We start from the raw sequence: 82,579 nt of genomic DNA on the forward strand, positions 1-82,579 counted from the left end.
CCTCTCCGTGCAGCAGTCCCTCCCCCATGTGGAGCGCGTCAGTCACCGTTTTCTAAACCTGACCGCCGCTCACGCTCCCCCGTCGTGCGTGCATAAAAATGGACCTAATCGCCCCAGACGTGAGTACAGTGAACAACCCCGTGTCAAGTTTGTGACAAAATATGGCACCGCAAAATAACCCCCCATAAGGGCGGTTATGAGGGGCTAAAGAAAAAACAGGTTTCTAGACGAAACGTATTGACACACGCATTGGATACATGTATACGCCTCGTTGGACGCACCTCGCGGACAATGCCGCGCACCGAGTTGCATCACGGCGGGAGTCCTAGAATCGAGGGATGACCACCGCCATACTCGCGTATCCCCCAATCGCAGTCGTACTCCCGAACGCAGACCGCATAATCGAGGTGCTCGCCTCCATCCCTGCACCCATATACACCCTCCTGGGAACCACCATCGGTCTCCTCGGAGGCATCTGGACCACGACCATCGCCCACAGAATGAGCCGTGCTAGGGATAACGACAACTGGATAAAAACGAAGGTCTACGAAAATGTTTTTATATTGGAGGAAGCAATAACGCGGCTTACCATGCAACCCCCCGGCTTGATCGAGTCGGCACCCCGTAAGGCTTTAAACCACCGGGAGTGGGCAAGGTTCTTTAATACTTGGGACGTTGCATTCGCCTACGAAGCCTTGATTAAGAGCCAAACGGCAATGCGATCGTTGAGCCTACTGGATTTTCTCAATGAATATCAAGATAAGAAATACCATGAACTGCTCGACGCGAGTGGGCACTTCTACAAGACACTAATAGACCCATTATCGCATTTCCCGGAGAGTTCGCAAATAAAAATAAACGATTTCCTTAAACTTTGGAATACCGCAAAAGAAAACCTGAATCAGAAAACAAATGACTTCACGCTTTCGCTCGGAGGCACATATTGGCTAGCCAGAACTCCAGCCGAGAAGCGCAAGTTCGAGGACATCACACGAAGGTGGTACGCAAACGAATACTAGGATTCGTTTGCAAGCACCAACAGATCATCGTAAACGACGTGCATCACACGCTGGCACTGGTGGGGAACCCTAGTCCCCATCTGTAGCGGCATCCCGCTCCTGTTGCCATTGTTCCTTAGTGCGAGGTCCAGCGGGATGCGTGTACTGGTACACTGAATCCCTGATTGCTTGTCTCGTCATGTAGTCAACCATCGCAATCCAAGAAACGTCGCGTTGAGTCTCAGTAACTGGCAACTTAGTGTTGTCCCTCATGGCACTAAACGTTCGGTTGATGTTTTCCCACCGCATACGCTGAACCTCATCAGCGTTAGCCACTTCGGGCACTTTGGTGGCAACCGTTGAACCGTACCGTTGCCCGACCCTGGCGGAAAGGATTTCCAGAATGGCGTTCACAGCCCACTGGTATCGTTTCCGTGGCTCACGACCGTACGTGTACATGACGTATTTCTTGGGAAGTATTACTCGATAACCATCCCTCCAGTCTGGCTCTTGTAGCCGGTCAGTTACGTAGGTAAGCCACGAGGGGTGCAAATAGTAGTTCTCGACGTATTCCAACCGGTTGCACAACCTCCGCACCTCTTTGTTGCGGAAGCCCTCGGGGAGGAGGACGTGCGAAAACTTGTTTCTAATCTCAGTCAAACGGCGGATTTCGCGTGCTTCATTCTCGGATATAAGACCGAAGGCGAAAGCGGCATCACACCGGGCGCTCACAATCTTGATGGGTAGTTTCGCGCCGGGGACGACGATGGATTTCAGGACTTTTTCGAGAGCGCTGTCGATAGCAACGCCACCTATAACAGCGCACGCGCGGTCAGTCCCTGCTTCCAGTTCCTCCCTCACCTGCTCCTGTTCACGAACATCCGCACGAATCAAGTCGTCAAAGTACTCGGCAACGCTGATCGCATCCGATGGGGACGCAGACGGCTCTTTGGCACTGGGGGTCATGGCAACAGTCTACGTCTACGCCGGATGCTCACTCAGCGCCCCTGTAGAGGGCACCATCACATGTACAGCAAACGGCACCGCATGAAGCGCGTCTCATGTTGGACGCGACACTGGTCATGCGGTGCCGTTTGTTATCCCCTAGTACTTAAGGCACTGGGTGCTGTACTCCTCGGCATCCACGAAGTCGATTTTGGTTGCGGAAGGCATTGAAATAGACAGGCGGTTCTCCGGGTCCGCGCCTTCCACGAGCACTGCCTTTTTATTACGTGCTTCCTCCTCGGACTCCGGCATACCCTGGATAACCTGCTTAAGCGGTCCCATCTCAACCGTGAGTGTGGAACCCGAGACACTGAATGTGCCGGATGTGTCCACGTATTTACCGTCAGCCGCCTTCCAGTTGTTGCCCTCCACTGTAATCTTAACGTTGTCGTTGATTGTGGTTGCCATTTTGTCCGTGTCCGTGAACATATCCACGGTTGCATTGCCGTAGTGATTGGTCCTGCTGCATGACCAGGTGCCCTGGACTGCATCCTGGAACCATGGTGTAAACGCCGCCTCCTGAGAGCCTCCCCCGTTCTTGTCCCCGCCACCTGAGTTGTCGTTACCCCCGCATCCGGTGAGGAGGAGTGCGGAAATGGCGACGGTTGAAGCGAGGAGTTTGGCGCTACGCAGGGGGGTGCCTTTCGGTTGTGAATGCCCATCAACCCCCGGAATGTAACACACGCCACAAGTCTCTCGCCGTCATGGACCAGTGTTAGTCCAAGTCAGCGCCCCGCCACATGGAGAAACATCCGCCCCTGGTTCATCCGTCACAAAGCGGTACGGTCAGGTCGATGCATCCCACGAGTACAGGTGAGTGCCGTACCGGGGGGTCAGGTCATCCAGTGGCAAGCGTGTTCATGCGGATGGTTGGACGGCGCTGGACATACCGTCTCCACGATCTTCGCCACACTGCCGTAACGCGAATGGTTTCCGCAACAAACAACCTGGCAACCGCGAAAGCACTCGCTGGGCACCGCACCATCCAGACCACATCCAAGTACGCACATCCTGATGTGCTCGATGTGAGTAGGGGAGTGGAGGCGATGCTGGCGATGGATGACCAGTGACCTAGACCGCTTTGCGTGCTCCGACGACCCCCTGCCGTGATCGCGACGACAGGGGGTTTTCGTGTCCATGGAGGCGCTCACATGCTGGTGATTGGTGGCGACAAGTGGCGACAAGTGGCGACAACAGGGGCTGAAAATGGCGACAAATGGGGCGAAGTACTTGCGGGGGCAAAGACTAGGGGCGACACCCTTCACGAGTGTCGCCCCTAGTCAACGCGGGATTTGGGTCTGTTTAGAAGAACCCCAGAGGAGACTCCGTGTAGCTCACGAGCATGTTCTTGGTCTGCTGGTAGTGGTCGAGCATCATGAGGTGGTTCTCCCTGCCAATGCCCGAGGACTTGTAGCCGCCGAACGCGGAGTGCGCGGGGTAGCTGTGGTACTGGTTCACCCACACGCGCCCGGACTGGATGGCCCTGCCGGCGCGGTAGGCGGTGTTGCCGCTACGAGCCCACACACCGGCGCCCAGGCCGTAGAGGGTGTCGTTGGCGATCGAGATAGCGTCGTCGTACGAGCCGAACTTCGCCACCGAGAGCACCGGACCGAAGATCTCCTCCTGGAAGATACGCATGTCGTTGGTGCCCTCGAACACGGTGGGCTGCACGTAGTAGCCGCCCGCGAGGTCGCCCTCGAGCTCAGCGCGCTCACCGCCGATGAGCACCTTCGCTCCCTCCTTCTTTCCGATGTCCAGGTAGGACAGGATCTTCTCGAGCTGGTCCGTGGAGGCCTGCGCGCCGATCATGGTGTCGGTGTCCAGGGGGTTGCCCGCCACGATCTTGGACACGCGGTCGATGCCGTCCGCGAGGAACTGGTCGTACATCGATTCCTGGATCAGCGCGCGCGACGGGCACGTGCAGATCTCACCCTGGTTCAGAGCGAAGAACGCGAAGCCTTCCAGGGCCTTGTCGTAGAAGCCGTCCTTCTGCTGGGCGACGTCCTCGAAGAAGATGTTGGGCGACTTGCCCCCGAGTTCCAGGGTGACCGGGATGATGTTCTCGGACGCGTACTGCATGATGATTCGGCCCGTGGTGGTCTCACCGGTGAACGCGATCTTGCGGATGCGCTTGTTGGACGCGAGCGGCTTGCCGCACTCCACGCCGAAGCCGTTGACGATGTTGACCACGCCGTCCGGGACGAGGTCCTGGATCAGTTCCATGAGCACGAGGATCGAGGCGGGAGTCTGCTCGGCGGGCTTGAGCACCACGCAGTTGCCGGCGGCCAGCGCCGGGGCGAGCTTCCACACGGCCATGAGGATGGGGAAGTTCCAGGGGATGATCTGGCCGACGACACCGAGGGGCTCATGGAAGTGGTACGCCACGGTGTCCTCGTCCAGCTGGGACAGCCGCCCTTCCCGCGCGCGGATCGCACCGGCGAAGTACCGGAAGTGGTCGATGGCCAGGGGGATGTCCGCGTTGAGGGTCTCGCGGACCGGCTTGCCGTTGTCCCAGGTCTCGGCGACGGCGATCACCTCGAGGTTCTCCTCCATGCGGTCCGCGATCTTGTTGAGCATCAGTGCGCGCTGAGTGGGCGTGGAGGCGTTCCAGGACGGTGCGGCGGCCCAGGCGGCGTCGAGCGCGGCCTCGATGTCCTCGGCGGTGCCCCGCCCGACCTCGGTGAAGGGCTGGCCCGTGACCGGGGTGACGTTCTCGAAGTACTGACCCTTGACCGGGGCCACCCACTGGCCGCCGATGAAGTGCTCGTACCGGGGCTTGAAGGTGACGACCGAGCCGTCCTTGCCGGGCTGTGTGTACACGCTCATGAAACCGACCGTCCTGTCTGCGGAAGTGATGTGCATCACATCCTAACGATCATCGGTGCCCGCGTACACGCCCCCCTTTGTGGGACGCGGAAGGGCGGCCCGGGAGAATCCGGACCGCCCTTACGCACCGTCGTCGTACCGACAGTCGCGGGTTGGGGAACCTACTCGGTGCGCTGGCCGTCGGACGTACCCGTGGGGGCGTGGGCCGAGGCTCCCGACGAGGAGGCGGTGGCGAGCTCGGGATCCGAGGACGCGGCGTCGTCGTTGCCGAAGTCGCCGTGGCGCGGGGCGTTGTAGAGGTCCATGTCCAGGATGCCCTCGCGCTTGGAGACGATGGCCGCCACGAGCGCCTGGCCGGTCACGTTGAGGGCAGTGCGGCCCATGTCGATGATCGGGTCCACGGCGAGCAGCAGGCCCACACCGTCCAGGGGCAGGCCCAGGGTGGACAGCGTCAGTGTCAGCATTACGGTCGCGCCTGTGGTCCCGGCCGTCGCGGCGGAGCCGAGCACGGAGACCAGGGCGATGAGCACGAAGTGCATGGGCGTGAGGTCAACCCCGTAGAACTGTGCCACGAAGATGGCCGCGACGGCGGGGTAGACGGCCGCGCAACCGTCCATCTTGGTGGTGGCGCCAAGCGGGATGGCGAAGGACGCGTAGTGCGTGGGCACGCCCAGGTTGCGCTCGCTGACGTGCTGGGTCACGGGCATGGTGCCCAGCGAGGAGCGGGAGACGAAGCCCATCTGCATGGCCGGCCACACGCCGGTGAAGAACTGCTTCACGGACAGGCCGTTGAGCTTCACGAGCACCGGGTAGACCACGAACGCCACGAGCAGCAGGCCCACGTAGATGGTCAGCACGAACTTCACGAGTGAGCCCATGGAGGTCCAGCCGTACTCGAACACGGCGGTGCCGATCAGGCCGAGGGTGCCGAGGGGGGCGAGGCGGATGATCCACCACACGACCTTCTGCATGATGGCGAGGCCGGACTGCATGAAGGTGAGGAACGGGGCGGCGGCCTTGCCGGTCTTCAGTGCGGCGATGCCGACCACCAGGGAGACCACCAGGATCTGCAGGATGTTGAAGTTCACGGAGGTCTTCACGGTCTCCGGGTCCAGGACCTTGGAGGTGGTCTCCAGGCCCAGGACGTTCACGGGGATCAGGCCCTTGAGGAACGCGAGCCAGGAGCCCTCGGTGCCGGAGTACGCACCGGGCTGCGCCTGGCCCGTGCCCACGCCGGGCTGGGCGAGGACGCCGAGCACCATGCCGATCACCACGGCGATCAGGGACGTGATGGCGAACCACATGAGGGTCTTCCACGCGAGGCGGGCCGCGTTGGAGACGTCACGCAGGTTGGCGATCGAGGAGATCACGGCGGTGACGACGAGCGGCACCACTGCCGCCTTGAGGATCGTCACGTAGCTGGAGCCGATGGTGTCCAGCGTGGTCATGAGCCAGTTGGGGCTCTCCTCGGCGTCCCCGCCCATGGCGGCGGCCACCGAGCCGAGCAGGACGCCCAGCACGAGCGCGATGAGGATCTGCCACCCGAAGGACGTCATCCATCGCGGTAGACGCCGGGTACTTTCTGCGGAATTCATACCCGGAACAATAGAACGGCGAATCATAAACTGCACGCGGTCCATGGCGAAATATGACGCGCCGGGCGAGGAATAAACCCGGGGTTCCCGGGGAAACCCCGGGAACCACGGCCGACTACAGCGCCAGCGCGTAGGTCAGTGTGTCCAAGCCCACGGAGCCGAGCCGCAGTGCGCGGCTGTGGAAGCGCTCGAGGTCGAAGCTCTCGCCCTCGCGCGCCATGGCCTGCTCGCGGGCGTCGAGCCACATCTGCTGCCCCACCTTGTAGGACGGCGCCTGGCCGGGCCAGCCCATGTAGCGCAGCCACTCGAAGCGCAGCGTGGACTCGGCCATGGCCACGTTGTGGCGCAGGAACTTCCAGCCGTCCTCGGGCGTCCACGTCTGCCCGGCGCGCGCGCCGCCGAGCATCTCCCCGAGGGCCTCGGGGATCTCGAAGCCGCAGTGGAAGCCGACGTCGAAGATCACACGCACCGTGCGCAGCCGCTGGGAGTCGAGCATGCCCATCCGGTCCCCGGGGTCGTCCAGGAAGCCGAGCTCCGCCATCAGCCGCTCCGCGTAGAGGGCCCAGCCCTCGCCGTGGCCGGAGACCCAGATGCCCATGCGGCGCCACGCGTTCAGTTCACCCGCGTTCGCCAGGGCGGTGGCGCACTGCAGGTGGTGGCCCGGAACGCCCTCGTGGTAGACGGTCGTGGTCTCCTCCCACGTGTTGTGCTGGGTCACGCCCTCCGGGACGGACCACCACATGCGCCCGGGGCGGGAAAAGTCGCCGCTCGGCGGGGTGTAGTAGATGATGCCGTCGTGGGTGGGCGCGATGCAGCACTCCAGGGTGCGCATCTGCTCCGTGATCTCGAAGTGCGATCCGGCCAGGGCGTCCAGGGCGGCGTCCGAGAGCCCCTGCATCCACTCGCGCAGCTCCTCGGGGGAGTGCAGCTGCCGGGCGGGGTCCTCGTTGAGGGCGGCCATGGCCTCCTGGATGCTGGCGCCCGGGCGGATCTGCTCGGCCAGGTCGCGCTGCTCGGCGTCGAGGGCGAGCAGCTGCTGGACGCCCCAGTCGTAGACCTCCCGCGGGTCCAGGCGCGCCCCCAGGAAGGAGGCGAGGTGCAGGGCGTAGTCCTCGGGCCCGGAGGCGCTGGACTCGCGGGCACCCTCGGAGAACTCTCCGCGCAGGGACTCGGCGATCTCACGGTAGGCGGCCCGGGCGGCGTCGGCGGAGCGGCGCAGGTCCTCGCGCACGGACCCCGGCGCGGCCGGATCCGCGGCGAGCGCGGCGAAGGAGCCGTCCTTGGAGGCGTACTGCTCCGCCTGCTGGGCGGCCTCCACGATCTGGGGTGCGGCGGGTCGGCGGTCCAGGGAGACCGCCTCGCGCAGCCCCTCGCGGTACTGGTCGAGCGCGGCGGGGATGTTGGCCATCCGTGCGGCGAGGTGCCGCCAGTCCTGCTCGGTCTCCCGCGGCATCGCGTCCAGGATCTGGCGGATGGACTGCACGGGGGACTCGATGTTGTTGACCTCGGAGACGTCCAGGTTCGCGCGGTGCCGGTCCATCTGGAGCTCGAGCTCGTTGCGCAGAGCGTGCAGGGTTACGCGGTCGACGTCGTCCTCGGGCTCCGCACGGTCGAGCTGAGCGAGCGTGGTGCGGGCGAGCTCCGCGCGGGCCTCGCGCCCGGCCGGCCCGAAGTCCGGGTACTCGCTCTCGTGCCCGGGGATCCCGTTGAACGTGGCGGTGCTGGGATCGAGGTCCATGCACCGCTGGAAGTAGGTCTCGGCGAGCTCGTCCACGGCGGTGGCCGTGCGCTGGACGGAGCCGAGGGGTGGCAGGGGCTGCTGGTTCGCGTGTGGTGTGCTCACGGGTGTAACCCTAGTCACACGTTCCGACACCACAAGCGCGACGCCGCCGTCAGCGCGAGGGCAGGACCAGCCCCAGTTCGCGCGTGGCCTCCAGCAGGGCCGGGATGTGCTCCTCGAGCTGCCGTGCGGTGCGGCGGAACAGAGGTGCGGCAAGGGTCACCGCACCCAGCAGCCGCCCGGAAGGCGCCAGGACGGGGGCCGCGATGGCCACCATGCCCGGGTCCTGCTCCTCGCTCTGGGACGTCCACCCGCGCTCCTGCGCCGCGGCGAGCTGGCGTTCGAGCTCCGCGCGGTCCGTGACGGTGTGCGGGGTGCGCGGGGTCAGGTCGATCTCCTGGGTGAGCCGTTCCCGCAGCTGCGGTTCGGAGAAGGCCAGCAGGATCTTGCCCGACGCCGTGCTGTGCAGGGGTGCGCGGTCGCCCGGGTCCGTGGTGGTGCGGAACTGCGGACCGTCCTCCTTGTGCACGGTCAGCGCCGCGTCCCCGTCCAGGACGTGGAGCACGGAGCTCTCCTGCGTCTGCTCGGTGAGCCGGTGCAGCACGGGTGCCGCGGAGCCCTCGAAGCCCTGGTGGGCGGCCACCGCGTGGGCGAGGCGGAAGACGCGCAGACCCAGGTGGTAGCGCTTGTCCGCGGCGTCGTAGCTGGCGTAGCCGGTGCCCACGAGCGTGGCGAGCAGCCGGTAGCACGTGCTGAAGGGGTGGCCGGTCTCCCGTGCCATCTCCGCGGCCGTGACTCCCGCGGGGTGCTCGCCGAGCAGGTTCAGCACCTCCAGGGCTTTGACGACCGTCCCGGCCTGGTTCGCGGGCCGGGGGGAGGGGTGGCGAGGGATGTTCATGGGGTTCCTCTTGACGCGCCGGTGTGACGTGGATCAAACCGTAGTTCCAATATACACAAGTCGTTGCCGCTATCTGGTTACTCCGGAACGGTGCGACTCGGCAGGCACGACGCCGCACGGCCCGTTCCCCGCCCCGACCCCTTCGGCCCCAGGAGACACGCAGGAGCAGCGCCACCGCGGGAGTCGCCCCTCCCGCCCCGCAGGACTCTTCCTCGCAGCATCCGGAGCAGCTCAAGCGTGCGAAGAAGGCCGCGCTCGCCGCGTTCCTGGGCGGTGCGCTGGAGTACTACGACTTCTTCATCTACGCGACCGCGGCCTCGCTCGTGTTCAGCCACATCTTCTTCCCCGCGGGGGACCCGACCATTGCCCTGATCCAGTCCTTCGCGATCTTCGGCGTGGGCTACGTGTTCCGACCCCTGGGAGCGTTCGTCTTCGGGCACCTGGGGGACAAGATCGGGCGCAAGAACACCCTGGTGATCACCCTGGTGCTGATGGGCAGCGCCACGTTCCTGATCGGCATGCTCCCGGACTACCACAGCCTGGGCTACTGGGCCCCGGCGCTGCTCGTGCTGCTGCGGGTCGTCCAGGGACTCTCCGCCGGTGGTGAAACGGCCGGTGCGTCGTCGTTGACCATGGAGGGGTCCCCGGTGGGACGCCGTGCGTTCTTCCCGAGCTTCGCGATGAGCGGGATCTCCGCGGGCATCGTGCTGGCCTCGCTCGCGTTCCTGCCGGTCGCGGCCATGTCCGAGGAGGCGCGCCTGAGCTGGGGCTGGCGGATCCCGTTCTGGCTCTCGCTCGTGGTGCTCGTCGTCGCGTTCCTGGTGCGGCGCTCGCTGGAGGAGCCCGAGGTCTTCGAGGAGAAGGCGGAGAGCGACGACCTCGTGAAGCTGCCCGTCCTGGAGATGTTCCGGACCCACTTCGCGCCGTTCGTGCAGGTCACGCTGATGTCCTTCCAGGCGGTGACCAACACGTTCATGCAGGCGTTCGGCCTGGCCTACGCCACGCAGGTCGTGGGCATCCCCACCACGACCATGCTGCGGGTGAGCATCCTGGGCAACGCGTGCGCGATCGCCACGCAGCCCTTGTTCGCCCGGTTCTCGGACAGGTTCGGGCGCAAGCCCGTGTTCATCACCGGCGTCACCGGCTCCGCGGTGCTGATCTTCGTGTACTTCAGCGTGCTCTCCACGGGCAACCTCCCCATGGTGTTCCTGGCGAGCACCCTGATCACGGCGGGCAGCTACGCAATGTCCAACGCCGTGTACCCGGGCTGGTTCCCGGAGCTGTTCAACGTGCGCGTCCGCTACTCGGGCATGGCCATCGGGCTGCAGGTGGGCATCCTGTGCGCAGGGTTCACGCCCACGCTCGGCACGGCGCTCGTGGGCGGCAGTCCCGCGAACTGGGGTCCCGCCGCGTGGATCGTCGCGGGTTCCTCGATCGTCGCGATCGTCGGCGCCCTGTGGGCCCGCGAGACCTACCGGACGCCCCTGGATCGGCTGGGCCGCGGCGTCCACCACCCGCAGGCGGGGGACGCGGTCACCCGTTAGCCGAGGGCTCAGTTCTCGAAGCGGTCCTGGAGCTCGTCGAGCAGCTCCAGGACCGCTTCGCTGCCCGAGACCGGACCACCGGCCAGCAGCCCGTCCGCACCCAGGACCACGACCCACGGGGTGCCGTGCTGGTCGAACATGCTCGACGTCGCCCCGTCCCGGTCCACGAGGCACGCGGGCCGCAGGTCCTCCGGAATCTGTGCGACGGCGTCGTCGTGCGTGACGACCGGGTGCAGCGCCACCGGGCCCGTCTGCGTGCCCACGGCCGCCATCCGGTCCAGCACCGCGGCGCAGCTGCCGCACGTGGGGCTCACGAAGAACAGGGCGCGCGCCTGTGTGGACGCCAGCGCCCGCAGCGTCACGGGCTCGCCGTGGCCGTCCAGGAGACCGGTGAAGGGGATGGGCAGGCGGGCATAGTCCTCGGGGTCCTCGTCCGGCAGGTCGGCGACGGCGCCGCCGTACCCGCCGTGCCCACGCCCGGTTTCCGTCGAGGTGGGTGCCGTGCGCGACGACGACGCCGCGGCGTCGTCGTGCCGCGTGGCCGGGGGGAGCGGGGGGACTCCCGACATGTCCCGGGAGGCGTCCACCCGGGAGGTGCCCGGGCGCTCGGCCCACAGGCAGACCAGCAGCAGCAGGACGGGGAGGACCAGGGCGGCGCGCACGTCTGCGGGCAGCGGCACGACCGGCTCGCGGGGCTGCAGCACCGTGACCACGAGCAGGGCGACGGCCGCGACCATGGTGAACACGGTGTTGCGCACGACGGTGCGGGTGGAGACCGGCGCGCGGGACAGCTCCCCGAAGCACCCGCAGGACGCCGGATCGGCGCGGCGGGACTCCCGCACCACCACGGCGGTGAACACCGCGAACAGTGCGAGGGCCACCAGGCACGCCAACCAGAGGAGAACGCCGGAGGTCAGCACCAGCGCGAGGCCCACGAGGATCTCGCACCAGGGTAAGGCTGATCGCACCGTGCGGCCCCGCAGGACGGCGGGCAGGGGGAGGCGTTCGACGAGCCGGAGCCCGGCGTCCGGGGCGACGAGCTTGGTGGTCCCGCTCACGAGCAGGATCGCGGCGAGGGAGGCGAGGAGGGAGAGGGGGATGGCAGCCACGGTGCCATTGTCCCAGGTTCCGAGGACCGGCTCAGCGCTCCGGCTGGGTCCAGCGCCACGCCCCGCGACCCGGCCGCAGCCGCAGTCCGAGCCGCAGCCGCCGCGACTGGGACTTCGGGGTCTTGCGCGGGACCGGGCCGCCGGTCGTCTCCGGTGCGGGCCGTGCGCTGAACAGGGCCACGAGCACGGCGAGCTCCTCCGGCGTGGGGTTGCCCCGCGTGACGGTGAACAGCGGCTCCTGGCGGCTCTTGCTCGTGGGCAGGGCCGCGACCGCCGCGGTGCGGTGGTCCACGGCGGTCGCTGCGGGCTGTGCGGGGACGCTCACAGGGGAATGTTCCCGTGCTTCTTGGCGGGCTGGGACGCACGCTTGTCCGCGAGTCCGCGCAGCGCCTTGATGATCTGCTCGCGGGTCTCCGAGGGGCAGATCACCGCGTCCACGTAGCCGAGCTCTGCGGCCTGGTACGGGTTGAGGAGGTCCTCCTCAAACTGCTGGGCGAGCTCGGCGCGCAGGGCGGCGTCGTCCTCGCCGTTCTCCTGCGCGGCCTTGAGATCGCGGCGGTAGAGGATCTCCACGGCACCCTGCGAGCCCATCACGCCGATCTGCGCCGTGGGCCACGCGAGGTTGATGTCCGCGCCCAGCTTTTTGGACCCCATGACGATGTACGCGCCGCCGTAGGCCTTGCGCGTGATCACGGTGACGAGCGGGACGGTGGCCTCAGCGTAGGCGTACAGCAGCTTGGCGCCGCGGCGGATGATGCCGTTGAACTCCTGGTCCTTGCCGGGCAGGAAGCCGGGGACGTCCACGAACGTGAGGATCGGGATGTTGAAGGCGTCGCAGTTGCGCACGAAGCGTGCGGCCTTCTCGGACGCGTTGATGTCCAGGGTGCCGGCGAACTGCATGGGCTGGTTCGCCACGATCCCCACCGTGTGGCCCTCCACGCGGGCGTAGCCCACCATCACGTTGGGGGCGTAGAGCTCCTGCACCTGCATGAAGTGGCCGTCGTCCACGACCGTCTCGATCACGGTGCGCATGTCGTACGGCTGGTTCGCGGAGTCCGGGATCAGCTCGTCCAGCGCGAGGTCCTCGTCAGTGGTCTCCGGGACCTGGTCGTGCTCGAGCACCGGGCTGTCCTGCAGGTTGTTGCCGGGTAGGAACTCGAGCAGCTCGTGCACGAAGTCGAAGGCGTCCTGCTCGTCCGAGGCCAGGTACGCGGCGGTGCCGGTGCGCTCGTTGTGCGAGCGGGCGCCGCCGAGGGTCTCCATGTCCACGGTCTCGCCGGTCACGGTCTTGATGACGTCCGGGCCCGTGATGAACATGTGGGAGGTCTTGTCCACCATGACGATGAAGTCCGTCAGGGCGGGGGAGTACGCGGCACCGCCGGCGCACGGGCCCATGATCAGCGAGATCTGCGGCACCACGCCGGAGGCCCGCACGTTCATGCGGAAGATGTCCGCGAACATCGCCAGGGAGGCCACACCCTCCTGGATGCGGGCACCGCCGCCGTCGTTGATGCCGATCACCGGGCAGCCGTTGCGCAGCGCGAACTTCTGCACCTTGACGATCTTCTCGCCGTTGACCTGCGAGAGGGAGCCGCCGAACACGCCGAAGTCCTGCGAGTAGACGGCGACGAGACGACCGTCCACGGTGCCGTAGCCGCTGACCAGGCCGTCGCCCAGCAGCTTCTTCTTCTCCATGCCGAACATGGTGCTGTGGTGCACGGCCAGGGCGTCGAACTCCACGAAGGAGTCCGGGTCCAGCAGCATCTCGATGCGTTCGCGCGCCGTGTTCTTGCCGCGCGAGTGCTGCTTCTCCACCGCGGCCTGCCCCGCGGGCAGCGCGGCGTGCTCGCGGCGCTCGCGGAAATCGGCGATCTTGCCCGCTGTGGTGGACAGGTCGTGGCTCATGGCACCTCGCGTTGTGGAACGAACGACGGGCGGGCGGCCGTGCAGCCGCCCGCAGAATTGGCTTCCAGTGTAGTTGCCCCTGCGGCGGGTGCGTTTGTAGATGTCCCACAATGTGCGGCGGCTTTCTTGCCCGCACGCAGGGGTGCCGCCGTGCGTCGCACCGTGGGAATCCTCCGGCCCCGACGACGCCGCCGCGTGCCGACTCCGCGCGGGGCGCCGGTCCCTGCCCGCGCGCCGTCGTCGTGCGCTCTCGCGGGGAGGCGCGCTCAGTCCTGCGCGGCCTCGCCCACCGAGCCGATGGTCACGGACCAGGGGCGGATCTCGTGCTCGGTCACGGCGCCGTGGACGACGAGCGGGTCCTGGGCGACGATCTCCTCGACCTCCTGCTCGTTCTGCGCGGAGAGGACGATCAGTGCGGCGTCCTCTCCGAGCGGGCCGGAGGCGAGGTTGACGCCCCGCTCGTTCAGTTCCCGCAGGTACGCGCGGTGGGCGGGGCGGTGCTCCGCGAGGACGTCGGCCGGGCCGCCGTAGACGTAGGTGAGGGCGAAGATGCTCATGGGGTTCCTTCCGAAGACTCGTGGTGCGTCCCAGCATAGGGAGCCACTGTGCGATGGGTGGCGCGGGCCACGGGTGCGGGCCCGTCGCGTGCGGCCCCGGGGAGCACCCAGGCGCGCGGCCCTACACTGTGGTCCCATGGACGCCACCACCGAACACCCCGCCGCCGACTACCGGGCCGCCGACGCAACGCTGCGGCTCCCCGGGTACGGCGAGGTCACGGTGCTGGACACGGTGGACTCCACGAACGCGTGGCTCACGGACCGGATCAGGGCCGGGGGCCGCACCCCGGACGGGGCACCGGACGCCCAGGCGCCGTTGCGCGCCGTCGTCACCGGGTTCCAGAGCAGCGGACGGGGCCGCCTGGATCGGCAGTGGGTGACCCCGCCCGGCACCGCCGTGACCTTCTCCGTGGCCTGCACCCCCGTGGACGCCTCCGGCCGCGCGTGGGACCCGCAGCTCGTCCCGTGGCTCACCCTGCTGATGGCGCGCGGCGTCACGGGCGCGGTGCGGGACCTCACCGGCGCGCCGGCCGTCATCAAGTGGCCTAACGACGTCCTCGTCCACGAGCGCAAGCTGTGCGGCATCCTCGCCTCCATGGTCCTTCCGGCGGTCGGCGACGGCGTCACGCCCACCGTGGTCGTGGGTGCCGGGATCAACGTGGCGCAGACCGAGCTGCCCGTCCCCACCGCAACCTCTCTGCGCCTGGAGACCGCACCCGAGCGCGAGGTCCCCACCCGGCCCGAGGTGCTGGCCGCCGTGCTCGAGCGCTTCGCCGCGGTGCTGGACCGCGTGAACCAGGACCCCGGGCGCGAGCTCGGCCCGTACGGCGCCGTGCGCGGGGAGATCGAGGCGCGCCTGGGCACCATCGGCCGCGAGGTCTCCGTGGAGCTGCCCGGCACCGACTGGCCCCTGACCGGAACCGCCACGGGTCTCGGCGCGGCCGGCCAGCTGCTCGTGCGCACCCCGGACGGTGCGATCCGCGAGTTCTCCGCGGGCGACGTCGTCCACGTGCGTCCCACGGCCCCGGCACCCCGGGACGGGCGCGCGTGAGACGCTCCCGGCTCCTGGACCTCGCCCCGGGCGAGGAGACGGTGGTCGCCACCCGCCCGCACCCACTCAAGCTCGCGGGCCCCGCGGCCGCGGCGTGGCTCCTCGTGCTGCTCTACTCCGCGCTGCGCCGCGTCCTGGACCTGACCTGGCGCCCCACCGACACACCCTGGACCACGGTGCACACCTTCGTGGGGTGGGTGCTCGCGCTCGCGGCGCTCGCCGCCGCCTGGCGCTTCGTGGTGCTGCCCGTGTGGCGGTGGCTGCGCACGCGCTTCGTCCTGACCACGCGTCGGCTCGCGCTCGTGGGCCCGCCCGTGAAAGACGGCCAGGTCTCCCTGCCGCTCACGGAGCTGCGCTCGGTGCGGGTGACCCGGGGCGAGGGCACACCGGGCGCCGCCCGCGAGGTGCTGGACCGCGGCACGGTGCTCGCGGACTTCGGCCCCCTGGGCGGGCTCAAGCTCGCCGGGTGCCCCCAGCCCGCCCGCTTCGTGGAGCTCGTGCGCGAGTCCGCGGCGGACGCGTCGAACGCGTGGGCCTAGAGTGGTGGGGACGACACCCCCGGACGGCCGCCCCGTGGCAGCCCCGACACCCAGCAAGGAGGACCGCGTGGCCGACGACCCCTCTGACGACCACGAACGCTGCGCGACGGGTCCCCAGACCGAGCAGCTAAACCTGAACCTCAACAACCCCGTGCAGTCGAACCTCTACGGCTCCGAGGAGTCCCAGGCGGCCGTGCGCCACCTCGACTCCCTGCTGCTCGGCTCCCAGCGGCACCTGCGCCGCCGCGAGGCCGCGCGCGAGGCCGGGCTCTCCACGGCGTCGGCCAGCAAGATCTGGCGCGCGCTAGGCTTCCCCAACTTCGGCAACGAGGACGTCTACTTCACGAACGAGGACGTCAAGGCCCTGCGCGTGGTCTCGGACCTGGTGCAGGACGAGAAGCTCAGCGAGGAGGCGGCGCTCTCCCTGGCCCGCTCCGTGGCGCAGCTGACCGACCGCATGGTCGTGTGGCAGATCGAGGCGCTCGTGGAGGACATGGTCGCCCACCGGGACATGACGGACGCCCAGGCCCGCCGCGAGCTGCTGCGGCTGCTGCCCGAGCTGCTGGACCCCCTGGAGCACCTACTCGGCTACGCGTGGCGGCGTCAGCTCTCGGCCGCCGTGCAGCGCCTCGCGATGCGCGGGGAGCGCGCGGACGGCTCCACGGTGAGCCTCAACGACGCCGATCTCGGCGCCTCCGCGCTGCCGCTCGCCCGCGGCGTCGGCTTCGCGGACCTCGTCTCCTACACCTCCCTGTCCCGCCAGATGAACGAGCGCACGCTCGCGAACCTCGTCCAGCGCTTCGAGAAGCGGTGCGCGGAGATCATCTCGATCGGCGGCGGCCGGGTCATCAAGACCATCGGGGACGAAGTCATGTTCCTCGCGGAGACCCCGGACGGCGGCGCCCAGATCTCCCTGGCGCTCGCGCGGCTGATCCGCAACGACCCGCTGCTGCCCGAGGCTCGCGTGGCCTTCGTGTGGGGGCGCGTGCTGCCGCGGCTCGGGGACCTCTACGGCCCCACCGTGAACCTGGCCTCGCGCCTGGTCGCGCTCACCGAGCCGGGCGGCGTGGTGGTGGACGCCTCCACCGCCAAGGTGCTCGAGGGGGACGAGCGCTTCGTGCTCACGCCCCAGCCCACCCGCAACGTGCGGGGATTCGGGGACGTGCGTCCCGTGTCGATCAGCCAGGGCAGTGGGCCCCTGTTGGAGGAAGAGATCGAATGAGCGAAGCACTCACGATCCGCTCGGGCGGCGTCACGGATCGCGGTCTGCGCCGCGAGACGAACGAGGACGCCCTGATCGTGACCGACACGATGTGCGCGGTCGCGGACGGCATGGGCGGTCACGAGGCCGGCGAGGTGGCGAGCGCGCTGTGCGTGGCCACGCTGGGGGCCTCGGAGCTGTTCACGCTGGACGACTTCCGGGACTACGAGATCGTGGAGCCCGAGCCGGGCTCGGACGTCGCCCGGTTCCGCGCGACCATCGACCGTCAGCTCAAGCTGGACCCTGACGTCCCCAACGAGGCGCTCGAGGCCGTCCACCGCGTCCGCTCGGTGCTGTGGGAGGCGGACCAGGCCATCCAGGCCCAGTGCGGCACCCGCGCGGGCACCACGGTCACCGGCGCGTGGCTCATGGAGATCGCGGGCACGTGGCTGTGGCTCGTGTTCAACGTGGGGGACTCCCGCACGTACCAGCTCACCGGCCCGGCCGTGGGCGAGGAGGTCACGGAGCAGACCGGGCCCGTGGGCGTCACGCAGCTGACCGTGGACCACTCGGAGGTCCAGTACCTGGTCTCCATCGGGCAGCTGACCCCCGCGCAGGCCCTCGTGCACCCCCGGCGCAACGTGATCACCCGCGCCCTGGGCACCGGGCAGATCTGGGAGCCGGACGTCATCGTGCTCCCCGCCGTGCCCGGGCAGCGGCTGCTGATGTGCTCGGACGGGCTCACGGGGGAGCTGTCCCCGGCGCACATCGCGCGCGTGCTGCACTCGGTGCGCCACCCCAAGGAGGCCGCGGACGTGCTCGTCCAGGCGGCCCTGCGCACCGGCGGGCGGGACAACGTCACCCTCGTGGTCGCGGACGTCCTGGAGGCCTCGGACCCCGCCGCGCACACGAGCACGATTCCGCGCGTGCGCTGAGCCCGCGCGGCCCGCTGGCCGGGCTCGGCTTCCTATGCGCGTGCCGAGCACGCTTTTGAGCGGCTCGCCGCGCGCGAACGGGAGCCGTCGCATGAGACCGGACTCCCGCACGACGCGACCTCGCGCACGAAAGGGACCCCGCGGCGTCGTCCTCCGACGACCCCGTGGGGTCCCTCTTCTCCTCCGTGCCGGGTGTCCGCGCTCACCGGGGGCGGGCGCGGACCCTCGGGTCAGGCGTGGTGGCCGCGCGTCTGGGCGCCCGGGTCCTTCGCGGGCTTGGGCTCCTTGACGGGGGCGTCGCCGCTCGCGCGCAGGCGGCGGTAGTAGTCCTCCGCCTCCGCCTGGCGCTCAGCCTCCACCGTGCCCCCGATCTCCGCGCGCAGCAGCTCGGGGGAGAGCCCGAAGGCGTCCACGAGCTCCAGGGAGTACGGGCGCAGCCGGGCGATCAGCCGGTTCACGTAGGACTCCAGGGCGCGCCCGCGACGCATCGAGAGACGGCCGTGGGAGAGGTACCACGCGAGGTCCTGCTCGATCAGGTGCAGCCCGAAGAGGTCGCGCAGCCACGTGAGCACGCGCTTGGTGCCCGGGTCCTCGATCTTCTCCAGACCGGCGGTGAACGCCTCCCACTGCAGCAGCTGTGCGTGCGAGCGGGCGGCCTCGAGCAGTCGGTTCTGGCTGGTGTTGAACGCGTCGGCCTGCTCGGTGCGGGACTTGCGGGCCACGGCGCGCAGCTCGTCCGCGATGTCGCCGACCATGGTCTGCACTCGGTCGGTGAGCAGCGCACGCTGGGCCGCCGGGTCGCGCAGGGCGTTGACGGACTTGCGGGAGTCGCCGGTGTCCTGGAACGCCTGGGTCAGCTTGCGCAACCCGGAGCGGTTGAAACCGGCCTCCGTGGCGCGGTCCGCGACGTAGCGGGCCATGACCCCCACGTCCGCGTTCTTGAACTCGGCGGAGTAGTCGTTGAGCAGGCGCTTGGCCACGAGCTGCAGCAGGATCGTGTTGTCGCCCTCGAAGGTCACGTACACGTCCAGGTCCGCGCGCAGCTGCACGAAGCGGTTCTTGGCCATGAACCCTGCGCCGCCGCACGCCTCGCGGCACTCCTGCAGCGTGTCCAGGGCGCTCCACGTGGACATGGGCTTGAACGCCGCGGCCAGGGTCTCGAGCTCCTGGCGGTTGCCGTCCGAGTCGTCCTCGCCGGAGAAGACCTCGTGGAACTTGTCCAGCAGCTGCTGGTGCGCGAACGTCATCGCGTACGTCTCCGCGATGCGCGGGATCAGGCGGCGCTGGTGGCGCTGGTAGTCCAGCAGCGTCTGCTCGCGGATGTCCGAGTCGGTGGTGAACTGGCGGCGCTGCTCCGCGTAGCGCACGGCGATGCTCAGGGCGGCCTGGTTGGCGATGGTCGCGGCACCGTCCAGGGACACGCGGCCCTGCACCAGGGTGCCGATCATCGTGAAGAAGCGGCGGCCCGGGGAGGGGATGGGGGAGGAGTAGACGCCGTTCTCGTCCACGTCTCCGTACCTGTTGAGCAGGTTGGTGCGGGGCACGCGCACGTGGTCGAAGTGCAGCCGGCCGTTGTCGATGCCGTTGAGGCCACCCTTGCGGCCGTCGTCCTCGCCGCCCACACCGGGCAGGAACTTGCCGTTCTCGTCCCGCAGCGGCACGTAGAGGCAGTGCACGCCGTGGTTGGTGCCGTTGACGATCAGCTGCGCGAACACCGTGGCCGCGCGGCCGTGCACCGCGGCGTTGCCCAGGTAGTCCTTCCACGCCGCCTTGAACGGGGTGTGGATCTCGAACTCGTCCGTCTCCGGGACGTACGTGGCGGTCGTGCCGATCGAGGCGACGTCCGAGCCGTGGCCGATCTCCGTCATGGCGAAGGCACCGGGCATGCTCAGGTCCAGGATCGAGGGCAGCCACTTCTGGTGGTGCTCCTCCGTGCCCAGGTTCAGGACGGCCGAGCCGAACAGGCCCCACTGCACGCCGGACTTGATCTGCAGGGAGGGGTCCGCGAGCACGAGCTCCTCGAACGCGGAGAGGTTGGCGCCGGGGCTCATGGCACCGCCCACGCTCTCGGGCATCCCCAGGTACTGGGGCCCGGCCTCCGTGAGCAGCTTGAGCTGCTCGAAGGTGACCTTGCGCTGCTCGTCGAAGGACATGTCGTACTGGGAGTGGAACCGGGGGTCCTCGGCGCGCTTGCGGGCCTCGAGACGGGCCTCGGGCCAGCGGCCCAGCAGGATCCGGCCCAGCTCGGCGGTGTCGATGCCGGAGGGGGCGGTGGCGCCCTCCTCCGGGAGGTCCTCGATGCGGTCGGTGTTCGGAATGGTTCCGCTGACCGAAGTGGTGGACATGGTGACTCCTGAGGGGTGTCGCGGACGGACGGGCCGTCCTAGGTGAGATCTGGGGCAGGTGTGTCGGTGGGCTCCCCGTGGGAGGAGCCGGGGGCGCCGGCGGGTGCCACGGGACGCAGCCCCTGCACGGCCCACGCCGTGATGAGGCTGCTCATCCCGTGCCGGTCCGGCAGGCCGGGGGCGTCGCCCTGCGCGAGCCAGGCCTCCCCGGCGCCGCGGACCATGCCCACGGTGGAGGACGCCCAGCACTGCAGGACGGCGTCCGGCATGGAGCGGTGGCCGTGCAGGCGCACATGCTGCTCCATGAGCAGGTCGCGGACGGAGTCCACGAAGCGCTCGATCGTGGAGTCTTGCTCGTCCGGGGCCGTGACCACGAAGCGGTAGACCTCCGCGGAGCCGGCCACGGAGCGCAGGTACTCGGAGACCAGGGCGTGGATCATGGCGGCGAACGTGTCCGCCTCGCTCGCGGCGGCGACCATGCGGCGTCGCATGCGGGTCACGAAGTACTCGCCCACGGCGGCCTGCACGCCCGCCTTGTCCTTGAAGTAGCGGTAGAACACGGACTTGGACGTGCCGCACGCCGTGGCGATCTCCTCCATGGAGATGGCGGCGCCGTGCGCGGCCACGGCATCGCGCGCGGCCGTGATCAGCTCGGTGCGCCGCCTGGCGCGGTGGCGCTGCCAGCGGCTGTTCCTGCCGTCCACGGGGGTCGTGACCTGTTTCACGATACCGAGAGTATCAGCTACTCTGGGTTTTAAGTGATCCACGTCGCACACACCCCTCAGGAGGAACCCCCTATGTCCGAGAACGCCCAGAACACGAAGCCCCAGACCACCGCCTCGTCCGGAAAGCACGCCTCGAACTCCGTGCGACCCCGTCCCGTGGTGGTCGCGGGCAACCGCATCCCGTTCTCCCGCGCGGGCGGTGCCTACGCGAACGCGTCCAACCAGGACATGCTCACCGCAGCACTCGACGGCCTCGTGGCCCGCACCGGCATCGCGGGCGAGCGCCTCGGCGCGGTGGCCGCCGGTGCCGTCATCAAGCACTCCCGCGACTTCAACCTGACCCGCGAGTCCGTGCTGGGCTCCGCGCTGGACCCCGCCACCCCGGCGTACGACGTCCAGATGGCGTGCGCCACCGGCATGGAGACCGTCAGCTCGATCTCCAACAAGATCCGCCTGGGCCAGATCGAGGCCGGCATCGCCGGTGGTGTGGACTCGTCCTCGGACGCCCCCATCGCCGTGAGCGAGCGGCTGCGCCACGCCCTGCTGCGCCTGCAGCGCGCCAAGACCACCGCGGAGAAGATCAAGGCCTTCAAGGGTCTGCGCCCCGGTGACCTGGCGCCGTCCGTGCCCACCTCCGGCGAGCCCCGCACGGGTCTGAGCATGGGTGAGCACCAGGCGATCACCACCCTGAAGTGGGAGATCACCCGCCTCGCGCAGGACGAGCTGGCCGCGGCGTCGCACAACAACCTCGCCGCCGCCTACGACCGCGGCTTCTTCGACGACCTCATCACCCCGTTCAAGGGCCTGTCGAAGGACAACAACATGCGTCCGGGCTCCACCGTGGAGAAGCTGGGCACGCTGAACCCCGTGTTCGGCACGAAGCTCGAGGGCGAGGCCACCATGACGGCGGGCAACTCCACGCCGCTCACGGACGGTGCCTCCGCCGTGCTGATCACCACGGACGAGTGGGCCTCCGAGAACGGGCTGACCCCGCTCGCCGAGGTCGTGGACAGCGAGGCCGCCGCGGTGGACTTCGTGACCGGCAACGAGGGCCTGCTGATGGCCCCGGCCTACGCCGTGCCCCGCCTGCTGGCGCGCCAGGGCCTCACGCTGGAGGACCTGGACCTCGTGGAGATCCACGAGGCGTTCGCCTCCACCGTGCTCTCGATCATGAAGGCCTGGGAGTCCCCGGAGTTCTGCAAGGAGCGTCTGGGCCTGGACAAGCCCCTGGGCTCGATCGACCGCAGCAAGCTCAACGTCAACGGTTCCTCGCTGGCCACCGGGCACCCGTTCGCCGCGACCGGCGGGCGCATCGTGGCCTCCACGGCCAAGGAGCTCGCCGCGCGCGCCAAGGCGGAGGGCAAGCCGCAGACCGCGCTCATCTCGGTGTGCGCCGCGGGCGGTCAGGGCGTGGCCATGCTGCTGCGCTCGGCCTGAGCACCCGCACGGCAACCGCGAGACGACGAGAGATCTGGGAGAGAAGAACAGTGACGGACACATACCTCGACATGGTGAACTCGGGGCTGGGCAAGCAGCTGGCGAGCAAGCTCGGCCTGCCCCGCCCGGTCACCCTGCGGCGCTTCAAGGCCGGGGCGGACTTCCCGGACGGCTCCGTGCTGGTGCTCGGCAAGGGCCGGGCCGGCGACGCCGCCGCGAAGGACCTGCTCGCGTGGAACCTCGACGTGCGCCGCACGGCGCAGGACGTGGACCGCGTGGGCGCGGTGGTCATCGACTACACGGAGGCCGAGAGCCCCGCGCAGCTCGGCGGCCCCGCCCTGGAGCTCGCCTCGGCGCTGCGCAAGCTGCGCCCCGGCGGACGCGTGATCACGCTGTCCCGGCCGGCGCTCGGGATCGGTACCGGGGCGGCGTCGGGCGCGGCGGGCTCCGAGGCACTGAGCCCCGCGGTCTCCGCGGCGCGCCAGGGTGCCGTGGGCATCCTGCGCTCCGTGGCGCAGGAGATGCGCGGCGGCGTGACCGCCAACGGCGTGCTGATCGCGGACGGCGTGGCCGTGGACGCCCCGAGCGTCACCGGTGCCATCCGCTTCTTCCTCTCCGGGCGCAGCGCGTACGTGGACGGGCAGTTCCTGACCGTGGGTGACGACCGCGGCGACGCCGGTCTGGACTGGGACCACCCGGTCGCGGGCAAGGTGGCCGTGGTCACCGGTGCCGCGCGAGGCATCGGCGAGCAGGTCACCCGCACGCTGGCCGCCTCCGGCGCCACCGTGATCCCCGTGGACGTGCCCATGGCCGGTGACGCGCTCACGAAGCTCGCCAACGAGCTGCGCGTGCCCGCCCTGCAGCTGGACGTGACCGACCCGCAGGCCGGGCAGAAGATCCTGGACCTGGTGACGGCGCGCTACGGCCGCCTGGACCTGGTGGTGCACAACGCCGGCATCACCCGGGACAAGATGCTCGCCAACATGGACCAGGCCAAGTGGGACTCGGTCATCGCGGTGAACATCGAGTCGCAGCTGCGCATCAACGAGACGCTGCTGGCCTCCGAGGACCTCGGTGCCGCTCCGCGCATCGTGTGCCTGGCCTCCACGAGCGGCGTGGCGGGCAACCGGGGCCAGACCAACTACGCGGCCTCTAAGGCGGGCGTAATCGGTCTGGTGGCGGCCACCGCGCCGCTGATCGCCGCCAAGGGTGGAACCATCAACGCCGTGGCACCGGGCTTCATCGAGTCGGACATGACCGCCAAGATCCCGGCCGCGCGCCGCCAGATCTCACGGCGCCTGAACTCGCTGCAGCAGGGCGGGCTCCCGGTGGACGTGGCCCAGGCCATCACGTTCCTGCTCTCGGACGCCGCCGGCGGCATCAACGGCCAGACGCTGCGCGTGTGCGGCCAGAGCCTGGTGGGGGCGTGATCGCATGAGCGAGAACCTCCCGACCCTGCCCGAGGGCTACGCGACCGAGGCGCTGCACGGCCCCGTGCGGCTGCCCGCCCTGTACGCCACGGCGGGTGCGAGCGCGGCGGCGTCCGCCGTGACGGACGCGGCGTCGTCGGCGGCCCGGAAGGTGATGCCCGGCCTGCGGAACTCGCCGGTGGGGCGCGTGCTGCCCGCCTCGTGGCGCGAGGAGAAGCCCGGCCGCGTGGCCGCTTCCCTGGAGCTGCCGCGTGTGGCGCACGAGGTGCGCGGGCTCAGTGCGGATCCCGAGTGGCACGAGAAGTTCTGCCGCGTGGTGCGCGCGAGCACCCACCCCGTGACGCCGGGCTCGGACCGCAGCGCCGTGTTCTCGGGCGCCCTGCACGCGCTCGCGTTCCCGGTGGCCATGTCCCTGCTCACGCGCCCGGACTTCCCGTTGCCGGTGCTCGGCATGGTGCACCTGAGCAACACGGTGCACCACGTCACGGACGTGGCCGTGGGCGAGCCCGTGACGGCCACCGCGTGGGTCGAGAACCTGCGCGCGCACCGTTCGGGGACCATGGTGGACGCCGTCGTGACCCTGACCCGCGAGGACGGCGACGTCGCGTGGGCCGGGCGCTCCACGTACCTCGCCAAGGGCGTGCACGCCGCGATCGCGGGGCAGGAGCCCGCCGGGACCGCCTCGGAGGAGACTCCGGAGCGCCACGAGTTCACGGCGCCGCTGCCCACCGGCGAGTGGCGCCTGGGTGCCGGGACCGGGCGGGAGTACGCGGCGGTCAGCGGCGACTACAACCCGATCCACCTCTCGGACCCGTCCGCGAAGGCCCTGGGCATGAAGTCCGCGATCGCGCACGGCATGTACACGGCGTCGCGCGCGCTCGCCATGACGGGCGTGCCCGCCGAGGTGCCGTTCGTGTGGTCCGTGGACTTCGCTACACCCGTGCGGCTGCCGGCCACGGTGGCCGTGGCGGTCGACGACGACGGCCGCGGGGACCACTGGAGCGCGTCCCGCGTCCAGGTGTGGGACCCGAAGCGCGGGCGTCCGCACGCGGACCTGAGGGTGTCGGCGCTGTAGCGCCGTCGGATCCCCAGGACCTTTCGCAGCGCCCCGGACCACGCGGTCCGGGGCGCTGCGCCGTTTCCCTGGTTGCGCGCTCGGTGGCCGCGGGGGCGGGGCGCGGAGCAGGAGGCCGACGCCGCCACCGGGGCGGACGGCGTCGTCGGCACTGGGCGTTGTGCTGCCGGCCAGGGGAGGGGTGCCGTCCCACGGTGTCGGAGTGCTGGGTCACAATGGTGCGGTGAGCACAGTCAACGCCAAGAACGCGCAGCAGGCCACGGACGCCAACGGTCAGAGCCTCAACCCGGAGGAGCCCAGCGAGGCGCTGCGGGAGCGGTACGCGCAGCTCTCGGACCGCGTCCGGGAGGCCCGGGCCGCCTACTACGTGCACGACCAGCCGACCATCTCGGACGCGGAGTACGACGCCCTGTACCGCGAGCTCGAGGAGTTCGAGGCGCTGCACCCGGAGCTGAAGACCAACGACTCGCCCACGCAGGAGGTCGGTGGCGAGGTCGGCGCGGCATTCAGCCCGGTGACCCACCTGGAGAAGATGTACTCGCTGGAGGACGTATTCTCCACGGACGAGCTCGTGGCGTGGCTCGAACGCGCGCAGCAGCAGGTCGAGCAGCTGCCCGGTGCGCCGGAGGTCGCGTGGCTCAGCGAGGTCAAGATCGACGGCCTGGCCGTGAACCTGCTCTACCGGGACGGCGTGCTCGTGCGGGCCGCCACGCGCGGTGACGGCACCACGGGCGAGGACATCACCCACAACGTGGCCACCATCAAGACGATTCCGCAGCGGCTCCGCGGGGAGGGGTTCCCTGAGGAGGTCGAGATCCGCGGCGAGGTGTTCATCTCCTCCCAGGACTTCCGCGCGCTCAACGAGGCCATGGTGGAGGAGGGGCGCGCACCGTTCGCCAACCCCCGCAACGCCGCCGCCGGATCGCTGCGGCAGAAGGACCCGGAGGTCACCGCCCGGCGGCCGCTGTCCATGTTCGTGCACGGCATCGGCTACGCGCGCGGCTTCGAGCTCACCACGCAGTCCGCGGCGTACGACGTCCTCAAGGACTGGGGCCTGCCCGTCAGCCCGTACTCGCGGGTGCTCCGCTCGGTGCCCGAGGTGCTCGAGTTCATCGCGGAGTTCGGGGACAAGCGGCACAGCCTGCTGCACGAGATCGACGGCATCGTGGTCAAGGTGGACGACCGCCGCACCCAGTTCCGGCTCGGCTACACCTCCCGCGTGCCGCGCTGGGCGGTCGCGTACAAGTACCCGCCGGAGGAGGTCAACACCACGCTGCTGGACATCCTCGTGAACGTGGGGCGCACCGGGCGGGTCACGCCGTTCGGGCTGATGGAGCCCGTGCGGGTGGCCGGTTCCACCGTGGAGATGGCCACGCTGCACAACCAGGACGTGGTGAAGGCCAAGGGCGTGCTGATCGGTGACACCGTGGTGCTGCGCAAGGCCGGGGACGTGATCCCGGAGATCGTGGGGCCCGTGGTCGCGCTGCGGGACGGCTCGGAGCGCGAGTTCGTGATGCCCACCGAGTGCCCCTCCTGCGGCACGCCCCTGCGCCCGGCCAAGGAGGGGGACGTGGACATCCGCTGCCCCAACGCGGAGACCTGCCCGTCCCAGCTCAAGGAGCGCGTGAACCACGCCGCGGGGCGCGGTGCGTTCGACATCGAGGCACTGGGGGAGGAGGCCGCCAAGGCCCTGACCCAGCCCGTGCCGCTGGACGCCCCGGACGGCACCGACCTCTCGGTGCCGCCCCTGCGCAATGAAGCGGGGCTGTTCGACCTCACCCCGGAGGACCTGCGGAACGTCCAGGTCTGGCGCGACACGCGGCGCACCGTCACGGACCCGGACACGGGCGAGAAGGTCCAGCGGGTCACGCAGCAGCTCGTGCCCTACTTCTGGACCAAGCCCACCAAGGCCAAGCCGAGTGTGCCGTCCAAGACCACCGAGATGATGTTCGCCCAGCTGCACGAGGCCCGGAACACGGACCTGTGGCGCGTCCTGGTGGCGCTGTCCATCCGTCACGTGGGACCCACTGCCGCCCGCTCGCTGGCCGTGGCGTTCCGCAGCATGGACGCCATCCGCGCGGCGGACCAGGAGACGCTCGCCGGGACGGACGGTGTGGGGCCCGTCATCGCGCAGGCGGTGCGAGAGTTCTTCGAGGAGCCCTGGCGCCGCAACGTGGTGGAGCAGTGGACCCGGGCCGGCGTCCGCATGGAGGAGGAGCTGGACGAGTCCACACCGCGCACCCTGGAAGGGGTCACCGTGGTGGTCACCGGCTCCCTAGAGGGCTACAGCCGCGACTCCGCGAAGGAGGCCATCCTGAGCCGCGGGGGCAAGGCCTCGGGCTCGGTGTCCAAGAAGACGGACTTCGTGGTCGCGGGTGAGAACGCCGGCTCCAAGCTGGACAAAGCGGAGTCCCTGGGCGTGCCCGTGCTGGACGAGTCCGGTTTCGTGCAGCTGCTGGAGCAGGGCCCCGGGGCGTTTGGCGACGTCACCGCGGGCGCGGACGAGAACGAGGGAGAGTAGGCGCGGCGTGTCGCAGGCACTGGAGGGGCTCGGCCCCGGATCGGACGAGCTCGAGGAGCTGCTGCGGGTGGCCCTCGAGGCCGCGGCGGCGGGTGCGCAGGTGCTGCGCGGCCGGGACGCGGATGCCCTGAACGCGGTGAACAAGAGCTCGGAGGGGGACTGGGTCACGGCCTTCGACGTCGCCGCGGAGGACGCCGTGAGCGCGGTGCTGCGCAGACGCCGCCCGTACGACGCCGTCACGGGGGAGGAGTCCGGAACCCACGTCCCGGCACACCGCTCCGGGGTGCGGTGGTCGGTGGACCCCCTGGACGGGACCACCAACTTCATCCGGGACATCGTCTACTACGCGACCTCTGTGGCCGCGTGCGACGAGCACGGCAACTGGCTCGTGGGCGTGGTGGACGCGCCCGCGCTGGGCCGGATCTACTACGCGGTGGCCGGGCTCGGCGCGTGGGTGCGCCGTGACGGCCGGGACACGAGGCTGGGTGGTCCGGTGCCCGGGCGCGGCGGCGCGCTCTACGGCACCGGTTTCTCGTACGACGCCGCCACGCGCCGCGAGCAGTTCGGCGCCTTCCTGGACACCATGGAGCACTTCTCGGACATGCGCCGGCTGGGAGCGGCCTCACTGGATCTGTGCATGGTGGCTGACGGAACCCTGGACGGGTACTCGGAACGAGGGCTGCACGAGCACGACTGGGCAGCCGGCGCCCTGATCGCCCACGAGGCCGGGGCGCGGGTGGAGCGCCCCGATCTGCCGCCTCCGCCGGCACTGTGTGAGGAACCGCACGGGGAGGCCAGTGCGATGGTGAACGCCTACGAGAAGGCCCGCGTGGCCAGTGTGATCGCGGCCTGGGCGGCGCACTGAGCGGTGTATATCACACCGTTATGCATCGGCTATCACCCTGTTACACAGGCGTGACCGCTCCGTGAGGTTGACCCGTTCGCAACGGGTGCCCTAGCGTGTCACGAGTTGAGGGGCCTGAGGCCCTGAAACCCGCCACAGACTGGGGTTGTCCCCAGAAGTGGCATAACGAACGTGTAACACCGGGCTTGTCGAAGCGTGGAATGTTACGCTATCGTTATCAACAACTTCCTCAGCGGACTTTCGTGAACGGAAGTTCGCTACCGGTGCCACTGATCCGTGGTGCTGGACTGTGCTGGATGCTGCTGCAACACCGTACGTCGTCTAGATGGCAGCATTCCGTAGTTTCTACCCCTAAACCGAACAGTCAAGGGTAGACGACGGCGCGAAGACCCCCGGGGACGGGAGCGAGCGTAGGTGGCCTTACGGAGCATGATGAAGACTTCAACCGCTATTCGCCGTGGTGCCGCTGCTGTCGTGATGGGTGGCGTGGCCGTCGGTGCCTTCGCCGTTCCCGCCAACGCCGCTCCGAGCCTCGACGCGATCAAGCAGTGCGAGTCCGGCGGAAACTACCAGGCGCTCAACGCGTCCTCGGGCGCTTCCGGTGCCTACCAGTTCCTCGACAGCACCTGGCGGAGCATGTCCCAGGCCGCTAACTACGCCCACGCGGCGGATGCGCCCGCTGCCGTTCAGGATGCTGCTGCGGCTGAGCTCATGGCCCGCTCCGGCGCCAGCCAGTGGGAGTGCTCCTCGATGATCTCCTCGGGCTCGTACTCCGCCCCGGCCGCCGCCGCGTCGGTGTCCACGCAGTCCTCCTCCGTGCAGGAAGCCGCTCCGGTTCAGCAGGCTGCCCCCGTGCAGCAGGCCGCTCCGGTTCAGCAGGCTGCCCCCGTGCAGCAGGCCGCTCCGGTGGAGCAGGCCGCTCCCGTGGCCCAGGCTCCGGCCGTGGAGTACTCCGCTCCCGCCGCCCCGGTGCAGCAGGCTGCTCCGGCCGCCGGCACCTACACCGTGCAGGCCGGCGACACGCTGGGCACGATCGCCAACAAGCTGGGCGTCAACGGCGGCTGGGAGGCCCTGTACGCGGCCAACTCCGGCTCCGTGGCCGACGCCAACCTGATCTTCACGGGTCAGGTGCTGAACATCCCCGCCTGATTCCAGGCACTCGTCCGCACGGACGAACCGGGCGTGACGCCGATCTGATCGGTGCCGCATCCTGAGAAGAACCCCATCCTCGCCGTCCGGCGGGGGTGGGGTTCTTCGCATCCGCGGGCCTCGGCTCCTCCGCCGTGCCCTCGACGTGACGAGGCGCCCCGCGGCGTCGGCGCTGGGACTCAGCCGGCCACTCCCAGGCACCGGGCGAGCCACGCGTACTCCCAGGCCGTGTCCTTCCACTGCGCGTAGCGGCCAGAGGCGCCCCCGTGCCCGCCGGCCATCTCGCAGCGCAGCAGCACGGTCTCCGGGTGCGCCACCCTCGTGCGCAGCTCGGCCACCCACTTGGCGGGCTCCACGTAGAGCACGCGCGTGTCGTTGAGGCTCGTGACCGCGAGGATCGGGGGGTAATCGGCATCCCGCACGTTCTCGTAGGGGGAGTAGGAGCGCATGTACTCGTAGACCTCCGCGGACTCCACGGGGTTGCCCCACTCCTCCCACTCCAGCGCGGTGAGCGGGAGCTCCGGCATGAGCATGGAGGTGAGGGCGTCCACGAACGGCACGGCCGCGAGCGCCCCGCAGTACAGCTCCGGTGCGAGATTCAGCACGGCCCCCGCGAGCAGACCGCCCGCGGAGCCGCCCATGAGCGCGATCCGGTCCTCGGCGACGTCCGCACGCGCGGCCAGGTGACGGGTCACCGCCACGAAGTCCGTGAACGTGTTCTTCTTCGTCGCCTTCTTGCCGTTCTCGTACCACGCGCGCCCGAGCTCCCCGCCGCCGCGCACGTGCGCCACGGCCCAGATCACGCCGCGGTCCAGCAGGGACAGACGGGAGATCGAGAAGGCGGGGTCGGTGCTGATCTCGTAGGAGCCGTACGCGTACTGCAGCACCGGCGCGGGCACGGAGGGGTCCAGGTCCGCGCGGCGCACCAGGCTCACGGGAATGCGCGTGCCGTCCTCGGCCTCCGCCCAGTCCCGCTCCACGACGTAGTCCTCGCTGCGGTACCCGCCCAGCACCGTGGCCTCGCGCCGCAGGACGGGCTCGCCCACGCCGAACTCGTCGAGCCCGGAGGCGCCGGGCCGGCCGGTGGGGATGTCGTAGACGCGCGGCGGCGTCACGAAGGACGTGTAGGACACGCGCACCACCGGGTTCTCGTACTCCGCGGACAGCACGCCCGCGCTGTACAGCTCCTCGTCGAACGCGGCCTCGGTCCCGGTGAGCAACGACGACGCCGCGGCGCCCGGCGCGGTTCCGGCCTCACCGTGCGCGGTGGTTCCGTTCGGCGTCGCCACCAGCACGTCGAGGGCCGCGCGCGGCACGAGCCTCACGCGCGGCGTCGTCTCCTCGCGCAGCGACAGCACCAGGTGGGTCGCGGTGGGGAAGCAGAGGTCCACGCGGGTCGCGTCCGAGGCGGGCAGCACGTCCGTGAGCTCGATCTCCACGAGCGGCCGCCCGGCCTGCTCCAGCGGCACGAGGCTCACGCGGCCGTTGGGGGCCTCGGCGTCGTGGGAGAGCAGCAGGTACTGGCCTCCGGCGACGGTGAGTGGCTCCACCTCGTAGAGCACCCGGTCCTCACGGGAGACGACGGTGCGCCAGGGGAGGTTGAGGTGGTTCCCTGCGGGCACTGCCTCAGCCGACGAGTCCTCGGGCAGGGCGTCCAGCGGGAGGATCCGGTACTCGCTGTACTCGGAGCACGAGGAGGAGAGCATCAGCCACTGCTTGTCCGCGGACAGCTCCGCGCCGAGCCACAGCCCGGGGTCGTCCTCCTGGAACAGCAGGTCGTCGGGGCGGTCGGTGCGGCCGATCACGTGCCGGTGCACCTGCCACGGCCGCCAGGACTCGTCCACCACGGAGTACACGAGCTGGCGCCCGTCCGGGGTGAGGAAGGCGCCCGCGGAGGTGCCCGCCACGGCGTCGTCGAGCACGCGGCCCGTGGTCAGGTCCTTGACGTGCACCGTGTAGCGCTCGTCCCCGGCGACGTCCTCGGACCACGCCAGCCGGGTGCCGTCCTCGGAGATGCTGAACGCGCCGAGGGCGTAGAACTCGTGCTCCTGGGCGGCGGCGTTGGCGTCCAGGAGGACCTCCTCGCCGTCCAGCGCCACGCCGGGCTCCACCGTGGGCGGGGTCCAGGAGGCAGGGTCTGCCACGGGAACGCGGCAGAACACCTGGTGCGCGCCACCCTCCACCGTGCGCGCGAAGTACCACCAGTCCCCGCGGCGGTCCGGCACGGAGAGGTCCGTCTCGCGCGTGCGGTCCTTGATCTCCCCGTAGATGCGCTCGCGCAGCGGGGCGAGGTCCGCGGTGACGGACTCCGAGTACGCGTTCTCCGCGTCCAGGTGCGCGCGGACCTCGGGGGAGTCCTTCTCCCGCAGCCACTCGTACGGGTCGGTGAACGTGTGGCCGTGGAAGGTGCGCTCCACCGGCCGGCGGGGAGCCACGGGAAAGTGGGCGACGGTGTCCTCGGAGCGGGGGTTCGCGGGCTGGGTGGGCTGCTCGGAAGTCATGGAGCCAGTCTAGGGACGCAAGGGGAGGGGCACCCGACGAGCGTTCTGCTCCTCGCGTGCCCCGCCCACAGCTCGAACCGGTGCCTCAGCCCCGCAAGGCCGTGCGCCACGTGAGCGCCTTGCCCATCCGCAGGATGGAGCGTTCGTAGATCGCGGAGGCCAGCCAGATGGCCAGCGCGGTCGAGACCAGCAGCACCAGCAGCGAGCCCACGTGCTCCCACCACGCCCCCTGCTGCAGGAAGATGCGCAACGGCACCGCCACCGGGGCGGAGAAGGGAATCCAGCTCATCACCCGCAGCGCGTCCGGGTTGTCGTTGAAGAAGATGACACCGAAGTAGGGGAGCATGATCAGCAGCATCACGGGCATGGACGTGGAGCCGATGTCCTCCTGCCGGGAGACCATGGATGCCGCCGCCGCGTAGAGCGCCGCGAACATCACGAACCCGATGGAGAACAGCACCACGAACCACAGGATCGGCACTCCCACCCCGTCCAGGGGCAGCACGTCCCCGTTGATCTGCAGCCCGAGCAGCAGGGCCGCGGCCACAAGCCCCACCTGCAGGATCGCCATGGCGGCATTGCCCAGCACCTTGCCCGCCATCATGGCCCGGGCGGGCACCGCGGCGAGCAGGATTTCCACGATCCGCGACTGCTTCTCCTCGATCACCGACACGGCGATCTGCTGGCCGAACGTGATGGCGGCCAGGAAGAAGGCGATGCCGAAGCCGAAGGCGATCAGGTAGCGCAGCCCGGGATTCGGTGCGGAGGGGTCGAGCAGCTGGACGTTCGGGCTCGTGGACAGCGCCTGCACGAGATCGGTGGGGGCGTCCGTCATGGCCAGGACGCTCGTGCCGGAGGGGCTGGCCGGGTCCGGGACGACGGCGGCGTCGGCGTCCCCGCTGCGCACCGCGTCGCGGGCGGCGTCCGCGGAGGCGAAGGTCTGGGGCGCGTAGTCGTCGCCGAGGCTCTGGACCGCGGGAGCCGTCTGGTCCACCACGGCCACGTGCATGGCGTCCCCCGCGAAGAGGTCGCCCAGGCGGGGCGCGAGCAGCGTGGCGGCCAGCGCGGCCGCGATCAGGATCAGGGTCGTGATGATGAACGGGCGGGACGCGGCCTTCACCTTCATCTCGCGCGCGGCCACGGTGCCCACCGCGGACCAGAACGGGGTCCGGCGGGAGGAGCGCCCGGGGGCGGTGGTCGAGGCGGGGCTCGTGACGGTGCTCATCGGGTGACCTCCGTGAAGATTTCGTGCAGGGTGCGGGTGACGGGTCCGAAGCGGTGGACGGTGCCCCGGCCCACGGCGTCGGTCAGCACGGCCTGGGCCGCGGCCTCCGAGGACGCCCGGAAGCGGACACGGCCGCCGTCGAAGGAGAGGACCTCGACCCCGGGGGCACTGCGCACCCAGCCGGTGTCGGAGGCGGTCACGAGTTCCCACTCGGGCACGGCGTGGGCCGCCAGGAGCTCGTCGCGTGAGCCGGCGGCACGCACGCGACCGTCCGCGAGGATCACGAGCTCGTCGCACAGCCGCTCCACGACGTCGAGCTGGTGGGAGGAGAACAGCACCGGGATCCCGGTGTCCGCCGTCTCCCGCAGCACCTGGACGGTGGTGTCCACGGCGTTCGGGTCGAGGCCGGAGAAGGGCTCGTCGAGCACGAGGGCCACGGGATCGTGCACCAGCGCCGCGGCGATCTGGGCCCGCTGCTGGTTGCCAAGGGACAGCTCCTCGAGCCGGCTTCCCGCGCGCTCACCGAGCCCGAGGCGTTCGAGCAGGGCCAGCGCTCGGGTCTTCGCGGCCCGCCCGGACATGTCGTGCAGCCGGCCCAGGTAGACCAGCTGGTCCAGGACCGTCATCTTCGGGTAGAGGCCGCGCTCCTCGGGCATGTACCCGATCCCGGCGCGGTAGTCGGGCGTGATGGGAGCGCCATCCACCTCGATGCTGCCCGAGTCCGGCGTCAGCACCCCCAGGAGTATGCGCATCGTCGTGGTCTTGCCCGCGCCGTTGCCGCCCACGAAGCCCGTCATGAGGCCGGGTTGGATGCTGAAGGTCACGTCCTGGAGCACGTGGGCCGCGCCGAAGGACTTGTTCACCCCGTTCACTGTGATCATGGCTCGAGCCTAGGGATCCCCGGCGGTCGGCACCTCCGCCCGGAGGGGGATTCTCCGGGGCCGGTCTCCTCCGCCGGACGGAGTCACCCGTCAGCGGCCGGTCACCCCGTGCTCGAACGCCCAGATGATCGCGTGGACCCGGTCCCGCGCGCCCGTCTTCAACAGGACGTTCGAGACGTGGGTCTTTACCGTGGCCCTGCCCACGAACAGCTCCTGGGCGATCTCGTCGTTCGACAGTCCCCGTGCCATCGCGCGCAGCACCTCGGCCTCGCGCGCGGTGAGACCCGCACGGGCGAGTTCGGTTTCCGCCGCGGCACCTCCCGGGGCGGGATCCCCGGGTCCCGTGGTCGGCAACGCGGAGGACGACGCCGCCGCGGCGCCGTCGTCGTCCCCCGTCGAGATTCCTGCCGAGGCGCCCGCCGAACCTCCCTCCGAGGCCTCCGCCGGCGCCGCAGCCATGCGCCCCAGGACCCGGCGCGTGACCATGGGGTCCAGCAGCGCGTCACCGCGTCCGAGCACCCGGACGGCGTGGATCAGCTCCTCCGGCCCCGCGGACTTCAGCAGGAATCCTGAGGCACCGGCCGTGAGCGCGGTGAACAGGGCCTCGTCCGTGTCGAAAGTGGTGAGGACGAGCACCGCGGCCCGGGACCCGGAAGCCAACAACTGTCGGGTGGCGGTGATGCCGTCCAGCCGCGGCATCTGCACGTCCATGCACACCACGTCCGGGTCGAGGGAGGCAGCGAGTTCGAGTGCCTCGACGCCGTCGCGCGCCTCACCCACGACCTCGATGTCGTCTTCCGAGCTGAGGATCGCGGAGAACCCGAGCCGGATCAGGGGCTGATCGTCCACGAGCAGGACCCGCAGGCTCATGGCTGCTCCTCCGTCCCTGCGATCGTCCCGGCATGGCCGGGCGCAGACGCCTGGCCGGGCACGGTCGCGCGGGCCGGCGCGGAGGCCTGGACCGGCACGGAGGCGTGGCCGAGCGCAGAGTCGAGTGCAGTGGCATGGACCGGCACGGTGGCACGCACGAGCCAGCCGCCCTCGGCCTTCGGCCCCGCCTCCAGCGTGCCGCCCAGGGAGGCCATGCGCTCCGCCATGCCCACCAGGCCCGTTCCCGTGCCCGCAGCGGGGGCGTCACCGAGCCGGGCGCCCCGGCCGTCGTCGCTGACGTCCAGCTCGACCTGCTCCGTGCCCGTGCGCAGCCGTACGGTGACGGTGGCGCGGGGCCCGGCGTGCTTGCGAGCGTTCGTGATCCCCTCCTGCGCCGTGCGGTAGAGGGCGAGCTGCGCCGTGGGAGGAAGCTCCGGCTCCGGACCGATCCGCTCGAGGACCACGTCCTGGCCGATGCCCCGGGCCTGCGCGACGAGGTCCTCGAGGTCGCGCAGACGGGGCACCGAGTCGGGCACTCCCTCGCCGTCGCGCAGCGTGTGGACCATGGTCTTGAGCTCGGCCACGGCGTTGCGGGCCGAGGACTCGACCCCGCGCAGGTGCATGGCCGCAGCATCCGGGTTGCGGGGCATGCTCACCCGCGCGGCGCCGGCCTGCACGCCCATGGCCGTGACGTGGTGGGCCACCACGTCGTGCAGCTCCCGGGCGATCCTGACGCGTTCGAGGCTGACGGCCTGCTCGGCCAACCGATCCTGCTGCTCCCGAATCTCCTCGTGGGCAGCCCGCAGGTCCTGCCGCTCCATGGCCGCGTCCCAGGACCGGTTCCCGAAGACCCATGCGCCGCTGAAGTAGGCGATGTTGATGAGGAACTGGATCAGGGCGAACGCCATGTAGCCGTTGACGCCCCGCTCGCCGTCGGCCCCGTCCGTGAACCGGGCCACGGTGGCCCAGACCAGCCACACCGCCATGCCCGCGGCCACGGCCACGCGCGCCCACGTGGCGCGGCGCCGGTCCGGGCACCACGCGCCCACGGTGTAGAAGCCCAGGAATAGCACCACCTGGGAGGCGTACATCTCGGCCCCCACCCACGAGACGAGCGCGAAGTAGAGGAATGAGACGGCGACCATCACGGCCACGGGGAAGCGGTGCCGCCACGCCAGCGGGGCGGCGAGCACCGCGGCGCCCACGGCCACCCATCCCACGTCCAGCGTCCGCGGGACCTTCTGGACGAAGTCCGAGAGGTAGACCAGCTCGATGCCGGCGAGCGCGAGCACCACGGCCTCCAGGCAGTCCCGGCGCCGCCACCCGGTGGGCAGGGCGCGACGCCGCTGCGGGCTCTCCTGGGTGGCGGGGCTCGGGCGCATGGTCGTCACCCTATGCGAGAGGTCACGGCTGCGGCGGGCACGGCGGCCCGGCACGCACAATGGTGGCGTGACGACTTCCCCCGTGCCCTCGCAACCCCTCCGGCGCGCAGACCTCTGGTTGCAGATCGTCATCGTCCTCGGGGTCTCCCTCGGTGCGTCCGCGGTGTACGCGGTGCTGGACCTCGCCGAGATGCTGCTGCGCTCCTCGATCGCCGAGAGCTCCACCACGCTGAACCGCTCGCTGAGCGACGTTCCCGTGACCGACGCGCTGCGGCAGCTGACCGGGATCGGGTTCGCGCTCGTGCCCGTGCTGCTGGCGCTGTACCTGCTGGCCGGGGGTGCCCAGGCGATCCCCGCACTGCTGCACCGGATCGGGGTGGACGGGCGGCGGCCGCTGCGGGACACAGCGTGGGGCGTCGCCCTGTTCCTGGTCATGGGCGGTGGCACGCTCGGGCTCTACCAGGCGGGCCGGGCACTCGGGGTGACGGCGCAGATCACCACCTCGACCGTGGACCTGACCTGGTGGACGGTGCCGCTGCTCGTGCTCTCCGCCGTGCGCCACGCCCTGGTGGAGGAGGTGGTCGTGGTGGCGTTCCTGTGGGACCGGCTGCGCCGCCTCGGGTGGAGCTGGTGGGTCGTGGCGCTGGCCTCCGCCCTGGTGCGCGCGAGCTACCACCTGTACCAGGGGATCGGCCCGGCCCTGGGCAACCTGGTCATGGGGCTCGTCTTCGTGTGGCTCTACCGGCGCCGCGGCCGCCTGCTTCCGCTGCTGATCGCGCACGCGCTGCTGGACACGGTGGGTTTCCTGGCCCCGCAGCTGCTCGCCGGATGAGCGTGCGTCATGCGGCTTGACGCGCGGGGCGTCCGCTTCAGAGAATGAAGACATAGGTCACGAGAGTCAGCGACAAGCCCCAGCTTGCTGACCGGCAACCCTCCTACCGCGGTGGGGTGCCCTGGGTGAGGACCTGGCCGGATGGTCGACCGACCACCCCGGCAAGCGCGGGTCATGGCTGCCCGGTCGCGTCACGGGCACCGTGCGCGCCACGGCCGGACCCCTGATCCTTGGAGAAGGAGTGCGGCCATGACCACCACCCCCACGCCCGAGAACCCCCAGGACTGGTCCTTCGAGACCCGTCAGATCCACGCCGGGCAGAGCGCGGACCCCGTGACCGGGGCGCGTGCGCTGCCGATCTACCAGACCGCGTCCTTCGTGTTCCCGGACGCGGACACCGCCGCCGCCCGGTTCGCGCTGCAGGACCTGGGCCCCATCTACTCGCGGCTGACCAACCCGACCACCGAGGTCGTGGAGAACCGGATGGCATCCCTGGAGGGCGGCGTCGGCGCCCTGATGGTCGCCTCGGGGCAGGCGGCGACGACGCTCGCGGTCCTCAACCTCGGCGGCGCCGGGACCCACGTGGTCGCGAGCCCCTCGCTCTACGGCGGCACCTACAACCTGCTGCGCCACACGCTCGCGCGCCTGGGTGTGGAGACCACGTTCGTGACGGACCCGGACGACCCTCAGCAGTGGCGGGACGCCGTGCGCCCCAACACCGTGGCGTTCTTCGGCGAGATGATCCCGAACCCTCGCAACGACGTCCTGGACGTCGAGACCGTGGCCGCCGCCGCGCACGAGGCGGGCGTCCCGCTGATCGTGGACAACACCATCGCCACGCCCTACCTGGTGCGGCCCATCGAGTGGGGCGCGGACATCGTGGTGCACTCCGGGACCAAGTTCCTGGGCGGGCACGGCACGGCGATCGGCGGCTTCATCGTGGACGCCGGACGCTTCGACTACGGCAGGGACCCGCAGCGCTTCCCCGGTTTCAACGAGCCGGACGAGACGTACGACGGTCTGGTCTACGCGCGGGACCTCGGCGCGGACGGCGCCTTCGGGGTGAACCTCTCCTACGTGCTCAAGGCCCGCGTGCAGCTGCTGCGGGACCTGGGCGCGTCCATCTCTCCGTTCAACGCTTTTCTCATCGAGCAGGGCATCGAGACCCTCTCGCTGCGCGTGGAGCGCCACGTGGCGAACGCGGAGAAAGTGGCGCGCTGGCTCGAGTCCCGCCCCGACGTGCGCTCGGTCTCCTACGCGGGCCTCGAGTCCTCCCCGTGGCACGAGCGCGCGCGCAAGTACGCGCCCGGGGGAGCGGGCTCGGTGCTCGGCTTCGTGCTGGAGGGCGGCAAGGCGGCCGGCACCGCGTTCGTGGACGCTCTCACCCTGCACTCCAACGTGGCCAACATCGGCGACGTCCGCTCGCTCGTGATCCACCCCGCCTCGACCACGCACGCCCAGCTCTCCGAGCGTGAGCAGCTCGCGGCGGGTGTGGAGCCCGGGTTCGTGCGGCTGTCCGTGGGCACGGAGGGCATCGACGACATCATCGCGGACCTCGACCGCGGTTTCGCCGCCGTGGCGGCACTCGGGGACGGCGCGGCCGTTGCTGCGGCAGGTTCCGGGGCAGCGGACGACGACGACGCCGCGGCGTCGGCTCCTGGAGCGGCCGCCGGGCCCGCGAGCGGCACCGGTGGCGCGGCGTCGTCGGCGGAGGACGCGGGGAAGTGAGCATGACCGTCGTGGAGGGAGCGAGGACCGCCCACCGGGACGGCGTCGTGCGCTGGGCGGACGTGGGAGACCTGGTCCTGGAGTCGGGGGTGCTGCTGCCGGGCGTCCGACTGGCGTTCGAGACGTGGGGTGAGCTGAACGCGGACGGCTCCAATGCCGTGCTGGTGGAGCACGCCCTGACCGGGGACTCGCACGTCACGCGCGGGACGGCCGCGGAGCACACCCCGGAGGACGTCTTCGACCCGGCGGCCGCGGACGGCTGGTGGGACGGTCTCGTGGGACCGGGCGCGGCGATCGACACGGAGAAGTACTTCGTGGTGTGCGCGAACATCCTGGGCGGCTGCTTCGGCAGCACGGGCCCCGCGAGCCCCGCCAGGGACGGTGCCCCGTGGGGCTCGCGCTTCCCGCGCATCACCGTGCGGGACACCGTGGCCGCGGAGGCGCGTCTCGCGGACGTGCTGGGCGTGCGGGCCTGGCGGCTCGTCGTCGGCGGCTCGATGGGCGGTGTCCGCGCCCTGGAGTGGGCCGTGACCTGTCCCGAGCGGGTGGAGGCGTGCGCCGTGATCGCGGCGAACGCGCGCGTGGGCGCCGAGCAGCTCGCGTGGGGCCAGGCCCAGACGCTCGCCATCCGGCAGGACCCGTGCTTCCGCGGCGGCGACTACTACGGCGGGCCCTACCCGGAGGCAGGGCTCGGGCTCGCGCGGCGGATCGCCCACATCACCTACCGCAGCGCCCCGGAGCTGCAGACCCGCTTCGGCCGGGCGCCCCAGGGCCGCGAGGACCCCGAGTACGCGAAGGAGGCAGGGCGTGGGCGCTACACGGTGGAGAGCTACCTGGACCACCAGGCCTCCAAGATCGTGGAGCGCTTCGACGCGAACTCGTACCTCAGCGTCAACGAGACCCTGATGTCGCACGACGTCGCCCGCGGCCGCGGGGACCTCCGCACCGCCCTCGCGCGCACGCGCTGTGAGTGGCTCGTGGCCGCGGTGGACTCGGACCGGCTGTTCTACCCGTCCGAGTCAGCTGAACTGGTCGCCGCGCTGCCGGGCGAGCAGGAGCTGCACATGATCACCTCGCCCAGCGGCCACGACGGGTTCCTCATCGAGACCCCCCAGGTGGGCAGGCTGCTGCACCGGACGGTGCTGCGGGACTGACCCGGGTCCGGGCAGCCGAGTCGCTCAGGCGCCCTGCGGGTCCACCGGGACGTCCTCGCCGGCGCCGGGGATCGTGGGGCGGCCGAACTCGGGGCGCTTGGCGGTGATGTTGTCGCCGGAGCTGCGGCGGCGGATGCGGCGGCCCACCCAGGGGACGAAGTACTTGCGGGCCCACACGAGGTCCTCGCCGCGCGCCTGACGCCACGTGCGGGTGGGGCGCGGCGTGAGCTCGCCGGGGACGAGCCCGTGCGCAATGCCGAGGGAGTCCAGGGCCTCGCAGGCGATGAGCTGGTGGCCCAGCGGAGAGAAGTGCAGCCGGTCCGGCGCCCACATGGCGGGATCGCCCAGCTGGTGCAGACCCCACAGGTCCACCATCACGCCGTCGTGCCGGGCCGCGACCACGCGCACGTTCTCGTTCCAGATGGCCACGCGCCCGCGGATGCTGCGCAGCACGGGGGTGTTGCCGATGTCTGGGCCGTCGAACATGACCACGGTGGCTCCGGTCTCGGCGATCTGCGTGATGACGGTGTCCAGACGGGCGGCGATGTCGTCCGGGTCCGCACCGGGGCGCAGCATGTCGTTGCCGCCGGCGCTGATGGTCACGAGGTCCGGGTGCAGCGCGAGCGCGGGTTCGAGCTGCTCGTCCACGATGGGCTGGAACAGCCGCCCGCGCACCGCGAGGTTGGCGTACGCGAAGTCCTCCGTGGTGCGGGCGAGCTCCTCCGCCATGCGGTCCGCCCAGCCGCGGAAGCCGCCGGGGACGGAGTCGTCCGGGTCCCCGACCCCCTCGGTGAAGGAGTCGCCGATGGACACCATGCGGTGCCACGGGTGGATCGCGGGGGAGGCGTCTTCGGAGGCGGTGTCGGCCGCGGACTCGACGGCGGGGCCGACCGCGGACTCGGGGGGAGTGGTCTGGTGCGAGGGGCTCTCATGCATACACGGTGTTCTAGCACGCGAGGCCCGTGGAATCGAGCCGGGCTCGTGCACCGTGCGCGCTCCGTGCCACCATGGGGGGCATGCAGCCTTCTCCCCACGTCATCTGGAACAACGAGCCCGAGGACCGCGCCGCCACACCCCTGGTGGTCCTCTTCCACGGCTACGGCTCGCACGAGCAGGACCTGATGTCCCTGGCCCAGAGCCTGCCGCCGGAGTTCAGCTACGCCTCCGTGCGGGCACCCGAACGGGCCGGGATGGGCTTCCAGTGGTTCCCGCTGTCCCAGGAGCTGGGCTTCACGACCGACGCCGTGGTGGCCGCCGCGCAGGGCGTGCTGCCGTGGCTGCGTGAGGAGTCCCAGCTGCACACGCACGTCATCCTGCTCGGCTTCTCCCAGGGCATGGCCGTGGCCACGACGATCGCGCGTCACGCCCCCGAGCTCGTGGACGCCGTGGTGGGCCTGTCCGGGTTCGTGGTGCCGGTCCCCGCCGACGACGCCCAGGCCGACTTCTTCCACGACGCCGCCCTGCGCGAGCAGCCGCTGCGGATGTTCTGGGGCCGTGACCCCGAGGACCCTGTGATCCCACCGGCCCTCGTGGATCTCACCGCCGAGTGGGCCCAGGAGCACGCGGACGTGACCAAGGTGCAGTACCGCGGCGTGGGCCACGGGGTCTCACCGCAGGAGATCGGCCACGTGGGGGAGTACCTGCGGGCGCTCGTGGGCTGAGCCCGCTCGCTCACTCTGCGACTAGGCGCACTCCCGGCAGCTCCGAGCCCTCGACCCCCACGGTGTCCCCCGGGTGCAGCTGCGCACCCCGGCGGGTCTCCACCGCGCCGTTGACCAGCACGCGGCCCTCGGACACGAGGGTCTTGGCGTCGTGCCCGTCCTCCGCGAGGTTGGCCAGCTTCAGGGCCTGACCCAGGCGGATCATGTCGTCGCGGATCGGCAGCTCTTCGTACGTCTCATCACTCATGCCCCCATTGTCTCAGGCGCTCCGAGGCGAAGGCGCGGCGGGGCGGACGGGTGACAGGGCGGCGTCGTGCGCGAAAGTAGTTGCACGTCCAACGATGTGCGGATACGTTCGGGGAGACGTGCATCACACCCGAGCCCCAGGAGCAGTCATGACCCTCGTTCCCCACTTCGTTGCCGGTCGCAGGGTCGAGGGCGGCTCAGGGCGGACCCAGGACGTCTACAACCCGGTGCAGGGGACGGTCAGTGCCCAGGTGCCCCTGGCCACGGCGGAGGAGGTCTCGGAGGCCGTGACCGCCGCGGAGCGCGCCTTCCCCGAGTGGTCCGGGCTCAACGCCCAGCGCCGCGCCCGGATCCTGCTGAAGTGGGTGGACCTCATCAACGAGAACATGGACGAGCTGGCCACCCTGCTGTCCAACGAGCACGGCAAGACCTTCCCGGACGCGAAGGGCGACATCCAGCGCGGCATCGAGGTGGTGGAGTTCGCGGCCGGTGCCCCGCACCTGCTCAAGGGTGAGTTCTCCACCGGCGCCGGAACGGGTATCGACGTGCACACCCTGCGCCAGCCCCTGGGCGTGGTTGCAGGGATCACCCCGTTCAACTTCCCGGCCATGATCCCGCTGTGGAAGACCGGCATCGCGCTCGCCGCGGGCAACACCTTCGTGCTCAAGCCCTCCGAGCGGGACCCCTCCGTTCCCGTGCGGCTCGCGGAGCTGGCCCTGGAGGCCGGGATGCCCGCGGGCACGCTGAACGTGGTCCACGGGGACAAGACTGCGGTGGACGCGCTGATCGAGGACCCGCGGGTGCGCGCCATCGGGTTCGTGGGCTCCACGCCCATCGCCCAGTCCATCTATAGTGCGGCGGCAGCGCACAACAAGCGGGCGCAGTGCTTCGGCGGCGCCAAGAACCACATGGTGATCATGCCGGACGCGGACCTCGAGCAGGCCGCGGACGCCCTGATCGGTGCCGCCTTCGGCTCGGCCGGTGAGCGGTGCATGGCCATCTCCGTGGCGGTGCCCGTGGGGGAGGCCACCGCGAACACCCTGCGGCGGCTGCTCGAGGAGCGAATCGCCGGGCTCACTCTGGGGCCCTCGCTGGAGGAGACCTCGGACTTCGGGCCGGTGGTCAGTGCGCAGGCGAAGGACCGCATTGAGTCGTACATCGCCGCGGGCGTCGAGGAGGGCGCGGAGCTCGTGGTGGACGGCCGCGGTGCCACGGTGGACGGGTACCCGGACGGCTTCTGGGTGGGGGCCACCCTGTTCGACCACGTCACCACCGACATGAGCATCTACCGCGAGGAGATCTTCGGCCCGGTGCTGTGCATCGCCCGCGCCGCGGACTACGAGGAGGCCCTGCGCCTGCCCAGCGAGCACGAGTTCGGCAACGGCGTGGCCATCTTCACCCGGGACGGGGACACCGCCCGCGACTTCACGACCCGCGTGGACGTGGGCATGGTGGGCGTGAACGTCCCCATCCCCGTGCCGATCGCCTACTACACCTTCGGCGGCTGGAAGGCCTCGGGCTTCGGGGACCTCAACCAGCACGGCACGGACGGGCTGAAGTTCTACACCAAGACCAAGACCGTCACCACGCGCTGGCCCTCCGGGGCTAAAGAGGGCGCGAGCTTCGTGATGCCCGCGGGCAGCTGAGCCGCGCGGCGTCGTCGCTGCCACCACCACCGCCACCCCCGGAACGAGGACCGTCATGACCGAGACCACCAGCCAGCAGCTTCCCGCCGTCGCCTTCCTGGGCCTGGGCCACATGGGCGGGCCGATGGCCCTGAACCTCGTGAAGGCCGGGGTCCGGGTCACCGGCTACGACGTCGTGCCGGAGGCGTGCGACGCCGCGCGCGAGGCAGGGCTGGAGGTGGCCGGCTCCGCGCAGGAGGCGGTGCGCTCCGCGGACGTGGTGCTCACCATGTTCCCGGCGGGCGTGTTCGTGAAGGAGGCCTACGAGGGGGTCGACGGCGCCGAGGGTCTGCTCGCCGCGGCCCCCGTCGGTGCCACGTTCCTGGACTGCTCCACCATCAACATCTCCGAGGCGCAGGAGGTGGCGCAGCTCGCCCACGCGGCGGGTTTCACCGCGGCGGACGCCCCCGTCTCCGGCGGAGTGGTGGGTGCCACCGCGGGGACGCTCGCGTTCATGATGGGCGCGGAGCCGGAGGTGTTCGAGCGAGTGCGGCCCCTGCTGGAGATCATGGGCGGGCGCGTGGTGCACTGCGGCGGCAACGGCATGGGCCAGGCCGCCAAGATCTGCAACAACATGATCCTGGGCGTGTCCATGGTGGCGGTCAGCGAGGCGTTCGTGCTCGCCGAGAGACTGGGGCTGGAGCACCAGGCGATGTACGACGTCGTTTCCCACGCCTCCGGCCAGTGCTGGGCCCTGACCACCAACTGCCCGGTGCCCGGCCCGGTGCCCACGAGCCCGGCCAACAACGACTACGAACCGGGATTCGCCGGGGCGCTGATGTCCAAGGACCTCACCCTCGCGGCCACCGCCCTGGACGAGACTGGCACGGAGGCGCCCATGGGGCGGCTGGCGGCGGAGCTCTACGCGCAGTTCGTGAAGGACGGCCAGGCGGGCACGGACTTCTCCGGGATCATCACGACCCTGAGGGAAGCGTCCAGGAAGAGTTCCGGGGAGGGTTAGCGCGAGGGCTCGCGGGGATGGTTCTCGTGAGCGGTGTCGGGCCGGTCCCCGGGAGGGGCGAAGTCCCCGGAGCGCGCCCGGAAACCGCTCAGCGCGGCCACGACCGCCTCGACCTCCTGCTCCTCGAAGCCCGTGGCGAGGAACAGCTCCTCCTCCTCGTTCAGTGCGCGGGTGGCCCGTGCCACCACGTCGAGCCCCTCCGGCGTGAGCACCACGTTCACGGCGCGGCGGTCCGAGCTGACCGGCTCGCGGCGCACCAGTCCCGCGTGCTCCAGCCGGTCCACGGCGTTGGTGATGGACGTGGGGTGCACCTGCAGCAGGGCGCTCGCCTTCTTCATGAGCATCCTGTGCTCCCGGGTGAAGCTCAGCAGGGCCAGCACCTCGTAGCGGGAGAAGGTGAGCTTGAACGGCCTGAGGATCCGGTCGGCCTGTGCGAGCAGCAACTGCTGCGCCCGCATGATCGAGGCCACCGCGGCCATGGGCCCCGCGGCCTGCGTCCAGCCCTCGCGCTCCCAGTTGCGCCGGGCGTCGGCAATGGGGTCACGGGGGAGCGGCTCGTGCTGTGGCATGGCCGCATTCTACGGGGCGGCGTCTGCCGGCCGTGGCGGAGGGAAGCGCGGGCCAGTCCATCGAGTGTGATCCAGGACACCACAAAATGCATTCCTCCGGTATGGTCGGACGTACCACTATCGACCTGCCCACTACCCCGAGGACCAGGATCATGACCGTGACCGCAGCATCCCCGCGCACCGCCCCCGACGTTCCCTCCGAGTCCCCGGCGCAACCGCCCGAGTCCCTGGCCCAGCCGCCCGTGGGCCCGGAGAACGTCGCCCGTGCCCTTCCCGATGCCGACCTCCTGCACCTCGAGCACGACCTCCCCGCCCCCGAGCGGGAGCGGCTGCGCGCCATCCAGGAGCACCTGCTGTCCGTGGTGCGCCCCGGCAGCACGGAGGCGTGGAACCGCGAGGAGCTTCCCGTGGAACTGTTGCCGGGGCTCGCGGAGCTCGGTCTGGGGCGGCTCGCCCTGGACGGCTCCTCCCGGCTGTTCCAGAACCTCGTGCACGCGCAGATCGCCCGGGCGGATCTCTCCCTCTCAGCACTGCTCGGCATCCACAACGAGCTGATCGTGGGCACGCTCACGGCCTTCGGCTCGGAGGAGCAGAAGCGCACGTGGCTGCCCGGTCTCACGCAGCTGACGCAGCTGGGCGCGTTCTGTCTCACTGAGCCCGAGCACGGTTCGGACATCGCCGGGGGACTCTCCACGACCGCCACCCGTGACGCGGACGGCTGGGTGCTCAACGGCTCCAAGCGCTGGATCGGCCTGGGCACGGTCGCGGACCTCGCCCTCGTCTGGGCGCGGGACACCGCCGACGGCCGGATCAAGTGCTTTGCCGTGGACACCTCCCTGCCGGGGTACTCCGCCACCAAGATCGAGCACAAGATCGGGCTGCGGATCATGCAGAACGCGGACGTGGAGCTCACGGACCTGCGCCTGCCCGCGGATGCGCTGCTGCCGGGGGCTGCGGACTTCGGGGCCACCAAGGACCTGCTCAGGGACTCCCGGGCGTGGGTCGGGTGGCAGGCCGTGGGTGCACAGCAGGCCGTCTTCGACATCCTGCGCGAGTACACGCTGACCCGCGTCCAGTTCGGCCGGCCGATCGCGAGCTTCCAGCTGGTGCAGCAGGTGCTCGCGGAGGTCGCGGGCAACCTCGCGGCGAGTGCCGGGCTGATGGCACAGGTGACGCGCGTGCAGGACGCCGGGGAGATGGAGATGATGCACGCCGCGCTCGCCAAGTCCACGGCCACCCGCCTGGCCCGGCACTCCGCCGCCCAGGCCAGGGACGCCCTCGGCGGCAACGGCCTGCTCAGTGACCACGGGATCGCCAAGATCATGGCGGACATCGAGGCCATCCACACCTACGAGGGCAGCTACCACATCAACTCGCTCATCGTGGCCCGCGCCCTCACGGGCATCTCGGCGTTCGTCTCCTGAGGTGCGGCACGCCGACGACGCCGCCACGCGGCGTCGTCGGCCCCGGAGCCCACGCCCCACGAGCCTGCGGTCCGTGGTTAGGCGAGCGCCAGAGCACCTCGCTACGCTTGTCCCTGACTCGCTCTCCCGTGCCCAGGGGGAGCACACCCCAGACCGATTCCCCACGCGCGTGCACGGCGAGGCCGCGCGAGAAACGGATGTGAGACCGCATGGCACCCAAATCCACCCTGGACAATGTCATCTCCCTGGCCAAGCGCCGGGGCTTCGTGTTCCAGGCGGGTGAGATCTACGGCGGTTCGCGCTCCGCGTGGGACTACGGGCCCCTGGGTGCGGAGCTGAAGGAGAACATCAAGCGCGAGTGGTGGCAGACCTTCGTGCGCGGCCGGGCGGACATGGTGGGCCTGGACTCCTCGATCATCCTGCCGTCCGCGGTGTGGCAGGCCTCGGGGCACGTGGAGACGTTCACCGATCCTCTGGTCGAGTCCCTGCACACGCACAAGCGCTACCGCGCGGACCACCTGCTGGAGGCGTACGAGGCCAAGCACGGCCACCCCCCGGTGAACGGGCTGGCGGACGTCAAGGACCCGGAGACGGGCCAGGACGGCAAGTGGACCGAGCCGCAGCAGTTCTCCGGCCTGATGAAGACCTTCCTGGGCCCCGTGGACAACGAGGAGGGCAAGCACTTCCTGCGCCCGGAGACCGCCCAGGGGATCTTCGTGAACTTCCTCAACGTGGTGACCGCCGCGCGGAAGAAGCCGCCGTTCGGCATCGGGCAGATCGGCAAGGCGTTCCGCAACGAGATCACCCCGGGCAACTTCATCTTCCGCACCCGCGAGTTCGAGCAGATGGAGATCGAGTACTTCATCCACCCGGACGAGGCGAAGAAGTACTTCGACGAGTGGGTCGAGGCGTGCTGGAACTGGTTCGTGGACCTGGGCGTGAACCCGGACAACATGCGCCGCTTCGACGTCCCCGAGGACGACCGCGCGCACTACTCGGACGGCACCATCGACATTGAGTACCGCTTCGGCTTCCAGGGCTCCGAGTGGGGCGAGCTGATGGGCGTGGCCAACCGCACGGACTTCGACCTGTCCAACCACACCGAGGCCTCCGGCACCAAGATGCAGTACTTCGACCAGGCCTCCGGCGAGCGCTACACCCCGTACGTGATCGAGCCGTCCTTCGGCCTGACCCGCTCCATGATGGCGTTCCTGGTGGACGCGTACGTGGAGGACGAGGCGCCCAACACCAAGGGCGGCGTGGACACCCGCACCGTGCTGCGCCTGGACCCGCGTCTCGCGCCGGTCAAGGCCGCGGTGCTGCCGCTGTCCAAGAAGGAGGACCTGCGCCCCGCCGCGCAGAACCTGGACGCCGAGCTGCGCCGCCGCTGGAACATCGACTACGACGACGCCGGGGCCATCGGGCGCCGCTACCGCCGCCAGGACGAGATCGGCACGCCGTTCTGCATCACCGTGGACTTCGACACCCTGGAGGACCAGGCGGTAACCATCCGCTCCCGGGACGAGATGACCCAGGAGCGCGTGGGCCTGGACCGCGTGCAGCAGTACCTGGCCGAGCGCCTGGAGAAGTAGGAGCCGCATGAGCATCGACTACCGCCCCTGGCAGGAGGACGACGACCTCCGCCTGCTCGAGCTGTGGCCCGACGCCGACTCCGCACCCGCCCAGGCGTTCCGCGCCCGGCTCGGTGCGCAGGACCAGAGCGGCTTCGCCGTGACGCTCGTGGCCACCGACGACGACGTCCCGGTCGCCGCCGGGGTCTGCTACGCCTCCGTGTGGCACCCGCAGCGGCTGTGGCTGTACGTGGAAGTCGCCCCGGACCACCGGCACGAGGGCATCGGCCGGGAACTGGTGTCCCGGCTGCGTGCGGCCGCGTCCGAGGGCGGGGCGGGCGCGAGCGCCCTGCGCACCCGCGTGACCCCCGAGTCCACGGGGGAGGGCTTCGCCCGCTCCCTCGGCCTCGTGGAGGCCATGCGCTCGCGCGTGGTCCGCGTGGACGCCGGCGCCCTGCCGCTGCCCACCCTGCCCACGAACCCGGACGGCTCGGACGCCGAGTCCGTGGGGGACCTCGCCACGGGATCGGTCGAGCTCACGCGTGCCGTGGAGGCCTTCTACCGTGCGGTGCACGCGTGGGACCCCGTGGGGGACGTGAGCATCGGTGCCGTGAACAAGCAGTTCCTCTCGGACACCGCCGGAGCCTACGGCGCCGTGGTGCTGCGCCGGGGTGTCACGGCGGAGGGCGGGCAGGGCTCACAGGGCGAGATCGCGGCCTTTGCCGTGAGCTACCGGCCCTTCGACCCGGCCAACCCGCACGACGAGCCCATGCCCAACGAGGTCGCGGACGTGCTGCTGGGCTACGTGCCCGGTGCCGCCGGTGCCACGGAGGCCCAGACGGGTGCCGCCCTGGAGACCCTGCTGGCGCTGCTCGTGAGCGACTACCCGGTGGAGATCGAGGTGGACGACTCCATGGGCCCGCTCGTGACCGTGGTGGACAACCTCCTGGACGCCGGTGTGGCCCGGGTGGTCACCGAGACCGAGACGCTGGTCCTGGACTAGCACTTCCCGCGAGAGCCCTCTCACCACGCACGCGGCGGGAGGGCTCTCGCGTGCTCAGAACCCCGACCCGTTCCGGCGCGGCCCCTTTCCGTGGTGACCGGCCAGAAGCGAGGGTCGCAGGTGAGGACCGTGGCCGGACGGCCACGGACGAAAGGACCCCGATGCCCGCATCCCCGGTGCGCTCCCGCGAGGACGCCCAGAATGCCGCACCCGCCGCCGCCCAGCCCATGAGCGGACGGCTGCGGCTGATCGCCACGGTGGCCACGTGCGGCGGGCTGCTGTTCGGCTACGACACCGGCGTGATCAACGGTGCGCTGCCCTCCCTGGTCTCCGACCTGCGGCTCACCCCGTTCCTGGAGGGCCTCGTCGCCTCGATCCTGCCGTTCGGGGCGGCCTGGGGAGCGGCGTTCGGCGGCCGGCTCGCGGACCGGGTGGGGCGGCGTCGGACGCTGCTGGTGCTCGCCGTCGTCTTCGTGCTCGCGACCGTGGGCTGCGCGGCGGCACCCACCGTGACCGCGCTCGTGGTGGCGCGCGCCGTGCTGGGCCTGGCCGTGGGAGCCTCCTCCGTGATCGTGCCCGTGTTCCTCGCAGAGCTGGCCCCGGCGCACCTGCGGGGCCGGCTGGTCGCCCAGAACGAGCTGATGCTCGTGGGCGGGCAGGCGCTCGCGTTCGTGTGCAACGCGGGGCTGGCGACGGCGTTCGGGGACGTCCCCCACGTGTGGCGGTACATGCTCGTGCTGGCCACACTGCCGGCCATCGCGCTGTGGATGGGGATGGTCGTGGTGCCCGAGTCCCCGCGCTGGCTGGCCCGCCACGGCCGCGGCGAGGAGATGGTCCGGGTGCTGCACCGCATCCGGGAGGACGCCTACAGCGAGACCGAGGCGCGCACCGTCCTGGAACTCGCCGCGCAGGACGCCGCCCGGCCCGCCGGCAGGCTCACGGACCTCGTGCGCGTGCCCTGGATCCGGCGGATCTTCGTGCTGGGTGCGTCCATGGCGGTGATCAACCAGATCTCCGGGATCAACGCGATCCAGTACTACGGCGTGAGCGTGCTGCAGGACACCGGCTTCGGGGGCAACGGTGCGTTCTACGCCAACATCGTGCCCGGCCTCGTGGGGGTCGCCGCGGTGGCACTGGCCATGCACCTGCTGCGCCGCGTGGGCAGGCGCCGGATGCTGCTCACGGGACTGGCCGGCACGGCGTCGTCGTTGACGGCCTTCGCCCTGGTCTACCTGCTGCTGCCCGACGGGAACCCGGCGCGGCCGTGGCTCGTGCTCGCCTGCATCGTGGTGTTCGTGGGCTTCGAGCAGTGCTGCGTGGGAACGGTCACGTGGCTGTACATGTCCGAGATCTTCCCGCTGTCCGTGCGCGGCGTGGGCATGGGGGCGTGCGCGTGGCTGCTGTGGATGATGACGTTCGTGGTGGGGCTGAGCTTCCCGCTGCTCACCCAGGCGCTGGGCGCGGGGTTCACGGTGCTGATCTTCGTGGCCCTGCAGCTCGTGGCCATCGTCTGGGTGAGGCGGGTGGCCCCCGAGACCAGGGACCGGACCCTTGAGGAACTCGAACAGCACTTTCGCTGCGGGTAGTGGACAATGGTGTGTCGCACCGCGGCCGTGCACCGCGCCCTGCCCCGTCCCCGATCCGCTCACGTGAGGAACCCGTCCGTGTCCTGTGAACCCAGCGTCGCCCCCGCACCGCAGGAGCGCGCGTGCCCGCAGTGGGTGACGCAGCCGGACGTCGCCGAGCGCGCACGGCTGCTGAGCGAGCGGTTCGAGCGGGCCTTCGGACGACCGCCGGTGGGGGTCTGGGCGGCCCCCGGGCGCGCGAACCTCATGGGGGAGTACATCGACTTCTCGGGCGGCATGTGCCTGCCCTTCGCCCACCAGTACGTCACGCTGACGGCCGCCGCCCCGCGCACGGACGGGATGCTGCGCGCCCACTCCCTGCAGGACACGGACGAGTCCGTCGCGGACGCGCGGCTGCGCGCCGTGCCCGTGGCGGAGGTGGCCCCCGGCGGGACCAGCGGCTGGTTCGGCTACGCGGCCGGGGTCGCGTGGGGAATGAACCGGGTGGCCACGGGCCGCTCGGCCCATCCCGTGGCGGTCCCGGAGCTCGCGCTCGCGCCGGGATTCGGTGCTGATCTCATGGTGGACTCCACGGTGCCCATCGGCGCCGGTCTCGCCTCCTCCGCCGCGCTCGAGTGCTCCGTGGCGCTCGCGCTCTTCTCGCTGAGCACCGGCGAGGACCACCCGGACGACCGCCTGCGCCGCGCCCTGGCCCGCGCGTGCATGGACGCGGAGAACTACATCGTGGGAGCCAACACCGGCGGCCTGGACCAGACGGCCTCCCTGCGCTCGCAGCAGGGGGAGACGCTGGCCCTGGACTGCCGCGACTTCGACGTCGTGAGCCTGCCCGCCGATCCCGCCGCCGCCGGACTCACCTGGCTCGCCGTGGACACCCGCGCGCCCCACCGCCTCGCGGACGGCCAGTACAGCTCGCGCCGTGCGGAGTGCGAGGCGGCCGCGGCGGTCCTCGGCGTCGCCCGGCTGCGTGACGCCCTGCCTCCGCACCCCGGTGACGACGACGCCGCTGCCACCCTCGCGCGCTTCGACGCCCTCGTGGCGGCGGGCGCACCGCTGGACGGTGACCCGGAGGGCGTCCGGCTGCGGCTGCGGCACTCGCTCACGGAGATGGTGCGCTCGGTGCAGATCGCGGACGAGCTGGGCTCCGCGGACCCGGACTGGCGGCTCGTGGGCCGTCTGCTCGTGGCCGGCCACGAGTCCATGCGCCTGGACTGCCGGGTCTCGGTCCCCGAGCTCGACGCCGCCGTGACCGGATGCCTCGACGCCGGCGCCCTCGGTGCCAAGGTCGTGGGCGGCGGCTTCGGAGGCTCCGTCCTGGCCCTCGCCCGCACTGAGGACGTGGACGCGCTCGCAGCCTCCGTGTGCGAACGCTTCGGCGCTCGCGGCTTCCGTGACCCGCTGTTCCTGACCCTCACCCCCTCACCGGCGGGACGCCGGATCGTCTGAGCGGCCCGCACCGGTCTGCAATTGCCGTGCGGACGTGCCCGGGCGAGACTCGTGCGAGAGAATAACCGTCAGACGCCGCTCCGGTCGCACCGGATGAGCACGACCGCCCGGGAGGCCCCATGTTCGCAGCGCACACCTCAGCCCGTCACCTGAAGCGGGGGCGCGCGGCCCAGAAGCGGGGCAACGATGCCGCCGCGCGGGAGGCCTTCGCGGACGCCCTGCGGGTGGCCCGCCTGGGCGAGGCGTGGGCGGCGGCCGGGGAGGCGGCGTCGGCCCTGGGGGACCTGGAGCGCGACGCCGGCAACCTCTCCGCGGCCGAGCACCACTACCGCACCGGCGAGGTGCAGTACCGCCGGGCCCCGCGCACCGCGCAGACCGTGGGTGGGCGGGTGCGGTGCCTGGAGGAGCTCGGGGACGTGCTGCTCGCGGAGGGCCGCCCGTGGGACGCCTACCGGGTGTTCCGCGAGGGGGCCGACGCCGCCGGCGTGGATCCCGCGCGGTCGGCCGGTGCGGGGGACGGCCCCGTGTTTGTGACCCGCGAGGACCTGCGCTGGACCTCTCACCTGGCCACCGCGGCGCAGGCGGCGGGACGTCGGAAGATCGCCACCGAGCACTACGAGGCCGTGCTGGCGGGCTGCGAACGCCGCCGGGACGTCGCCGGGCAGATCCTGTGCTGGCGGGGGCTCGCCCGCCTGGCGGAGGAGGCCATGGCGTGGCGCGAGGCGGCGCATGCGCTCACGCGGGCGTCGAGCCTGTACTCGTCGCTGCCGGACCCGGAGGCCCACACGGACGAGTGGGTCGCGTGCCTGCGGGAGCTGGGGGCGGTGTGCAAGACGCTGGGCCGCCGGGACGAGCAGGTCCGCGCGTTCAAGCTCGCGGTGCGTCTCGAGCAGATTGCGGCCTCCGGGAACGGACGAGCCGGGGACGCTCTGGTCTGACGGGGCGGCGGGCACCGCGGTGCCGCCGGCCGTGGGACCGGGCCGCGCGGCGTCGTCGTCGGTCGCTCGTCCCCGGGGCGGAAGCCGGTTGCGCGCAAGTGAGACAATGTCAGGCGATGAGCACCGACACGTCTGAGACCACGGACCGCGAACCGGCCGTGCTGAACCTGAAACCGCTGCACCTGGGCCTGCTGACCGTGGACGTCCCCGTGGTGCTGGCACCCATGGCCGGGGTGACCAACAAGTCCTTCCGCACGCTGTGCCGCGAGTACGGCGGGGGGCTGTACGTGACCGAGATGGTCACCGCGCGTGCCCTGGTGGAGCGCCGCCCTGAGTCCCTGCGGATCATCCACCACGACCCGGACGAGACCCCGCGCTCCATCCAGATCTACGGGGTGGACGCCGTGAACGTGGGCAGGGCGGTGCGGATGGTCGCGGAGGAGGACCGCGCGGACCACATCGACCTGAACTTCGGCTGCCCCGTGCCCAAGGTCACCAAGCGCGGCGGGGGCTCCGCCCTGCCGTGGAAGACGGACCTGTTCCGCGCGATCGTGAGCACCGCCGTGCGCGAGGCGGGGGAGATTCCGGTGACGGTGAAGATGCGCATCGGCATCGACGACGAGCACCAGACCTACCTGGACGCCGGGCGCATGGCGCGCGACGAGGGCGTGGCCGCGGTGGCCCTGCACGGGCGCACCCTGGAGCAGCACTACTCGGGCACCGCGAACTGGGACGCCATCGCCCGGCTGCGGGAGGCCCTGCCGGACATCCCCGTGCTCGGCAACGGGGACATCTTCTCCGCCGAGGACGCCGTGGCCATGGTGGAGCACACGGGAGTGGACGGCGTCGTCGTGGGCCGCGGCTGCCAGGGCCGCCCGTGGCTGTTCGGCGACCTGCAGGCCGCGTTCGAGGGCAGCCCGCGCCGGTTCCGGCCGGGCGTGCGCAAGGTCGCGGACACGGTCTACCGGCACGCGGAGCTGCTCGCGGAGGAGTTCGGGGACGAGGCCAAGGGCTGCCGCGAGATCCGCAAGCACGTGTCCTGGTACTTCAAGGGCTACCCCGTGGGCGGGGAGCTGCGCGCGAAGATGGCGCAGGTCCCGGACCTTGCGGCGCTGCGCGAGCTGCTCGACCAGCTGGACCTGGACGCCCCGTACCCGGGTGCGGACGTCGAGGGGCCGCGCGGGCGTGCGGGCTCGCCCAAGAAACCGCACCTGCCGGACGGCTGGCTGGACTCCAGGATCCTCGGCGACGCCGAGCGCCTGGGTCTCGTGGCCGCCGAACTCGACGTCTCCGGAGGCTGATCACGCTGCACACCCCCGACCGCCTGGGCATCCTGTCTCCCGGCTACGAGCCCTCGGACACCGAGCGCTTCGTCACCGAGGACCACCACAACCGCCACCGCAGCCACTTCGAGCGCGACCGCGCCCGGGTGCTGCACAGCTCCGCGCTGCGCCGGCTCGCCGCGAAGACCCAGGTGGTCTCGCCGCAGAGCGACGACTTCGTGCGCAACCGCCTCACCCACTCGCTGGAGGTCGCCCAGATCGGGCGGGAGCTCGGCAAGGCGCTGGGCTGCGACCCGGACGTCGTGGACGCCGCGTGCCTGTCCCACGACCTCGGCCACCCGCCGTTCGGCCACAACGGGGAGACGGTGCTCGCGCAGCTGACCCGGGGGATCGGCGGCTTCGAGGGCAACGCCCAGACGCTGCGGCTGCTCGTGCGCCTGGAACCCAAGATCCTCACCCCGCAGGGGGAGCCGGCCGGGCTGAACCTCACCCGCGCCACGCTCGACGCCACCTGCAAGTACCCGTGGTCCGCCGCGGACGCCCCGCCCCGCCCGGACGGGCGCCCTAACCGGAAGTTCGGCGCGTACGAGGACGACCTCCCCGTGTTCGAGTGGTTCCGCGAGGGCGCGGTGCAGGGCCGCAAGTGCCTGGAGGCCCAGGTCATGGACCTCGCGGACGACATCTCCTACAGCGTGCACGACGTCGAGGACGCCGTGGCCGCCCACGCCCTGCACCTGGAGGCGCTCGCGGACACGCGCCAGCGCGCCCGCGTGGTCGAGTGTGCGCGCAGCTGGTACGTCCCGGAGGCCACGGAGACCGAGCTCGACGCCGCCCTGTCCCGGCTCGAGGCCACGAGCGCCTGGGTGCCCCACATGGACGGCACGCGCGCGGACCTCGCCCGCCTGAAGAACATGACGAGCCAGCTGATTGGCCGCTTCGCGATGTCCGCGGTGGAGGCCACCCGGGAGATCGCGGGGGACGACCGCCTCACCCGCTACCGGGCCTCGCTCGTGGTGCCGTGGGAGACCGAGCTGGAGATCGCCGTGCTCAAGGGCATCGCCACCGCGTTCGTCATGACGGTGCGCGACGCCCTGCCCCTCTACGACAACCAGCACGAGATTCTCACCATCCTGGTGGAGGCCCTGATGCAGACGGACGGACGCTTCCTCGCACCCGAGTTCGCCGCGGACTGGCGAGGGATCGGGGACGGTCCCGGTGCGGAGGCCGCGCGGCTGCGACTGGTCGTGGACCAGATCGCGTGCCTCACGGACCGCTCCGCCGTGGCCCTGCACGACCGCATCCTGGGGGCGAACTGGCGCACGGGGGACAAGCCGCTCTGGTGAGGGGGAGCGCCCTGCACACCCGCCCGAGCGGCGTCGGGCGGGTTTGACGCGTTGCCTAAACTGGCCGAGTGGCCGGACTGATCAAGCGTGAAGACATCGACGAGGTTCGCGCGCGCACGGACATCCGCGAGGTCGTCGAGCAGTACGTGACCCTCAAGCCCGCGGGCATCGGATCGTACAAGGGACTGTGCCCGTTCCACGACGAACGCTCGCCGTCCTTCCACGTCAGGCCGCAGATGGGCACGTACCACTGCTTCGGCTGCGACGAGTCCGGGGACGTCATCGCGTTCCTCATGGAGATGGACCACACGCCGTTCACGGAGACGGTCGAGCGGCTCGCGGCGCGCATCGGCTACGAGCTGCACTACGAGCAGGGCGGGGCACCCAACCGCGAGGAGGTGGGCCGCCGCCAGCGCCTGCTGGACGCCCACAAGGTGGCCGCCGAGTTCTTCCAGCGCAACCTCTACACGCGCCAGGCCGCCGCCGCCCAGAAGTTCCTGGGGGAGCGGGGCTTCGACCAGGAGGCCGCGCGCACGTACGGCGTGGGCTACGCGCCGCAGGGCTGGTCCCACCTGCTGCAGCACCTGCGCAACCACGGTTTCACGGACCAGGAGCTCAAGCTCACGGGCATGTTCTCGGAGGGCAACCGCGGGCTCTACGACCGGTTCCGTGGCCGCCTGATCTGGCCCATCCGCGCGGTGGCCGGGGAGGTCATCGGCTTCGGGGCGCGCAAGCTCTACGACGACGACCAGGGCCCCAAGTACCTCAACACCCCCGAGACGCAGCTCTACAAGAAGTCCCAAGTGCTCTACGGCATCGACCTCGCCAAGCGGCCCATCGCCAAGTCCAAGCAGGTGGTCGTGGTGGAGGGCTACACGGACGTCATGGCCTGCCACCTGGCCGGCGTCACCACCGCGGTGGCCACGTGCGGCACGGCGTTCGGTGCGGAGCACATCAAAATCGTGCGCCGCTTCCTCTCCGACGACTCCGCCGGCGGGGAGGTGGTCTTCACCTTCGACGGCGACGCCGCCGGGCAGAAGGCCGCGCTGCGCGCCTTCCAGGAGGACCAGCGCTTCGTGGCCCAGACCTACGTGGCCGTGGAGCCCCACGGGATGGACCCGTGCGAGCTCCGCCTGGCGCGCGGGGACGTGGCCGTGCGCGACCTCGTGGACACGCGCACCCCCCTGTTCGAGTTCGCGCTGCGGGCCACGATCAAGGAGTACGACGTCGACAGCCTCGAGGGGCGGCTGCGCGCCATGCGCGCGTGCGCGCCCATCGTCGCGCAGATCCGCGACCCCTCCCTGCGCCCCGCCTACGCGCGGGAGCTCTCCGGGTGGCTCGGGATCGAGACGGACGAGGTGATGCGCGCGGTGAGCGCGGCGGCGAAGACCGCGCAGCGCGCCGGCTCGGGGCACGCCGGTCCCGGTCCTGCCGGTTCCGGTTCTACAGGTCCCGGTTCTCCTGGTCCCGGGGCCGACGGAGCCCGGTCCCGGCAGCGGGGGCAGGAGCCCGGGCGCGGGGCCGGGGGCGGTGAACCGCGCGGCTCGCAGGGCGCGCCCGGTGACCGCGGCGGATCCCCGGAGGAGTCGCAGGGACCCCGTCCCGTGGAGCTGCCCGATCCCCGGGAACCCGTGTCCCGCATGGAGCGGGAGGCCCTGGAAGTGGTGCTGCAGGTCCCGGACCTCGTGCCGCACCCGTACTGGGGCCACTTCGAGTCCGCGGGCATGACCTACCGGGTCCACCAGGTCATGCACGACGCCGTGGTGGCAGCCCGCGCGGAGCTCGGAGAACAGGTCCAGGGCGGGCGGGCCTGGCTGGAGGCCGTGCGGAACCACCTGCCCGAACCGCTGCACGGCTACCTGGCGCAGCTGTCCGTGACACCGCTGCCCGCGGCCACCGAGCAGCAGATGCGCAACTATGCCGTGGGGGTGCTGACCTCGCTCGTGGAGATGCACATCAACCGGGAGAAGTCGGACAAGCTCGCGCACCTCAACCGGCTCAACGCCCAGCGCGAACCCGACCTCTACCAGCGGCTCAACCGCGAGCTGCTGGACCTGGAACTGCAGCGGCGCAGCCTCATGGGAGTGTGACCCCGCCGCCGGAGCCGCTGGGGCGCGGAGCCGCGTGGCCGGGCGATTTGAGGAAGCCCGGAGGGGGCTGTAAAGTATCGTCTCGTTGCTGAGCAACACGTGCATTCCCCCGTAGCTCAATTGGCAGAGCATTCGACTGTTAATCGAAGGGTTACTGGTTCGAGTCCAGTCGGGGGAGCCACCACGGAGGCCTCCTCCCCGGAAGGGGAGGGGGCCTTTTGCGTGCCCTCTTCCGCCCGGACCGGTTCGGCCGTGCCAGATCCCCTGTGGCCTCGTGGCCCTGTGACGGAGCGGTGGTGTGCGTCCGCCCTCCCGCGTCTAGGGTGTGAGTGCGCGACCGCGGGAGGTTCCGGTCATATGCAACGGATCCTGCGCCGTCACACCACCCCTGATCTCCTGGCCCAAGGACTTCCGCGATGACCGACTTCGAGTCAACCTCTTCACCACAGGCCGCCGCCTCCGGACGCGGCGCCACCGCCGTGCAGCAGAGCCCGGAACCACAGTCCCCAGCGCCGCAGGCACCGGCCCCCGCTCCCACGCCGCGGCAGATGTGGCACGACCCCTACGGCCGGTCCGCCATCCGGGTGCTGCAGACGCTGATCCTGGCAGTGGCGATCGGGCTGGTCGTGTGGCTGGCCGCAACGCTGAAGATCGTGGTGCTGCCGCTGCTCCTGGCCGTCATCATCGCGTCGGCCATGCACCCGATCATGCGGTTCCTCCGTAGGCGGGCCGGTTTCAACCGCATCTGGTCGGCGATCACCGGTCTGCTGGGCATCCTGGTGGGACTGGGCGCCGTGCTGTTCGGCATCGCGCTGACGGTGCGCAACGAGTGGTCCGACCTCGCGCAGAAGACCCAGGAGGGCGTGAACAAGCTGGTGGAGATCCTCACCGGCTGGGGCATCCCGCTGGACAACACCCACCTGAACGAGTACTTCACCCAGGCCACCGAGTTCCTCAAGAACAGTGGTGCAGAGTCCAGCGCACTGTCCGGTGTCTCCGTGGTCACGGAGATCCTCACCGGTGCGCTGCTGATGATTGTGATGCTGTTCTTCTTCCTGCTGGACGGAGAACGCATGGCCGGTTTCCTGGTGGGGTTCCTGCCGGAGCGGCTGAGGGAGCGGGCCAACCAGGCCGGGCGCGCCTCCGTGCACGTGCTGGGCAGGTACATCCGGGGCACCGTGGTCATCGCGGCTTTCGCAGCTGTGTGCGACCTGATCACGATGCTCGTCATGCGGGTGCCGCTGGCCTTCCCCCTGGCTGCCCTGATCTTCCTGGGCGCCTTCATCCCCATCGTCGGAGCCCTGGTCACCGGGCTGGCGGCCGCGCTGGTGGCGCTGGTGGCGGCCGGGCCGGTCGCCTCGATCGTGCTGGTCGTCGTGGTGATCCTCGTGAACCAGGTCGAGCACCACATCCTCCAGCCCAAGGTCATGGGCACCGCACTGGGCCTGCACGGCATTGTGATCATCGCGGCCCTGGCCATCGGCGCACACGAGGGCGGGGTGGCCGGCGCGCTGCTGGCGGTTCCCCTCACAGCGGTGGTCTGGGCCAGCTTCAAGACCTTCCGGGACATGCGCGACGGCGCCCCGGGCAAGTTGCCCGCAGAGGATGACGAGGCGGCACCGGCCGCGCAGGCCTGACCCAGCACCGTCGTCCCTCCCACCGCATGGCCGCGCGCCGGGGCGCGCGATCACCCCACTCATCTCACCTGGTGAACCGCTCGCCTGTGAAGATGCCCGGAATTTCCCCACCCACTAGTGGTGAGACCCGCATCACAGGTAGTGGAGGAGGATCACCGTGACGGAACAGACCCCGGCCGAGGGAGTGGGTATCGTTCCTCCGCAGGTCAGCGGCACGTCCGGCGGGCAGGGCGCCGAGCGGCTGAGGCGCGTCAAGCAGCGCATCCGTGAGGCCGCGGAGCAGGTGCACGACGACGTCGTGGACCTGAGCCACGCGGTGCACGCGGACCCGGAGATCGCCTTCGAAGAGACTCGCACTGCCGCGAAGCTCACCACGGTCCTTGAACGGCACGGTTTCAGTGTGGAGACCGGGGTGGCGAACCTGGACACAGCGTTCGTGGCGTCCTACGGGACGGGACCGTTCGTCGTCGGCATCTGCGCGGAGATGGACGCGCTGCCCGGCGTGGGGCACGCGTGCGGACACAACATCATTGCCGCCTCAGGCGTGCTGGCGGGAATCAGCCTGGCCCCGGTCGCGGACGAGCTGGACCTCACCGTGAAGGTCTTCGGCACCCCCGCCGAGGAGTACGGCGGCGGCAAGGTCCTCATGCTGAACCAGGGGGTGTTCGACGGCGTCCACGCGGCCATGATGCTGCACCCGGGCGAGGAGGAGAACGCGGACCACGTGACGCGAGCTGTCGTGGACCTGGAGATCGAGTACACGGGCAAGCCGGCCCACTCCGCCGAGGCGCCACACCAGGGCGTCAACGCGGGGGACGCCGCCACCGTGGCGCAGGTGGCCATCGGGCTGCTGCGTCAGCACCTGCAGCCCGGTGAACTCGTGCACGGCATCGTACGCAGCGCCGGTGACGCTCCCAACGTGGTCCCGCACCGCGCCCGCCTGGCCTACGACGCCCGCGCGGACACGGTTGCCCAGCTCGAGGGCCCCGGCGGCGCCAAGGAACGTCTGCTCCGCTGCTTCGAGGCCGGCGCGCTGGCCACCGGCTGCACGCTGGAGGTCCACGACGACTGGCCCGCGTTCTCCGAGTTCCGCAATGACGACCCCATGGTCGCCGCGTACCGCGCCAACGCCGAGTCCCTGGGCCGTGTCTTCACGGACGCGCCCATGAGCGAACGACGGCGGACGGCCGGGTCCACGGACATGGGCAACGTCTCGCTGCGGGTTCCGGCGATCCACCCCACCATCCTCGTGGAGGCGGAGGGCGCCACGTGCCACGAGCCGGAGTTCGAGCGCTACTGTGCACTGCCGGCGGCCGACCAGGCCATGTGGGAGGGCGGCCTGTGCCTCGCGTGGACCGCGGCGGACATGGCCGCGGACCCCGTCCAGCGGGCCCGTCTGGTCCGCACCGCGGAGGAGCTGGCGTCCCGTGACTGATTCCCCCGAGAGCAACCAGAGCCTCGCGGACCGCTCGCGGGAGTCCACGCCCACGGCGGCGCAGACCATCGTGCCGCGGCGTCGCCGGATCCCCGCCGGGCGGAAGGCCCTGTGGTGGGCGGTGTGCCTGTTCCCGTTCCTCGCGGCATTCGTGCTGCAGTGGCTGCCCGCGCTGAACGGCCCCCACCTGGTCCTGGGCATCCCCGTGATCATGTGGTGGACCTGCATCCCGTGCAGTCTGCTGATCTGCGGGTTCCTGTGCATCGTGGAGTTCACGCGGACGGACCAGGACCGCGAGGAGGTCCTGGACCTGCTCGCCTCCCGCGTAGGGGACGAGCGGCCCGCCGCGGCGCGGGCGGCCTCACGCGGCGTCGGCCCCGCCGTCGCAGGCCACGAGACCAGCACCCACAACCCGCAGGAGGCCCGGTGAACACCATCGTCGTCGTCACCCTCGGTGGCATCCTCCTGATCGCCGCCCTCGGCTTCCTGGGCAGGCGCAGCCCCGACCGCGACCTCGCGGAGTGGACCGTGGGCGGGCACAACTTCGGCACCACCACCACGTGGCTGCTGCAGGCCGGGGAGGTCTTCACCACCTTCACGTTCCTGGGCACCGCGGGCCTCGTGGTCTCCGGCGGCGCGGCGTCCTTCTACTCCATGCCGTACGTGCCCCTGGGCTACATCGCCATGTACTTCATCGGACCCAAGATCTGGCGCCTCGCCCGCGCCCGAGGACACCTCACCCAGGCGGACTTCCTGCAGGACGTCTACAACTCGCGGTTCCTGGGGATCCTGGTGGCGGTGGCCGGCGTCGTCTTCCTGCTGCCGTACCTGCAGCTGCAGATCACCGGGCTTGGGCTGATCGTGGAGCTCGTGACCGGCAACGGCTCCCTGGGCAACTGGTCAATGGTGATCGCATTCGTCCTGGTGGTGGCCTTCGTCCTGTGGTCCGGGCTGCGCGGGGTGGCCACCACCGCGTACTTCAAGGACGTGCTGATGATCCTCATGCTCTTCGTGGTGTGCATCGCCGTGCCGATCCACTACACCGGGGGCTTCACGAACGTCTTCCACACCGTGCAGGATCAGATGCCGCAGATGCTCTCGGTCCACGGGACGCAGGAGTACGGGATCCCGTGGTACATCTCCAACATGGCCATCAGCGCCATCGGCTGCGCGTTCATCACCATGCCCAACGACTGGCCCCCGGTGCTCTCCGCCCGCAGCTCCACCGTGCTGCGCCGGAACTACCTGTTCCTGCCGTTCTACAACACGCTGATCGTGATGCCCCTGGTCGTGGGCTACGTGGCGCTCGTGATCCTGGGGCCCGGCGCGGATCCGGACAGCTCCCTGCTCACCCTGGCCTCCGGGGTCTTCCCGGAGTGGCTCATGGGTGTCCTGGCGGTGGCCGGCATCGCCACGGCCATGGTGCCCTCGGCGTCCCTGCTGATCGCGATCGGCACCCTCGTCTCCCGCAACCTGGTCCGCGCGCGCACGGAGAAGGCGCAGTTCGCCACCACGCAGATCACCGTGGTGGTGGCCACGGCCGCGGCGCTCGGCCTCGCGGTGGCCATGCCGGACCTGCTGGCCAACCTGCTGCTGCTCACGTTCTCCGGGATGGACCAGCTCGCCCCGGCCCTGCTGCTGCGCCGTCGGGTCGCGGCGTCGTCGATCCTCGCCGGCGCGCTCACGGGCCTCGCGCTCGTGATCGGCTACACCTTCTGGTGGTCGCTGCCGTGGGCCATCAGCGAGGGCATCATTGGTCTTGCCGCGAACATCGTGGTGGTGGTCCTGTGCGAGGTGTTCCGGCGCGTGCGCACCGGACAGCCGGCGCCCCTGCGGGGGGAGGAGGAGCGGGAGCTGCTCCGCGCCTGAGCGTGGACGGTTCGCCCGCGGGATGCTGTGGCCGCGCTCGGCGCCCAGCACGACGTCGTGCGGCAGCAGAGCGCCCCGGGCCCGGCCGAAAGAAGGCAGGGCCCGGGGTGTGCGTCACCTCGTGCGGGGAACCTCAGTACCAGGACGGCTTCGGACCCTCGGTGCCGGGCTTGTCGATGGCGAGGTCCGTCCGGGCGTACTCGTCGGGGTGCGCCACGGCTTCGGCGACCAGCGCGGCCACGCTCTTGCGGGAGACTTCGGTGCCCTTGGGCTGCTCGCCGCGGGGCGTGGTCTGGTAGTCGATCTCGTCGCGGTCCGTGAGCCAGGTGGGGCGCACGATGGTGTAGTCGAGGTCCGAGGCCTCGATCATGTCCGCGGCGCGGCGGTAGACCTTCAGCATGGGACCGACCATGCTCTGGTTCCACGTGTTGAACGGCTCGGGCAGCTCGTCGTAGATGCCCAGGGCGAGCACGAACACGAGCCGGCGGACCCCGGCGTCGTCCATCGCGGAGATGATCGCCTCCGCCTGACGGTCCACGTCACCGGCGAGGTTGGCGTAGACGGCGTCCTGGCCCTGCATGACGGAGCCGAGTGCGTCGGCGTCGAGGACGTCGCCCTCCACCACGCGGGCACCCTCCGGCGCGTCGACCTTCTTCGGGGTGCGGGCGAGAAGCGTCAGGGTGTCTCCCTGGGCGGCGAGCATGGGCAGGGCCTGGCGGGCGATCTGGCCCGAGGCGCCGAGGACCAGGACGTTGGTCATGATGACTCCTGATGCTCTGGAGAACTGGGTGTCGGTCGCGTGACCGCACAGCATGTGAGCCCCGCGACTGGCCCGCCGGGGGTGACCGCCGGACCTCCTGCCAGCGTAGGAGGGGCAGCTGAGCCAGTCCACAGCTCGACCCCCGGAGCCGCGCGGGTAGAGTGAACCGCTGGTGCTCCACCCGCCCCCCGGACGACGCAGGAAGGTGATCCGGCCCGTGACCCTGGCCTCCCGCCGACTCTGCCTCGCGGTGGCGGTGATCTACTCGGCGTGGCTCGTCGCGCCGCTGCTGGACCCGTGGACCTCCTACGCCTCCGAGTACTTCGTGGCGGACCGCCCCGCCGCCTCCCTGCTGCGCACCGCGGACGGGCTGGCCGGTGTGCTGCTGGTCGTGATCGCGGTGCTCTCCTACGCCAGGGTGCGCACGCTGTGGCGCGGTCTGCCCGGCGGTCCGGCCCCTGCCGCGTGCGGCGGGGGCACGACGACGTCGAGCGGCACCCCGGGTGCCACCTCGCGGCGCGGGCGCGTGGCCGTGCGCACGTGGGCGGCGTCGCTCGCGTTCGCCGGACTGGCCACGGTCGTGGACGCGATCAACCCCATGACCTGCGCGCCCTCGATCTCCCCGGTCTGCCACGCGGCCGAGGAGGCCGGCACGCTGCCCGTCCAGCACCAGCTGCACACCGTCTCCTCCGCCCTGGTGGGGGTGGCGCTGATCGTCGCGATGCTCGCGTCCCTGGTGCTGAGCACCCGCGCGGACCGCGTGGTGCGGATCGCGAGCTGGGCCGGGATCGTGACCATTGCGCTGTCCGGGATCGACGCACTCGTCACCCGCATCCCCACGGAGGGGATCACCCAGCGCATCTCGATGATCGCGATCGTTGTGTGGCTCGTGGCCGCCGCGGGGCTGCCCGTGGTGGACCGGCTGCGCGCCGGGTCCCGGGCGGCGGCGTCGTGACCACGTCCACGGGCGGGCTGCTGCGCGCGCACGTCCGCTCTCTCACGGTGCGGGGCAGCCGCACCCGGGTGCTGGACGTCGGCACCGGGCCGGTAGTGCTCTGCTCGTCAGGGGTCGCCTCCGCGCTGTGGGACTGGGCTCCGCTGGTGGCGCTGCTGCGGCGTGGGTTCCGAGTCATTGTGGTGGACCGCCCGGGCTACGCCCCGGGGGACGAGGTCCCGCCGCAGCTCCCCGAGCTGGCCGAGGAGGCCGAGCACCTGCTCGCCGCGCTGGACGCCTGCGACGTCACCGGCCCGGTCACCGCCGTGGGCCACTCCTACGGTGCCGCGGTGGTCGAGGCCGCAGCACGGCTGCACCCCGAGCGCATCGCCCACCTCGTCCTGCTGGACGGTTCCGTCCCGGAGGCGGAGGGCACCCATCATGGCGACGTCGCCGCCCGCGCCGCCCACGCGTTCCGGCACCGGACCCTGCCGTGGGCCCTCTCGCGGCGCACCCGCGCGGTCTGGTCGGTGATCGGTCCCACCGTGGCCGAGCTGCTCGTCCCCGGCAGACGCGGTCTGGTGCGCGCGATCCCCGGCGTGCGCGAGGAGGCACGGGACGGCAGCCCCCTGGCCCAGACGCTCCGGGAGCTCGCGGGCTACCGCTCGTGCATGCACCAGCTGGAGCAGCTGCGGCTGGCGGCACCCCTGGACCGCCGTCTGCCCGTTCTGGTGGTCGCCGCGAACGGCCGGATCCCGCGCCCGGGGCTGTCCTCGTGGGTGCGCTACGTGCTGGGGCAGGCGCGCGACCTCGCGGACGAGGCCCGGGTCGCGCGCCGCGTGGTGCGCCGCAGCGGGCACTTCGTGATGCTCGACCAGCCGCGCGCCGTCGCCGCCCTGGTGGCAGAGGCGGCCAAGGGCAGTACGGCCCGCTGAGGACTTTTCCCCCGCGCTTGCCGCGGCAGATGTGCCGCCCGCTGACGCATCATCCCTGCGTCCAGCAGCGCAGACGAGGCCGCTCTCCGACGGCTTCTGCGCACGCTCCGTACCGCTGGGGGCGCTGCCTGCGCACACTTTCCCGGTGCCACCCTGTCCGCCGACGGCGTCGTTTTATGAAGAATTATTGCAAATGATTATCATTAGCGTGACATGCAGACCACAGCACGCCTCTACTCACGCGCCCACGCCGCGCTCGTCCTCGCGCTGATCCTGGCCCTGGGCGCTTCCGTTCCCCTGGCCGTCTCCTGGGGCGCGGCACCCATCCCCGTGGGGGACACCGCCCGCTTCCTGTGGGCCGCGGTCACCGGGGGCACCGTCCCGGCCGCGGACTTCACCGGCTACACCGTGATCCTGGACCTCCGCACCCCGCGCGTGCTGCTGGCCGCCGTGGTCGGCGCCAGCGCGGTCGTCTCGTGGGGGCTGTTCACGGCCCTCGGGAGCTTCGCGCTGAGCGGTGCCGCGTTCCTGGGGGCGCTCGCGGCGTCGATCCTCGTGTACCTGCTCTCGCGCACCCCGAGCGGCGTGGCGCCGGTGCGCCTGATCCTCACGGGCGTGGTGCTCTCCTTCGGCTTCCAGGCGCTGATGGCCGCGATCGTCTTCTTCGACGCCAAGGGCGACGCCGCCCGCACCGTCATGTTCTGGACCCTCGGCTCCCTGGGCGCGGCCACGTGGGAGCAGCTGCCGCTGCCCGCCGTCGTCGTGCTGTTGTGCCTCGCGTGGCTCGTGTGGCGCGCGCAGGACCTCGACACCCTCTCCCTGGGGGACGGCTCCTCGGCCAGCCTGGGCGTGGACCCGGACCGGATGCGCGTGCAGCTCTTCGTGCTCACGGTGCTGGGCACGGCGACCCTCGTGGCGGTCTCGGGAACCATCGGCTTCGTGGGGCTGGTGGTCCCGCACGCCACGCGCATCGTCCTGGGCCCGGCGCACTCCCGCGCCGTGGTGGTCGCGCCGCTGGTCGGAGCTCTGTTCATGGTGTGGGTGGACCTGCTCAGCCGGGTGGCCGTGCCGCCGCGCGAGCTGCCCCTGGGCGTGGTCACCGCGGTGATCGGCGTCCCCGTGTTCCTGGTGCTCATGCGCCGCGCCGGCTACGTCTTCGGGGGTTCGCGATGACCGCCCGCCACCAAGGGCCCGTGGGTCGGGACACGGCCGCGCTCGTCGTCGATCCCTCGGAGGTCGCGCCCGCGGTCGGTTCCGGTCCCGCTCCGGAGCACGTCGCGCCGGCGATGCACGGCACCACGGCCACCCCGCGGGACGCCCCCGCACCCGAGGACGGTCTCGAGCTGCGCGGGCTGCGGCTCGATGTCGCCGGACGCACCGTGGTCCCGGACCTGTCCCTGCGGGTGGCCCCGGGCGACGTCGTTGGCCTCGTGGGCCCCAACGGCTGCGGCAAGTCGACCGTGCTGAAGGCCCTCTACCGGGCGCTGAAGCCGTGCGGGGGGGCCGTCATGGTCGACGGCGACCCCCTGCACTCCCTGCGCTTCCGGGACTCCGCCGCGCGGATCGCCGCGCTGCCCCAGGAGGAGCGCGGCGAGCTGGACTTCCTCGTGGGGGAGGTCGTGCGCCTGGGGGCCACCGCGAACCCGGCGACGCCGCGCGAGGACCTCGACGACGTCGCCCGGACCGCCATGGAGCGCGCCGGGGTGGCGGAGCTGGCCGCTCGCAGCGTGCTGAGCCTGTCCGGCGGCGAGCGCCAGCGGGTGCTGATCGCCCGCACCCTGGCCCAGCGCACCCGGTACCTGCTGCTCGACGAGCCGACGAACCACCTGGACCTGCGCCACCAGTCCGACCTGGTGCGCACGATCCGCGGCACCACCACCGAGCGCCCGGGCGTGCTCATGGCGCTGCGCGACCTCAACCTGGCCGCCGCGCTGTGCGACCGGGTGGTCGTGGTGGACGCGGGGCGGATCGTGGCGGACGCACCGCCGCACGAGGCCCTGCACCCGGAGACCGTGGAGCGCGTCTACGGCGTGCGCCCGGTGCTCATCACCCGTCCCGACACCGGGGCACCCCACCTGCTGTTCCCCATCACACGAGAGGACCCCTCATGACCGCATCCCCGCACCCGAGCAACGAGCGCCACGCCGCTCCCGTCGCCCCCGCTGCGGCGGCCGGAACCGACCGCGGACCGGACCGCGCGCGCACGAGCGGGGCGGGCGGCGTCGCCCTGTCCCGGCGCGCCCGTCCGCTGGCCGTGGGCCCGGCCGCGTGCCTGCTGCTGACCGGCTGCGGTGCGCAGGTGCAGAAGGACGCCGCGGCCGGCGCGGAGAAGACCATCGAGAACTGCGGCCGTACGAGCACGTACGCCACCCCGCAGCGCCCGGTCGCGTACGACGTCTCCGCGATCGAGAAGATGTTCGCGCTGGGGCTCTCGGACCGGATGCGCGGGATCGTGATGCCCAAGACGGTCACGAGCGTGATCGACAAGTCCCCGTACAAGGAGGACTACCAGCGCGTGGAGACCATCTCGGACTCCGTGCTGGGGCAGGAGGCCGTGGTCAGCGCCAAGGCGGACTGGGTCTTCGCGGGCTGGCAGGCCGGGTTCAGCGAGGCCCGCGGGGTCCCGCCGGACTCTCTGCAGGGCGTGGGCATCAACTCGTACATGCAGCACGAGACGTGCAAGGGCTTCCAGGGGGACACCTCCGACCCCAACCCGCTGGACGCCACCAACGAGGACCTGAAGGACCTCGGGAAGATCTTCGGCGTGGAGGACCGCGCGGAGAAGCTCGTGAAGGAGCTGGAGGACGAGCGCCGGGAGCTGCGGGAGGCCCCGCGGCCGGAGAACCCCGCGCGCGTGTTCGTCTACGACTCCGGGACCTCGGAGCCCTACACCGCGGGCCACCGCACGTCCTTGAACGAGATGATCGACCTGGCCGGGGCCACCTCCGTGACCAAGGACCTCGACGCCCGCTGGGACACCGTGGGCTGGGAGTTCGTGGTGAAGAGCTCCCCGCAGGCCGTGGTGGTCGTGGACTACAACAAGCAGCCCGTGCAGGAGAAGATCGACTACCTCACCAAGGAGTCCCCGATCAAGGACTCCCCGGCGGTGAAGAACGGCGACATCTACGTCATGGACTACGGGGAGGCTGTCTCCGGGCCCCGCACGATGGACGGCGCCCAGAAGCTCTCCGACTACCTCAAGACCAAGGGGCTGCGGTGAGCGGGGCGGCGGGGCAGGCCGCGGCGGGTTCGGCCGCGTCATCGACCACGCACTCCGTGGCGGACCTGATCGCCACGGTCCATGAGCACCTGGGCACCCAGGGCGGTACCGGCCCGATCGCGCGCAGCGTCTTCGCCGTGCAGCACGGCACACGGCTCGCGAGCGGCAGCGCGCTCTACCGCTACCAGTACGTGCTCGTACGGGTGGAGGGAGCCTTCGGCGGCTGCGCCCTGGAGGCCCACGAGCTGGACCCGGCCCTTCCGGAGCTCTCGGGGCGGCCCGTGCGGGAGCTGCTCGAGCACCCCTCGCTGCCCGTGCGCACCGCCGTACTGGATGCGTGGCTCGCCGCGCGACGGCCCCACCGCACGGATCCGGGAGCACGCGCCGTCGTCCTTCCCGCCGGCACCCCGGACGAGCGCGCCCAGGCGCGGGATGCCGCCGTCGCGGACCTGCTGCCGATCCGCGAGGGGCAACGGGTCGCGCTGATCGGCGTCGTGAACCCGCTCGTGGGCGCGCTGCGTGAACGTGGTGCCCGCGTGCTGCCGTGCGACCTCGCGATGACCGAGACGCAGTGGGGCGAGCCCGTCAGTCACGACATGCACGAGGTGCTGGGGGAGGCGGACGCCGTGATCGCCACCGGCATGACCATTGGCAACGGCACCTTCGACGCCATCCGCAGGCGCTGCCTGGACCGCGGCATCCCGCTGGGCGTCTACGCGCAGTCCGCGCCGGCCGTGGCCCGGGAGTTCCTGGGCCGCGGGGTCACCGCCCTGAGCGCCGAGCAGTTCCCGTTCTCGCAGTTCAGCGCGGAACCGACGGCGCTGCACGTCTACGGGGCGCCGGAGGGGTCGGGCCGATGACCGCGCGCCGCACCCCCGCGCCCACACCGGGAGCCACCACGCCGGGAGCCGCAACCGGAACCGGACCGGACGACCTCGCCCTGACCGACCTCCAGATCGCCGCGCGGATCCGGCCGCTGCTCGCCGCGTGCGCGCTGGGGCTCGTGCCGTTCACGGTCTACTCGACGTTCCTCGTGGACATCGTGCGCGACAGCGGCCAGGACCCCGTGCTCATGGGGTGGCTGCGCGGCACGGGAGGCGTGGCGGCGGCCGGGGCGCTCCTCTTGCTGGCGCTCGCGTGCGCACTCGGGACGCTCGGCTCCGCGGGTGCGTGGGCCGCGTTCTGCCTCCTGGTCGGGGCGGGAACGTCGGTGCTGAACCCGGCTGTCTCCGCGATGGCCGCGGACCGCTTCCGGGACGAGGCCACCTCCGGCCGCGCGGCCACCCAGGTCTCCGCGACCATGACCCTCACCGCCGTCCTGGCCGCCCCGCTGCTCGCCGGCCCGGCTGTGCTCTGGGGATGGCGCGGGGACCTCCTGGCCACGGCCCTGCTCGCGGTGCTCACGGCCGCGCTGCTGTGGCGCCGCACGCGCCGCGGCACCGGATCCCGGCCGACGACGCCGCCCGCCCACCGCACCGGCTACCTCGCCGGGCTGCGCGTGGTCCGGGACCTGCCCGGCGTCCCGGCCATGCTCCTGGTCTCCGCGCTGCGGACCACCGCGTTCATGGGTCAGTTGGCCTACCTCTCCGTGGTGTACTTCGAGCGTTTCGCCCTGGGCGCCGGGGTGTTCTCCCTGGTCTGGACGCTCTCCGGCGTCGCGTTCTTCCTGGGCAACTGGTTCGGCGGGCGGCTGCTGCGCTCGCTGCACTCGAGTGCCCGCGCGGCCTGGATCGCGTGCGGTGCGGCGCTGGTGGGGGCGCCCGCGGTGCTCCTGGTCTTCACGACCACCCACCTCGTGGTGGCCCTCACGGCCACGGCGCTACTCGGCGCCTCCCACGCGGTGGTCGCCGCCGTGGTGACCACGCTCCTGGTGCGCGCCTCCGCGGGGCACCGGGGGACGGTGCTCGGGCTCAACGGCGCGGGGCAGAGCCTGGGCGTGTGCCTCGGGGCCTCGCTCGCGGGGGCCGGGCTCGGCCTGGCCGGGTGGACGGGAGCGGGTGTGGCCCTCGCGACGACGACGCTGCTGGCCGCCGTCGTGGCTGCGTGCGCCGCGGTTGCGGCCGGGTCCGCGACGAGCGGCGTCCGGGAGTCGCCGTGAGGGCTCGCCCGACCGGCCAGGCCGCGCGAGAGGCTGTGGGCCGTGGCCACTGCATGGCCCACCACGGCGAGCTCGTCCAGGGGAGTTTCCCCTGCGAGGAGGGCGTGGTCCCCGCGCTGGTCACCGTCCCGCTGCCGCAGCTGCACGCCCGCGCGGAGTTCCACCCGTGGCGCCCGGACCGTGCCGACGCGCCGCCCCACCCGCAGCGTCCACGTCACCCGGACGGCACGGGCGGCCACCACCACCCGGTCCACCCCCGCCAGGTGAGCGAGGTGCTCGACCCCGGCCGCAGCGGCGTCGTCGACCGCGGTGGGGTCCGCGCGTAGGCCTGCCGGGAGAAGGCCGCGCGCGCCGCGGGCCTGACCCTGCGCCTGTGCCGGTCCCGAGGACTCCCCGCCGCGCGGGGAGGGGAGCTGCGGATCGCCAGCGACATCCCACCGGGCTGCGGCATGGGCTCGTCCACCGCGGACGTCGTCGCCGGCGTTCGAGCGGTGGCGGACGCCCACGGTCTGCGACTGTCCCCGCGGGAGGTCAGCGACCTCGCGCGCCGGGCAGAGACCGCGTGCGATCCGCTGGCCCACGGGCGCCGTCCGGTGCTCTTCGCGCAGCGTCACGCCCGCGTGATCCGCAGCTGGCACCGCGGGTTCCCGCCCGTGCTGCTCGTGGGGTGCCACGCGTCCGGCGGGCCGGTGGACACCCTTGCGCTCGGGGCCCCGGAGCACACCGCCCGGGAGCGGCGCGAGTGCGCACGGATCCTGCACCGGCTGGAACGGGCGGTGGTCGAGCGGGACGCCCGGCTGCTGGGTCAGGCCGCCACCTGCTCCGCGCTGCTCAACCAGGCCCGCCTGCCCAAACCGGAGCTGCCCGACCTGCTCGAAATTTGCCGGGACGTCGGGGGAGTGGGTGTGCAGATCGCGCACAGTGGCACGGCGTGCGCCGTCATGGTGGACGCCCGCCGCCCGGACGCCGTCCACCGCGCACGGGATGCCCGCACGGCCCTGGACGAGCTGGGACTGCCGAGGACCGTCGAGACCATCTGGAGGAACGCATGACCGCCACGCACACGGACGACCCGTGGACCGCCGAGATCCTGGACCACGCCGCGCAGGCCGTGGGCGCCCCGGACCTGATCCGGCTGCGGCCCGGCCTGTTCGCGCTGCGCTTCGAGGTGATGAAGGTGCGTTCCGCCCGCGGGGCCGTCCAGCACCTGCTCGCCCAGGGGAAGATCAGGCCCGGGGACACCGTGGTCGACTCCTCCAGCGGGATCTAAGCGCTGGCCCTCGCGCTCGCCTGCCACGAGGCCGGGCTGCGGTGCATGATCGTGGGCTCCACGACCGTGGACGAGACCCTGCGGCTGCAGCTGGGCATGCTCGGCGCACGGCTGGAGCAGATGCCGCCCTCCGACTGTCTGCGCGCAGACCAGGACCGGCGGGTCGCGCGGATCCGCGAGCTGCTGGCCGAGCACCCGGACTGGCACTGGATGCGCCAGTACCACGACGCCGTGCACTACCACGGCTACCGCGATCTCGCCCTCGGGCTGGGCGAACGGCTGCGGCGGGAGGGCTTCTCCGGCGTGGACCTGGTGGCTCCCGTGGGATCGGGGGCCTCCAGCGGAGCGCTGGCGCTGGGCCTCGCGGAGTCGGGGCTGGCCGTGCGGCTCACGGGCGTCCAGCCGTTCGGGTCCGTGACGTTCGGCTCGGAGGCGGTCGAGGACCCGGACATGCTGATCGCCGGGATCGGCAGCTCCATGGAGTTCCGCAACGTGCGCCACAAGCTCTACCGCGAGATCCACTGGGTGAGCGCGGAGGTCAGCCGCGCCGGGGCCGTCTCGCTGTGCCGCGACCACGCTCTGTTCGCCGAGCTCCGCCGCGCGGCGTCGCAGGTGGGAGAGCCCGAACGAGTCGTCGCGCTCGCGGCGGGCGGTCGCGCGCGGGTCGAAGCCCACGCCGTCGTCCACGACGTCCAGGGTCACGGCGTCCTCCCACCCCGCGAGCGTGACGACGGCGCGCGAGGCGTGCGCGTGGGACGTGACATTGGCCAGGGTGGACTGCGCGGCACGGATGAAGAGCGAGCGCTGGGGCCCGGTGAGGTCCGGGATCTCGCCCTGCACGGAGAACTCGCAGCGCAGCCCGGTGTCCGCGGCACGTGCGCCCTCCTCGGTGCGGCGGCAGATCTCCGCGAGCGCGGTGGGCAGGGACTCGTCGAGGGCGGGGGAGGCGAGGTCGCGCACGAAGCGCCGCGCCTCGGCGAGGTTCGCGGTGGCGGTGCCCTCGATCGTGGCCAGGCGCGCGGCGGTGACGTCCTGCTCCTCGCGGGACAGCGACTGCTGGGCCGCACGGGAGACGAGCACGATGGAGGTGAGCCCCTGTGCGAGGGTGTCGTGGATCTCCCGGGAGAGCCGCTCCCGCTCGGACATGGTCCCGGCCGTGCGCTCCTGCCGAGCGAGCTCCTCGCGCGTGGACTCTAACTGGCGGATCACGCGCAGGTGGCGCTGGGCATCCCGGTAGAGGGCGCGGTAGCCGTAGCTCACGAGCACGGCCACCAGCGCACCCATGCTCGGGCCCACGGCCATCGCGGCGGTGAACCCGCCGGGGGGCGCGTGCAGCAGCTGCGAGGCCACCACCACGCCCGTGAGCCCCACGACGCACAGCAGCGCGGGCCCGGGGGAGAGCAGCACCGGGTAGAGGCAGAAGAGGGGGAAGACCACCCAGGCGAAGTCACGGCTCAGCAGCGCCAGACAGATCCACAGCACGGTCACGGCGGCGAGCCACACCGGCGTCCACCGCAGCAGGCGTCGGTCCGCCCGCCCGCGCGCGATTCTGCTCTCCAGGGTGGTCCCCACCACGTACACGACAGCGAGCAGCGCGGTCAGCACGGGGACGAGCACCGGCGAGAGCTGCCCGCCGGAGCCCTCCGGCCAGGACAGCAGGGTGCGCACGCCCGCGAGCGCAAGCAGGGCCGCGAAGCTCACGTGCAGCGTGACGCGCATGGTCCCCAGCAGCGCGGGGGTGCTCAGCTCCTGGGGCACGATGGGCCTTCCTGGACGACGGGCGGGGGCCGGCGCCGGGGCGCAGTGCCGCCGGAGTCCGTGGTCATGGTACGCACGAGCCCCCGGGTGGGCATCAACCGTTCGGTTGATCCGGGGATCATCCGGCTGCGCACCGGGGTTCATCCGCGGTGGCGATTCCCCGGGGCGCCCCGCGCACGAGACTGGAGGAACGTTGGAATCCGAACCTTCGTCACGGGAGTCACCCCATGTTCTTGTCCCTGAGGGACATCACCTTCGCCAAGGGCCGCTTCGCGCTGCTCGCCACGGTCGTCGCCCTCATCACCCTCCTGCTGGTGCTGCTCACCGGCCTCACCAACGGCCTGGGCCACCAGAACACCTCGGCCCTGGAGCGTCTCGGCGCCCAGAACCTCGTGCTCAGCGCGCCCCCCCGGGGACTCCGGCAAGTCCTCCTTCACCACGTCCCAGATCTCCGAGGACCAGCTGCAGAAGTGGCGCGACGGCGCCGGCAAGGATTCCGTGGAGCGCGTGGGGATCACCCAGACGAGCGCCCGCAGCGGCGCCGAGTCCCAGGACGGGGGCACGACGACGTCGCGCGCGGACACCACCGCGGCCGCCGGGATCGCGCTCGAGCAGGGTTCGGAGCTGGCCTCCGGCCTGAAGGCCTCCTCCGGCGAGGCCCACGCCGGCAGGGGCGAGGTCGTCCTGAGCCAGACGCTGGCCGAGGACATGCACGTCTCCGTGGGAGACACCGTCTCCATGGGCGGCAAGGCGCTGAAGGCCGCCGGTGTGGTCGAGAACGAGTACTACAGCCACGTGCCGGTCGCCTGGCTGAGCATCGACGACTTCCCCGCCGTGGCGCACACCACCCCGGACGAGCAGGCCACGGCGCTGGCGCTGACCAGCAAGGACTACCCGCAGGACCTGCCCGGGGACACGGACACCGTGGCCATGTCCACCAAGGACGCCTTCGCGGCACTTCCCGCCTACGAGTCCGAGCGCGGCTCCCTGCTGATGATGCAGGGCTTCCTCTACGGGATCTCCGCCCTGGTGGTGGTCTCCTTCCTGACCGTGTGGACCATTCAGCGCACCCGCGACATCGCGGTGCTGCGGGCCCTCGGGGCGGACCGCGGCTACGTGGTGCGGGACTCGATCGTGCAGGCCGCGATCGTCCTGGCGCTGGGCGTGCTCGTGGGCGGTGGGCTCGGACTGCTCGGGGGGCTGCTCGCCGGTTCCGCCGTGCCGTTCCAGCTCAGCGTCATGAGCGTGGGGCTGCCCGTCCTGGGCGTCCTCGTCCTGGGGCTGCTGGGCTCGCTGCTCGCCGTCCGCCGCGTCTCCACCGTCGACCCGATGATTGCCCTGGGAGGTAACTGATCATGCACGCCCACGAGACCGAACCCCGCCACCGCGCCCCCGGCCACGCCTCCGCCCACGAGAGCCACGAGGGGCACCCTCCCGAGCACCTCGCCGGCGGGGACCTGGACGCCCGCCACCCCGGCTCCGTGGACCACGCCCTCTCCGAGGCCGCGGCACCCGCGCTGGCCGTGCGGGACGTGTCCCTGACCTACCCGGACGGCACGGACGCGGACGGCACCCCGCGCACCGTCACAGCGCTGGACCACGTGGACCTCACGCTGCACCGGGGCACGATGACGGCGCTCGTCGGCCCCTCCGGCTCCGGCAAGTCCTCGCTGCTCGCCGTGGCGGCCGCACTGATCCGGCCGACCTCCGGGACGGTCACCGTGGCGGGGGAGTCCCTCACGGAGCTGCCCGAGAAGGAGCTCGCCCGGATCCGCCGCGGCCACACCGGCATGGTCTTCCAGCAGCCCAACCTGCTGGCGGCACTCACCTCGCGGGAGCAGCTCGTGCTGGCCGCGCACATTGCGGGTGCACGGGGCAAGGAGCTCAAGGAGGCCGGGGACCGCGCGGACCACCTGCTCGACCAGGTGGGGCTCGTGGACTGCGGCGACCGCCGCCCGCACCAGCTCTCCGGCGGCCAGCGCCAGCGCGTGAACATCGCCCGGGCCCTGATGAACGACCCCCAGCTGCTGCTCGTGGACGAGCCCACCGCGGCGCTGGACCAGGAGCGCTCCCGCAGCATCATGGAGCTGCTCGCGAACCTCACCCACCAGTTCTCCCTCGCGTCCCTCGTGGTCACCCACGACACCGGGTTCGTGCCCCTGGCGGACGAGTGCGTGACCATGGAGGACGGCCGCCTGAGCTGAACCGCCCCGCCCACGGCACCGGGCCCTGTGTCGGCCCCCGGCAACGTCGGGGGCCGACCGGGCGGGTGGTAGTTTGAGACCAGATCGTTCCACCCATCACCATCACGTACTCACCGGAGGCGGCATGAGCCACACAGTGGGCCCGAACAGTGGCCACTCACCCACCACAGGAACCCGCAGCACCACGAGGCCCGGTCCGGCGCCCATCACGGACGTCGTGAAGGTCTTCCTGCGCCTGCTCCCCAAGCAGCTCAAGGACGAGGCCCAGCTGGCCGTCCTCGAGCTCAAGGAGAAGGGCATCAAGGTCGGGGTGGGTGCGGCGTTCGCCGTGGTCGGCCTGGTCTTCCTGCTGTTCGCCACCATCGCACTGATCGGTGCCGCCATCGCCGGGCTCTCCCACGTGATGCCCGCGTGGTTGGCCGCGCTGCTGCTCGCCGTCGTGTTCCTGGTGGTGGTCGCGATCCTCGCGCTGATCGGCGTCTCCAAGATCAAGAGCGCCATGCCGCTCGTGCCGGAGAAGGCCATCTTCGGCCTGCGCTACGACCTCGGCGTCGTCAAGGAGGGCTCCGCGTACAACGAGGGCCGCGTGCAGCGCGACATCAACGAGGCCAAGCAGCGCAAGCAGCGCAAGAAGGAGGAAGCCGCGAACGACCCCAACCGCGTCAAGCCCGTGGCTCCCACCGAGGAGCAGCTGCGCTCGCGCCTGAAGCTGCGCCGCGAGCACCTCAAGAGCCTGCGCGACGACGTCCAGAACCGCGTGGACTCCGTGAAGTCCGCCACCCAGGGCTTCGTGAACCGCACCTCGCGCACGGTCAGCACCACGCAGCAGACGCTCAAGGGCACGTTCGCCACCAAGGGAGGCACCCAGGGTGTGCGCGCGGAAGGCTCCACCTCCGCCGCGGACACGCTGAGCGAGCGGTGGCAGCCGCTGGCCGTTGCCGTGGCCGCCGGGACCGCGTTCCTCGTGTTCCTGCGCAAGCTGCTCAAGAAGTGATCCCGCTCCCCGCCGCACCGTGACCGCGGCGGGGGACGCAGGCAGGGCCGGGTCCTCGTGACCCGGCCCTGCGCGTACCCGGGGTGCACGGCCTGCCCCACGATGCAGAACGGACGGCGAGCATGACCCAGTGGATCGCGGTGGCGCTGGCCATCGCCTCGGCCGTGTGCCTGGCGGTCGGCACCCAGACGCAGTCGACGGCCGTCACGGGGGAGACCTCCGGCGCGCTGAACCCCCGCAACCTGCCGGCCCTCCTGCGCAACGGTCGCTGGCTGCTCGGCACGGGGCTGCTCGCCCTGGGCATGGCACTGAACGTCTCGGCGCTGGCCCTGGCCACCGTGACGGTGGTGCAGCCCATCGGGGTGATCGCCCTGGTCATCACCACCCTGCTGCACGCCCGGCACCGCAGACTCACCATCAACCGCAGGACCTGGCTCGCGGTGGCCCTGTGCACCCTGGGTGGCGCGGGCTTCGTGGTGTGCGCGGTCTCCGCCACGGACCCCACGCGACACCCGGACGAGGGGGCGCAGAACGTTGTGGTGCTCATGCTGCTGGGGCTCGTGGTGCTCATCGGGATCATCGAGGTGGTGCTGCGCCGGCACCGCATCAGCATGTTCTACGTGATCGGGGCGGGCGTGCTCTACGGCTTCGTGGCCGTGCTCGTGCGCCTGACCATGACCGCGCTGACCTCCGGGGGCCTCGGCGCCGTGAACTGGCTCAGTGTCCTGATGCTGCTCGTTGCCGCGGTGCTGGGCGGCTGGATGGTGCAGTGCGCGTACTCCAGCGGACCCCCGGACCTGGTGATCGCCGGACTCACGGTCGTGGACCCCATGGTGGGCGTGGCGCTGGGGCTGCTCGTGCTCGGGGAGGCCGGCCCGGGCTTCACCGGAGGGATCGCCGTGGGCATGGGGCTCGCAGGTGTCGTTGCTATAGTCGGCGTGGTCCTGCTCTCGCAGTTCCACCCCGAGGTCATCCAGCGCCGAGCGGCCAGACGTGCCCGCTCCGGAACGCGGGATGGCGGCACCGGCCAGCAGGCGGCGTCGGCCACGGAGGACTGACGCCCCGACCGATGACGAACGTACGGAACCCACTGCATTGAAGCTTCTGATCACCGCCGAGACCTACCCGCCGGACGTCAACGGATCCGCGCAGTTCGCCCGCCGCCTCGCGCACGGCATGCTCGAGCGCGGCCACGAGGTGCACGTGGCGGCGCCCATGCCCACCAGCGGCCCTTCCCGGATCATGGAGGACCGCGGCGTCGTGGAGCACCGGTTCCGCTCGCACCACGCGTTCACGCACCCCTACTTCCGGATCTGCTTCCCATGGGAGGTGGCCCGCGAGGTCACCCGGCTCTTCGACGAGCTCCAGCCGGACGTCGTGCACATCCAGTGCCACTACATCCTGGGGCGCCTGGTCGCGCGGGAGGCCTCCCGGCGCGGGATCCGGCTGATCGGCACCAACCACTTCATCCCGGAGAACATCGAGCCGTTCCTGCCGTTCCCCGAGTGGTTCATCAAGGGCTACCGCAAGGTCTCGTGGTGGGACCTGGGCCGCGTGTACGGGCGCTGCGACGTGATCACCGCCCCGACCCCGCTGGCGGTGCGCACCATGGTCGACAACGGCGTGGCGGACCGGGCGCTGGCGGTGTCCAACGGGATCGACGCCGGTCACTACGAGGCCGCCGAGGGCGAGGAGATCGGCCGGCAGGACCACCCCGTGGTGCTGTTCTGCGGCCGCCTCGCGGTGGAGAAGAACGTCAACGAGCTGATCGAGGCGCTCGCCCTGATCCCGCGCGAGAAGAACGTGCACGCGGAGATCGTGGGGGAGGGCGAGCAGCTGGACCGGCTGACGGCCCTCGCGCACCGGCTCGGTGTGGCGGATCGCGTGCACTTCCTCGGGTTCCTCACGGACGAGGAGCTGCGCAGGGCGTACCTGCGGGCGGACGTGTTCTGCCAGCCGGGCACCGCGGAGCTGCAGTCCCTGGTGACTCTGGAGGCCATGAGCGCCTCGAAGCCCGTGGTCCTCGCCAATGCCCGCGCCCTGCCGCACCTCGCGGACGAGGGCCGCAACGGCTACCTCTTCGCTCCCGGCAATCCCGGGGACCTGGCGCGCAAGCTGCAGCTCGTCCTGGACGCGCCCGAGGAGCAGCGCCGCGCGATGGGGGAGCGCAGCCACCAGATGGTCTCGCAGCACTCCTTCGCCCGCACCCTGGACCGCTTCGAGTCCCTGTACGGCGGCGCCTCGCGCTGACGGGGCACCACGACGCCGGTCCCGCCCCGGGCGGTTCGTGGAGATGCTGCCCCGTCCCGGGGCGCGTGCGGGTGCGTGTCCCCGCGCGGCAGCGAGGTGGGCCGCGCCCGGTGACCGGTGTGGCGCGGGTGAGCCACCTGGTTGCGCGCAGGGACACCGGACGCCACGGGAGGCCCCCGGTGGGGTACCGTGGTGCGGCGGCCCGGTACGGGCCGTCCGAGGGGCGGTAGCTCAGCTGGTCAGAGCAGAGGACTCATAATCCTTGGGTCGTGGGTTCAAGCCCCACCCGCCCTACACAGGTGACGACCGCGTCACGCGGTCCTGACGTCGCGCAGCTCAGCCCCCGTGCTCCGGCACGGGCAGCAGCACCGAGGGCCGCAGGTCCGCGACGAACTGCAGCGGATTGACGTACTCGTCCCCCTCCCGCACGCCCCAGTGCACCGACCTGCCCGCGGGGCCGTGGGCGGGATCGGCAACCCGTGCGATCTGCTGGCCCTTCACCACGCGGTCGCCCGTGTGCACGAGCGCCTCGACCGGTTCGAACGAGGAGCGGTGCCCGTCCCCGTGGTCGACCGTGAGGACCTCCCGGTCCACCACCACCCCGCTGAACGTCACGGTGCCTCCCTCGGGTGCACGCACCACCGTTCCGGGCGGGGCGTGGAGGTCCACGCCCCGGTGCCCCGGGAGCCACTTCTTCGCCGGGGCCTCGAAGTGCCGTTCCACGGCGGGTCGGGGCGTCACGGGCCAGGACCAGGTGGGCGACGACGCCGCAGCGGACGGTGCCGCCGCGGTTGTGCACAGCAGGAGCGCGAGCAGCAGGACATGCGCCAGGGCCCTCGCCGCGCTCCCTCCTGAACCGTGCCCGCCGGGGACTGCCCGGGGGAGAGTGCCGGCGCGGACCCCAGCGACGAGGACGGCGCCACCACGTGCGGTGGCCGCGCGCCTGGGTGGGGAACCGCCGGCGGGCCCCGGCGAATGGTGGCCCCGGTGCACGGCGAGGGCGGCCCCGGTCGGTGCGGGGTGGAGGTGGCGGACGAGGTGCGGCATGCCCCCAGGCTCGCGCGGCGTCGTCGTCGCCCCCAGTGTCCGCGCGGCATGTGGAGCCGGCATGCCGCGCAATGCGCTAGACTGGCCCGTGCAGTTGCCCTGCCATCGGTTCTGCATGCCCGCTCGCGGGTTGCCCAACCAGGCAGGCAATTGACTTCGCGCGCGAAGGAACCCGGAACGGATCCGTTCCCTCCGGGTGCGTGCCCCTCGGTCCGCAGTGCTCCCGTCCACGGGAGCCGGCGGTACGGGGCGCGTGGGACGGCTCCTCGGAGCGGTCCCCGCATCGCGCCAGGGACCGGCACCGCCGGTCGAGAACCGTCAACCGATGGCGGCCCCCGGGCCGTCAGATATCCACGAGGAGACGACATGCCCGTCGTTACCATGCGCCAGATGCTCGACAACGGCGTCCACTTCGGCCACCAGACCCGTCGCTGGAACCCGAAGATGAAGCGCTTCATCTTCACCGAGCGCAACGGCATCTACATCATCGACCTGCAGCAGTCGCTGGGCTTCATCGACAAGGCGTACGAGGCCGTCAAGGCCACCGTCGCCCACGGCGGCACCATCCTGTTCGTCGGCACCAAGAAGCAGGCCCAGGAAGCGATCGCCGAGCAGGCGACCCGCGTGGGCATGCCCTACGTGAACCACCGCTGGCTCGGTGGCATGCTCACCAACTTCCAGACCGTCTCCAAGCGCATCGACCGCATGAAGGAACTGGAAGAGGTCGACTTCGACGACGTCGCCGGCTCGCAGTACACCAAGAAGGAACTGCTGCTGCTGCGCCGCGAGAAGGAGAAGCTGGAGCGCACGCTCGGCGGTATCCGCAACCTCACCAAGACTCCGTCCCTGATCTGGATCGTGGACACCAACAAGGAGCACCTCGCCGTCGACGAGGCCCAGAAGCTCGGTGTGCCGATCGTCGCGATCCTGGACACCAACTGCGATCCGGACGAGGTCGCGTTCCCCATCCCGGGCAACGACGACTCCATCCGCTCCGTCTCGCTGCTGACCCGCGTGGTCGCGGACGCCGTGGCCGAGGGCCTCATGGAGCGCCACAACGGCAAGTCCAACGCCGCCGAGGAGCCCATGGCCGAGTGGGAGCGCGAGCTGCTCGAGCAGCACCAGGAGCAGAAGGCCGAGCAGACCGCCGCGGTCGAGGAGACCACGGAGGCCGCCCCGGCCGTCGAGACCGCGGAGAAGGACGCCACCGCCGCCGAGTGAGGCCGCGGGAGGCACTCAGCTCCCCACCTTCCCGGTGACCCCTTACGGGGACCGGAACCGCACCGGGCGTCCACGGGACGCACGGTGCGCACACCAACCGACAACATGAGGAGTTCACGTGGCGAACTACACCGCTGCTGACATCAAGGCCCTGCGCGAGCGCACGGGAGCCGGCATGCTGGACGTCAAGAAGGCCCTGGACGAGGCCGACGGCGACATGCAGAAGGCCATGGAGGTCATCCGCGTCAAGGGTCTCAAGGGCGTGACCAAGCGCGAGGGCCGTTCCACCGCCGAGGGCATCGTCGTGGCCCGCGCCGAGAACAACGTCGGCTACATGGTCGAGGTCAACTCCGAGACCGACTTCGTGGCCAAGTCCGCGCCGTTCGTGGAGTTCGGCAACAAGGTGCTCGACGCCGCCGTTGCCGCGGACGCCGCGGACCTCGAGTCCCTGCTGGCCACCGAGGTGGACGGCAAGCCCGTCTCCGAGCTCGTGACCGAGACCGGCGCGCTGCTGGGCGAGAAGGTCGTCGTGCGTCGCGTGGCCCGCGTGGCCGGTGACCACGTGGCCGTGTACCTGCACAAGACCTCCAAGGACCTCCCCGCCCAGGTGGGTGTCCTGCTGGCCGTATCCGGTGCCGATGCCGAGGCCGCCGCGCACGACGTCGCCGTGCACATCGCCGCCATGTCCCCGGTCTTCCTCTCCGAGGACGACGTCCCCGCGGAGACGGTCGAGAACGAGAAGCGCGTTGCCGAGGAGACCGCCCGCAACGAGGGCAAGCCCGAGAAGATCATCCCGAACATCGTCCAGGGCCGCCTGAAGGGCTACTACAAGGACGTCGTTCTGGTGGACCAGGACTTCGCCAAGGACTCCAAGAAGTCCGTGGGCCAGGTGCTCTCCGAGGCCGGGGCCACGGCCACGGCGTTCGCGCGCTTCCGCGTCGGGGCCTGATCGTTTCTTCCCGTGCCCGCGCGCCGCTCACATGAGTGGCGGCGCAGGGGCGCGGCAGCGGCGTCGTCGTCGGGAGACAACGACGACGCCGCGTCCCGTCACGGCGGGGCACCTCCGACAAGGGGGTGCCCC

Annotated in this window: 71 protein-coding genes, 2 tRNA genes, 2 pseudogenes and 1 riboswitch; of the genes and pseudogenes, 52 read left to right on the plus strand and 23 right to left on the minus strand. The window is 71.1% G+C overall.

The features are described 5' to 3' along the window. Positions 1 to 338: 338 nt before the first annotated feature. Positions 339 to 1,019 (plus strand): hypothetical protein, encoded by a 681-nt coding sequence (locus KVA01_RS09135; protein WP_141269887.1) that lies wholly within the window; start codon positions 339 to 341, stop codon positions 1,017 to 1,019. A 69-nt stretch (positions 1,020 to 1,088) separates the two neighbouring features. Here KVA01_RS09135 and KVA01_RS09140 read toward each other — a convergent pair whose 3' ends face one another. Next, positions 1,089 to 1,964, minus strand: a complete 876-nt coding sequence (locus KVA01_RS09140; RefSeq protein WP_141269889.1) for a hypothetical protein — start codon at positions 1,962 to 1,964, stop codon at positions 1,089 to 1,091. Between the two features lie 138 nt (positions 1,965 to 2,102). Then, a complete protein-coding gene (locus KVA01_RS09145) occupies positions 2,103 to 2,687 on the minus strand; it encodes a hypothetical protein (protein ID WP_141269891.1) in 585 nt (194 codons plus the stop codon). Positions 2,688 to 2,869: 182 nt separating this feature from the next. Between KVA01_RS09145 and KVA01_RS13220 the strand changes: the two genes are divergently transcribed. After that, positions 2,870 to 3,073, plus strand: a complete 204-nt coding sequence (locus KVA01_RS13220) for a tyrosine-type recombinase/integrase (protein ID WP_371858580.1) — start codon at positions 2,870 to 2,872, stop codon at positions 3,071 to 3,073. A gap of 232 nt (positions 3,074 to 3,305) precedes the next feature. Here the strand turns inward: KVA01_RS13220 and exaC are convergent, their stop codons facing one another. From exaC to KVA01_RS09170, 4 genes are all read right to left on the minus strand, one after another. Next, a complete protein-coding gene (exaC, locus tag KVA01_RS09155; RefSeq protein ID WP_068470628.1) occupies positions 3,306 to 4,829 on the minus strand; it encodes an acetaldehyde dehydrogenase ExaC in 1,524 nt (507 codons plus the stop codon). A 161-nt stretch (positions 4,830 to 4,990) separates the two neighbouring features. Next, complete coding sequence (locus KVA01_RS09160; RefSeq protein WP_068470630.1) at positions 4,991 to 6,424, minus strand: dicarboxylate/amino acid:cation symporter; 1,434 nt, start codon at positions 6,422 to 6,424, stop codon at positions 4,991 to 4,993. Positions 6,425 to 6,539: 115 nt separating this feature from the next. Beyond that, the gene (locus KVA01_RS09165) at positions 6,540 to 8,267 is read right to left on the minus strand and encodes a DUF885 domain-containing protein (protein ID WP_443093544.1); all 1,728 of its coding nucleotides are present in this window, start codon (positions 8,265 to 8,267) and stop codon (positions 6,540 to 6,542) included. A gap of 49 nt (positions 8,268 to 8,316) precedes the next feature. Next, complete coding sequence (locus KVA01_RS09170; RefSeq protein WP_068470632.1) at positions 8,317 to 9,102, minus strand: IclR family transcriptional regulator; 786 nt, start codon at positions 9,100 to 9,102, stop codon at positions 8,317 to 8,319. 71 nt (positions 9,103 to 9,173) lie between these two features. Between KVA01_RS09170 and KVA01_RS09175 the strand changes: the two genes are divergently transcribed. After that, a complete protein-coding gene (locus KVA01_RS09175; protein ID WP_082810442.1) occupies positions 9,174 to 10,646 on the plus strand; it encodes an MFS transporter in 1,473 nt (490 codons plus the stop codon). Positions 10,647 to 10,654: 8 nt separating this feature from the next. On the opposite strand, the gene KVA01_RS09180 is transcribed toward KVA01_RS09175, so the two are convergent. From KVA01_RS09180 to KVA01_RS09195, 4 genes are all read right to left on the minus strand, one after another. Next, positions 10,655 to 11,755, minus strand: a complete 1,101-nt coding sequence (locus tag KVA01_RS09180; RefSeq protein ID WP_068470634.1) for a TlpA family protein disulfide reductase — start codon at positions 11,753 to 11,755, stop codon at positions 10,655 to 10,657. A 31-nt stretch (positions 11,756 to 11,786) separates the two neighbouring features. After that, entirely contained in the window at positions 11,787 to 12,080 is a 294-nt protein-coding gene (locus tag KVA01_RS09185; protein ID WP_082810443.1) for an acyl-CoA carboxylase subunit epsilon, read from the minus strand. Next, on the minus strand, positions 12,077 to 13,660 hold the full coding sequence (locus KVA01_RS09190; RefSeq protein ID WP_068470636.1) for an acyl-CoA carboxylase subunit beta: 1,584 nt from the start codon (positions 13,658 to 13,660) through the stop codon (positions 12,077 to 12,079). The genes KVA01_RS09185 and KVA01_RS09190 overlap by 4 nt, the downstream gene beginning before the upstream one ends. A gap of 266 nt (positions 13,661 to 13,926) precedes the next feature. Next, complete coding sequence (locus tag KVA01_RS09195) at positions 13,927 to 14,217, minus strand: YciI family protein (RefSeq protein WP_068470637.1); 291 nt, start codon at positions 14,215 to 14,217, stop codon at positions 13,927 to 13,929. A 136-nt stretch (positions 14,218 to 14,353) separates the two neighbouring features. Here KVA01_RS09195 and KVA01_RS09200 point away from each other — a divergent pair, with 136 nt between their 5' ends. From KVA01_RS09200 to KVA01_RS09215, 4 genes are all read left to right on the plus strand, one after another. After that, complete coding sequence (locus KVA01_RS09200; RefSeq protein WP_141269897.1) at positions 14,354 to 15,268, plus strand: biotin--[acetyl-CoA-carboxylase] ligase; 915 nt, start codon at positions 14,354 to 14,356, stop codon at positions 15,266 to 15,268. Further along, positions 15,265 to 15,807, plus strand: coding sequence for a PH domain-containing protein (locus KVA01_RS09205; RefSeq protein WP_141269899.1), 543 nt, complete (start codon positions 15,265 to 15,267; stop codon positions 15,805 to 15,807). Before KVA01_RS09200 ends, KVA01_RS09205 begins: the two co-directional genes overlap by 4 nt. Positions 15,808 to 15,874: 67 nt before the next feature. Next, a complete protein-coding gene (locus KVA01_RS09210) occupies positions 15,875 to 17,029 on the plus strand; it encodes an adenylate/guanylate cyclase domain-containing protein (RefSeq protein ID WP_141269901.1) in 1,155 nt (384 codons plus the stop codon). Further along, the gene (locus KVA01_RS09215) at positions 17,026 to 17,943 is read left to right on the plus strand and encodes a PP2C family protein-serine/threonine phosphatase (RefSeq protein WP_141269903.1); all 918 of its coding nucleotides are present in this window, start codon (positions 17,026 to 17,028) and stop codon (positions 17,941 to 17,943) included. Before KVA01_RS09210 ends, KVA01_RS09215 begins: the two co-directional genes overlap by 4 nt. 230 nt (positions 17,944 to 18,173) lie before the next feature. On the opposite strand, the gene KVA01_RS09220 is transcribed toward KVA01_RS09215, so the two are convergent. Beyond that, a complete protein-coding gene (locus KVA01_RS09220) occupies positions 18,174 to 20,288 on the minus strand; it encodes an acyl-CoA dehydrogenase family protein (protein WP_141269905.1) in 2,115 nt (704 codons plus the stop codon). 38 nt (positions 20,289 to 20,326) lie between these two features. Further along, positions 20,327 to 21,013 carry a TetR/AcrR family transcriptional regulator gene (locus tag KVA01_RS09225; RefSeq protein WP_233438829.1) on the minus strand — a complete coding sequence of 229 codons (687 nt, stop codon included), beginning with the start codon at positions 21,011 to 21,013 and terminating at the stop codon, positions 20,327 to 20,329. A 72-nt stretch (positions 21,014 to 21,085) separates the two neighbouring features. Here KVA01_RS09225 and KVA01_RS09230 point away from each other — a divergent pair, with 72 nt between their 5' ends. The 6 genes from KVA01_RS09230 to KVA01_RS13130 all read left to right on the plus strand — a co-directional run bounded on the left by KVA01_RS09230 (position 21,086) and on the right by KVA01_RS13130 (position 29,490). Continuing rightward, positions 21,086 to 22,450, plus strand: a complete 1,365-nt coding sequence (locus KVA01_RS09230; RefSeq protein ID WP_141269907.1) for an acetyl-CoA C-acetyltransferase — start codon at positions 21,086 to 21,088, stop codon at positions 22,448 to 22,450. A gap of 50 nt (positions 22,451 to 22,500) precedes the next feature. Continuing rightward, positions 22,501 to 23,880, plus strand: a complete 1,380-nt coding sequence (locus KVA01_RS09235; RefSeq protein WP_141269909.1) for a 3-oxoacyl-ACP reductase — start codon at positions 22,501 to 22,503, stop codon at positions 23,878 to 23,880. A gap of 4 nt (positions 23,881 to 23,884) precedes the next feature. Further along, a complete protein-coding gene (locus tag KVA01_RS09240; protein ID WP_141269911.1) occupies positions 23,885 to 24,955 on the plus strand; it encodes a MaoC family dehydratase in 1,071 nt (356 codons plus the stop codon). 223 nt (positions 24,956 to 25,178) lie between these two features. Beyond that, on the plus strand, positions 25,179 to 27,476 hold the full coding sequence (gene ligA / locus KVA01_RS09245; RefSeq protein WP_068470877.1) for an NAD-dependent DNA ligase LigA: 2,298 nt from the start codon (positions 25,179 to 25,181) through the stop codon (positions 27,474 to 27,476). A 7-nt stretch (positions 27,477 to 27,483) separates the two neighbouring features. After that, the gene (locus KVA01_RS09250; RefSeq protein ID WP_068470656.1) at positions 27,484 to 28,341 is read left to right on the plus strand and encodes an inositol monophosphatase family protein; all 858 of its coding nucleotides are present in this window, start codon (positions 27,484 to 27,486) and stop codon (positions 28,339 to 28,341) included. Between the two features lie 429 nt (positions 28,342 to 28,770). Continuing rightward, a complete protein-coding gene (locus KVA01_RS13130; protein WP_141269913.1) occupies positions 28,771 to 29,490 on the plus strand; it encodes a LysM peptidoglycan-binding domain-containing protein in 720 nt (239 codons plus the stop codon). A 179-nt stretch (positions 29,491 to 29,669) separates the two neighbouring features. Here KVA01_RS13130 and KVA01_RS09260 read toward each other — a convergent pair whose 3' ends face one another. From KVA01_RS09260 to KVA01_RS09280, 5 genes are all read right to left on the minus strand, one after another. Further along, entirely contained in the window at positions 29,670 to 31,991 is a 2,322-nt protein-coding gene (locus KVA01_RS09260) for a S9 family peptidase (RefSeq protein WP_141269915.1), read from the minus strand. 85 nt (positions 31,992 to 32,076) lie between these two features. After that, positions 32,077 to 33,216 carry an ABC transporter permease gene (locus KVA01_RS09265; protein ID WP_141269917.1) on the minus strand — a complete coding sequence of 380 codons (1,140 nt, stop codon included), beginning with the start codon at positions 33,214 to 33,216 and terminating at the stop codon, positions 32,077 to 32,079. After that, positions 33,213 to 34,097, minus strand: a complete 885-nt coding sequence (locus tag KVA01_RS09270) for an ABC transporter ATP-binding protein (protein WP_068470664.1) — start codon at positions 34,095 to 34,097, stop codon at positions 33,213 to 33,215. Before KVA01_RS09270 ends, KVA01_RS09265 begins: the two co-directional genes overlap by 4 nt. Positions 34,098 to 34,187: 90 nt before the next feature. Next, positions 34,188 to 34,967, minus strand: a complete 780-nt coding sequence (locus tag KVA01_RS09275; RefSeq protein ID WP_068470666.1) for a response regulator transcription factor — start codon at positions 34,965 to 34,967, stop codon at positions 34,188 to 34,190. Next, positions 34,964 to 36,349, minus strand: a complete 1,386-nt coding sequence (locus KVA01_RS09280; protein ID WP_170221148.1) for a sensor histidine kinase — start codon at positions 36,347 to 36,349, stop codon at positions 34,964 to 34,966. The genes KVA01_RS09275 and KVA01_RS09280 overlap by 4 nt, the downstream gene beginning before the upstream one ends. A 67-nt stretch (positions 36,350 to 36,416) precedes the next feature. Between KVA01_RS09280 and KVA01_RS09285 the strand changes: the two genes are divergently transcribed. From KVA01_RS09285 to metX, 3 genes are all read left to right on the plus strand, one after another. Then, positions 36,417 to 37,181: a CPBP family intramembrane glutamic endopeptidase gene (locus KVA01_RS09285; protein WP_068470670.1), complete on the plus strand. Its 765-nt coding sequence runs from the start codon at positions 36,417 to 36,419 to the stop codon at positions 37,179 to 37,181. A gap of 55 nt (positions 37,182 to 37,236) precedes the next feature. Further along, positions 37,237 to 37,355: riboswitch (SAM riboswitch) on the plus strand. A 75-nt stretch (positions 37,356 to 37,430) separates the two neighbouring features. Continuing rightward, positions 37,431 to 38,909, plus strand: coding sequence for a bifunctional o-acetylhomoserine/o-acetylserine sulfhydrylase (locus KVA01_RS09290; RefSeq protein ID WP_141269921.1), 1,479 nt, complete (start codon positions 37,431 to 37,433; stop codon positions 38,907 to 38,909). A 2-nt stretch (positions 38,910 to 38,911) separates the two neighbouring features. Next, on the plus strand, positions 38,912 to 40,063 hold the full coding sequence (gene metX / locus KVA01_RS09295; protein ID WP_141269923.1) for a homoserine O-acetyltransferase MetX: 1,152 nt from the start codon (positions 38,912 to 38,914) through the stop codon (positions 40,061 to 40,063). Positions 40,064 to 40,087: 24 nt separating this feature from the next. Here metX and KVA01_RS09300 read toward each other — a convergent pair whose 3' ends face one another. Beyond that, on the minus strand, positions 40,088 to 40,999 hold the full coding sequence (locus KVA01_RS09300) for an SGNH/GDSL hydrolase family protein (RefSeq protein WP_082810445.1): 912 nt from the start codon (positions 40,997 to 40,999) through the stop codon (positions 40,088 to 40,090). 80 nt (positions 41,000 to 41,079) lie between these two features. Here KVA01_RS09300 and KVA01_RS09305 point away from each other — a divergent pair, with 80 nt between their 5' ends. Beyond that, positions 41,080 to 41,724 (plus strand): alpha/beta hydrolase, encoded by a 645-nt coding sequence (locus KVA01_RS09305; RefSeq protein ID WP_068470880.1) that lies wholly within the window; start codon positions 41,080 to 41,082, stop codon positions 41,722 to 41,724. 10 nt (positions 41,725 to 41,734) lie between these two features. Here KVA01_RS09305 and KVA01_RS09310 read toward each other — a convergent pair whose 3' ends face one another. Further along, complete coding sequence (locus KVA01_RS09310) at positions 41,735 to 41,971, minus strand: RNA-binding S4 domain-containing protein (protein ID WP_068470676.1); 237 nt, start codon at positions 41,969 to 41,971, stop codon at positions 41,735 to 41,737. A 148-nt stretch (positions 41,972 to 42,119) separates the two neighbouring features. On the opposite strand from KVA01_RS09310, the gene KVA01_RS09315 reads away from it, so the two are divergent. Next, positions 42,120 to 43,616, plus strand: a complete 1,497-nt coding sequence (locus tag KVA01_RS09315) for a CoA-acylating methylmalonate-semialdehyde dehydrogenase (protein ID WP_141269925.1) — start codon at positions 42,120 to 42,122, stop codon at positions 43,614 to 43,616. 55 nt (positions 43,617 to 43,671) lie between these two features. Further along, positions 43,672 to 44,616 (plus strand): 3-hydroxyisobutyrate dehydrogenase, encoded by a 945-nt coding sequence (mmsB, locus tag KVA01_RS09320; RefSeq protein WP_141269927.1) that lies wholly within the window; start codon positions 43,672 to 43,674, stop codon positions 44,614 to 44,616. On the opposite strand, the gene KVA01_RS09325 is transcribed toward mmsB, so the two are convergent. Continuing rightward, positions 44,613 to 45,185, minus strand: coding sequence for a MarR family winged helix-turn-helix transcriptional regulator (locus KVA01_RS09325; protein WP_141269929.1), 573 nt, complete (start codon positions 45,183 to 45,185; stop codon positions 44,613 to 44,615). The two genes, mmsB and KVA01_RS09325, sit on opposite strands and share 4 nt — an antisense overlap. A 152-nt stretch (positions 45,186 to 45,337) precedes the next feature. Here KVA01_RS09325 and KVA01_RS09330 point away from each other — a divergent pair, with 152 nt between their 5' ends. The 14 genes from KVA01_RS09330 to KVA01_RS09395 all read left to right on the plus strand — a co-directional run bounded on the left by KVA01_RS09330 (position 45,338) and on the right by KVA01_RS09395 (position 62,807). Then, positions 45,338 to 46,609 (plus strand): acyl-CoA dehydrogenase family protein, encoded by a 1,272-nt coding sequence (locus tag KVA01_RS09330; RefSeq protein WP_141269931.1) that lies wholly within the window; start codon positions 45,338 to 45,340, stop codon positions 46,607 to 46,609. 209 nt (positions 46,610 to 46,818) lie between these two features. Beyond that, positions 46,819 to 48,201: a glycine--tRNA ligase gene (locus KVA01_RS09335; RefSeq protein WP_068470683.1), complete on the plus strand. Its 1,383-nt coding sequence runs from the start codon at positions 46,819 to 46,821 to the stop codon at positions 48,199 to 48,201. 7 nt (positions 48,202 to 48,208) lie between these two features. Further along, positions 48,209 to 49,183, plus strand: a complete 975-nt coding sequence (locus KVA01_RS09340; RefSeq protein ID WP_141269933.1) for a GNAT family N-acetyltransferase — start codon at positions 48,209 to 48,211, stop codon at positions 49,181 to 49,183. A 161-nt stretch (positions 49,184 to 49,344) separates the two neighbouring features. Then, entirely contained in the window at positions 49,345 to 50,769 is a 1,425-nt protein-coding gene (locus KVA01_RS09345) for a sugar porter family MFS transporter (RefSeq protein ID WP_141269935.1), read from the plus strand. A 78-nt stretch (positions 50,770 to 50,847) separates the two neighbouring features. Continuing rightward, positions 50,848 to 52,212, plus strand: coding sequence for a galactokinase (locus KVA01_RS09350; RefSeq protein WP_233438830.1), 1,365 nt, complete (start codon positions 50,848 to 50,850; stop codon positions 52,210 to 52,212). Between the two features lie 119 nt (positions 52,213 to 52,331). Then, positions 52,332 to 53,150: a hypothetical protein gene (locus KVA01_RS09355; protein ID WP_141269937.1), complete on the plus strand. Its 819-nt coding sequence runs from the start codon at positions 52,332 to 52,334 to the stop codon at positions 53,148 to 53,150. A 116-nt stretch (positions 53,151 to 53,266) separates the two neighbouring features. Next, positions 53,267 to 54,451 (plus strand): tRNA dihydrouridine synthase DusB, encoded by a 1,185-nt coding sequence (gene dusB, locus KVA01_RS09360; RefSeq protein WP_068470693.1) that lies wholly within the window; start codon positions 53,267 to 53,269, stop codon positions 54,449 to 54,451. Positions 54,452 to 54,456: 5 nt separating this feature from the next. Further along, positions 54,457 to 55,776, plus strand: a complete 1,320-nt coding sequence (locus tag KVA01_RS09365) for a deoxyguanosinetriphosphate triphosphohydrolase (RefSeq protein ID WP_068470883.1) — start codon at positions 54,457 to 54,459, stop codon at positions 55,774 to 55,776. Between the two features lie 68 nt (positions 55,777 to 55,844). Beyond that, positions 55,845 to 57,866 (plus strand): DNA primase, encoded by a 2,022-nt coding sequence (gene dnaG / locus KVA01_RS09370; protein WP_141269939.1) that lies wholly within the window; start codon positions 55,845 to 55,847, stop codon positions 57,864 to 57,866. Between the two features lie 105 nt (positions 57,867 to 57,971). After that, positions 57,972 to 58,047 (plus strand) — tRNA-Asn (locus KVA01_RS09375). Between the two features lie 235 nt (positions 58,048 to 58,282). Further along, positions 58,283 to 59,503 carry an AI-2E family transporter gene (locus tag KVA01_RS09380; RefSeq protein ID WP_141269941.1) on the plus strand — a complete coding sequence of 407 codons (1,221 nt, stop codon included), beginning with the start codon at positions 58,283 to 58,285 and terminating at the stop codon, positions 59,501 to 59,503. Positions 59,504 to 59,660: 157 nt separating this feature from the next. Next, positions 59,661 to 60,938 (plus strand): M20 family metallopeptidase, encoded by a 1,278-nt coding sequence (locus tag KVA01_RS09385; protein ID WP_141269943.1) that lies wholly within the window; start codon positions 59,661 to 59,663, stop codon positions 60,936 to 60,938. Next, on the plus strand, positions 60,931 to 61,368 hold the full coding sequence (locus KVA01_RS09390; RefSeq protein WP_141269945.1) for a hypothetical protein: 438 nt from the start codon (positions 60,931 to 60,933) through the stop codon (positions 61,366 to 61,368). Before KVA01_RS09385 ends, KVA01_RS09390 begins: the two co-directional genes overlap by 8 nt. After that, entirely contained in the window at positions 61,365 to 62,807 is a 1,443-nt protein-coding gene (locus KVA01_RS09395; protein ID WP_174805722.1) for a sodium:solute symporter family protein, read from the plus strand. The genes KVA01_RS09390 and KVA01_RS09395 overlap by 4 nt, the downstream gene beginning before the upstream one ends. A 133-nt stretch (positions 62,808 to 62,940) precedes the next feature. Here the strand turns inward: KVA01_RS09395 and KVA01_RS09400 are convergent, their stop codons facing one another. Beyond that, positions 62,941 to 63,567 carry an NAD(P)H-binding protein gene (locus KVA01_RS09400; protein WP_068470705.1) on the minus strand — a complete coding sequence of 209 codons (627 nt, stop codon included), beginning with the start codon at positions 63,565 to 63,567 and terminating at the stop codon, positions 62,941 to 62,943. A gap of 217 nt (positions 63,568 to 63,784) precedes the next feature. On the opposite strand from KVA01_RS09400, the gene KVA01_RS09405 reads away from it, so the two are divergent. From KVA01_RS09405 to KVA01_RS13235, 11 genes and pseudogenes are all read left to right on the plus strand, one after another. Continuing rightward, positions 63,785 to 64,522 carry a DUF998 domain-containing protein gene (locus KVA01_RS09405; protein ID WP_068470708.1) on the plus strand — a complete coding sequence of 246 codons (738 nt, stop codon included), beginning with the start codon at positions 63,785 to 63,787 and terminating at the stop codon, positions 64,520 to 64,522. Continuing rightward, positions 64,519 to 65,436 carry an alpha/beta hydrolase gene (locus tag KVA01_RS09410; RefSeq protein ID WP_141269947.1) on the plus strand — a complete coding sequence of 306 codons (918 nt, stop codon included), beginning with the start codon at positions 64,519 to 64,521 and terminating at the stop codon, positions 65,434 to 65,436. Before KVA01_RS09405 ends, KVA01_RS09410 begins: the two co-directional genes overlap by 4 nt. Before the next feature lie 213 nt (positions 65,437 to 65,649). After that, complete coding sequence (locus tag KVA01_RS09415) at positions 65,650 to 66,609, plus strand: FecCD family ABC transporter permease (RefSeq protein WP_141269949.1); 960 nt, start codon at positions 65,650 to 65,652, stop codon at positions 66,607 to 66,609. After that, the gene (locus KVA01_RS09420) at positions 66,606 to 67,547 is read left to right on the plus strand and encodes an ABC transporter ATP-binding protein (protein WP_233438831.1); all 942 of its coding nucleotides are present in this window, start codon (positions 66,606 to 66,608) and stop codon (positions 67,545 to 67,547) included. The genes KVA01_RS09415 and KVA01_RS09420 overlap by 4 nt, the downstream gene beginning before the upstream one ends. Beyond that, positions 67,544 to 68,656 carry an ABC transporter substrate-binding protein gene (locus KVA01_RS09425; protein ID WP_141269950.1) on the plus strand — a complete coding sequence of 371 codons (1,113 nt, stop codon included), beginning with the start codon at positions 67,544 to 67,546 and terminating at the stop codon, positions 68,654 to 68,656. The genes KVA01_RS09420 and KVA01_RS09425 overlap by 4 nt, the downstream gene beginning before the upstream one ends. Further along, the gene (locus tag KVA01_RS09430) at positions 68,653 to 69,516 is read left to right on the plus strand and encodes a Rossmann-like domain-containing protein (protein WP_233438832.1); all 864 of its coding nucleotides are present in this window, start codon (positions 68,653 to 68,655) and stop codon (positions 69,514 to 69,516) included. Before KVA01_RS09425 ends, KVA01_RS09430 begins: the two co-directional genes overlap by 4 nt. Continuing rightward, positions 69,513 to 70,754 (plus strand): MFS transporter, encoded by a 1,242-nt coding sequence (locus tag KVA01_RS09435; RefSeq protein WP_141269952.1) that lies wholly within the window; start codon positions 69,513 to 69,515, stop codon positions 70,752 to 70,754. Before KVA01_RS09430 ends, KVA01_RS09435 begins: the two co-directional genes overlap by 4 nt. 104 nt (positions 70,755 to 70,858) lie before the next feature. Further along, positions 70,859 to 71,080, plus strand: coding sequence for a hypothetical protein (locus KVA01_RS09440; protein WP_141269954.1), 222 nt, complete (start codon positions 70,859 to 70,861; stop codon positions 71,078 to 71,080). Between the two features lie 45 nt (positions 71,081 to 71,125). Next, positions 71,126 to 71,806, plus strand: a complete 681-nt coding sequence (locus KVA01_RS13225) for a GHMP family kinase ATP-binding protein (RefSeq protein ID WP_443093545.1) — start codon at positions 71,126 to 71,128, stop codon at positions 71,804 to 71,806. After that, the gene (locus tag KVA01_RS13230) at positions 71,803 to 72,024 is read left to right on the plus strand and encodes a hypothetical protein (RefSeq protein WP_218023606.1); all 222 of its coding nucleotides are present in this window, start codon (positions 71,803 to 71,805) and stop codon (positions 72,022 to 72,024) included. Before KVA01_RS13225 ends, KVA01_RS13230 begins: the two co-directional genes overlap by 4 nt. Positions 72,025 to 72,069: 45 nt before the next feature. Next, a pseudogene (locus KVA01_RS13235) lies at positions 72,070 to 72,558 on the plus strand (pyridoxal-phosphate dependent enzyme); the annotation flags it as partial. Positions 72,559 to 72,972: 414 nt separating this feature from the next. Here KVA01_RS13235 and KVA01_RS13240 read toward each other — a convergent pair. Beyond that, a pseudogene (locus KVA01_RS13240) lies at positions 72,973 to 73,926 on the minus strand (histidine kinase); the annotation flags it as partial. A gap of 354 nt (positions 73,927 to 74,280) precedes the next feature. Here KVA01_RS13240 and KVA01_RS09455 point away from each other — a divergent pair. The 6 genes from KVA01_RS09455 (at position 74,281) to KVA01_RS09480 (ending at position 79,524) form a co-directional block, all read left to right on the plus strand. After that, a complete protein-coding gene (locus KVA01_RS09455; RefSeq protein ID WP_503826043.1) occupies positions 74,281 to 75,135 on the plus strand; it encodes an ABC transporter permease in 855 nt (284 codons plus the stop codon). Positions 75,136 to 75,137: 2 nt separating this feature from the next. Then, complete coding sequence (locus tag KVA01_RS09460; protein WP_141269956.1) at positions 75,138 to 75,986, plus strand: ABC transporter ATP-binding protein; 849 nt, start codon at positions 75,138 to 75,140, stop codon at positions 75,984 to 75,986. Between the two features lie 124 nt (positions 75,987 to 76,110). Next, complete coding sequence (locus tag KVA01_RS09465; protein ID WP_141269958.1) at positions 76,111 to 76,980, plus strand: phage holin family protein; 870 nt, start codon at positions 76,111 to 76,113, stop codon at positions 76,978 to 76,980. 122 nt (positions 76,981 to 77,102) lie between these two features. Continuing rightward, complete coding sequence (locus KVA01_RS09470) at positions 77,103 to 78,038, plus strand: DMT family transporter (RefSeq protein ID WP_141269960.1); 936 nt, start codon at positions 77,103 to 77,105, stop codon at positions 78,036 to 78,038. Between the two features lie 37 nt (positions 78,039 to 78,075). After that, positions 78,076 to 79,230 (plus strand): glycosyltransferase, encoded by a 1,155-nt coding sequence (locus KVA01_RS09475; RefSeq protein ID WP_233438835.1) that lies wholly within the window; start codon positions 78,076 to 78,078, stop codon positions 79,228 to 79,230. A 220-nt stretch (positions 79,231 to 79,450) separates the two neighbouring features. After that, positions 79,451 to 79,524 (plus strand) — tRNA-Ile (locus KVA01_RS09480). Between the two features lie 42 nt (positions 79,525 to 79,566). Here the strand turns inward: KVA01_RS09480 and KVA01_RS13005 are convergent. Beyond that, a complete protein-coding gene (locus KVA01_RS13005; protein WP_231860689.1) occupies positions 79,567 to 79,971 on the minus strand; it encodes a M23 family metallopeptidase in 405 nt (134 codons plus the stop codon). 672 nt (positions 79,972 to 80,643) lie between these two features. On the opposite strand from KVA01_RS13005, the gene rpsB reads away from it, so the two are divergent. Then, a complete protein-coding gene (gene rpsB, locus KVA01_RS09490; RefSeq protein WP_068470728.1) occupies positions 80,644 to 81,498 on the plus strand; it encodes a 30S ribosomal protein S2 in 855 nt (284 codons plus the stop codon). A gap of 118 nt (positions 81,499 to 81,616) precedes the next feature. Further along, entirely contained in the window at positions 81,617 to 82,447 is an 831-nt protein-coding gene (gene tsf / locus KVA01_RS09495; RefSeq protein WP_068470730.1) for a translation elongation factor Ts, read from the plus strand. Positions 82,448 to 82,579: the final 132 nt, after the last annotated feature.

This window comes from Kocuria varians, from assembly GCF_006539885.1.
Classification (GTDB): domain Bacteria; phylum Actinomycetota; class Actinomycetes; order Actinomycetales; family Micrococcaceae; genus Kocuria; species Kocuria varians.

Bases quoted from the DNA above. Each gene is read 5' to 3' on its own strand.
- KVA01_RS09280 (WP_170221148.1), bottom strand. From the start codon at position 36,349: ATGCGCCCGAGCCCCGCCACCCAGGAGAGCCCGCAGCGGCGTCGCGCC.
- rpsB (WP_068470728.1), top strand. From the start codon at position 80,644: ATGCCCGTCGTTACCATGCGCCAGATGCTCGACAACGGCGTCCACTTC.
- KVA01_RS13130 (WP_141269913.1), top strand. From the start codon at position 28,771: ATGATGAAGACTTCAACCGCTATTCGCCGTGGTGCCGCTGCTGTCGTG.
- KVA01_RS09240 (WP_141269911.1), top strand. From the start codon at position 23,885: ATGAGCGAGAACCTCCCGACCCTGCCCGAGGGCTACGCGACCGAGGCG.
- KVA01_RS09380 (WP_141269941.1), top strand. From the start codon at position 58,283: ATGACCGACTTCGAGTCAACCTCTTCACCACAGGCCGCCGCCTCCGGA.
- KVA01_RS09400 (WP_068470705.1), bottom strand. From the start codon at position 63,567: ATGACCAACGTCCTGGTCCTCGGCGCCTCGGGCCAGATCGCCCGCCAG.
- KVA01_RS09160 (WP_068470630.1), bottom strand. From the start codon at position 6,424: ATGAATTCCGCAGAAAGTACCCGGCGTCTACCGCGATGGATGACGTCC.
- KVA01_RS09315 (WP_141269925.1), top strand. From the start codon at position 42,120: ATGACCCTCGTTCCCCACTTCGTTGCCGGTCGCAGGGTCGAGGGCGGC.
- KVA01_RS13220 (WP_371858580.1), top strand. From the start codon at position 2,870: ATGGTTGGACGGCGCTGGACATACCGTCTCCACGATCTTCGCCACACT.
- KVA01_RS09300 (WP_082810445.1), bottom strand. From the start codon at position 40,999: ATGCATGAGAGCCCCTCGCACCAGACCACTCCCCCCGAGTCCGCGGTC.
- KVA01_RS09270 (WP_068470664.1), bottom strand. From the start codon at position 34,097: ATGATCACAGTGAACGGGGTGAACAAGTCCTTCGGCGCGGCCCACGTG.
- KVA01_RS09425 (WP_141269950.1), top strand. From the start codon at position 67,544: ATGACCGCATCCCCGCACCCGAGCAACGAGCGCCACGCCGCTCCCGTC.
- KVA01_RS09305 (WP_068470880.1), top strand. From the start codon at position 41,080: ATGCAGCCTTCTCCCCACGTCATCTGGAACAACGAGCCCGAGGACCGC.
- KVA01_RS09265 (WP_141269917.1), bottom strand. From the start codon at position 33,216: ATGAGCACCGTCACGAGCCCCGCCTCGACCACCGCCCCCGGGCGCTCC.
- KVA01_RS09200 (WP_141269897.1), top strand. From the start codon at position 14,354: ATGGACGCCACCACCGAACACCCCGCCGCCGACTACCGGGCCGCCGAC.
- KVA01_RS09220 (WP_141269905.1), bottom strand. From the start codon at position 20,288: ATGTCCACCACTTCGGTCAGCGGAACCATTCCGAACACCGACCGCATC.
- KVA01_RS09470 (WP_141269960.1), top strand. From the start codon at position 77,103: ATGACCCAGTGGATCGCGGTGGCGCTGGCCATCGCCTCGGCCGTGTGC.
- KVA01_RS09415 (WP_141269949.1), top strand. From the start codon at position 65,650: ATGCAGACCACAGCACGCCTCTACTCACGCGCCCACGCCGCGCTCGTC.
- KVA01_RS09275 (WP_068470666.1), bottom strand. From the start codon at position 34,967: ATGAGCCTGCGGGTCCTGCTCGTGGACGATCAGCCCCTGATCCGGCTC.
- KVA01_RS09140 (WP_141269889.1), bottom strand. From the start codon at position 1,964: ATGACCCCCAGTGCCAAAGAGCCGTCTGCGTCCCCATCGGATGCGATC.
- KVA01_RS09310 (WP_068470676.1), bottom strand. From the start codon at position 41,971: ATGAGTGATGAGACGTACGAAGAGCTGCCGATCCGCGACGACATGATC.
- KVA01_RS09290 (WP_141269921.1), top strand. From the start codon at position 37,431: ATGACCACCACCCCCACGCCCGAGAACCCCCAGGACTGGTCCTTCGAG.
- KVA01_RS09230 (WP_141269907.1), top strand. From the start codon at position 21,086: ATGTCCGAGAACGCCCAGAACACGAAGCCCCAGACCACCGCCTCGTCC.
- KVA01_RS09190 (WP_068470636.1), bottom strand. From the start codon at position 13,660: ATGAGCCACGACCTGTCCACCACAGCGGGCAAGATCGCCGATTTCCGC.
- KVA01_RS09355 (WP_141269937.1), top strand. From the start codon at position 52,332: ATGTTCGCAGCGCACACCTCAGCCCGTCACCTGAAGCGGGGGCGCGCG.
- KVA01_RS13230 (WP_218023606.1), top strand. From the start codon at position 71,803: ATGACCGCCACGCACACGGACGACCCGTGGACCGCCGAGATCCTGGAC.
- KVA01_RS09465 (WP_141269958.1), top strand. From the start codon at position 76,111: ATGAGCCACACAGTGGGCCCGAACAGTGGCCACTCACCCACCACAGGA.
- KVA01_RS09195 (WP_068470637.1), bottom strand. From the start codon at position 14,217: ATGAGCATCTTCGCCCTCACCTACGTCTACGGCGGCCCGGCCGACGTC.
- KVA01_RS09335 (WP_068470683.1), top strand. From the start codon at position 46,819: ATGGCACCCAAATCCACCCTGGACAATGTCATCTCCCTGGCCAAGCGC.
- KVA01_RS09135 (WP_141269887.1), top strand. From the start codon at position 339: ATGACCACCGCCATACTCGCGTATCCCCCAATCGCAGTCGTACTCCCG.
- mmsB (WP_141269927.1), top strand. From the start codon at position 43,672: ATGACCGAGACCACCAGCCAGCAGCTTCCCGCCGTCGCCTTCCTGGGC.
- KVA01_RS09330 (WP_141269931.1), top strand. From the start codon at position 45,338: ATGACCGTGACCGCAGCATCCCCGCGCACCGCCCCCGACGTTCCCTCC.
- dusB (WP_068470693.1), top strand. From the start codon at position 53,267: ATGAGCACCGACACGTCTGAGACCACGGACCGCGAACCGGCCGTGCTG.
- KVA01_RS09170 (WP_068470632.1), bottom strand. From the start codon at position 9,102: ATGAACATCCCTCGCCACCCCTCCCCCCGGCCCGCGAACCAGGCCGGG.
- KVA01_RS09435 (WP_141269952.1), top strand. From the start codon at position 69,513: ATGACCGCGCGCCGCACCCCCGCGCCCACACCGGGAGCCACCACGCCG.
- KVA01_RS09325 (WP_141269929.1), bottom strand. From the start codon at position 45,185: ATGCCACAGCACGAGCCGCTCCCCCGTGACCCCATTGCCGACGCCCGG.
- KVA01_RS09340 (WP_141269933.1), top strand. From the start codon at position 48,209: ATGAGCATCGACTACCGCCCCTGGCAGGAGGACGACGACCTCCGCCTG.
- KVA01_RS09215 (WP_141269903.1), top strand. From the start codon at position 17,026: ATGAGCGAAGCACTCACGATCCGCTCGGGCGGCGTCACGGATCGCGGT.
- KVA01_RS09420 (WP_233438831.1), top strand. From the start codon at position 66,606: ATGACCGCCCGCCACCAAGGGCCCGTGGGTCGGGACACGGCCGCGCTC.
- KVA01_RS09260 (WP_141269915.1), bottom strand. From the start codon at position 31,991: ATGACTTCCGAGCAGCCCACCCAGCCCGCGAACCCCCGCTCCGAGGAC.
- KVA01_RS09345 (WP_141269935.1), top strand. From the start codon at position 49,345: ATGCCCGCATCCCCGGTGCGCTCCCGCGAGGACGCCCAGAATGCCGCA.
- KVA01_RS09460 (WP_141269956.1), top strand. From the start codon at position 75,138: ATGCACGCCCACGAGACCGAACCCCGCCACCGCGCCCCCGGCCACGCC.
- metX (WP_141269923.1), top strand. From the start codon at position 38,912: ATGACCGTCGTGGAGGGAGCGAGGACCGCCCACCGGGACGGCGTCGTG.
- exaC (WP_068470628.1), bottom strand. From the start codon at position 4,829: ATGAGCGTGTACACACAGCCCGGCAAGGACGGCTCGGTCGTCACCTTC.